The organism is Pediococcus ethanolidurans (assembly GCF_001437405.1).
Taxonomy (GTDB): domain Bacteria; phylum Bacillota; class Bacilli; order Lactobacillales; family Lactobacillaceae; genus Pediococcus; species Pediococcus ethanolidurans.
On the sequence record NZ_JQBY01000003.1, the window covers coordinates 1 to 115343 of the forward strand.

117 protein-coding genes, 1 tRNA gene and 2 pseudogenes (1 of these 120 running past the window's edge) are annotated in these 115343 nt (G+C 37.0%); 72 read left to right on the forward strand and 48 right to left on the reverse strand.

Going from position 1 to position 115343, the window contains the following annotated elements:
• Window positions 1-177 precede the first annotated feature (177 nt).
• Together IV87_RS01590 and lepB (IV87_RS01595) are read right to left on the reverse strand one after the other, a co-directional pair.
• Window positions 178-1494 carry a C1 family peptidase gene (locus tag IV87_RS01590; protein WP_057805161.1) on the reverse strand — a complete coding sequence of 439 codons (1317 nt, stop codon included), beginning with the start codon at window positions 1492-1494 and terminating at the stop codon, window positions 178-180.
• Between the two features lie 131 nt (window positions 1495-1625).
• The gene (lepB, locus tag IV87_RS01595; RefSeq protein ID WP_143053155.1) at window positions 1626-2231 is read right to left on the reverse strand and encodes a signal peptidase I; all 606 of its coding nucleotides are present in this window, start codon (window positions 2229-2231) and stop codon (window positions 1626-1628) included.
• Between the two features lie 129 nt (window positions 2232-2360).
• Between lepB (IV87_RS01595) and IV87_RS01600 the strand changes: the two genes are divergently transcribed.
• Window positions 2361-3116 (forward strand): SGNH/GDSL hydrolase family protein, encoded by a 756-nt coding sequence (locus tag IV87_RS01600; protein WP_057805162.1) that lies wholly within the window; start codon window positions 2361-2363, stop codon window positions 3114-3116.
• A gap of 25 nt (window positions 3117-3141) precedes the next feature.
• Here the strand turns inward: IV87_RS01600 and IV87_RS01605 are convergent, their stop codons facing one another.
• A complete protein-coding gene (locus tag IV87_RS01605; protein ID WP_057805298.1) occupies window positions 3142-4551 on the reverse strand; it encodes an MFS transporter in 1410 nt (469 codons plus the stop codon).
• 481 nt (window positions 4552-5032) lie between these two features.
• Window positions 5033-5638, reverse strand: coding sequence for a signal peptidase I (gene lepB / locus IV87_RS01610; RefSeq protein ID WP_143053154.1), 606 nt, complete (start codon window positions 5636-5638; stop codon window positions 5033-5035).
• A gap of 211 nt (window positions 5639-5849) precedes the next feature.
• Between lepB (IV87_RS01610) and IV87_RS01615 the strand changes: the two genes are divergently transcribed.
• The 3 genes from IV87_RS01615 (at window position 5850) to IV87_RS01625 (ending at window position 8384) form a co-directional block, all read left to right on the forward strand.
• Complete coding sequence (locus IV87_RS01615) at window positions 5850-6296, forward strand: LytTR family DNA-binding domain-containing protein (protein ID WP_057805163.1); 447 nt, start codon at window positions 5850-5852, stop codon at window positions 6294-6296.
• A gap of 5 nt (window positions 6297-6301) precedes the next feature.
• Window positions 6302-7039, forward strand: a complete 738-nt coding sequence (locus IV87_RS01620) for a LiaF transmembrane domain-containing protein (RefSeq protein ID WP_057805164.1) — start codon at window positions 6302-6304, stop codon at window positions 7037-7039.
• A 64-nt stretch (window positions 7040-7103) separates the two neighbouring features.
• Window positions 7104-8384, forward strand: a complete 1281-nt coding sequence (locus IV87_RS01625) for an MFS transporter (RefSeq protein WP_057805165.1) — start codon at window positions 7104-7106, stop codon at window positions 8382-8384.
• A 78-nt stretch (window positions 8385-8462) separates the two neighbouring features.
• Here IV87_RS01625 and IV87_RS01630 read toward each other — a convergent pair whose 3' ends face one another.
• The 5 genes from IV87_RS01630 to IV87_RS01650 all read right to left on the reverse strand — a co-directional run bounded on the left by IV87_RS01630 (window position 8463) and on the right by IV87_RS01650 (window position 12692).
• Window positions 8463-9005 (reverse strand): cysteine hydrolase family protein, encoded by a 543-nt coding sequence (locus IV87_RS01630; RefSeq protein ID WP_057805166.1) that lies wholly within the window; start codon window positions 9003-9005, stop codon window positions 8463-8465.
• A gap of 7 nt (window positions 9006-9012) precedes the next feature.
• On the reverse strand, window positions 9013-9930 hold the full coding sequence (locus tag IV87_RS01635; RefSeq protein ID WP_057805167.1) for a bifunctional helix-turn-helix transcriptional regulator/GNAT family N-acetyltransferase: 918 nt from the start codon (window positions 9928-9930) through the stop codon (window positions 9013-9015).
• 165 nt (window positions 9931-10095) lie between these two features.
• On the reverse strand, window positions 10096-10734 hold the full coding sequence (locus tag IV87_RS01640) for a TetR/AcrR family transcriptional regulator (protein ID WP_057805168.1): 639 nt from the start codon (window positions 10732-10734) through the stop codon (window positions 10096-10098).
• 51 nt (window positions 10735-10785) lie between these two features.
• Entirely contained in the window at window positions 10786-11970 is a 1185-nt protein-coding gene (locus IV87_RS01645) for an ABC transporter permease (protein WP_057805169.1), read from the reverse strand.
• Entirely contained in the window at window positions 11967-12692 is a 726-nt protein-coding gene (locus IV87_RS01650) for an ABC transporter ATP-binding protein (protein WP_057805170.1), read from the reverse strand. The genes IV87_RS01645 and IV87_RS01650 overlap by 4 nt, the downstream gene beginning before the upstream one ends.
• A 354-nt stretch (window positions 12693-13046) precedes the next feature.
• Here IV87_RS01650 and IV87_RS01655 point away from each other — a divergent pair, with 354 nt between their 5' ends.
• Window positions 13047-13697: an HAD family hydrolase gene (locus tag IV87_RS01655; protein ID WP_236698952.1), complete on the forward strand. Its 651-nt coding sequence runs from the start codon at window positions 13047-13049 to the stop codon at window positions 13695-13697.
• A 170-nt stretch (window positions 13698-13867) separates the two neighbouring features.
• Here the strand turns inward: IV87_RS01655 and metF are convergent, their stop codons facing one another.
• From metF to rpmH, 15 genes and pseudogenes are all read right to left on the reverse strand, one after another.
• Window positions 13868-14758 carry a methylenetetrahydrofolate reductase [NAD(P)H] gene (metF, locus tag IV87_RS01660; protein WP_057805172.1) on the reverse strand — a complete coding sequence of 297 codons (891 nt, stop codon included), beginning with the start codon at window positions 14756-14758 and terminating at the stop codon, window positions 13868-13870.
• Window positions 14736-17018: a 5-methyltetrahydropteroyltriglutamate--homocysteine S-methyltransferase gene (gene metE / locus IV87_RS01665; RefSeq protein WP_057805173.1), complete on the reverse strand. Its 2283-nt coding sequence runs from the start codon at window positions 17016-17018 to the stop codon at window positions 14736-14738. The genes metF and metE overlap by 23 nt, the downstream gene beginning before the upstream one ends.
• A 421-nt stretch (window positions 17019-17439) precedes the next feature.
• A complete protein-coding gene (locus IV87_RS01670) occupies window positions 17440-18042 on the reverse strand; it encodes a helix-turn-helix domain-containing protein (RefSeq protein ID WP_057805174.1) in 603 nt (200 codons plus the stop codon).
• 101 nt (window positions 18043-18143) lie between these two features.
• Window positions 18144-19448, reverse strand: a complete 1305-nt coding sequence (locus tag IV87_RS01675; RefSeq protein ID WP_057805175.1) for an MFS transporter — start codon at window positions 19446-19448, stop codon at window positions 18144-18146.
• Between the two features lie 162 nt (window positions 19449-19610).
• Window positions 19611-20411 carry a tryptophan synthase subunit alpha gene (gene trpA, locus IV87_RS01680; protein WP_057805176.1) on the reverse strand — a complete coding sequence of 267 codons (801 nt, stop codon included), beginning with the start codon at window positions 20409-20411 and terminating at the stop codon, window positions 19611-19613.
• Window positions 20404-21612, reverse strand: coding sequence for a tryptophan synthase subunit beta (gene trpB / locus IV87_RS01685; protein ID WP_057805177.1), 1209 nt, complete (start codon window positions 21610-21612; stop codon window positions 20404-20406). The genes trpA and trpB overlap by 8 nt, the downstream gene beginning before the upstream one ends.
• The gene (locus tag IV87_RS01690; protein ID WP_057805178.1) at window positions 21599-22189 is read right to left on the reverse strand and encodes a phosphoribosylanthranilate isomerase; all 591 of its coding nucleotides are present in this window, start codon (window positions 22187-22189) and stop codon (window positions 21599-21601) included. Before IV87_RS01690 ends, trpB begins: the two co-directional genes overlap by 14 nt.
• Window positions 22189-22971: an indole-3-glycerol phosphate synthase TrpC gene (gene trpC / locus IV87_RS01695; protein ID WP_057805179.1), complete on the reverse strand. Its 783-nt coding sequence runs from the start codon at window positions 22969-22971 to the stop codon at window positions 22189-22191. The genes IV87_RS01690 and trpC overlap by 1 nt, the downstream gene beginning before the upstream one ends.
• Window positions 22968-23987, reverse strand: a pseudogene (trpD, locus tag IV87_RS01700) (anthranilate phosphoribosyltransferase). The gene trpC and the pseudogene trpD overlap by 4 nt, the downstream one beginning before the upstream one ends.
• A 411-nt stretch (window positions 23988-24398) precedes the next feature.
• Entirely contained in the window at window positions 24399-26309 is a 1911-nt protein-coding gene (gene mnmG, locus IV87_RS01705) for a tRNA uridine-5-carboxymethylaminomethyl(34) synthesis enzyme MnmG (RefSeq protein WP_057805180.1), read from the reverse strand.
• Window positions 26310-26381: 72 nt separating this feature from the next.
• Entirely contained in the window at window positions 26382-27773 is a 1392-nt protein-coding gene (mnmE, locus tag IV87_RS01710; RefSeq protein WP_057805181.1) for a tRNA uridine-5-carboxymethylaminomethyl(34) synthesis GTPase MnmE, read from the reverse strand.
• Between the two features lie 165 nt (window positions 27774-27938).
• Window positions 27939-28730, reverse strand: a complete 792-nt coding sequence (gene jag / locus IV87_RS01715) for an RNA-binding cell elongation regulator Jag/EloR (RefSeq protein ID WP_057805182.1) — start codon at window positions 28728-28730, stop codon at window positions 27939-27941.
• Window positions 28731-28805: 75 nt separating this feature from the next.
• On the reverse strand, window positions 28806-29642 hold the full coding sequence (gene yidC / locus IV87_RS01720; protein WP_057805183.1) for a membrane protein insertase YidC: 837 nt from the start codon (window positions 29640-29642) through the stop codon (window positions 28806-28808).
• Window positions 29643-30002 (reverse strand): ribonuclease P protein component, encoded by a 360-nt coding sequence (gene rnpA / locus IV87_RS01725; protein WP_057805184.1) that lies wholly within the window; start codon window positions 30000-30002, stop codon window positions 29643-29645.
• Window positions 30003-30111: 109 nt separating this feature from the next.
• Window positions 30112-30246 (reverse strand): 50S ribosomal protein L34, encoded by a 135-nt coding sequence (gene rpmH / locus IV87_RS10855; RefSeq protein WP_074693854.1) that lies wholly within the window; start codon window positions 30244-30246, stop codon window positions 30112-30114.
• A gap of 545 nt (window positions 30247-30791) precedes the next feature.
• On the opposite strand from rpmH, the gene dnaA reads away from it, so the two are divergent.
• The 11 genes from dnaA (at window position 30792) to IV87_RS01780 (ending at window position 43484) form a co-directional block, all read left to right on the forward strand.
• Window positions 30792-32138, forward strand: a complete 1347-nt coding sequence (gene dnaA, locus IV87_RS01730) for a chromosomal replication initiator protein DnaA (RefSeq protein WP_057805185.1) — start codon at window positions 30792-30794, stop codon at window positions 32136-32138.
• Window positions 32139-32315: 177 nt separating this feature from the next.
• Complete coding sequence (dnaN, locus tag IV87_RS01735) at window positions 32316-33455, forward strand: DNA polymerase III subunit beta (RefSeq protein WP_057805186.1); 1140 nt, start codon at window positions 32316-32318, stop codon at window positions 33453-33455.
• A 486-nt stretch (window positions 33456-33941) separates the two neighbouring features.
• Window positions 33942-34169, forward strand: coding sequence for a S4 domain-containing protein YaaA (gene yaaA / locus IV87_RS01740; RefSeq protein ID WP_057805187.1), 228 nt, complete (start codon window positions 33942-33944; stop codon window positions 34167-34169).
• A 2-nt stretch (window positions 34170-34171) separates the two neighbouring features.
• On the forward strand, window positions 34172-35290 hold the full coding sequence (gene recF / locus IV87_RS01745) for a DNA replication/repair protein RecF (RefSeq protein WP_057805188.1): 1119 nt from the start codon (window positions 34172-34174) through the stop codon (window positions 35288-35290).
• Between the two features lie 38 nt (window positions 35291-35328).
• On the forward strand, window positions 35329-37272 hold the full coding sequence (gyrB, locus tag IV87_RS01750; RefSeq protein WP_057805300.1) for a DNA topoisomerase (ATP-hydrolyzing) subunit B: 1944 nt from the start codon (window positions 35329-35331) through the stop codon (window positions 37270-37272).
• A gap of 80 nt (window positions 37273-37352) precedes the next feature.
• The gene (gene gyrA, locus IV87_RS01755; RefSeq protein ID WP_057805301.1) at window positions 37353-39836 is read left to right on the forward strand and encodes a DNA gyrase subunit A; all 2484 of its coding nucleotides are present in this window, start codon (window positions 37353-37355) and stop codon (window positions 39834-39836) included.
• A gap of 191 nt (window positions 39837-40027) precedes the next feature.
• The gene (gene rpsF / locus IV87_RS01760) at window positions 40028-40318 is read left to right on the forward strand and encodes a 30S ribosomal protein S6 (protein WP_057805189.1); all 291 of its coding nucleotides are present in this window, start codon (window positions 40028-40030) and stop codon (window positions 40316-40318) included.
• A 41-nt stretch (window positions 40319-40359) separates the two neighbouring features.
• Window positions 40360-40905, forward strand: coding sequence for a single-stranded DNA-binding protein (gene ssb, locus IV87_RS01765; protein WP_057805190.1), 546 nt, complete (start codon window positions 40360-40362; stop codon window positions 40903-40905).
• A 21-nt stretch (window positions 40906-40926) separates the two neighbouring features.
• On the forward strand, window positions 40927-41166 hold the full coding sequence (rpsR, locus tag IV87_RS01770; RefSeq protein WP_057784110.1) for a 30S ribosomal protein S18: 240 nt from the start codon (window positions 40927-40929) through the stop codon (window positions 41164-41166).
• Window positions 41167-41428: 262 nt separating this feature from the next.
• Window positions 41429-42109, forward strand: a complete 681-nt coding sequence (locus IV87_RS01775) for an EAL domain-containing protein (RefSeq protein ID WP_057805191.1) — start codon at window positions 41429-41431, stop codon at window positions 42107-42109.
• A gap of 25 nt (window positions 42110-42134) precedes the next feature.
• Complete coding sequence (locus IV87_RS01780) at window positions 42135-43484, forward strand: FAD-dependent oxidoreductase (protein WP_057805192.1); 1350 nt, start codon at window positions 42135-42137, stop codon at window positions 43482-43484.
• Between the two features lie 61 nt (window positions 43485-43545).
• Here IV87_RS01780 and IV87_RS01785 read toward each other — a convergent pair whose 3' ends face one another.
• Window positions 43546-44733, reverse strand: coding sequence for an MFS transporter (locus IV87_RS01785; RefSeq protein WP_057805193.1), 1188 nt, complete (start codon window positions 44731-44733; stop codon window positions 43546-43548).
• Window positions 44734-45512: 779 nt separating this feature from the next.
• Here IV87_RS01785 and IV87_RS01790 point away from each other — a divergent pair.
• From IV87_RS01790 to IV87_RS01810, 5 genes are all read left to right on the forward strand, one after another.
• On the forward strand, window positions 45513-47540 hold the full coding sequence (locus IV87_RS01790; RefSeq protein WP_057805194.1) for a DHH family phosphoesterase: 2028 nt from the start codon (window positions 45513-45515) through the stop codon (window positions 47538-47540).
• A gap of 5 nt (window positions 47541-47545) precedes the next feature.
• Window positions 47546-47998: a 50S ribosomal protein L9 gene (gene rplI, locus IV87_RS01795; RefSeq protein ID WP_057805195.1), complete on the forward strand. Its 453-nt coding sequence runs from the start codon at window positions 47546-47548 to the stop codon at window positions 47996-47998.
• Between the two features lie 97 nt (window positions 47999-48095).
• A complete protein-coding gene (gene dnaB, locus IV87_RS01800) occupies window positions 48096-49487 on the forward strand; it encodes a replicative DNA helicase (RefSeq protein ID WP_057805196.1) in 1392 nt (463 codons plus the stop codon).
• Window positions 49488-49596: 109 nt separating this feature from the next.
• Window positions 49597-50793, forward strand: coding sequence for an MDR family MFS transporter (locus IV87_RS01805; RefSeq protein ID WP_057805197.1), 1197 nt, complete (start codon window positions 49597-49599; stop codon window positions 50791-50793).
• Window positions 50794-51111: 318 nt separating this feature from the next.
• Window positions 51112-51654: a C40 family peptidase gene (locus IV87_RS01810; protein WP_057805198.1), complete on the forward strand. Its 543-nt coding sequence runs from the start codon at window positions 51112-51114 to the stop codon at window positions 51652-51654.
• A 72-nt stretch (window positions 51655-51726) separates the two neighbouring features.
• On the opposite strand, the gene IV87_RS01815 is transcribed toward IV87_RS01810, so the two are convergent.
• Window positions 51727-52095 carry a DUF1304 family protein gene (locus IV87_RS01815; protein WP_057805199.1) on the reverse strand — a complete coding sequence of 123 codons (369 nt, stop codon included), beginning with the start codon at window positions 52093-52095 and terminating at the stop codon, window positions 51727-51729.
• Window positions 52096-52596: 501 nt separating this feature from the next.
• On the opposite strand from IV87_RS01815, the gene apf reads away from it, so the two are divergent.
• Window positions 52597-53217, forward strand: coding sequence for an aggregation-promoting factor (apf, locus tag IV87_RS01820; RefSeq protein ID WP_057805200.1), 621 nt, complete (start codon window positions 52597-52599; stop codon window positions 53215-53217).
• 61 nt (window positions 53218-53278) lie between these two features.
• Here apf and IV87_RS01825 read toward each other — a convergent pair whose 3' ends face one another.
• Window positions 53279-54253 carry a Gfo/Idh/MocA family protein gene (locus tag IV87_RS01825; protein ID WP_057805201.1) on the reverse strand — a complete coding sequence of 325 codons (975 nt, stop codon included), beginning with the start codon at window positions 54251-54253 and terminating at the stop codon, window positions 53279-53281.
• A gap of 12 nt (window positions 54254-54265) precedes the next feature.
• Entirely contained in the window at window positions 54266-55282 is a 1017-nt protein-coding gene (locus IV87_RS01830) for a Gfo/Idh/MocA family oxidoreductase (protein WP_057805202.1), read from the reverse strand.
• 198 nt (window positions 55283-55480) lie between these two features.
• Here IV87_RS01830 and IV87_RS01835 point away from each other — a divergent pair, with 198 nt between their 5' ends.
• Window positions 55481-56359: a MurR/RpiR family transcriptional regulator gene (locus tag IV87_RS01835; protein WP_057805203.1), complete on the forward strand. Its 879-nt coding sequence runs from the start codon at window positions 55481-55483 to the stop codon at window positions 56357-56359.
• A gap of 357 nt (window positions 56360-56716) precedes the next feature.
• Here IV87_RS01835 and IV87_RS01840 read toward each other — a convergent pair whose 3' ends face one another.
• Window positions 56717-57139, reverse strand: a complete 423-nt coding sequence (locus tag IV87_RS01840) for a type II toxin-antitoxin system HicB family antitoxin (protein ID WP_236698953.1) — start codon at window positions 57137-57139, stop codon at window positions 56717-56719.
• Between the two features lie 11 nt (window positions 57140-57150).
• A complete protein-coding gene (locus IV87_RS01845; RefSeq protein WP_057805204.1) occupies window positions 57151-57351 on the reverse strand; it encodes a type II toxin-antitoxin system HicA family toxin in 201 nt (66 codons plus the stop codon).
• 359 nt (window positions 57352-57710) lie between these two features.
• Between IV87_RS01845 and IV87_RS01850 the strand changes: the two genes are divergently transcribed.
• Window positions 57711-57935 carry a hypothetical protein gene (locus tag IV87_RS01850; protein WP_057805205.1) on the forward strand — a complete coding sequence of 75 codons (225 nt, stop codon included), beginning with the start codon at window positions 57711-57713 and terminating at the stop codon, window positions 57933-57935.
• Window positions 57936-58264: 329 nt separating this feature from the next.
• Here the strand turns inward: IV87_RS01850 and IV87_RS01855 are convergent.
• Window positions 58265-58337 (reverse strand) — tRNA-Lys (locus IV87_RS01855).
• Between the two features lie 217 nt (window positions 58338-58554).
• On the opposite strand from IV87_RS01855, the gene yycF reads away from it, so the two are divergent.
• From yycF to IV87_RS01895, 8 genes are all read left to right on the forward strand, one after another.
• A complete protein-coding gene (yycF, locus tag IV87_RS01860) occupies window positions 58555-59256 on the forward strand; it encodes a response regulator YycF (protein ID WP_057805206.1) in 702 nt (233 codons plus the stop codon).
• A gap of 18 nt (window positions 59257-59274) precedes the next feature.
• Window positions 59275-61122 (forward strand): cell wall metabolism sensor histidine kinase WalK, encoded by a 1848-nt coding sequence (gene walK / locus IV87_RS01865; RefSeq protein WP_057805207.1) that lies wholly within the window; start codon window positions 59275-59277, stop codon window positions 61120-61122.
• Window positions 61119-62438, forward strand: coding sequence for a YycH family regulatory protein (locus IV87_RS01870; RefSeq protein WP_057805208.1), 1320 nt, complete (start codon window positions 61119-61121; stop codon window positions 62436-62438). Before walK ends, IV87_RS01870 begins: the two co-directional genes overlap by 4 nt.
• A gap of 14 nt (window positions 62439-62452) precedes the next feature.
• Window positions 62453-63514 (forward strand): two-component system regulatory protein YycI, encoded by a 1062-nt coding sequence (locus IV87_RS01875; RefSeq protein ID WP_057805209.1) that lies wholly within the window; start codon window positions 62453-62455, stop codon window positions 63512-63514.
• 48 nt (window positions 63515-63562) lie between these two features.
• The gene (locus IV87_RS01880) at window positions 63563-64366 is read left to right on the forward strand and encodes an MBL fold metallo-hydrolase (RefSeq protein ID WP_057805210.1); all 804 of its coding nucleotides are present in this window, start codon (window positions 63563-63565) and stop codon (window positions 64364-64366) included.
• Between the two features lie 110 nt (window positions 64367-64476).
• Window positions 64477-65733, forward strand: coding sequence for a S1C family serine protease (locus tag IV87_RS01885; protein ID WP_057805211.1), 1257 nt, complete (start codon window positions 64477-64479; stop codon window positions 65731-65733).
• A 987-nt stretch (window positions 65734-66720) separates the two neighbouring features.
• Window positions 66721-67200 (forward strand): 23S rRNA (pseudouridine(1915)-N(3))-methyltransferase RlmH, encoded by a 480-nt coding sequence (gene rlmH / locus IV87_RS01890; protein WP_057805212.1) that lies wholly within the window; start codon window positions 66721-66723, stop codon window positions 67198-67200.
• A gap of 89 nt (window positions 67201-67289) precedes the next feature.
• On the forward strand, window positions 67290-67835 hold the full coding sequence (locus IV87_RS01895; RefSeq protein WP_057805213.1) for a GNAT family N-acetyltransferase: 546 nt from the start codon (window positions 67290-67292) through the stop codon (window positions 67833-67835).
• A 221-nt stretch (window positions 67836-68056) separates the two neighbouring features.
• Here the strand turns inward: IV87_RS01895 and IV87_RS01900 are convergent, their stop codons facing one another.
• On the reverse strand, window positions 68057-68308 hold the full coding sequence (locus IV87_RS01900; RefSeq protein ID WP_057805214.1) for a hypothetical protein: 252 nt from the start codon (window positions 68306-68308) through the stop codon (window positions 68057-68059).
• 188 nt (window positions 68309-68496) lie between these two features.
• On the opposite strand from IV87_RS01900, the gene IV87_RS01905 reads away from it, so the two are divergent.
• On the forward strand, window positions 68497-69042 hold the full coding sequence (locus tag IV87_RS01905; RefSeq protein ID WP_057805215.1) for a TetR/AcrR family transcriptional regulator: 546 nt from the start codon (window positions 68497-68499) through the stop codon (window positions 69040-69042).
• A gap of 22 nt (window positions 69043-69064) precedes the next feature.
• The gene (locus tag IV87_RS01910; protein WP_057805216.1) at window positions 69065-69544 is read left to right on the forward strand and encodes a GNAT family N-acetyltransferase; all 480 of its coding nucleotides are present in this window, start codon (window positions 69065-69067) and stop codon (window positions 69542-69544) included.
• 81 nt (window positions 69545-69625) lie between these two features.
• Here IV87_RS01910 and IV87_RS11360 read toward each other — a convergent pair whose 3' ends face one another.
• The gene (locus IV87_RS11360) at window positions 69626-69844 is read right to left on the reverse strand and encodes a peptide-methionine (S)-S-oxide reductase (RefSeq protein ID WP_082623495.1); all 219 of its coding nucleotides are present in this window, start codon (window positions 69842-69844) and stop codon (window positions 69626-69628) included.
• A 172-nt stretch (window positions 69845-70016) separates the two neighbouring features.
• On the opposite strand from IV87_RS11360, the gene IV87_RS01915 reads away from it, so the two are divergent.
• Window positions 70017-70238, forward strand: a complete 222-nt coding sequence (locus tag IV87_RS01915; protein WP_057805217.1) for a hypothetical protein — start codon at window positions 70017-70019, stop codon at window positions 70236-70238.
• A gap of 1 nt (window position 70239) precedes the next feature.
• On the forward strand, window positions 70240-70647 hold the full coding sequence (locus IV87_RS01920; protein ID WP_082623492.1) for a type II toxin-antitoxin system death-on-curing family toxin: 408 nt from the start codon (window positions 70240-70242) through the stop codon (window positions 70645-70647).
• A gap of 250 nt (window positions 70648-70897) precedes the next feature.
• Here the strand turns inward: IV87_RS01920 and msrA are convergent, their stop codons facing one another.
• Together msrA and nagE are read right to left on the reverse strand one after the other, a co-directional pair.
• Window positions 70898-71731, reverse strand: coding sequence for a peptide-methionine (S)-S-oxide reductase MsrA (gene msrA / locus IV87_RS01925; RefSeq protein ID WP_057805218.1), 834 nt, complete (start codon window positions 71729-71731; stop codon window positions 70898-70900).
• Between the two features lie 223 nt (window positions 71732-71954).
• Entirely contained in the window at window positions 71955-73940 is a 1986-nt protein-coding gene (gene nagE, locus IV87_RS01930; protein ID WP_057805219.1) for an N-acetylglucosamine-specific PTS transporter subunit IIBC, read from the reverse strand.
• A gap of 349 nt (window positions 73941-74289) precedes the next feature.
• Between nagE and IV87_RS01935 the strand changes: the two genes are divergently transcribed.
• Together IV87_RS01935 and IV87_RS01940 are read left to right on the forward strand one after the other, a co-directional pair.
• Window positions 74290-74634, forward strand: a complete 345-nt coding sequence (locus IV87_RS01935; protein ID WP_057805220.1) for a hypothetical protein — start codon at window positions 74290-74292, stop codon at window positions 74632-74634.
• Between the two features lie 228 nt (window positions 74635-74862).
• Window positions 74863-75714 carry an alpha/beta hydrolase gene (locus IV87_RS01940; RefSeq protein WP_236698954.1) on the forward strand — a complete coding sequence of 284 codons (852 nt, stop codon included), beginning with the start codon at window positions 74863-74865 and terminating at the stop codon, window positions 75712-75714.
• Between the two features lie 80 nt (window positions 75715-75794).
• Here IV87_RS01940 and IV87_RS01945 read toward each other — a convergent pair whose 3' ends face one another.
• Entirely contained in the window at window positions 75795-77435 is a 1641-nt protein-coding gene (locus IV87_RS01945) for a peptide ABC transporter substrate-binding protein (RefSeq protein WP_057805221.1), read from the reverse strand.
• A gap of 548 nt (window positions 77436-77983) precedes the next feature.
• On the opposite strand from IV87_RS01945, the gene IV87_RS01950 reads away from it, so the two are divergent.
• Complete coding sequence (locus tag IV87_RS01950) at window positions 77984-78235, forward strand: hypothetical protein (RefSeq protein ID WP_057805222.1); 252 nt, start codon at window positions 77984-77986, stop codon at window positions 78233-78235.
• A 139-nt stretch (window positions 78236-78374) separates the two neighbouring features.
• On the opposite strand, the gene IV87_RS01955 is transcribed toward IV87_RS01950, so the two are convergent.
• Window positions 78375-79286, reverse strand: a complete 912-nt coding sequence (locus tag IV87_RS01955; protein ID WP_057805223.1) for an ROK family protein — start codon at window positions 79284-79286, stop codon at window positions 78375-78377.
• An 8-nt stretch (window positions 79287-79294) separates the two neighbouring features.
• A complete protein-coding gene (locus IV87_RS01960; protein WP_057805224.1) occupies window positions 79295-80608 on the reverse strand; it encodes a PTS sugar transporter subunit IIC in 1314 nt (437 codons plus the stop codon).
• Between the two features lie 203 nt (window positions 80609-80811).
• Between IV87_RS01960 and IV87_RS01965 the strand changes: the two genes are divergently transcribed.
• The 4 genes from IV87_RS01965 (at window position 80812) to IV87_RS11195 (ending at window position 86092) form a co-directional block, all read left to right on the forward strand.
• A complete protein-coding gene (locus IV87_RS01965) occupies window positions 80812-81540 on the forward strand; it encodes a MurR/RpiR family transcriptional regulator (RefSeq protein WP_057805225.1) in 729 nt (242 codons plus the stop codon).
• An 83-nt stretch (window positions 81541-81623) separates the two neighbouring features.
• Window positions 81624-83603: an elongation factor G gene (locus IV87_RS01970; RefSeq protein ID WP_057805226.1), complete on the forward strand. Its 1980-nt coding sequence runs from the start codon at window positions 81624-81626 to the stop codon at window positions 83601-83603.
• Window positions 83604-83762: 159 nt separating this feature from the next.
• Window positions 83763-85331 (forward strand): hypothetical protein, encoded by a 1569-nt coding sequence (locus IV87_RS01975; protein ID WP_057805227.1) that lies wholly within the window; start codon window positions 83763-83765, stop codon window positions 85329-85331.
• Between the two features lie 677 nt (window positions 85332-86008).
• On the forward strand, window positions 86009-86092 hold the full coding sequence (locus IV87_RS11195; RefSeq protein ID WP_236698955.1) for a hypothetical protein: 84 nt from the start codon (window positions 86009-86011) through the stop codon (window positions 86090-86092).
• A gap of 52 nt (window positions 86093-86144) precedes the next feature.
• Here IV87_RS11195 and IV87_RS01980 read toward each other — a convergent pair whose 3' ends face one another.
• Window positions 86145-86645 (reverse strand): DUF2798 domain-containing protein, encoded by a 501-nt coding sequence (locus tag IV87_RS01980; protein ID WP_057805228.1) that lies wholly within the window; start codon window positions 86643-86645, stop codon window positions 86145-86147.
• Between the two features lie 126 nt (window positions 86646-86771).
• On the opposite strand from IV87_RS01980, the gene IV87_RS01985 reads away from it, so the two are divergent.
• The 3 genes from IV87_RS01985 (at window position 86772) to IV87_RS01995 (ending at window position 89507) form a co-directional block, all read left to right on the forward strand.
• Window positions 86772-87227, forward strand: a complete 456-nt coding sequence (locus IV87_RS01985) for a P-loop NTPase family protein (protein WP_057805229.1) — start codon at window positions 86772-86774, stop codon at window positions 87225-87227.
• Between the two features lie 128 nt (window positions 87228-87355).
• Window positions 87356-88234 (forward strand): proline iminopeptidase, encoded by an 879-nt coding sequence (gene pepI / locus IV87_RS01990; RefSeq protein ID WP_057805230.1) that lies wholly within the window; start codon window positions 87356-87358, stop codon window positions 88232-88234.
• A 217-nt stretch (window positions 88235-88451) separates the two neighbouring features.
• On the forward strand, window positions 88452-89507 hold the full coding sequence (locus tag IV87_RS01995; RefSeq protein WP_057805231.1) for a DUF6933 domain-containing protein: 1056 nt from the start codon (window positions 88452-88454) through the stop codon (window positions 89505-89507).
• A 91-nt stretch (window positions 89508-89598) separates the two neighbouring features.
• On the opposite strand, the gene IV87_RS02000 is transcribed toward IV87_RS01995, so the two are convergent.
• A complete protein-coding gene (locus tag IV87_RS02000) occupies window positions 89599-90435 on the reverse strand; it encodes an SDR family NAD(P)-dependent oxidoreductase (RefSeq protein ID WP_057805232.1) in 837 nt (278 codons plus the stop codon).
• 155 nt (window positions 90436-90590) lie between these two features.
• Between IV87_RS02000 and IV87_RS02005 the strand changes: the two genes are divergently transcribed.
• On the forward strand, window positions 90591-91124 hold the full coding sequence (locus IV87_RS02005; protein ID WP_057805233.1) for a TetR/AcrR family transcriptional regulator: 534 nt from the start codon (window positions 90591-90593) through the stop codon (window positions 91122-91124).
• An 84-nt stretch (window positions 91125-91208) separates the two neighbouring features.
• Here IV87_RS02005 and IV87_RS02010 read toward each other — a convergent pair whose 3' ends face one another.
• Window positions 91209-91424 carry a hypothetical protein gene (locus IV87_RS02010; RefSeq protein ID WP_057805234.1) on the reverse strand — a complete coding sequence of 72 codons (216 nt, stop codon included), beginning with the start codon at window positions 91422-91424 and terminating at the stop codon, window positions 91209-91211.
• 123 nt (window positions 91425-91547) lie between these two features.
• Here IV87_RS02010 and IV87_RS02015 point away from each other — a divergent pair, with 123 nt between their 5' ends.
• The 5 genes and pseudogenes from IV87_RS02015 (at window position 91548) to IV87_RS02035 (ending at window position 94487) form a co-directional block, all read left to right on the forward strand.
• Window positions 91548-92264 carry an alpha/beta family hydrolase gene (locus IV87_RS02015; RefSeq protein WP_057805235.1) on the forward strand — a complete coding sequence of 239 codons (717 nt, stop codon included), beginning with the start codon at window positions 91548-91550 and terminating at the stop codon, window positions 92262-92264.
• A 115-nt stretch (window positions 92265-92379) separates the two neighbouring features.
• Window positions 92380-93075: pseudogene (locus tag IV87_RS02020) on the forward strand (GTP pyrophosphokinase).
• A 23-nt stretch (window positions 93076-93098) separates the two neighbouring features.
• Window positions 93099-93743 carry a DNA alkylation repair protein gene (locus IV87_RS02025; RefSeq protein ID WP_057805236.1) on the forward strand — a complete coding sequence of 215 codons (645 nt, stop codon included), beginning with the start codon at window positions 93099-93101 and terminating at the stop codon, window positions 93741-93743.
• A 17-nt stretch (window positions 93744-93760) separates the two neighbouring features.
• Entirely contained in the window at window positions 93761-94198 is a 438-nt protein-coding gene (locus tag IV87_RS02030) for a GNAT family N-acetyltransferase (RefSeq protein ID WP_057805237.1), read from the forward strand.
• Between the two features lie 76 nt (window positions 94199-94274).
• Window positions 94275-94487, forward strand: a complete 213-nt coding sequence (locus tag IV87_RS02035) for a DUF3923 family protein (RefSeq protein WP_057805238.1) — start codon at window positions 94275-94277, stop codon at window positions 94485-94487.
• A gap of 56 nt (window positions 94488-94543) precedes the next feature.
• Here the strand turns inward: IV87_RS02035 and IV87_RS02040 are convergent, their stop codons facing one another.
• Window positions 94544-95293: a sulfite exporter TauE/SafE family protein gene (locus IV87_RS02040; protein WP_057805239.1), complete on the reverse strand. Its 750-nt coding sequence runs from the start codon at window positions 95291-95293 to the stop codon at window positions 94544-94546.
• Between the two features lie 877 nt (window positions 95294-96170).
• Here IV87_RS02040 and IV87_RS02045 point away from each other — a divergent pair.
• The 13 genes from IV87_RS02045 to IV87_RS02105 all read left to right on the forward strand — a co-directional run bounded on the left by IV87_RS02045 (window position 96171) and on the right by IV87_RS02105 (window position 107760).
• Complete coding sequence (locus IV87_RS02045; protein ID WP_057805240.1) at window positions 96171-96950, forward strand: Cof-type HAD-IIB family hydrolase; 780 nt, start codon at window positions 96171-96173, stop codon at window positions 96948-96950.
• Window positions 96951-96967: 17 nt separating this feature from the next.
• Window positions 96968-97552, forward strand: coding sequence for a uracil-DNA glycosylase family protein (locus IV87_RS02050; protein WP_057805241.1), 585 nt, complete (start codon window positions 96968-96970; stop codon window positions 97550-97552).
• 121 nt (window positions 97553-97673) lie between these two features.
• Entirely contained in the window at window positions 97674-99500 is a 1827-nt protein-coding gene (locus IV87_RS02055) for a GGDEF domain-containing protein (RefSeq protein WP_057805242.1), read from the forward strand.
• A gap of 144 nt (window positions 99501-99644) precedes the next feature.
• Entirely contained in the window at window positions 99645-100205 is a 561-nt protein-coding gene (locus IV87_RS02060) for a PadR family transcriptional regulator (RefSeq protein ID WP_057805243.1), read from the forward strand.
• On the forward strand, window positions 100198-101769 hold the full coding sequence (locus IV87_RS02065) for an MFS transporter (protein WP_057805244.1): 1572 nt from the start codon (window positions 100198-100200) through the stop codon (window positions 101767-101769). The genes IV87_RS02060 and IV87_RS02065 overlap by 8 nt, the downstream gene beginning before the upstream one ends.
• Window positions 101770-101917: 148 nt before the next feature.
• Complete coding sequence (locus IV87_RS02070; RefSeq protein ID WP_057805245.1) at window positions 101918-102802, forward strand: LysR family transcriptional regulator; 885 nt, start codon at window positions 101918-101920, stop codon at window positions 102800-102802.
• A 17-nt stretch (window positions 102803-102819) separates the two neighbouring features.
• Window positions 102820-103407, forward strand: a complete 588-nt coding sequence (locus tag IV87_RS02075) for a pentapeptide repeat-containing protein (protein ID WP_057805246.1) — start codon at window positions 102820-102822, stop codon at window positions 103405-103407.
• A 165-nt stretch (window positions 103408-103572) separates the two neighbouring features.
• A complete protein-coding gene (locus IV87_RS02080) occupies window positions 103573-104124 on the forward strand; it encodes a flavodoxin (RefSeq protein ID WP_057805247.1) in 552 nt (183 codons plus the stop codon).
• Entirely contained in the window at window positions 104108-104851 is a 744-nt protein-coding gene (locus IV87_RS02085) for an SDR family oxidoreductase (protein WP_057805248.1), read from the forward strand. The genes IV87_RS02080 and IV87_RS02085 overlap by 17 nt, the downstream gene beginning before the upstream one ends.
• A 71-nt stretch (window positions 104852-104922) precedes the next feature.
• Complete coding sequence (locus IV87_RS02090) at window positions 104923-105336, forward strand: cupin domain-containing protein (protein WP_057805249.1); 414 nt, start codon at window positions 104923-104925, stop codon at window positions 105334-105336.
• 2 nt (window positions 105337-105338) lie between these two features.
• Window positions 105339-105659, forward strand: a complete 321-nt coding sequence (locus tag IV87_RS02095) for a carboxymuconolactone decarboxylase family protein (protein ID WP_057805250.1) — start codon at window positions 105339-105341, stop codon at window positions 105657-105659.
• 61 nt (window positions 105660-105720) lie between these two features.
• The gene (locus IV87_RS02100) at window positions 105721-106587 is read left to right on the forward strand and encodes a DUF3737 family protein (RefSeq protein ID WP_057805251.1); all 867 of its coding nucleotides are present in this window, start codon (window positions 105721-105723) and stop codon (window positions 106585-106587) included.
• Complete coding sequence (locus IV87_RS02105) at window positions 106588-107760, forward strand: MalY/PatB family protein (RefSeq protein WP_057805252.1); 1173 nt, start codon at window positions 106588-106590, stop codon at window positions 107758-107760. It abuts the gene before it with no gap.
• Between the two features lie 43 nt (window positions 107761-107803).
• On the opposite strand, the gene IV87_RS02110 is transcribed toward IV87_RS02105, so the two are convergent.
• The gene (locus tag IV87_RS02110) at window positions 107804-108253 is read right to left on the reverse strand and encodes a DUF2188 domain-containing protein (RefSeq protein WP_057805253.1); all 450 of its coding nucleotides are present in this window, start codon (window positions 108251-108253) and stop codon (window positions 107804-107806) included.
• A gap of 337 nt (window positions 108254-108590) precedes the next feature.
• On the opposite strand from IV87_RS02110, the gene IV87_RS02120 reads away from it, so the two are divergent.
• Both IV87_RS02120 and IV87_RS02125 read left to right on the forward strand, forming a co-directional pair.
• A complete protein-coding gene (locus tag IV87_RS02120; protein ID WP_057749836.1) occupies window positions 108591-108794 on the forward strand; it encodes a hypothetical protein in 204 nt (67 codons plus the stop codon).
• A 131-nt stretch (window positions 108795-108925) separates the two neighbouring features.
• The gene (locus tag IV87_RS02125; protein ID WP_057749834.1) at window positions 108926-109150 is read left to right on the forward strand and encodes a hypothetical protein; all 225 of its coding nucleotides are present in this window, start codon (window positions 108926-108928) and stop codon (window positions 109148-109150) included.
• A 15-nt stretch (window positions 109151-109165) separates the two neighbouring features.
• Here IV87_RS02125 and IV87_RS02130 read toward each other — a convergent pair whose 3' ends face one another.
• On the reverse strand, window positions 109166-109804 hold the full coding sequence (locus IV87_RS02130) for a helix-turn-helix domain-containing protein (RefSeq protein ID WP_057749831.1): 639 nt from the start codon (window positions 109802-109804) through the stop codon (window positions 109166-109168).
• Between the two features lie 647 nt (window positions 109805-110451).
• Between IV87_RS02130 and IV87_RS02135 the strand changes: the two genes are divergently transcribed.
• The 4 genes from IV87_RS02135 (at window position 110452) to IV87_RS02150 (ending at window position 111829) form a co-directional block, all read left to right on the forward strand.
• Window positions 110452-110772: a hypothetical protein gene (locus IV87_RS02135; RefSeq protein WP_057805254.1), complete on the forward strand. Its 321-nt coding sequence runs from the start codon at window positions 110452-110454 to the stop codon at window positions 110770-110772.
• A 50-nt stretch (window positions 110773-110822) separates the two neighbouring features.
• The gene (locus IV87_RS02140) at window positions 110823-111140 is read left to right on the forward strand and encodes a hypothetical protein (RefSeq protein WP_057805255.1); all 318 of its coding nucleotides are present in this window, start codon (window positions 110823-110825) and stop codon (window positions 111138-111140) included.
• A gap of 174 nt (window positions 111141-111314) precedes the next feature.
• On the forward strand, window positions 111315-111515 hold the full coding sequence (locus tag IV87_RS02145; protein WP_057749822.1) for a hypothetical protein: 201 nt from the start codon (window positions 111315-111317) through the stop codon (window positions 111513-111515).
• Window positions 111515-111829 carry a hypothetical protein gene (locus IV87_RS02150; protein ID WP_057749819.1) on the forward strand — a complete coding sequence of 105 codons (315 nt, stop codon included), beginning with the start codon at window positions 111515-111517 and terminating at the stop codon, window positions 111827-111829. Before IV87_RS02145 ends, IV87_RS02150 begins: the two co-directional genes overlap by 1 nt.
• Before the next feature lie 185 nt (window positions 111830-112014).
• On the opposite strand, the gene IV87_RS02155 is transcribed toward IV87_RS02150, so the two are convergent.
• On the reverse strand, window positions 112015-112653 hold the full coding sequence (locus IV87_RS02155; protein WP_057805256.1) for a helix-turn-helix domain-containing protein: 639 nt from the start codon (window positions 112651-112653) through the stop codon (window positions 112015-112017).
• A gap of 400 nt (window positions 112654-113053) precedes the next feature.
• On the opposite strand from IV87_RS02155, the gene IV87_RS02160 reads away from it, so the two are divergent.
• Window positions 113054-113242 carry a hypothetical protein gene (locus tag IV87_RS02160; RefSeq protein WP_057805257.1) on the forward strand — a complete coding sequence of 63 codons (189 nt, stop codon included), beginning with the start codon at window positions 113054-113056 and terminating at the stop codon, window positions 113240-113242.
• A 258-nt stretch (window positions 113243-113500) separates the two neighbouring features.
• Here IV87_RS02160 and IV87_RS02165 read toward each other — a convergent pair whose 3' ends face one another.
• The 3 genes from IV87_RS02165 to IV87_RS02175 form a co-directional block, all read right to left on the reverse strand.
• Window positions 113501-113884: a voltage-gated chloride channel family protein gene (locus tag IV87_RS02165; RefSeq protein WP_338045692.1), complete on the reverse strand. Its 384-nt coding sequence runs from the start codon at window positions 113882-113884 to the stop codon at window positions 113501-113503.
• A gap of 15 nt (window positions 113885-113899) precedes the next feature.
• Window positions 113900-114763, reverse strand: coding sequence for a voltage-gated chloride channel family protein (locus IV87_RS02170; RefSeq protein ID WP_057805259.1), 864 nt, complete (start codon window positions 114761-114763; stop codon window positions 113900-113902).
• A 233-nt stretch (window positions 114764-114996) separates the two neighbouring features.
• A protein-coding gene (locus IV87_RS02175; protein ID WP_057805260.1) for an ABC transporter permease crosses the window boundary here: on the reverse strand, window positions 114997-115343 show its final stretch. 412 nt of this gene lie beyond the right edge of the window; the window shows 347 of its 759 coding nt (coding positions 413-759); its start codon lies off the right edge, out of view; its stop codon occupies window positions 114997-114999.

The window sequence follows — 115343 nt, forward strand, 5'->3', positions numbered from 1 at the left end:
GTAAGTGTTGCACTTGATTTGACAATTCGGGAATATTTTTTAGTTATGCTATGAACTATTTTGTAAAAAAGGCAGAAGTTTGAGGAAATTTGCTTTCCTTAACTTCTGCCTTTCGCTTTAAAAGAACAGCTTTTTTTCATTTTATGACGTAACTAAATCATGTTTTGTTAATTTTAACTACATCAATGGATCCCAAACTGGTAATGGTTCTGGCTTTGAATCTGCAATCTTCAACTGATCAGCCGTCAAATACTTACGATGAACCACAACTTCATAAACATAATTTTCAAACCAATCATCGGTCATGGCAAAATAGCCTTTATCGCCATTTTTGTCACCCCAACTGTTTTCTACTTTCCACTTGGTAGCTTTATCATCAACCACATCGACACCAGTAAACGTCATGGCATGTGAAACTTGTGCTTGACCATATAGGAAGCGTTCTGCTTTGCTTAAGCTCAAATCAACGTCAAAAAGTGCATCCGTTTGATAAAGTTTGCTGTCCAATAAACCGTCCTTACGGTCCATTTGTTCCAAAACATCATTACCAAACCAAACTGTCTCACCGTCTTTAAGTTGGGCAATGGCTGCCTTACGTAACACATCCATTTCAACATTTAACAGTGTAATTTTCTTACCACCCACAATGTTATCTTCGGCTGGCAAACTATATAGTTTATTAAATGGTTGGTACGGCGCATTAGTTACCACCACATAATCATCCAAATCAACACCAATATATTTATCATAAAACGCTTTTGGTGTCAGATCGGCATCGCGATGATACTTTTTCTTGTCATCGCGATATTCAAAATCAAATTTAACTGGTGGTTCACCCACAGCAATCGCAGTCATTCGATAAACTTCACCTAGTAACTGATCACGTTTAGCGTTCAATTGACCTTCAGAAGCACCATTTGCCACTAACTCACGTAATTCAATTGCATCCTTACGTAGTTTAAGGTCCAGTGCACTTGCGAATCCAGTTGTATCATTTGTGTTAAAAGTTTCTGGCATCACAGATGATGGAACGACACCATATTTTTGAACTAAGCCAGCAGCCATTGCCCACTGACCACCGTCATCTCCAGGTCCTGCTAAATAAAATTCAACTTCACGATCATTAGCTGGTTTATCTGCGGTACGAATAATATTTTCATAAAAAATATTTGCTCGTTCAACTTTATCCCAGAAATACGAATAGGCTTGTGAAAGTTCGAAATCTTTCACATCATGTTTATCTGCAAATTGGTGCCGAAGTGTATTTAACAAAGAAAATAACCAGCAGCGGCCACTGTGTAACTGATTAGTTACCTTACCTGTATCGATCTCAATCGAAAAAGTACGATCCAAACGAACCTTGGCTGCAATGTCTTCGCTAGCATTTAAAACACCATTTTTTGTTGCTGCTCTTTGAACAACTGCATTACGATTACCGTCATTAAAAGCTTTTCGAAACTTTGTTACATTCTCTTGTGAAACTTCTTTTCCCATAGGGCACCTCCAAAAAATACGAATCTTAAATAAGAATAAGTTAATCATATTCTAATACTTTTCCAATAAATAGCAAACTACAAATAAAAAGCGTCGCAGAATTTTTATTCCACAACGCTTAGTCTATAATTTTAATAATCACCAGTACGATCATTTACATTCTTTTTAGCTGTAGTGCTACCCCAGAATGGTACCTTAACGACACCCATAACTTCACTTTTCTTAACGAAGCCCCAATAACGACTATCATTGGAAACACTTCGGTGGTCGCCTAATACAAAGTACTCACCAGCCGGAACTGTTTCAGATTTATTTCCCCAGCCACGTGCTTTGGCCACCGATGCTAAGTTCCAATTAGTCGCTTCAGCACCGATTTCTGTTCCCGTTTTCCGTTCATAGGAACTGATAAACTTCTGTGGAATCAATTTATTGTTTACATAAAGATTACCATCTTTGTATGAGATTTTGTCGCCTGGCATGCCAATCACACGTTTGACATATTCAGTACCCGGAGTCGCCTGTGGGTCTGCACCATATGCATCAAAAACAATCACACTTAGATGCTTGATTTTATCCTGTTTAAAAACAAAGACACGTTCATTATTCACTAAGTTAGGCTCCATCGATGTCCCGTCAACACGGACAATTTCAAACAAAAAACTTCTAACTAGTAAAGCAATTGCTAAACCAATTAGAATTGGAACTACCCAACTCAAAATACTTTTTATAGTTTTCATGAAAACTCCTCGATTAACTTATTTATATTCTCATTTTAGTGCAAAGTCCTTGAAAAATCTCGTTTAAAGTTCAAACCTATATAAATTCTTCATAATTTCCTGTGCTACAATAATCGCGAGGTGATTTAGATGAAAAAATTCTTATTAAAAACTGGTATGTTAGCAATTGGTGCCATTGGTATTCATAAAATTCCTCGACCTGTTAAAGCCTTTGTTCTTGGTAATTTACCGACTTATCAACCAGCAACAGAAACGTTAAATCCCAGCTCATTATTATATGGTAAACGAATCGCTTTTTTAGGTTCTTCCATCACGTATGGTGCTGCAGCAAAAGGTAAATCCTTTGTTGAGTATTTGCAAACAAAAGATGGTATTATTCCCACCAAATCAGCAATTAGTGGCACCTCTTTAGCTGGTTTAGAACCCAAAACTTATTCAAGTCGTCTTCGAACAGACTTTAATGTAAAAAGTCACTATGATCTGTTCGTTTGTCAATTATCAACTAATGATGGCCGTGCCCATAAAGCATTAGGTCACATCACACCGTCATCACAAAAGAATGATTTTGATCGTCAAACCACCATTGGTGCCATTGAAGATACTTTATCCTATGTGCAAGCCCATTTTGATTGCCCAGTTGTTTTTTACACTTGTGTTCGAAAACCAGATACAGATTACGAACAACTAATTAAAAAGTTGTATCAATTACAGAAGAAATGGCAGTTTTCCATTCTGGATCTCTGGGCCAATCCAACCTTACATCATTTAAATAAATCTAACCCATACCTTATGATGGATGATGCGCATCCCACTCAAATGGGTTACAAACAAGTTTGGACGCCGCTTTTTGAAGCTCACTTAACTAAAATACTGGCTAATAACTAACCTGAAATACAGACTGTCATCAAAGCTAATCTTGTGACAGTCTTTTTTGATGCCGAACCAAACCAATTAACAAAACAAGTGCCACCACAATCATTCCTAAAGCAAACCAATAGCTAAAATGCATTCCAGATATAAACCACGCTGGGTTGTGATTAGGATAGGTTGTAATGTGTTGTCCTGCCTTTTGACTAATGCCTAGATAAAGTAACGAAGTTGAAAGGGAAAGCCCAATAGCCATCCCTAAATTTCGAGCCAGCGCCGCAATTGATCCGGCAATTCCTTGAAATTGCTTACCCGCATTTCCCATGATCATCGGATTATTCTGAAACGTTCCGTTTGCCAAACCAAATAACATAAGACCAGCAATTAACCAAACTATTCCCCAACTAGGGGTGATAAACATAAAAATTAATTCCGGAATTAAAAAGATAACCAGTGCAATTAGGGAAATCTTTTCAGCACCAATGTGGTCTCCAATCATGCCGCCAATTGGAGCTGAAAAAATATTCAGTAACGGAATAGACATTAAAATTAAACCTGCAATAGCCGATGAATATTGAAGTGTTTCCTGCAAATAATAAGGCATAATCATGTTGTTAAAATAACCAACTGCGTAGACCAGCATTGCAGAAATAATCCCAATTGAAAATCCCGCATTTTTAAAAATATGTAAATTTAAAAGTGGATTTTGCGTATGGTTCTCGCGAAAAATAAACATTGCAATTAAAATAGCTGTCGATAAAAACAAGAGTATAATTTCAGGCTTAACAAAGCCAATCTCCTGACCCCAGTAAATAGCCACAAAGAAACCTACAACAGCTAATGCATACACCAAATAACCGATAAAATCGATTTGAACTTTTTGATGTGTAGGCAAGTCTTTTGGAAAAATCTTGTAACCAAATGCAAACGCAATTAGCCCAATTGGTACGTTAATGAAGAAAATAAAGTGCCAAGAAAGAACGGCTAGAATTAAACCACCTAATCCTGGTCCCATAATATTACCAACTTGCACAAATGAACTATTAACTCCTAGCGCCACACCATGACGACTTCGAGGAAAAATCTGAGTAATAATGCCAAAATTAGTGGCCATTGTCATAGATGCACCTACTGCTTGAACGATTCGTGCAGCCAACATTAGCGGCAACGTTGTACTTAATCCACAGCCTAATGATCCCGCCACAAAGATTAACGTTCCAATTTGAAAAATCTTGATTCTTCCAATTTGATCGGATAATTTACCAAAAAATATTAAGAGGACACAAATAAGCACCAAGTAAACCGAAACCACCCACTCAGCTTCGTTCATTGGTGCATGGAGATCATGTGAAAGCTTAGGAACTGCAATATTAACAATGCTGGCATCGATTGTCGACATAAACGATACCATTGAAGTGGCCAAAAGTAAGGTCCACTGTGAGTTTTGTTTCATCATCATCTATTCACCTGTATCCTTATAAACTAGCAATAGTTTACCACTTAAAATAACCGCAAAACACTATTCCAACTGTGGAAACGTTTTATCATTAATTTTTTCAACTTCTAACTAAAAGTTGAAACTACGAAATCGTATTTAGTTGTCTGATACCAAAGCGTCCATAGTAACAAAATTAGATTAAATTGCCGTCTTCCAGCAAATTCGGGCTGGAACGTAGTGGGCACGACTTGAAGCCGCAAACCACGTCTCCAAGTTCGGCCTTTATCTAAGCGAAAACCGCTAAGATAAATGTCACTACTGAGCCCATTTGCTTCCAGACTATTCTCTATGAATTAAACCGCTTAACAACAGTTACTAAAATCATCTTGGTAGTTTAAACCTTTAATTTCTAAGATAAATTAAAATTAAAAGCCATATAAAAAAGCAGAACTAACGAATATTTTCGTTGATTCTGCCTTTGTTTACCAATTTAATCTTAGTAGTCTACTGTTCGTTTATTTACATTTTTCTTAGCACTTGCACTACCCCAAAACGGAACTTTCACCACACCCATAATTTTATCTTTCTTAACAAATCCCCAGTAACGACTATCATTTGAAACATAGCGATGATCACCCAGAACAAAATATTCCCCAGCAGGGACAGTCTCTGGTTTATTACCCCATCCTCGCGTTTTAGCAACTGATGCTAAATTCCACCGCGTCGCTTTTGCTCCACGCGCCGTTCCAACCGTCCGCTCATAGTTACTAATAAAGCGTTGTGGAACCAGTTTTCCATTTACATACAAATTGCCATCCCTATAGGAAACCTTATCGCCTGGCATGCCAATCACTCGTTTAACATAATACATCTTAGTAGTCACTCTAGGATCCTCACCATGCGCATCAAATACAATCACACTTAGATGCTTAATTCTTTCCTGTCTGAACGCAAAAACACGCTCATTATTAGTAAGGTTAGGTGTCATTGATGACCCATCTACACGCACAACTTGAAATAAGTAACTTCTTACCAGAAAAGCAATTGCCAATCCAATTACAACTGGAATTACCCAACTTAAAATGCTCTTAATTGTTTTCATAAAATACTCCTCCACTAATTTCTCATAAACTCATTGTATCGCAAATCATTCTGTAGAACTTACGCTACTAGTTCTTTGTACTGAAAAACTATTTTATTTCAAAACTCTTAACCGGTTACGCACAGTTTTTCACCACTTATACAAAAAGTATTTCTTTTCACGCTTAAAAGGAGTCTAATAATATCAAAGCCAAACAAAGGAGATGACGGAAATGAAAGTTAGATTAGAAATTGATAACACCCTACAAGAACCAGAAGTTATCATAAAGGCTTCTAATCATGATCCAAATGTTGAACACATTAAAAAGCTATTAGAAAACAGTTCTCACTCTGACACCCTTACCTGCTATCAGGGTGCAACCGAATATTTTTTAAAGCTAGACAACATTCTTTTCATTGAAACCGCCGATCGCCGATTACAAGTACATACCAAAGATGACATATACATTAGTAAAAATCATCTTTATAAATTAGCAGACAGCCTGCCAGGTTCCTTTTTACAAGTATCAAAGTCAGCACTTGTCAATTTATATCAGGTTAATGCGCTGACCAAGTCAATTTCAAATTGTCTTATATCTTTTCGAAACTCACATAAGCAAATATACGCATCACGCCGTTATTACAAACAACTTCAAGAACGATTAAATGAAATGAGGTAACTATTATGAACGAAAGAACAAAATGGGGTCACTGGTTCTGGGGGCTATTTTTTCTAGCTTGCGCAGCGATTCTCATCGCCAGTAAGATGGGTTGGTTTTCTTATCAAGCCAATATGTGGACTGTGATTTTCACCCTAATTCTTGCCGCAGCTACGATTAAAAGCATTGTCTATTTTAGTATTACAGGAACCATTTTCAGTCTTGCTTTTATTAGCATGCTCTATGCAAAACCTCTGGGTATTACCAACTTAGTTCCATGGACTATTCTTGGTGCTGCATTTTTATTAAGCATTGGTCTATCGCTTGTCGTCCATCCCTTTAAAAGAAAATTTCACCACCATCAACATGTTTTTATAAATGAAACGGGACATGATGGTCAACATTTTTCTCAAAGTACAACCACTGATTATGAATCCTATGTTAACGTCAATGTTCGCATGGGAAGCACCATCCGTTATGTACAATCTACTAATTTTCAGCACGCGATCATCAACGTCACAATGGGAGACGCAAAGGTTTATTTTGATCAAGCCATTATTACTAACGATCGCGCAAACATTGAACTGAACGGTAGCATGGGTGACATTGATCTCTATGTTCCAAAAGCATGGAATTTACAAGTTCAGCTCGATTCTTTTATGGTAGAAACGACCGAAACTGGCTTGAAACCCACTAAAGATGGCCCACTAGTATCTATTATCGGTGATTTCAAAATGGGAGACATTACTGTTCATTATGTTTAACGCACAACTACATTTTTCAGCTGTTAACTGAAGTACAATTCTACTTCAGCGTGGGGGTATTATCATGAATAAACTAAACTTATCAGCACAAACCATCAAACTTCTAATTATCAAGTTTACAGGAAACTTCGGCAGTGGCATGCTATCATTTGCCATTGGTTTATATATTCTTCATCGGACAGGATCCGCATTGGGGATGGGTGTTTCTTTGATTACCGGTCCCATTGTTTCATTAATTTTAACACCGTTTGTCGGCTTCATTGTCGATAACTTTAATCATCGTCGTGTGATGATTGCCGCTCAAATTACGACTAGTTTGGGATTGCTTTTATTTGGATTCTCCTTCAGGTTATGGCCCACACAGTACTACCCCGAACTCATTGTGCTAATCATCATTCTGCAGATTACTGATAATTTTTTGAGCACCACATTGACTGCCAGCATTATACAATTGTTTGATACCAATGAATTACAGAAGGTCAACTCACTCAACCAGTCCATTTCTTCACTAGCTTCATTTCTGGCTCCTATCGTTGGCGCTTTCGTTTACACACTTGTTTCAATTGATATTTTTGCTTTCATTGAAATTGGTTTTGAATTAATCGCCCTATTTACCATTACTTTGCTTCATTTTTCAACAGTTGTAGAATCTAAAAACTCGCCTGTCGAAGCCGAAGATTCAAATGAAACAGTCTGGCAAAATTTTCGAACAGGACTTCATTACTTACGCAGCCAACGTTTAATGACGATTCTGCTTGTTTCCGCGGCAGCAATCAACTTCTTCTTTTCTGCGTTGAATGTTGGGCAGCCTTACTTATTAGTCACAACGTTGAAGTTATCAAATACCCAGTACGGCGTGACCGATTCCGCACTTGCAGTTGGGATGTTTGCAGGTGGCATTATCCTTAGTTTTCTGAAGTTAAAACACCATCCCGTGACCATATCTTATATTAGCCTTGCTGTTCTGTCAGGAATTCTAATACTAGCCGGCATTCCCGAAATTTTAGGTTTACCATCACTTTTAAATACCGTTTACTTCATTGGGTTAAATATTTTAAACGGTGTAACCTTAGTTTTTATTAATACACCCATGAATACTTTTATGCAGCAATTAATTCCGCAGAAGATGCAAGGACGCATTTTCTCACTAGAAGGCACCATTAGCATGCTATTAATGCCAGTTGGAACAATCGTTTTTGGATTTCTTTTCGATCATGTAACAGCACTCTCTATCTTTGCCATTACAGGTCTTTTGTTACTGCTGTTTACCACTGCAACCATTACAGTTATTCACATGCAAAAACTATTAGATGCTCCTAAAGATATCGTGAATCCGATTCATTAATAAACGAAAAGCCTCAAGACTGATATTATTCAATCTCGAGGCTTTTTTATAGATCAGAAGTTAAAACAAGTCCTGCTGTTACGATCGTTTCTGTTTATTTTTAAATGTTTTAAGGACTTTCGCCGTTGAGCATGTGTGTTTAAACTTTTTCAACATTTCCTGTTGCTTTTCGGAATTTCGAGCGATCGTAGCATCCGTTACAACTGTTGGCATAAATCCTAATTTTTCGGCATCTTGTACTGTTTTTTTAACACCATTATCTGTTGTGAAACCTGTGACCAGTAGCTGTTTAATATTTTGTTGTTGTAAATACGTTGATAGTTCAGTGTGCTTAAAGGCACTGGGCCCTGGCTTTTGCAATGGATATGCCAAATCAGCTGTCACTAGTGGTTGAGTAAAGCGATTATCAAGTATCTTTGGCAATAACTTAGGGTGCAGCGTAACAATAATGATCGGTAAGTTTTGCGCTGAAAACTGTGTCACTAATTTTCGATTATTCAACAACACTTGCTTAAATTGATCTGATGTCAGTTGTTTAAAAATATGACGTGCTAAAAATATCGAACCGGTCTGTAGATCAATGACCACTAAAGCTGTTCTTGTCATTTTTTCATCATTCATTAGTCATCTAACCTCTCTCTTTAGCCTGCCAGGCCCATTTTTCTTCGTTAATATCACGATCACACCATTGATTATTTTTCACAGATTCAACCAGTTTAAATCCTTGTTGTCCATATAAATGACGAGCCGCAACTAGTTCGTCAACCGTCCACAAGTACATCTCTTTTACTTTTTTTGTTTGAGCATAATCCATTAAGTTTTGAACAAGCTTTTTCCCAATGCCAAGTCCTTGATATCGTGAGTCGACTGCAAACCAACGTACTTGATATTGCATTTTTTCGGCTTTAATCAGTGAAATGGTCCCCACTTGTCGACCATTTACTTCCGCAACCCAAGTGATTCCCTGAGTTAGATCCTGAACATACTCTGTCAATGCTTTGAACACATACTGATGAAAGATCGCATTGTACGGAATTTCTTGTTGATAAATTCGACTATGTAGATCTGCAACATAGCCAATATCTGCTAACTTTCCTTTACGTATTTTCACCTGTTGCTTTTTTTCTAAAATGTTTTGAATTTCATGCATATCTGTACTAATAAGTTGAAGTTGACTAGCAGAATAACTTGATAACTGCGAAGTTAAATAATCACGTGATAACTTTGTTAATTCTGTAAATGCCGCAATTCCTTTTTGGGTTAACTTGATTTGATAGTGGCGACGATCAGTAGAATCAAGCCCCCGTGTCAACAATTTCTGTCCTTCTAATTTAGTGATTATTTTACTTAACTGCCCTTTATCAAATCCTAACACCCTTTGAATTTTAGAGGCTGTTGTTTCTCCTTGAGCTTGAATTTCAGCAATAACACGGGCTTCATTCAATGAATATTCACCCACGTACAATTCACGATCAAATGTATTAAATTTATTTGCATAATAACGATTAAAATTACGAATTGTTTCAATACTCTTTAACAGTTGCATGCTTACCGACTCCTTTTTGAGGCTTAATTTTTAGAATAAAAATATTGTAGTTCATAAAGTTGACTTTTTCAACTGTTGCTTTTATCAACCATTAAATTGCAAACAAAAAAGAATGAAAATTTCACAATAAGGAAACTTTCATTCTTAACTTTTGATCTCACTAGATTATGGACGAACCGCATGAATAATCAAGTCTTCAATCCTTTTTAAATCGGCAGTTTCATCAGTTGGAATAGCTGTTATAAAATTGCGTTGAAGAAAATAGGTAATTAATTGGCCAATAATTGTTCTCGCTAAATCAACCAACGTCAATCCAGGTCGAACCAATTTGTCTTCCACCATTTTATTTAATGCACTATTAAAAATAACCGATTGCGATTGTCTAACTAAATCAAAGAACATCGCGCGAACTGTTTCATTGGTCATTATTTCGGATAACAGAATTTGAAACGCGGCAGCATTTTCCTTTAGAAATTTGTAGCGATCAAAAACAACAAAATGAACAATTTCCTGCAAACCATTATGTTCATTTAATTTCGAAAAAAAATCGTCCCGAAAAACCGGTGCCAGATTATTAATCATTGGCTTAATAATTTCCATTAATAAATCCTGTTTGGTTTTAAAATACTTAAAAATTGTTGCCTGACTCACATCGGCATGTTGGGCAATCTGTGCTGTAGACGTCCCATCGTAGCCCTGACGAGAAAACAGATCCAAGCTGGATAAAATCACTGCTCGACGGCCCTTTGGCATTGTCTGATCATTAAGCCACTGTTTATAATTAGTAAACACATTCGAACTCATAAATAACTCCTCTTTCATTAAGATTATTTTCCTCTTGGTCAAAGTCAACTGTTAAACTTTTCGATACCGTTTTAGACCAACAATGTTCAAGAAAGTCAGCACAATCAAAATACCGCCTAAAACACCAATATCCAATCCTAGTGTAGACAAGTGCGCCCCATGCATCATAATTGCTGTGGAGGCATCCCCCGAATACTTAATCGGAATTATATAAGAAATATCTTTAACCCAGTCTGCCATAGAATCTAATGGGATAATACCTGAGAAAAAGACTTGGGGAATCACAATAAGCGGAATAAACTGTACCATTTGAAACTCTGATCTGGCAAACGTAGATACTAAAATTCCGAATGCCAAAGCAACCAGCGCTAAAATTAAGTTAATTATTACTAAATTAAAGACATTACCAACAATATCGATCCCTAGTAGCCAAATAGTTGCCATGACAATAACGATTGTTTGCACAATAGCTAAAATACCATAACTAATCATATAGCCAAAAACAATTTCTGATCGTTTAACCGGTGTTGCTAACAAACGATCCAGCGTACCACTAGTTCGTTCTTTAAGTAAGGCCATTCCAGAAATTAGAAAGACAAAGAAGAAAACGAAGAAGCCCATTAAAATCGGCAAAATCTTATCAAAAAATCCGGTGCTTGAATCGCCATAAACATAATGATTGGTTACTTTAGTTTTAGCAACCTTAGTTACTTTAGTAGTCGTCTTGGGTGTCGATGCCTGACTGGCTAACTTGGCTCTAGTCTTTGCAGGCAATAATTGTTCTACCTTGGTTAACGCACTGGCCGTCGTCTGTAACTGCGTTTTCATCGTACCCATCTGATTTTTCATCGTCGTCATGGTATCCTCAGTAACGGCATTCTTAAACGCCATTTTTACGGCAGTTGTTTTCGTAGAGTCTGTGTTTGCATAAGTGATACTATACCCACTACTCTTTTTTTGAATAATGGAATCAATCTTTTCATCTTTTAAGGCTTTTTTAGCTTGTTTTTTACTGTCATAGGTTTTGACGGCAACATGTTTTGTATTATCCAAGTTAGAACGAATCGTTTTTGAAACGGCAACAGTACCGATCTTTACATTGGTTGTTGAATTAGCAGAAAATAACACACTAAGTAACAAAATAATAATGATTGGTGCCACAAACATCAGAGTTAAAGTTCGTTTATCACGAATTAACTCCTTAATTACACGAGTTGCAATTGCTAGAATTCTCATGATTGAACCCCCTCTGCTTTCAAAAAGACGTCTTCAATCGTTGGTACTTCATATTGTTTCTTCAAATTTTGAGGCGTATCAAAGGCCATCACGCGTCCACCCAGTAATAAAGCTACGCGGTCTGTCAGTTCCGCTTCATCCATCACATGCGTCGTAATCAAAATGCTGCGTCCTTCATCACGAATACTGCCCAGTTCTTTCCAAATTTGTCGACGCAGTGCTGGATCAATTCCAACAGTGGGTTCATCTAGAATTAGAAGTTCCGGTTCTCCAAGAAGCGCAATCGCTAGTGATAAACGGCGCATCATTCCACCAGAATATCCGGAAACTCGTTTGCTAAGATCTTCGGTTAAATCAACAACCGCGGCTGCATGTTTAATTTCTGTACTTATATTTTTTTTATTAATACCCTTCATTTTGCCAAAAAATTGTAAGTTTTCTCGCCCAGATAGAGCTTCATACAAAGCATCCGTTTGCGCCATATAGCCAATTCGTGACAATAACTGTCGATTGGGCATTGTTTGCTTAAAAACGGTAGCTGAGCCGCCATCAGCAACCTCCATCCCCAAGGCTGTTTTAATTACTGTTGATTTGCCTGCACCGGATGGTCCAATTAAACCAACTATCTCACCTGGCATAAGATCCAGATTGACATCTTGTAAAACAGTTTGTTTACCAAATTTCTTAACAAGATGGGTCAAAGAAATAATTGAATCTGTCATTTTAATTCCTCCAGTAAAAATCACAATATATGTAAGTGATTGGTTACTCACTTAACGTTTGTTAGTGTACTTCGCGCTAACTTAAAAGTCAACACAAAGCTTAAAAAAATTGTCTCAATCATCTACTACTCAGCAATCCTTGGCATTAATATCACGTGTTAAATGAATCTATCTATTTTTAGAAGAGTGTTCAGCTACTCACCTAAATTCTGTTATTTTCAATTTTTTTGAAAAATTATATCAAGTTAGCTTTGAACCGAATATAATCAGGTATGAAATGTAATTCAATTAATTGGCAAAACCAGTTTATTCATGACGGTGTTTGCTAAAATTAAGAAAATGGGGGATATCAACATGTATTTAACGTTTGATTGTTACGGTACCTTGCTTAATGAAGAAGGGCTTTACAGTAAGGTAGCAGAAATTGCGAATAAACTTGGTGTGGACGGACCAACTGCTCGTAAGTGGTTTATTACTTATTTAGATGATCGTAATCATATGGTGCCCTACTTGGACTATGATCGTTTAGTTCGCCAGACTTTAACCGAAATGGATAAGCATTTTGATTTGGCACACAAATTCGAAGAACATTATGTTGAAGTCCTACAGGCAATTCGGGACTTAAAACCATTTCCAGAGGTTGTTTCAACTTTAAATGAACTAATCAAACGTGGTGATCACTTAATTGCCATGTCAAATTCATCGTGGCCAATCATTACCGCCAATGTGGCAGCACTCGAAAATCCGTTTGAAGATATTATTATTGCCGAGACAACTCATGCGTACAAGCCTGATCTTCAATTCTTCCAGTACGTTCAAAAAAAGTATAACTTTACTGCGGAGAATCATATCCACATTGCTCAAGGATTTAGCTCCGACATCGTTGCAGCTAAGCAAATGGGCTGGCCAAGTATCTGGGTAAATCGAGCAAATGAAAAGCCATTTGGTGGTGTGGAACCAACTCATACTGTGAAAAAACTTGATGAAGTATTGAATCTAATTTAACTGAATAATAACTGAGACATTAAAAGTCATCTAATTTTGAAAAATCAGATGTCTTTTTTAGTTTTCTCAGTTATCATTCAGTATGATTATAATATAAATATATTGTTTCACGTGGAACTTTGTTGACTTAATATCAACAACATATAGCATTCAATAAAATGCAATCACGCTCACAAATGAACACTAGGTTTAGCCGCTGAATCTTGGAATAATGAGGCGGTTGCATCCCAAATTCGCTGTGCAACCTTGCTATGATTCATTGTGTATAAATGAATACCATCCACACCATGTGCCACTAAATCAACAATTTGATCAACTGCATAGGCAATTCCAGCATCACGTAAAGCTTCTTTATTATCCGCATAACGATTCAAAATTGACAAAAATTTTTCCGGTAATGGTTTGCCAGAGATCTTTGCCATGCGTTCAATCTGACCTTTATTCGTAACCGGCATAATTCCTGCTTCAATTGGAACAGCAATCCCGGCACCACGCACCTGCTCAATAAAATCATAAAAACACTGATTTTCGTAAAACAACTGCGAAATCAGATGATCTGCGCCGGCATCCACCTTACGTTTCAAATTGGCAATGTCAGCCGTTAAATTGGCTGCTTCCTGATGGCACTGCGGATAACACGCTCCAATAACCTGAAAATCACCCGTTTGTTTAATAAAACTAACTAATTCATTGGCATGATTAAAGTCACCAATCGGTTCTCTACCCGCAATTTTGTCACCACGCAATGCCAAAATATTATTAACATGATGTGCATTGAGCTCTTGCAACAAATTACGGACATCTTCCTTAGATTGATAGAGTCCCGGAATATGTGCAACTGCCGTGATGTTAAGTTGATTTTGAATAAAGTCAACAATTTTAACATTTTGATTTCGGACACTAGTTCCGCCGGCTCCTAGGGTTACTGAAATAAAATCCGGATGAATTTGTGCCAAATTAGTTAATATTGGGCGTAATTTATCAACCGGTGTTTTGCTATGTGGTGGAAACACTTCGAAGGAAAAAACAGTTTTCTGATTAAAGACTTCGGTTAGTTTCATAAAGCGAACTCCTTACTTTTTTCGTTGCTTCAACCATGTTGGATACCGCGTCAAAGGCTTCTTTTTCAGAACGCGTCTTTAAACCACAATCCGGATTAATCCAAACTTTAGCTGCTGGTAGTTTGGCAATGATGTGATTAATAATTTCTTCCAATTCTTCAACACTTGGAATTCGTGGTGAATGAATATCATAAACGCCAGGGCCCACTTCCGTTTGAAAGTTTGCTGCAACTAATTGATCAATCAACGATAAATCGGAACGAGAAGCCTCAAAGGAGATCACATCGGCATCCAAATTATCAATTGCTTGAATAATATCGCCAAATTCGCTATAGCACATATGCGTATGAATCTGCGTCTCTGGTTTTACACCACTATGCACCAATCTAAAGGCAGGTACTGCCCAGTCAAGATAAGCACGGTACCAGTCTGATTTTCGCAACGGTAAATTCTCACGTAATGCTGGTTCATCAATTTGAATGATCTTAATATCATGAGCTTCAAGATCCAAAACTTCATCGCGAATGGCCAAGGCAATTTGGGTAACAGACTGTTCGGGCGTAATATCTTCTCGTGGAAACGACCAATTAAAGATGGTAACTGGGCCTGTTAACATCCCTTTAACTAACCGATCCGTTAACTTATTAGCAAAAACGGTTGTGTCAACGGTAATTGGCTCATTGCGACTAACATCACCCCAAATAATTGGTGGTTTTACGCCCCGCGTTCCGTATGATTGGACCCAACCATTTTGCGTAAAAACAAACCCATCCAGTTTTTCGCCGAAATACTCAACCATGTCGTTACGTTCATATTCACCATGAACCAACACATCAACCCCAATTTTTTCTTGGAATTCAATAATTCGTTTGATTTTTGCTTGATTAAACGCATCATATTCGGCTTGAGTAATTTCACCCTTACGCAGTTTAGACCGATTTTGACGAACGTCTTTGGTTTGGGGGAAGGAACCAATGGTTGTCGTTGGTAACTCTGGTAAGTTAAATACCTGCTTTTGAATTTGTTCCCGTTTTGAACGTTCTGGTAATCTGGTGTAATCTGCTGCTGTCAATTGTGCGATTCGTGACTTAACCTGCGAATTTTCTGGATGTTTAATTGTCGAAAACAGCTCATTATTAATAGCCAAAACTTTTTGATCATGTCCTTGAAAAATAGCATCTAGTTCAACTAATTCGTCTAGTTTTTGATAGGCAAAGGCCAAATGTTGTTGAACTGTTTTAGGTAGTTTAGTTTCCAAAGAAGCATCGTATGGAACATGCTGTAAGGAACATGAACTACTCAAAACGATTTCGCCTTTAACGTTTAATGCTTTAAGTGTCTCAATAGTAGTCACATAATGATTTCGCCAAATATTTTTACCGTTAACAACTCCTGCAAAAAGCACCTTATCAGTAGGAAACCCATTTTCTTTAATCAACTTGCTGTTTTCAGTTGTGGCAACCAAATCCAAACCAATGCCATCAAAAGGCAATTTAATCAACGTTTGATAAGAATCGCGCACATCGCCAAAATAAGTTTGCAACAATACCTTAACAGCCTTTTTAGCTGGCAACAGGCTCTCATAAATTTTAGTGAACAAGGCAAGATCTGTTTCACTCTGATCAAAACTGAGGGCAGGTTCATCTAATTGAAGCCATTTCACATCTTGTTCATTAAGTTTTGCAAGTAAGTCTTGATAAGCATTTACTAGTGATGATGCAAAGTCTTGTGGCTGTTTATCGCCTTTAAAAATACTTAGTTTAAGTAACGTATAAGGTCCAACAATCACTGCCTTAGGATTTTGAATACCGTGTTTTTTAGCTTCATTGATTTCATCAAAGAGTTTAGAACCAGTTAATTTAACATCGGTTTCATCATCAAATTCTGGCACAATATAGTGATAGTTTGTGTTGAACCATTTTTTCATTGGTAAAGCTTTAACAGACTCAGTTTCACTTTGATAACCACGAGCTAAAGCAAAGTATTCATCCAAACTAGACAAGCCGAGCTGCTTATAACGCGCAGGAATAACATTGAACAAATAAGCAGCATCTAACGTTGTATCAAAAAACGAAAAATCTCCCACCGGAATCAGATCAATCCCTGCTTTTTGTTGTTTATCCCAGCGCTGTGCCTTCAATTGCTGCGCTGTTTTCAATAATTCCTCTTTTGTTGCGCGTTTTTTCCAGTAATGTTCAGTTGCAAACTTCAATTCTCGATGTTCACCAATTCTAGGAAAGCCAATAATACTCGTTGTCATAATATTCCTCCAATTAATTTTTTATACAAAAAAAGCACCACCATTACCTACTCGGACCTAAATCCGAGGACGCGTAACCGTGGTGCCACCTCTATTTTCGTTAATTTCACAATCAACGACTCAGCTAGTTTCAAACAAAACTAGTGCCCCTTATCGGTGGCAAAACCGGTGATTTGGCGTGAACCGCCTCACAGCTCTGAGCTCATCTTCATCCCTACTCTAAATCCTCATTTTCACCCAGGTACTGAGGTCTCTAAAATTCATTATAGGCATTACTCTTCTCATCAACGCTTTAAATTAAATTTTAATGAGAGTGTAACGCTGTTCTAATTTATTGTCAAATTCACTTTGCTTCACGTGAAACATTTTTGTGTTTTGTTTGGCATCTTGATTAAATTTTTCCTATTTCAACACTATTTCTCTATGCTTCTTCATTGGACTGAGGATCCACATCAGAATACATCGTGATCTCCATATTTAGAGAAACTTGAGGATCGTTTGGGTATGGATCTTTAAACTTTGTTGTTTCCTCATTTAATTTTCTTAATAATTCAATTCTTCCTTTATTAGATAGTTTTAGATCTGATTGCGCCCAAGAAAATGTACTTTTATCACTATTGCCGCCGCCTTGAATAAAATCGACATTTTTTTGAAATGCTTGTAAAACTCTCTTTTGATTAATCATCAAGAGTTCCATAAGATCTTCACCATGTTCTTTGACATATTCATCGCCTAAATCTATTTCCTGATCACCTTTTTTGCCATCTTTTGAACTTTTATACAAAAAGGCCGAACTATATACCTTTTCGGTTAAATTTTTAATTTGGTTCTCTGATACTATCTTTAAAAGACCAAAATCCGTCATCCTTTGAATTGGATAATAAAGATTAGACGGTTTTTCATTTAAAACCTTAGCCAACTGTTTAACGGTAATTCCGCTCTCTTTATTGGCAGCATCTATTATCTTATTCACTTTATGATCAGCTAATAGTTTTGCTAAACTATCAAGTTTATTAGAACTCATTTAAGGAACTTCCTTTTCATTTTTAACAAGTTTATTCACAATACACATCAACTCACTTATCATACCAATCTCATGATTATTAAACCAGTCATCAAAAAAATCTATTTTAAAACCTTTTCTAAATTTTCTTTTTTTGCTGCCCTTTTAACAACATGCACCGATTTTGTTGCCTTAATTTGCATAAATCCTAAAATACAGATGATCACAATGACCCCTGATGTTAGAAAAATAGCTCCTGCATTAAAATGGTCAAATAAATAACCATACATAATTGTTCCTACTGGCATCATCAACATTGACAATGAAGATTGAATCGTAAAAATACGTCCCTGAAAACTAGAATCAATATGCAATTGCATGTAGCCAGCCATTGGCACATTAGTTTCAAACAACGCAATTCCCAGTAGTAAGGCCAAGCCAACATAAATACCGGTAATTCCCAATTTTAAAAATTGAACATGCAAAAGTACTGGGAATCCCATGCCACTTGTAATTAAAGCAATCACGACAACCCAACGATACATAAGTTGAATCTGATTTTCTGCTGGCTTTTGTTTCATAAATATAAAACCAGACAAAATCATGCCTACCGAGGTACTGGCCTCAACCATACTGTAAGAAACGTTACTTAATTTATATTGATTAACTAATAAAAAAGGCAATCCAACGTTTACTGCACAAAAGAAAAAGTTGATTACACAGGCAGTTAGGATCAGCATGACAATCGCCTTTTTCTGACGTAAATAATGAATACCTTCCTTAAATGAAGTTAAAAAGTTCACTTTTTCCTTAACGTTCGTTTCAGTAACCGACTGTTTGCCATTAAATCTGAAGTTCAGCGATAGCACAACCACCATAACAATTGAAGTTGTCGCTAACATAATCAGTGTAAAACCAAAGAATGGCATCATCCCATATGCGATTCCACCTAAAATGGGGGCCAGAATTGAAGCTGAAGAACGAACCATCTGTTGAATTGAATTAAGTTGCTGCACCTGTGTTTTTGGAACTAAATTAATCGCTGAAGCACTAAAAACATTACCAATAAATAACTGAAAAATATCTAATAAAACTAGTAACACAATAATTTTTACGAGATACGTATCTGAAAGTTGTTGAAACTCCATTGAGAAAAATGCCATTGTCATAATAATACCAATCTGACAGATCACAATAATTTTTTTATGATTAAAATGATCCACAATTGTTCCTGAAATTGGCAATAAAACTAATGATACTAACGGTCCAATTAAAATAGAAATACCTAAATTCATGGCCGAACCAGTTTTACGTAGAAGAAATAAGCCCACCGCGAAACTAAACATGCTACTTCCTAACTCATCAATCAGCGCAATAATGCCAACTTTAATAAGCTGCTCCTTACTCGTATTCAAAAGGTTTTTCATAATAATTCCTTCTATCGTTAAAATTTATTTTTATGGTAATTTAGTTATAGCTTGTTGTTGCTAAAATGTCAATAAAAAATATTTTAACGATAAAATAAATATTATTATTAATAAAAACGCCATCCTAATATCTCTATTAAGATGACTATAAATTTAGCACTCTTAGTTCTGGGCTATGGATACTTTATCAATGGCCGTTCTCACTTGTGTAACATATTCTGTTAAAGCTAGATCGGTATGTTGTCTCGTGCTGCCAGAGGCAATTTGATGCACAATAGCACTACCAACAATAACACCATCCGCAAGCTCAGCCATGGTTGCGGCTTGTTGCGGTGTATGAATTCCAAAACCAATTGCCGTCGGAACATCCGTAACCTGACGGATATTCTCAATCAGTGCTTTTAAATCAGTTTGAATATCATTGCGTACCCCTGTAACCCCCATTGAAGAAACCACGTAAATAAATCCAGTTGCTTTCTTAGCAATCTTTTGAATACGTTCCACTGGTGAAGTTGGTGCAATTAATGGAATTAAGTTAATACCAAATTGATCTGCAAACGGACGTAACTCATCTTGTTCCTCTAGCGGTAAATCTGGAATAACTAATCCCGATACTCCCAGTTCCGCACAACGTTTGGTAAAGGCTTCATAACCATATTTAAAGACAATGTTTATGTAGGTTAAAAAGACCAATGGAACCTGTGTTTGTTCTCGAATTGCAGTAACCATTTCGAAAACACGTTCTGTTGTTGTATGATCTTTAAAAGCTCGTAAATCTGCTGCCTGAATTTCAGGACCATCAGCAACCGGATCCGAAAAAGGGATTCCTAATTCAACAATATCACTACCTGCATTTGCTAAAGCCACCACGTGTGCAACCGTCGCATTAAAATTAGGATCTCCGGCAACAACAAAGCTAATAAATGCCTTTCGTTTTTTAAACACTTGTGTCAAGTTATTCATTGATATTCACCCCTCTATACTTAGCAATGGCTGCAACATCCTTATCACCACGACCAGATAAGTTACAGATAATAATTTGATCTTTGCGCATCTTAGGAGCCAACTTCTTTACATAGGCAACTGCATGAGCACTTTCAATTGCACAAATGATCCCCTCTGTTTTGGCAATATACTCAAAAGCATCAACTGCTTCATCGTCAGTAATTCCCACATATTGTGCTCTACCAGTTTTAGCTAAGTAGGCATGTTCTGGACCAACACCTGGATAATCAAGCCCAGCAGAAATAGAATAGACTGGTGCGATTTGGCCATCTTGATCCTGTAAGAAAATCGATTTCATTCCATGAAAAATTCCTTCACTTCCACGCTCTAGTGTTGCTGCAGTTAAAGGTGTTTCAATTCCTTTTCCCGCAGCTTCACACCCAATTAACTGAACTTCAGGATTATCAATATAATTTGCAAAACTGCCAATAGCATTACTACCACCACCGACACAAGCAACAATTGCATCTGGCAGCCGCTTTTCAGCTTTCAAAATTTGTGCTTTGGATTCTTTACTGATCACACTTTGAAAGTCACGTACCATCATTGGAAACGGGTGTGGACCAGTAGCAGAACCCATAATGTAGGCAGTATCATCGCAGCGCTGTGTCCACTCTTGCAAAGCCGCATTAATGGCATCTTTTAATACCATCGACCCGGTTGTAACTGAATGTACTTTGGCACCTAACAGCTTCATTCGGTATACATTTAATGCCTGGCGATCCGTATCTCTTTTACCCATATAAATCTCACACTGCATCCCAAACAAAGCAGCTACTGTTGCTGTTGCGACACCATGTTGTCCTGCACCAGTCTCCGCAATGACGCGTGTTTTTCCCATTCGTTTTGCCAACAAGGCTTGGCCAAGAACATTATTAATTTTATGGGCACCGGTGTGATTTAAATCCTCCCGTTTTAAATAAATCTTGGCACCACCTAGGTCTTTTGTCATTTGTTCAGCAAAATAAAGCAATGAAGGACGATTAGCATAATTATTTAACAAATTATGAAGTTCAGTTTGAAATTCAGAATCCTTTTTATAATGTTCATAGGCCGCCGTTAGTTTTTGTAATTCCGTCATTAATGTTTCTGGAATATATTGACCACCATATTCACCATAGCGACCATTTTCTGTTTTTTCATGATTAGTTTCTTGCATTGTGAACGCTCCTTACTATTTTGATCATTTTTTGCAAATCTTTAACATGTTGTGTTTCAATCCCACTTGAAACATCAATCACGTTTGGATGAACTGCTTGAATTGCATCAGTTACATTATCCGGTGTCAATCCACCAGCTAAGAAAAAAGGTTGGGTAGGTCGTGTTATTTTTTCCCACGGCCAGATTCCGCCACTACCTGGTTTCATGCCATCAATAAGAACGTAATCTGCTGATGTAACAAAAGAAGATTGTGTATAGGAAAATGCTCGAATAATGGGAATTCTTAATTGCTTAAGTCGATTCACAACCTGTTCTGATTCATGCCCATGCAACTGTACATATTGAATAACACCCAATTGATATAAGTTCACCATTTCACTAAATGGTGCATCTCGAAACACACCTACGGCAGGAATGTTGGCATTTAATCTCTGCCGAAATTGAAGTGCCTTTTTTAAAGTGATATATCGTGGACTATCCTTTACAAAGACAAAGCCAACAAAATCAGGTTGCGCTTCATTTGCATAATCGATATCAATTTTACGAAATAAACCGCACAACTTTATTTTTGTCATTAGCTTTCTCCCTTCAAATTTTGCAATGTTTGTTTTTTATTTTTTGCTCGCATCATTGTTTCACCAATTAAAACTGCATCAACACCAAAATGACGTAATTGATCAACGTCTTCTCTAGTTTGAATACCACTTTCAGAAATATAAAGAATGTCATCCGGAACAAATTCTCGTAGTTTTTGACTGGTTGTTAAATCAACAGTAAAATCTTTCAAATTGCGATTGTTCACACCAATAATACGTGCGCCATTATTTAATCCTCGTTGAATTTCCGTTTCGTCATGTGCCTCTACAATAGCCGATAGCCCAAGTTGATCTGCCAATTTCAAATAGCATCTTAATTGTTCATTCGTTAAAATAGCCACAATCAATAAAATACTACTTGCACCCGCCAACTTTGCTTGATATATCATGTATGGGTCAATCGTAAAGTCTTTTCTTAAAAGCGGTAATGAAACTTCTTTATGCACTGCCGTTAAGTACGTGAGATCACCTTGAAAATATTTGGGCTCTGTTAAAACTGAGATGGCATCAACTCCATCCCTCTCATAATCATGAGCAATTTTTTTATAATCAAACTGCTTCACAATCTGTCCTTTAGATGGTGATGCCTTTTTAATCTCACAAATGAAGGTCAATTGCGGTTGCTTAAGACACGTCTCAAAAGGAAATTCTTGTTCAAGCGTTAGTACATTGACTTGCGATCTCAATTCATCCAAAGGGTGTACTTTCTTTTCCAAGGTAATTCGTTTTCTTGTTGCTTTTACTAAATCATCTAAAATCAATGACTGAACACCTCTTGACTAAGCCTTACTAAATTATTTAATTCTGTTTCGGCCGCACCACTTTCAAGTGTTGTTTTTGCTATATCAAAACCCTCTGCCAATGATAGTTCGGGCTTGGCAACGTGAATAGCAGCCGCAGCATTCATCAAAACTGCATCACGCGGGGCCCCTTGTTAATTTGCAAGAATCGCTCTTGTAATCTGAGCATTTTCCATGGCCGTTCCACCAACTAGTTCTTCTGGTCGACTTCGTTTTAAACCAAATTGTTCAGGTGTAATTTGATAAGTTTTAAAAATACCATTGTGAACTTCCATAACGTCTGTTTCAGCAGCTGATGAAATCTCATCTAGCCCATCACGACCATGAACTACCATTGCAGATTGAATACCCAATCGATCTAAAACGTGTGCCAACGGTTCAATCAGTTTTCCGTCATAAACTCCCAATAACTGCATTGAAGCATTGGCCGGATTTGCTAGTGGACCCAAAATATTAAAAATAGTTGCAATGCCTAACTCTTTTCGAGCCGGGGCCACATATCGCATTGCTTGGTGATATTCCTGAGCAAACATGAATGCCATGCCAATTTGCTCTAAAATTGCTTCACTTTGTTGTGGTGAATCATCTATTTTAACTCCCAAAGCTTCAAGTACATCAGCCGCACCACTTTTTGAAGATGCTGCTCGATTACCATGTTTTGTTACCGGAATTCCTGCTGCCGCGACAACAAATGCAGTGGTTGTTGAAATATTAAACGAATTAGAATGATCGCCACCAGTGCCCACAATTTCTAACGTTGGTTTCTTAGTATCAAAGGCAAGTGCATGCTCTCGCATAGCTTTGGCTGCACCGGCAATTTCATCAACAGTGGCTTCTTTCATAGCCAATGCTGTTAAAAATCCCGCAATTTGTGCATCAGTTGCCTTACCATTCATAATTTCATTGATAATTGCTTCGCTAGTATCAAAATTCAAATTTTGGTGCTGACTCAACTTTATAATTGCCTCTTTAATCATATTAATTCCTCCACCTAAATATTTTTTAACACAAAAAATCCGCCCATGACTTCATTAAAGTCAAGGACGGATTTTCCGCGGTGCCACCTTGTTTGAAAAAGATCCCCCTTCGTTATTTACGAAAGAGATATTTTTCCTCCTTAGCGAAATGCAAACACATTTCCGGGAATTGACGCATCCCTCAGCGTCACGGTGTAATCACGTAAAAATACGTTTTGGCCGTGCCCTCCGTGGTCCATTTAATAATCTGCGTTCGGTCACATTCTCAGCAATAGTGACTCTCTGTGCGTGCATAACTATCTTGATCTCCACTTCATTGGTTTCATGGACGAATATTTATGTTGGTGCAACATTAAAACATTATTAAAACTTTGTCAAGCTTATCTTAGAATTTTATTTTAAAATTCGATTTTAATTTTTTACTTTAGCAATTCTGCCCTGTTCAATATACACACTCAAAATAGCAATATCAGCGGGATTTACACCACTAATCCGACTCGCCTGTGCAATTGTTTGTGGTTGGATTTTTTCTAATTTTTGCCGACCTTCTGTAGCCAGACCATTAATTGCAGCATAATCAATATGATCTGGAATTTTTTTGACTTCCATCTTTTTGAGACGTTCAACCCGTTCCTTGGCCTTTTTAATATAGCCTGCATATTTGATCTCAATTTCAACCTGTTCAACTACTCGTCGATCAAGCTTTTTATCAGGCGCTGGAATAAATTGCAGTAGTTCCTTGTAAGAAACCTCCGGGCGGCGAAGAAATTCAGAAGCCCAGACCCCATCTTTAAGTTCATGACCACCTTTAGAAATTAGAAAATCGCGAACTTGTTTTGGTTTGATTCGAATCGTATCTAAACGGTTTAACTCATTTTCAATATCTGCTTTTTTACCTAAAAATGTTTGGTAACGGTCATCATTAATGAGCCCTAACTCATGACCCATTTCAGTTAAACGCAGATCCGCGTTATCATGACGTAAAATCAACCGGTATTCAGCACGACTCGTAAGTAAACGATAAGGTTCTTTAGTGCCTTTGGTGACCAAGTCGTCAATCATAACACCAATATAAGCATCACTTCGTTTTAAAGTAAATTGACCCTTATCCAAGGCACGTAATCCTGCATTAATTCCAGCCATCAAACCTTGACCAGCAGCCTCTTCGTAACCTGAAGTACCGTTAGTTTGACCGGCAGTATACAAGTTTTTAACCACCTTGGTTTCCAAAGTTGGTTTTAACTGATATGGTGAAACAACATCGTATTCAATCGCATATCCCGGCCGCATCATTTCAGCATCTTCTAACCCCTTAATTGAATGGAGAATTTGTTGCTGAATCTCTTCAGGCATTGAAGTTGACAGACCTTGAACATACCATTCATCAGTATTACGACCTTCTGGTTCAAGAAATAATTGATGATGATCTTTATCTGCAAAACGGACAATTTTATCTTCAATTGAAGGACAATAACGAGGTCCCACACCCTCGATTACGCCAGAAAACATGGGTGCTCGATCTAAGTTTTTACGAATAATTTTATGTGTATACTCATTCGTATAAGTTAACCAACAAGAAAGCTGATTTTTAACATCAATATAAGCACTATCTGGTGTTGTAAAACTAAAATGATTAGGTTCTTTATCTCCAGGCTGCTCTTCAGTTTCATCATAATGAATTGTGCCACCGTCAACTCGTGGTGGTGTTCCTGTCTTAAAGCGTTCCAAATCAAAACCATAATCTTTTAAATTCTTGGTTAACTTCATTGCTGGCTGTGAATTATTAGGACCTGAAGAATACATCAGTTCACCAATAATAATCTTTCCACGGGCAGCGGTTCCTAAGGTCAACACAACACTTTTAGCGTGATAGCGGGCCCCTGTATTAGTGATAATTCCCTTGCAAACACCATCTTCAATAATTAAATCGTCTACGATTCCCTGTCGCAAAGTTAGATTAGGCTCATCTTCAATGGTTTTCTTCATCTGGGCATGATACGCATGCTTATCTGCTTGTGCTCGTAACGCACGAACTGCAGGACCTTTTCCTGTATTAAGCATCCGCATTTGGACATAGGTCTTGTCAATATTTTTACCCATCTCACCACCAAGGGCATCGATTTCACGGACAACAATTCCCTTGGCCGGTCCACCAACTGAAGGATTACATGGCATAAATGCCACCATGTCTAAGTTGATGGTCATTAGTAGGGTTTTATTCCCCATTCTTGCAGCTGCCAAGGCTGCTTCCGAACCCGCATGCCCAGCACCAACTACGATTACATCGTAATCTTTACCTGCATACTGTTTTACTTCTGTCATGACTCTTCCTCCACATTTTGAGCTTCAATCAGCTTCATAATTAGTTTTACATTTAACTTAAATTAACTTCAACTACTTACCTAAACAGAATTGGCTAAACAATTGATCTAATAATTCATCTTGATAACTGTCTCCAGTAATTTCACCAAGAAAGTCCCAACATCTGGTCATATCAATTTGAACCAGATCCACAGGCATTCCATCCTTGAGTCCTTGTAAAACAGAATCTAGTGCATCTTCAGCTTGATTTAATAACCCAATGTGGCGAGCATTGGTCACGATAACGCTATTCTGATTACTTTCAATTCCACCAAAGAATAATTTAGAAATTTTTTCTTTTAAGTCATCTAGTCCAACACCTTCTGTTGCAGATGTTCGAATAACTTGATCCTCAGAAACAAGATTAAACAGTTCATCAGTATCTAATTGCATGGGTAAATCAGCTTTGTTTAAAATAATGATACGTTTTGCTTCATCTGTGACCTTGATCAGCTGACGGTCTTCATCAGATAATGGTTGACTACTATCTAAAACAAGCAAAACTAAATCAGCGGTTTGAATGGCCTTACGACTTCGTTCAACCCCAATTTTTTCGACCTTATCATTGGTTTCATGAATACCTGCCGTATCAACCAACTTCAACGGCACACCACGAACGTTTACATATTCTTCCAAAACGTCACGCGTTGTTCCAGCTACGTCCGTCACAATCGCTTTATCCTCATGCAACATGCGGTTTAACAAACTAGATTTACCAACATTAGGATGACCAACAATCGCCGTAGCTAAACCATCTCGTAAGATTTTACCCTCCTGAGCTGTTTGCAACAATTGTTTAATTTGGGCTTTAACTTCAACCGCTTTTTCACGTAATAATTTACTGGTCATTGTCTCTACATCATCATATTCAGGATAATCGATATTAACTTCCACCTGTGCCAAAACATCAAGAATATCCTGACGTAAGTTCTTAATTAAATGAGACAAATCACCATCTAATTGATTTAAAGCAACTTTCATTGAACGGTCTGTCTTAGCCCGAATCAGATCCATGACTGCTTCCGCTTGAGAAAGGTCAACTCTTCCATTTAAGAAGGCTCTTTCGGTAAATTCGCCTGGTTTTGCCATTCTTGCACCATGACTCAACAAGAGCTGCAAAATATCATTGGTTGGCACAATACCACCATGACAATTAATTTCCACAACATCTTCACAAGTATAAGTTTTGGGAGCAAGCATAACTGAAACCATAACTTCATCAACTATCGCGTTTGTTTTGGGATTAACGATATGACCATAATTAATCGTATGACTTTTAACTTTATGCAGATTCTTACCTTTAAAAATTTCAGAAGCCACATCAAGTGCCGTTTTTCCACTTACTCGCACAATTGAAATGCCACCTTCACCAGGTGGGGTCGAAATTGCAGCAATGGTATCCAATTCAGTAGCTGTTTCTAACATTATCTATTTCCTTTCTAAAACCATTCCAATAAAAAAAGCACCCAGTCCACGCCTTAATAAAAAGGTTACGTGGATAAAGTACTTTCACTACTTTACCTCAAATTTGAATAATTGGTTATATCTTAAAATTTTAGCGCGCATTTGTCAATTTGTTACACTTCATAACTAAATTTGTTCATCTTGAACCAGTGCCACAACTACATATCGATGTGGCTCATGGCCTTCAGAGAAGGTTGAAACAAAATGATTATCGGCCAAAGCGGCATGAATCACTTTTCGTTCAAACGCGGGCATTGGATCCAAAAATACTGGTTCACCAGTTGCCACAACTTCACGAGCCGTATTCTCGGCCAAATGCTGTAAAGTTTCAATTCGTCGTTCCCGATAATTTTCAACATTCAATTCTACATTTACATGTGCAATTCCCTGGTGAAGTAAAAATACTTGCGCTAATGTTTGCAGAGCATTAATTGTTCGCCCGTGTTTTCCAATTAGCATCCCTTCCTGTTCGGTTTTAAATTCAATCGAAACCTCACGGTGGTGGAATTTGTTTGTTGCGGTTGCCTCAATTCCTAATTGCGAAACAATTTCGGATAAATAGTTCTGTAACTCTGTCACAACCGCATCATTCAAACGTGGACGTGCCGTATGTGTCTCACTTGGTGCTAATTCATTGCTGTGCAGCGATTCGTGAACTTCAGCACTAGTTTCATGATTTGCTTCATCAGGTTTATTCTGAACTTCAGAATCATTTTTCAATGCTTTATTTTCGTTAGACTTTGATTTCGGATCTACAGGTACTGATATTTCAATCTTAGCTAATCGCTTACCAATTCCTAAGAATCCTTTTTTCGGTTCAACAAGTGTTGAAATTGTGACAGCTTTTCGATCTAACTTTAAATAAGCAAGACCGATTTCAATTGCTTTTTCGACCGTTGTTCCCGTATAAGTTGCCATTGGCTTACCTCCTTGGTTAAGTTTTATGTACAGTAAAAGGAGATCAGAATGAAACATTCCAATCTCCAGTTATCTTTATCGTTTGTTGCGTCCTTTATAAGCCTTACGTTTTGCCTTGGCCAATGCGCGTTTCTTGTCACGTTCAGCTTGTACCTTTGCTTCACGTTCGCGATTGATTTTAAATGGATTTTGAATAACCATTGTCTGCCCAGCTTGGAAAATGTTTGTAACCACCCAGTATAGTGAAACAGCAGCTGGTACGCTTAACGCTGTAAAGAAGATAATTACTGGCATTCCAATTGTCATCATCGTTGTCATACCATTTTGCATTGGTTGCGACTTCATGCTCAACCATGAACTGACATAGGTAAAGACAGCCGCTAAAATAGGTAAGATAAAGTAAGGATCTTTATCACCCAACTGCAACCACAAGAAGGTCCCAGCTTTTAAGACTTCCGTTCGGTTCACGGCGGCATACAAAGCATACAAAACAGGTAACTGAACAATTAATGGCAAACACCCTGCAACAGGATTTACACCTGCTTCAGAATAAAGTTTTTGTTGTTCTTCACGTAATTTTTGTTGTGTTTCAACATCTTTAGAAGAATACTTCTTTTGTAATGCCTGAACTTTTGGCTGAATTTCAGCGGTTTTCATTGAAGACTTTGTTTGGTAAATCATCAAAGGCAAAATGATAATTCGAATAATAATGGTAAAGATAATAATTCCCCAACCATAATTATTTCCAAACAGCTTAGATAACCAAATAATTGCCCGCGAAAAGTTGTAGACAATCCAGTGATCCCAAATACCGGTACTATTCTTCGTAATGGGAGCTGTACTACATCCAGCTAAAAACAAGGTTAAGCTGGCAATCGCCATCATCGCGATATTTCTTTTGCTATGTTTCACTTACTTTTCCTCACTTTGATCAGTAGTTAAAATATTAGCTAACGTAAATACGTGTTTCAATTGCTGTTTGGTTTCTTTCATTGAAAGACCAGATGCTTGTGGTCGTGCAATGACCAAAAAGTCAATATCTTGACGTAATTGAGGCTTGAATTCTAGAATGCTTTGATTGATGCGACGCTTCATGTAATTTCGCATAACAGCATTGCCAATCTTCTTACCAACAGAAATTCCAACCCGAAAATGGGGTTGTTTGGGCTTTTCCATCACATAAACAACAAATTTTCGATTTGCGAATGAATTATGTGTTTCAAAAACCTTTTGAAATTCTGTTTCTTTTTTTACACGGTATGACTTGCGCATGATCTCTCTCCAAAATAATTCGTATCATCAGGGTTTCTTACATATAAAGGCGGCCTATCTTTTATTTTTGAATTTCTTCAAAAATAAAAGACCACTGGGATCAGTGGCCTTATGCAGATAATACTCTTCTACCTTTTAGACGTCGACGTGCTAAAACTCTACGGCCGTTACTTGTACTCATACGTTTACGAAAACCATGCACACGTGAACGATGACGCTTCTTTGGTTGATATGTTCTTTTCAATTCGTACACCTCCCATAGCAACACTGAAATTTATATAGATTTCATTTACATAATGAAATAACTCAGTATCTAATTACAATTACCATAATATAGTATCACAAATCAATCATCATGCAAAGCTCTTAAACGAAAAAAGATAATTATTTTGTTCACACTTCAAACCTATTACGGTGTGTACCCTGTGGATAAAAACAAATAGTCTTTTTACTTTTGCACCGTTTTTTCCAAACTTATCCGGATATTCACCCCCTGTGATTGAGTTATCCACATTTTCACGATTTTCAGTGGATAACTGCTTGTAACCCCTGTTACTAGGGCTATAGTTATCCACCGTTTTGTGTGAATAACCTAAATTTTCATGAAAATTTGCGTTTTTTTCAACATCCTGTGGATACTTTTTTCCCTAACCTGTGATTTATTTTAAATAGTTTTCCACATCCTGTGGAAAACTATTTTTTTTCATGCTAAAATTAATGCATTGTTTCTTTCGATTTAAGAAGTGAAAACACAAAAAATAAACGGTACGTTACTTTGGAGGGATTTTTGTGCTAAGTAAAGACGAACTCTGGGACCAAATAAAGGCCGATTTCCAAAAAGATGATGATATTTCATCACTCGGTTTTTCGACCTGGATCGATGTGGCTAAACCAATCGATTTAAAAAATCATATCATGACCATCCAACTGCCATCGCCGTTACATCGCGATTATTGGAAACAGCATTTAGCACCAAAATTTGTTGAATATGCCTATCTAATTACGCAGGCGGATATTACGCCCGACTTTGTCTTAGAAGGCGAGCAAGAAGAAACAGTTCAACAAGAAAAAAAGGCCGTTGAAAAACCAAAGACAACGCCCGACTTTATGGAAGTAACTACATTAAATGATAAATATACATTTGATACTTTCGTAACTGGTAAGGGAAATCAAATGGCGCACGCTGCTGCTTTAGTTGTTTCTGAAGACCCCGGCACCATGTATAATCCACTCTTCTTTTATGGAGGCGTTGGCCTTGGCAAAACGCATTTAATGCATGCGATTGGCCATCAAATTCTCAAAAATAATCCTGATACAAACGTTAAATACGTAACTAGTGAAGCATTTACAAATGATTTTATTAATGCGATTCAATCAAAACATCAAGAAGAATTTCGGGAAGTTTATCGAAACGTTGATCTCCTTTTAGTTGATGATGTTCAGTTCTTTGCTGACAAAGAGGCTACGCAAGAAGAATTTTTCCACACATTTGAGGCTTTATATAGTAATCAAAAACAAATTGTTCTAACCTCAGATCGTTTGCCTAACGAAATCCCCAAACTACAAGAACGCCTTGTTTCTCGTTTTAAATGGGGATTATCCGTCGATATCACACCACCTGATTTGGAAACGCGAATCGCTATTTTGCGTGAAAAAGCCATGGCAGATAAAATTGAAATTCCTGATGACACTTTAAACTACATTGCCACGCAGGTTGATTCCAATGTTCGTGAATTAGAAGGTGCGTTAGCTCGTGTCCAAGCTTACGCAAACTTACAAAGTACCAGCATTACCACTGATTTAGCTTCCGAAGCCATGCGTAGTTTGAACTTTGGTACCAAGTTTAGTGAAGTTTCCATTTCTTTGATTCAGGATAAAGTAGCCAAGTATTATCACACATCTATTTCTGACCTAAAGGGTAAAAAGCGAATGAAATCAATTGTGGTTCCTCGTCAAATTGCCATGTATTTATCACGCGAGCTTACCAATGCTTCTTTACCAAAAATTGGAACCGAATTTGGTGGTAAGGATCACACAACCGTTATTCATGCCCATGAAAAAATTGCGGCAGCCTTAAAAAAGGATGACGATTTACAACGTCAAATTGGTGATTTAAAAAGTGAGCTGAAACCATAGACTGTGGACAAGTGTGAATTACTTTTAAAGTTATCCACATGTTATAAACATAGATAATCTTTGACCTACCTAAGCGTTAGGTTACATTTACACAATATCAACAGCCCCTATTACTACTGTTACTTTTAATATATAATTATATATAAATACATTTCGTCCAAAGGAGATTCTTAAAAAATGAAATTCACTGTAAAACGAGCTGCATTCATTAAAAAATTAAATGACGTTCAAAGAGCAATTTCTTCTAAAACAACGATTCCAATTTTGACCGGATTAAAACTAGATGTTGAATCTGATCAGATTATCCTAACTGGTAGTGATGCAGATATTTCAATCGAGACAGTTTTAGATGCAAAAAATGAAGATAACGGATTGTCAATTACTGATCCGGGGAAAATCGTATTACCAGCTCATTTCTTTAGTGATATTGTTAAACGTCTTCCAGAAGAATCAATGACAGTTGAAATTACCGAAGGATTTCAAACAGAAATTTCATCCGGAGCAGCAGAATTTACTATTAATGGTTTAGACGCTAATAATTATCCGCGCTTACCAGAACTTGATGGTAATGATCAAATTCAACTTTCTGGAAATGTGTTTAAACAATTAATTAGTCAAACCGTTTTGGCAGTTTCAACCCAGGAAAGTCGTCCAATTCTAACTGGGGTTCATTTTAGTATTGATGGTGATAAATTTGTGGCTGTTGCAACTGATAGCCATCGCTTAAGTCAACGTCAAATTAAATTACCACAAGGAAATACCGGCAAATATGATGTCATCATTCCCGGAAAAAGTCTCGTTGAGTTGTCGCGAATGATTGGTGAGGAAAATCCCGATGTTATTATGAGAATTTCCGAAAATCAGGTTTTATTTACACTAGGTGACACAGCGTTCTATTCTCGTTTGCTTGAAGGAAATTATCCTGATACTTCTCGTTTGATTCCAAAAGAAGCAACAACTACTTTGGAATTTGATGCACCTGCACTATTAGCTGCAATTGAACGAGCTTCCCTGTTATCACATGAAAGTCGCAATAATGTTGTCAAACTAGCCATTACAACGGCCGATAAAAAAATTGTTATTTCGGGTAACTCACCTGATGTTGGTAATGTGGAAGAACAACTGGATGCAAAGGTTGTTGAAGGTGAAGACTTGGAAATTTCATTTAACCCAGACTATATGAAAGATGCGTTACGGTCATTTGGCCAAACTGAAATTCAAGTTTCATTTACTTCAGCATTACGACCATTTACATTGGTTCCAACTGAAGATCAAGAAAACTTTATTCAATTGATCACACCAGTTCGAACATTTTAGATATAAAGTTCATAAACTAAAGGTTGAAAGCACAAAAGCGTTCGTGGTAACAAGATTGGATCTAAATGCCGTCTTCCAGACCAGGTGAGCCGCAGGACGGCAGTTAAACTATTTTTTGAAGTCTAAGTCGTTTAACAGCAGTTATTGATGTGATTTTGATACTTTCAACCTTTAGTTCATAAATAAAAAAACACGAAGTTGAGAAAATGTTTTCTCAACCTCGTGTTTTATTTTTCATCTAGAAATTAAATTCAGAGGATTTGAGAAAAATACGCAGAAAATGGCAAAAGTGTCTCCCTGTGTTCAAAATCGCTTAAAACGCGAATCATAGCCTCTGAGATTGTTTTTTTAGGTTTTAAAAGGTATAATAGAAAGGTATTGGTAAAGATTCTGCAAAAAATCAAATGAATTATTTTTAGGATGACAAAACACCACTTTAATAATTAATTGATTTAAAAAATAAGCTTTAGAAAGGTGGTTGTAATTTTGGAAAAAGAAGTTTTAATTACAACGCCATTCATTACGCTCGGTCAACTCTTAAAAGAAGAATCAATCATTGGGACTGGTGGACAGGCTAAATGGTATCTTCGTGAACATGCTATAGAGGTAAATGATGAGCCTGAGAATCGGCGGGGAAAAAAGCTATATCCTAAGGACACAGTTGATATTCCAGGTGAAGGACGGTTTCTTGTGCGTTCAAGACGTGAGGATTAGTCATGTATTTGGAAAATATTAGTCTCCATAATTTTCGGAATTATTCAGATTTGGAGACCGAATTTATTCCTGGTGTTAATGTTTTGCTGGGAGCAAATGCTCAAGGAAAAACAAATTTACTGGAATCAATTTATGTGTTGGCACTCACCAGAAGTCATCGAACTTCTAATGATCGTGATTTGATCAGTTGGGGTGCGGATAATGCACGATTGGCAACGCGAGTTCATAAGAGAATGAGTTCAGTTCCCTTAGAGTTGGAATTAAGTTCTAAAGGAAAACGCGCTAAGGTTAATCATTTGGAACAAAGTAAGCTATCACAATATATCGGTCAACTAAACGTTATTTTGTTTGCACCTGAGGATTTATCTTTGGTTAAGGGGTCACCTGCAATTCGACGTCGATTTATCGATATGGAATTTGGACAAATGAGTAGCAAATATCTCTATAATTCCGCCCAGTATCGCACGATTTTAAAGCAACGTAATCAGTATTTAAAGCAACTTAAATTCAAGGCTAATAAAGATAAAGTTTTTCTTGGTGTCTTGTCTGATCAATTGGCTGCTTACGGAGCAGAGATTATTTTTCAACGACGTCTTTTTCTGAAGAAATTAGAGAAGTGGGCTCAACAGCTACACACGCAAATCTCACTTGGAAAAGAACATCTTACTTTTGAGTATGTTTCCCAAGTTTCACAGAAACAAGATGCGACTGTTGAACAACTGTATGACGAATTACAAAAAGCTTTTGCAAGCCATGAGGAACGGGAATTACAACAAGGAACCACATTGGTTGGTCCCCAGCGTGATGACGTTCGTTTTTTAGTCAATGACAAAAATGTGCAAACATTCGGATCACAGGGACAACAGCGAACAACGGCTTTGAGCGTTAAATTAGCTGAAATTGATCTTATGAAAGAGGAAACGGGTGAATACCCGGTGTTGCTATTAGATGATGTGCTATCTGAATTAGATGACGATCGGCAAACGCACCTTTTGAAGACCATTCAAAATAAGGTTCAGACTTTTTTAACCACAACCAGCTTAAGTGGTATTGCCCGACAGTTGATTGACGAGCCACGAATTTTTACAATTAAATCAGGTACTTTGCATAAGGAGGAATAAGATTGGCTGACGAAGATAAAACAAAAACTCCCCAAGAAATTGAAAATGCACGTGAACGTAAGGAAGAAAAAGCGGAAGAATACGACGCAAGTCAAATTCAAGTTCTTGAAGGACTAGAAGCAGTTCGAAAACGTCCCGGTATGTATATTGGCTCAACGAGTTCACAAGGTCTACATCATCTTGTTTGGGAAATTATTGATAATGGAATTGATGAGGCCTTAGCGGGTTTTGCAGATAAAATTAACGTCATTGTTGAAAAAGATAATAGTATTACCGTGACGGATAATGGTCGTGGAATTCCGGTCGGTATTCAAGCTAAGACGGGTAAGCCAGCCTTGGAAACTGTTTTCACAATCCTCCATGCCGGTGGTAAGTTTGGCGGCGGCGGATATAAAGTTTCAGGTGGATTACATGGTGTTGGTGCTTCAGTTGTCAATGCGTTGTCAACTAGCTTGGACGTTAGAACTATGCACAACGGTAAGATTTATTATATGGACTTTACGCGTGGCAAAGTCAAAACGCCAATGACAGTAATTGGTGAATCTAAACCGCATGAACATGGCACAATCGTTCATTTCTTGCCAGATGCTGATATTTTCCAAGAAACAACTGTATTTGATATTAAAACGTTACGAACACGAATTCGTGAACTTGCATTTTTGAATAAAGGATTACGCATTACTTTAAAAGATATGCGTCCAGAAAAACCTACAGAAGATGACTTCCTATACGAAGGCGGAATTCGTCATTATGTTGACTACCTTAACGAAGGTAAAGATGTTTTGTTCCCAGAACCAATCTATGTTGAAGGTGTCGAAAAGGGCATTACCGTTGAAGTTGCGATGCAGTATACAGAAGGTTATCAGAGTAAATTATTAACATTTACTAATAATATTCATACTTATGAAGGGGGAACCCATGAAGAGGGCTTTAAACGAGCATTAACACGGGTTGTCAATGACTATGCGCATAAGAGTGGCATGTTAAAGGATAACGAGGATAATCTTTCTGGTGATGATGTTCGTGAAGGTTTAACGGCCGTAGTCAGCGTTAAGCATCCTGACCCACAGTTTGAAGGACAAACGAAAACCAAACTGGGTAACTCAGATGCAAGAACGGCTGTTAATGACGTTTTCGGCGAACATTTCAATAAGTTCTTGATGGAAAATCCAGATACTGCCCGAAAAGTTATCGATAAAGGCTTATTAGCTTCAAAAGCCCGAATTGCTGCTAAACGTGCGCGAGAAGTTACTCGAAAAAAGAGTGGCCTTGAAATCAATAATTTACCCGGAAAATTGGCTGATAATACGTCTAAGGATCCAGCAATTAGTGAATTATTCATTGTCGAGGGTGATTCAGCCGGTGGTAGTGCTAAACAAGGTCGTTCACGTTTGACACAAGCCATTTTACCAATTCGAGGAAAAATCTTGAATGTTGAAAAAGCTACTCTAGACCGGGTTTTAGCTAATGAAGAAATTCGTTCGCTATTCACGGCGTTAGGTACTGGTTTTGGCGAAGAATTTGATGTTACAAAAGCTAATTATCATAAATTAATTATTATGACCGATGCCGATGTCGATGGCGCGCATATTCGTACATTATTGTTAACGTTATTCTATCGATACATGCGGCCAATGATTGATGCAGGCTATGTTTATATTGCACAACCACCGCTATATCAGGTACGACAAGGTAAAATGATTAAATATATTGATTCTGATGAAGAACTACAGGAAACTTTGGGACAATTGCCACCAAGTCCAAAGCCTGCAATTCAACGATACAAAGGTTTAGGTGAAATGGATGCTTCTCAATTATGGGAAACAACCATGAATCCAGATAACCGTCGTTTATTAAGAGTTTCTGCTGAAGACGCTGACGCAGCTAGTGGTGATTTTGAAATGTTGATGGGCGATCGCGTAGAACCACGACGGAAATTTATTGAAGACAATGCCGTTTATGTAGAAAACTTAGACGTTTAATTTAGGATTGGAGGTTAAAGAATTTGTCTGACGAAGAAAATATTGGAACTCGAGTGACAAATGTCAATTTGAGTCGAGAAATGCGAACATCCTTCCTAGATTATGCAATGAGTGTTATTGTGGCACGAGCTTTGCCAGATGTACGAGATGGCTTAAAACCAGTACATCGCCGAATTTTATATGGGATGAATGAACTAGGAGTTACGCCGGAAAAACCTTATAAGAAGTCAGCCAGAATCGTTGGGGATGTCATGGGTAAATATCATCCCCATGGTGATTCCGCAATCTATGAATCAATGGTACGAATGGCCCAAGATTTCAGTTATCGTTACATGTTAGTTGATGGTCATGGTAACTTTGGTTCTGTTGATGGTGATGGCGCAGCTGCAATGCGTTATACCGAAGCTCGAATGAGCAAAATTGCGGTTGAAATGTTACGCGATATCAATAAAAATACGGTTGATTTTCAAGAAAACTATGATGGAACAGAGCGAGAACCAAAAGTTTTGCCAGCCCGTTTTCCCAATTTATTAGTTAATGGAGCAACTGGAATTGCGGTCGGGATGACGACCAATATTCCGCCACATAACTTATCTGAAGTCATTAGTGCTATTCATATTTTGATGGATAATCCTGAAGCTACTACGGCTGATTTGATGGAAGCCGTTCCTGGACCTGACTTCCCAACTGGTGGAGTGGTTATGGGTAAATCAGGAATTCGAAAAGCCTATGAAACTGGTAAAGGTACGATTATTTTGCGTGCCAAAGTTGATATTGAACAGGAAAAGAGTGGCCGTGAAAAAATTGTGGTCACTGAACTTCCATACATGGTCAATAAGGCAAAGTTAATCGAAAGAATTGCTGAATTAGCTCGTGATAAACGAATTGAAGGCATCACAGATGTAAACGATGAAACCGATCGTGAAGGTATGCGAGTGGTAATTGACGTTCGTCGTGATATGAGTGCTTCTGTTGTTTTAAACAATTTGTACAAAATGACTTTGATGCAAACCACATTTAGCTTTAATATGCTGGCAATTGTGGATGGTGCACCAAAAGTTTTGAGTTTAAAGCAGATTCTACAGTATTACCTTAAACATCAAGAAGAAGTTATTCGTCGTCGAACTGAATTTGATTTGAAAAAGGCGCAAGCACGTGCCCATATCCTTGAAGGCTTACGAATAGCCCTTGATCATATTGATGAAATCATTTCAATTATTCGTAACTCTGAAACGGCTGAGATTGCCAAAGATCAGTTGATGCATAACTATTCATTGTCTGATAAACAATCCCAAGCCATTTTGGATATGCGTTTGGTTCGTTTAACCGGTTTGGAACGTGAAAAAGTTGAGAATGAATACAACAAGTTAACGGCTGAAATCGCTGATTACAAAGATATCTTAGTTCATACGGAACGGATCAATCAGATTATTTATCAAGAATTACTTGATATTCAAGATAAATTTGGTGATAAACGACGAACAGAATTACTTGTAGGTGAAGTTCTTAGCCTTGAAGACGAAGATTTGATTGAAGAAGAAGACGTCATGGTTACGTTGACACATAATGGTTACGTAAAACGGATGCCACAATCTGAATTCAAATCCCAACGTCGCGGTGGTCGTGGTGTACAAGGAATGGGAGTTCATGATGATGATTTCATTGAACATCTTGTTTCAAGCTCCACCCATGATGTGCTGTTATTCTTTACCAATGCCGGTAAAGTTTACCGAATGAAAGGTTATGAGATTCCAGAGTATGGCCGAACTGCCAAGGGAATTCCGGTTATTAATCTTTTGGGAATTAGTGCAGGTGAAAGCATTCAGGCTGTCATTAATGCCGGTCAAGATCATGACCAAGCAGATGAACGCTACCTCTTTTTCACAACGTTAAAAGGAGTTGTCAAACGAACTCCTTTGAATGAATTTTTGAATATCCGAAGCAATGGTTTAAAAGCAATTAACTTAAAAGATGATGATGAGTTAATTAATGTGGTTATCACAGACAATAAACAAAATATCATTATTGGTACTCATAAAGGGTATGCGGTTAGTTTTGCTGAAGGTTCTGTTCGGTCAATGGGTCGTTCAGCGACTGGTGTTCGTGGTATTCGTTTACGAGACGATGACTATGTGGTTGGGGTTGATTTATTGAAACCAGAAAGCAAAGTACTCGTCATTACTGAAAAAGGATACGGAAAACGGACATTGGCTAGTGAATATCCAATTAAAGGACGTGGCGGTAAAGGAATTAAAACTGCTAATGTCACAACCAAGAACGGACCGTTAGCTGGTTTGACGACGGTTGCTGGTGATGAAGATATCATGTTGATTACTGATCGTGGTGTTATGATTCGTTTTGATGTGGATTCTGTACCAGAAACAGGACGTGCAACAATGGGTGTTCATTTAATTAAAATTGATGAAGATTCCAAGGTTGCGACAATGGCCAAAGTAGATCATGAAGACGAAGATGATCCTGATGAAGCACCACAAGATTCATCTGCTGATAGTCAAGCTCAATCTACTGAAGAAACTTCAACTGAAGATTCTTCTGAAGAATAATAAATAAATAAAATAAATCTCAATAAACAACGTAACTTAGTTATGTATCGTTTATTGGGATTTTTGTTTATTGCGTTGCACAAGTATGCATGCTATAATTTAAGTTCGTGAGTAACTATTAATTTAGAAGCTCTCCTTGCTTTCTTAAATCGTTAAGAAAGCCACTTAGTCCATAAGGAGGTGTAAAACACATGGCACAAAAATCATATGAGATTACTTATATCATTGCACCAGATGTTGAAGAAGCAGCTAAGGCAGCCTTAGTAGAACGCTTTGACAAGATCTTGACTGACAATGGTGCAGAAGTGGTTGATTCAAAGGATTGGTCCAAGCGTCGTTTTGCTTATGAAATCGGTGGATACAACGAAGGTATCTATCATGTCGTAAACGTTAAAACAAACGATGACAAGGCCTTGAACGAATTTGACCGAATTTCAAAGATTACTGACGGCATCTTACGTCACATGATCGTTGTACGTTAAACAATAAACAGAATTATTAATTCAGAAAGGAGTCATTGTTTATGATAAACCGAACAGTTCTTGTTGGACGCTTAACCAGAGATCCTGATTTACGATACACCAACAGCGGTGCTGCAGTTGCTACCTTCACAGTAGCAGTTAATCGACAATTTACGAACTCTCAAGGAGAACGTGAAGCTGATTTTATTAACTGTGTGATTTGGCGAAAGGCAGCCGAGAACTTTGCTAACTTTACCCATAAAGGTTCATTGGTGGGTGTGGATGGACGAATTCAAACGCGTTCATACGAAAACCAACAGGGTCAACGGGTATATGTAACAGAAGTAGTTGTTGAAAACTTTTCATTGTTGGAATCTCGAGCTCAGTCCGAGCAACGTCAGCAACAGAGCGGCAACACGGGATTTCAGAGCAATGCTCCTCAATCATCCGGCAATACCAATCCATTTGATGCTGGGCAAGGAAACAACAATAGTAACAGCCAAAGCAACAGCAATGGCAATGCTTCTAGTGCAAGTTCTAACCCGAATGATCCATTTGCAGATAATGGCGAACAAATTGATATTTCCGATGATGATTTACCATTTTAATCATTAGAGGAGGGATTTTCAATGGCTCAACAAAGAAGAGGCGGAAATCGTCGACGTCGTAAAGTTGACTTTATCGCTGCTAACCATATCGAATACATCGATTACAAAGACACAGACTTACTGAAACGCTTTATTTCAGAACGAGGCAAGGTTTTGCCACGTCGTGTTACCGGAACAAGTGCTAAGAACCAACGTCGTTTAACAATTGCAATTAAACGTGCACGGATCATGGGCTTACTTCCATTCGTTTCAGAAGAATAATTAAATTAAGACTTTTTGAATCAATTTATTGATTTAGAAAGTCTTTTTTTATGGTCAAAAACATCTATCTAGAATGCAAAGGTACTATTACTTGTATGAAATAGTTATAAATATCAGTAAATAAGTTCATTTTTGATAGTATCGGTTAAATTCTTATTCATAAAAGTATTAAATGCTGCTATGCTGTTCGAAACTATACCAACTTTATAATGCAAAATGATTTATAATAATACTTAGTTAATACAATAAAAAGGGGAACAAAATGTATCGTTATTTTATTCAACCACAATTAAATAAGGTGAATAATTCGCTAATTGGTTATGAGTTGCTAATTAGGCATTTAACTACTGATGGTTGGCGACCACCTAAGTATTTTTCAGATATTCCCGCAACGACAATTGCTGGAATGTTAACAGCAACTACCGCTAAGTTAGTTTTAAAAATTGGCTCGGTTTCCGTTAATTTAAATCGAACTCAGATGATGAATGCGGAAATTAATGATGCGTTAATCCAATCACAAGATCAATTACGACCCTTAAAGCTTAACGTGGAACTTACAGAAGAACCTGGTGACGAATCGATTACAAATGCGGATCTTGAACCCATGTTAGAACGCTTCAGGCAGCGTGGTATGGAACTTTGTTTAGATGATGTGGGTACTGGTGATAATCAGTATGAAGAGATCAAAGAACTGCTCCCTTACGTTAGTGAGCTTAAATTTGCTTTGCAAAATTTTGATGAAAAATTTCAAGACCCTAAAATTCAAGCAAAAGTCACCTACTGGCGAGATATTGCTAAGAAGGAAAATCTTCGTTTTATCCTTGAGGGAATTGAGGATGAGGCAGATGATCAATTAGCTGATAGACTAAATATTGACTTAAGACAAGGCTATTATTATGGCAAACCACATCTTTTAAAAATTAAAGCAGATGATCCGGACTAAAGGGGTTAGGAAGAAGGTCAATAGTATGAAAGTGGTTATTGTTGGTTGTACGCATGCAGGAATCGCCGCAGCAACAGAAATTTTCAAGGCACATCCTGATACAGAAGTTACCATTTATGAACGTAACGATAACGTTTCATTTTTGTCATGTGGCATTTCACTCTATTTAACTGGGCAGGTAAAACGTCTTGAAGATATGTTTTATGCCACGCCTGAAGATCTGGCTAAAGAAGGCGCAAAAGTACGAATAAAGCACGATGTTTTGAGCGTTGATACCAAGGCACATCAACTTAAAGTAGAAAACCTGGATACTAAAAAGGTATTTACGGATACATATGATAAGTTGATTATGTCAACCGGCTCCTATGTTGTGGTCCCACCGTTAATGGGAATTGATGATTCACGTGTTTTGTTATGCAAAAGCTATGATCAGGCTAAGCAGCTGTATGCTTCAGCCAAGAATCATAAACATATTACCATTGTCGGTGCTGGTTATGTGGGCGTAGAATTGGCAGAAGCATATGCGGATACAGATCATGAAGTTACATTGATTCAATCACATGATCAAATTTTGAATAATTATGTAGACAAAATGTTGTCTGATCAGGTAACGGCACTCTTAAAAAAGAGTGGTGTCCATGTTTATTTGAATGAACGCGTTCAAGCATTTCGACGTGATGAACAAAACGATAAAGTTGTCATTGAAACTAATAAAACAAAGCATGAAGCTGATTTAGCGATTGTTTGTACCGGTTTTATGGCCAATACGGAATTGTTGCGTGGGCAAGTTGATATGGATCGTCATGGGGCCATTTTGATTGATGATTATTTACAAACTTCAAATCCAGACGTCTATGCGGCAGGGGATGCATGTGTTTCACACTTTAACCCAGCGCATAATAATGCTTATATTCCCTTAGCTACGAATGCGGTTCGCCAGGGTGCTTTAGCTGGTAAAAACATTTTTGGAAAAGTTCAAAAATATATGGGTACGCAAGCAACATCAGCGATGGAATTGTTTGGATATACATTGGCTTCAAGTGGATTAACACTTTCAAGTGCAAAACGCGAAGGCTTTGATGCAGCGTCAGTGGTGTATAAAGGAGATTATCGACCAAGCTATATGCCGACGACTGACTTGCTGACAATTGTACTAGTATACGATCGGCAAAATCGCCGGATTTTGGGTGCACAGTTGTTCAGCAAACATGAGGTCGCCCAATCGGCTAATACCATTTCGGTTTGCATTCAAAATAAAAACACGATTGATGATCTAGCTTTTGTTGATATGTTGTTTCAACCACATTATGATGAACCGTTTAATTACTTAAATTTGGTGGCGCAATTGGCGGTTGAACAAGAACGACAAGCTTAATCGTAAAGAAAAAGAGACTGAGAAAATTTTTCTCAATCTCTTTTTTACAACGTAGATTAGTTTAACTAAGTCGCTGTAATTTTTTAGGCTCTTTTAGGAATAGATGGCCAAGTAAAGCACCAATTAAGAATATGGCAGCTACACTGCATACACCGACCCATCCGAAGCGACTCCATGCAAAGGTTGCAAAGAAAGTGCCTAGAGAACCGCCTAAAAAGTAACTGAACATAAAAACAGAATTATTACGACTGCTTGCTTTTAAACTTAATGATTGGACAATTGCCTGATTGGAAACTTGACCAAATTGTGTACCCAAATCTAGTAAAATAATCCCAACAATTAAACCAATAAATAAGTGACCGATACTTGCAAAAATGATAAAGGCAAGAGTTGAGAATAGAATTCCCAAACCAATTGTCATGCGGGGCGAGTAGGTGTCCACCATGCGACCAATGATCGAGGCAAACAAGACACCGGTAATACCCAACAATCCCAATAGACCAGCAACATCACTTCCTAAATGATATTGACTAGCTAAATAAAATGCTAGTGTTGACCAAAGTACATTTGAAACACCAAATAAACAAAAACCATTAATTGCAGCACCCTGTAAATGTTTTTCTTTTGCGAGCAAATTGGGTAATGAAGCCAGGATTTTTCCATAATGCATATTTTGATGTTGGCGAGGATCACGTGGCAAGTAAAGGTGAAGAACACCTAATAAAATAGTGCAAGCAATTGCTGCAATCAAATAAACGTATTGCCAGCTAAGGATACTGCCTAATAATCCACTAACTGAACGTGATAATAGAATTCCTGTTAATAAACCGCTGAGGACGTTACCTAAAACTTTCCCCTGATGCAAGCTGGGAGCTAAGAAAGCTGCATAAGGAATAATGATCTGAGGTGCAACAGAAGTAATGCCGACTAACAAAGAAGCAAGGCCAAAAATGATGATTGAGGGCGACAAAAAAGCGCTCAGCAATGCCAAAATTGAAAGAATAAGCATGATCTGAATAAGATGATAACGATTAAAAATATCTCCCAGTGGGACAATAAATAATAACCCAAACGCGTAGCCTAGTTGAGTTAACATTGCGACAACACCAACGGCTGCTTTAGAAACTTGAAAGGTAGTTGCAATTAATCCCTCAATCGGTTGAATGTAATTTAAATTTGCAACGATGATTCCTGTTGCGATTGCCATTAATAAAACTGTTTTTCCGGATAGTTCTCTTTCTGACTTCAAACATAACCCTTCTTCGTATTAAGATTTTAATTAAACAAATAAGTATTACGAAAAAGGATTTTCAGTTCGCATAATTAGCCAGTGAAACAAGTGGTTATTTAACATACGACGACCTCCATAATCAACTAAGTGTAAACAAAAAAGCTATTTTCGTAAAGGATAGCTAATTATTGGAGAAGGTTATAGGTGTGCATCTAAAGGCTGAAACTACCAAAATGTTCATGGAAACAAAATTGGATTAAAATGTCGTCTTCCAGCAAATTTGGGCTGGAACGTAGTGGGCACGACTTGGAGCCGCAAATCACGTCTCTAAGCTCGGCCTTTATCTAAGCGAATTTCGCTAAGATAAATGTCACTACTGAGCCCATTTGCTTACAGACTAAGTCTAATCTTTGTAATCAACACATCAATATAAAACAACTTTGATATCAGTGTTGCTGAGCATTATTTAACATCAAACATTTTTAGTGCAGAGGCAATTGGTCTCACGTGTCCACCCCGTTCCAGACAAGGTGAGCCATAGGACGGTAATTTGACTACTTTTCATGAACTAAAACTTTTAACGACAGTTACTGGAATTGTTTTGGTAGTTTCAACCTTTAGGTGTGCGTACCAAATAATTCTTTATATTTGTAAAAATGTTTCACGTGAAAAGAATTATTGTTGCGTTTTTTAGATGTCAAAAATGAATTGGTTTTATTTTGTTACCAGTTAGTCACGGTTCTTTGTCTCCCGTCTTTGTGATAAAATAAACCTAGTACACAATTCGAGGAGAAACTATGAAAAAATTACGTTTAGCAGAAAGGATCCCAGTATTTATGCGGAATCCCCGCTTGCGTTTGTTAGCAATTTACATTATCTTGTTATCACTCGTTGGCGCGGGAGTTGCGTTTTATTATAACTGGGTATTGGGAGTCGTATTATTAATACTTCTCATTTTGGGGAGTATTTTTATTAGTGACACTTTTCATCGGGTCAATGAAGAAACCACCAAATATATTTCTGACCTTTCGTTTCGGATTAAACGTAGTGAACAGGATTCACTTTTGCGCATGCCACTAGGAATTTTGATTTATAGTGATGAAGACCAGGTTCAGTGGATTAATCCGTATATGCAAGGCTATTTGAGTGATAAGGATGTCCTTGGCAAAAAATTAGCTGATGTCGACAAAGATTTAGCCAAAATGTTGAACGATCATCGCGATGAAAAAGGTACAGTGACGGTGAACTGGGGTGATCGTCGCTTTACATTACTCATTGAACAAGACAGTCATGTTTTGTACATGATGGATATTACTAAATACGCAAAAATTGAAGAAGCCTATGATAATTCTCAAGTAGTAATTGGTCAGGTTTTCTTGGACAATTATGATGAAGTCACCCAATCTATGGCAGACTCTGATGTTTCAAGTTTGAGTAGCTTTGTGACGAATCAGATTTCAAGCTGGGCACAAGAATTTGGGATGTACTTAAAACGAGTCGATGACGATCACTTTTTTGTTTTAATGTATGCAGAAGTCTTGAAAAAAGTTGAGGCTGATAATTTCAAGTTACTAGATACTATTCGAGAAGCAACATCAAAACAAAACTTTCCAATTACTTTGAGTATCGGGATTGCTTATGGCGATCAAGATTTGAATAACTTGGCTGACTTATCGCAAAGTAATTTGGATTTGGCATTAGGACGTGGCGGTGATCAGGTTGTGGTAAAATCACCAGATGATCAAGCACGTTTTTATGGTGGTAAGACAAATCCAATGGAAAAACGAACACGAGTTAGAGCCCGGATGATTAGCCAGGCGGTTACCGAATTAATGTCACAGGCCGATCAAATTTTTGTGATGGGTCACCAACAATCAGACATGGATTCATTAGGTGCCTGTTTGGGAATTCGGCGGATTGCACAAATGAACAATCGGCAATGTTGGATTGTATTAGATCAGGAGAATTTACATTCTGATGTTCGGCGATTATTAACCTCGTTAGAAGACTATCCAGCCATTAAAGAGTCGATTATTACTCCTGAGGCGGCCTTAGAGAATGCCAACAGTCAAAGCTTGCTTATTATGGTTGACCATTCTAAACCATCGCTAACAACGGCTCCTGAGCTTTATAAGAAGCTTGAAAATCGAGTAATGATTATTGATCATCACCGTCGAGGCACGGAATTTCCAGAAAATCCAGTTTTGGTTTATATTGAACCATATGCTTCTTCCACTTGTGAGCTCATTACCGAAATGTTTGAGTATCAATCTAAGGATAGTGAACCAATTAATGAGATTGAAGCTACCGGGATGTTAGCAGGAATTGAAATCGATACGAAGTCTTTCACCACTAAAACGGGAACTCGAACCTTTGATGCAGCAAGTTATCTACGTTCAGTTGGTGCTGACGAAAATCTAATTCGGCATTTCATGAAAGAAAACGTGGACAGTTACTTACAACGTAACCATTTAATTGAGTCTGTTGAATTTGTTAATAAAAACTTAGCCGTTTGTGTTGGTGAAGATGATCGCGATTATGATCCAGTTACGGCCGCCCAAGCTGCTGATTCGCTGTTATCAATATCAGGAATTGAGGCATCATTTGTTATTACGCGTAGATCAAAGAAGCAAGTTGGAATTTCGGCGCGTAGTGCAGGGGATGTTAACGTTCAGCTCATTATGGAACAAATGGGTGGTGGCGGTCATTTAGGTAGTGCTGCAACTCAGATTGAAGGTCAGAGTGTTTCTGAAGTTAAAGCGACCTTAACCGATATTTTAAAGAAGAAAAATGATACAGAAAATAAAGATGATGAAGAGGAGTGATTCTGATGAAAGTTATTTTTTTGGAAGATGTGAAAGGCAAAGGTAAGCGCGGACAGGTTAAAGAGGTTCCGGATGGTTATGCACAAAACTTTTTAATTAAAAATCATAAAGCTGAAGCAGCAACCAAGGGCGCGTTAAGTAGCTTAAAGGGCCAACAACGAGCTGAAGAAAAGCATGAAGAAGAAATTCTAGAAACCGCTAAGAAATTAAAGGTGACTTTAGAAGATGATAAAACAGTTGTTGAATTAACTGCTAAAGCTGGAACAGATGGCCGTTTGTTTGGATCAATTCCTAGTAAGCAAATTGCACAAGCCTTAGATAAACAATTTGGTCTTAAGTTAGATAAACGAAAGATTGAATTAAATGAACCAATTCGTTCACTGGGATACACAAATGTTCCAGTTAAATTACATCCACATGTGACGGCTAAGATTCGTGTCCATGTGGCAGAAAAATAATTATGAATAATTGTTTTGTGGTGAAATAGCGAGTTGAACATTGAGTAAAGCAGCAAACTTGTTTTAGAGACATTTCTTAGTCATCAGAGGTAAGAACATGGATAATGACATTTTAGAAAATCAAACACCGCCACAAAATAGTGATGCGGAAAAAGCCGTTTTAGGGGCAATTTTCTTAGATTCCGATGTGTTAGTTGACGCAATGGAATACTTAACACCGGAAGATTTTTATCAACGAGCTCATCAAATCATTTTTAAAGCAATGGTTTCACTAAATGATGAAGATGAAGCAATTGATGTTGTCACAATGAATAATAAATTGACTGCCCAAAATCAATTGGATGATGTAGGTGGTGTCAGTTACATTGCTGAATTGGCAGCTTCAGTACCAACGGCAGCTAATGTGGTTTATTATGCCAAGATTGTGCAAGAGAAGGCCATCTTACGGCGTTTAATTAAAGCTGCTACTAAAATTGTGACTAAAAGTTACCAACAAGATGAAGATGTTGGGGCAGTTTTAGATGAAGCTGAACGTGAAATTACAGAGGTTTCGGAAGATCGAAATCAGTCCGGCTTTAAGAAGATTTCAGACGTTTTAACAAATTCGATGACCGAGATCAATAAACTCTACCAAAATGGGGATGAGATCACTGGTTTATCAACGGGTTATAGCGAACTAGATAAAATTACAGCTGGATTACATCCAGATGAATTGTTTATTTTGGCTGCTCGTCCTGCCGTCGGAAAAACGGCATTTGCTTTGAATATTGCACAAAATATTGGAACGAAAACCGATAAAACGGTGGCCATTTTCAGTTTGGAAATGGGTGCTGATCAGTTGGTTAACCGAATGCTTTGTGCAGAAGGTAGTATTGACGCCAATCATTTGAGAACCGGTCAATTAAATGAGGAAGAATGGCAAAATCTGGTCATTGCAATGGGAAGTTTAGCTAAAGCCAATATTTATATTGATGATACGCCAGGAGTAAAAATGGCAGAAATTCGCGCGAAATGTCGCCGATTAGCAAAAGAGCAGGGGAACCTGGGATTAGTTGTAATTGACTACTTGCAGTTGATTGAAGGTTCTGGTCAAGAAAACCGGCAACAAGAAGTGTCGGCGATCTCACGGCAACTTAAAAAATTGGCTAAGGAATTACGAGTACCTGTCTTAGCATTGTCACAGCTTTCTCGTGGTGTTGAACAGCGTCAGGATAAACGACCAGTTCTTTCAGATATTCGTGAATCTGGATCAATTGAACAAGATGCTGACATTGTCGCTTTCTTATATCGTGAAGATTATTATGATCGTGAGGATGGCGAGGATAGTGATAATCAAAATTCGGATCCGCGTGAAAATGGGGACCCTGATGTAGGACCTGTTGAAGTTATTATTGAGAAAAACCGAAGTGGTGCGCGAGGAACGGTTAAACTATTGTTTGTGAAATCGTATAACAAGTTTGCCCCCATTGCTTACGTGCCAGATAACTAGAATGAAAAAAATCAACAGTTTCGCGCGGCTCACGGCTAATGTGAAACTGTTAGTTTATGCACTTTTTTAAGTTAATTTAAGTTAGTTTTTTTGAGGAAAGGAGAGGACGATGAAGGAATTAAAATTACGGTATTTACTTTTAGGTGCCTTGATGGACAGTATTGGAATGAGCTTTGTGTGGCCGTTGACAACCGTCTATATGCATAATATCTTGGGTCATTCGCTGACAATTGTAGGAATTGTGCTCATGCTGAATTCAGTTGCCAGCATCATTGGTTCATTTGTGGCTGGACAATTATTTGATAAGTACGATGGTTATTACTTACTGCTTGGTGGTATCGTATTTACGGCATTAAGTATGTTTGTGTTGGTTTTTTCAAATGATTGGCCAGTTTATCCAATTATGCTTGTGATGATTGGATTGGGAACGGGCTGGATTATGGCATTCGTCAATGCACTGGGAACAACGGTGCATAGTCGAGATGGGCGGTTTGTTTTCAATATGTTGTATTTTGTACAAAATCTGGGTGTTATGGTGGGAACGGCCATTGTCGGTATTATGTTTAAGGATAACGTGGCACCATTGTTTGCTGTCTCTACCGCGTTGTATGTGCTATTTTTTGTAGTGGCCGTTACCAATTACCACGTCAAACGAGAATTACCAAAACGACAAAATCAGATGGATCAAAATGCACAAGCAGCGTCTAAAACCGAAAAATTACCACGGATTAACGCTTTGGTGATGTATACCTTATTCATTAGCTTATTTTTAATTTGGATTTTTTATCAACAGTGGAATAGCAACATATCTGTTTATATGTTGAGTTTGCATATTCCTTTGAAGGACTACAGTTTTCTTTGGACTGTAAATGGATTCTTTATTTTGATCGTGCAGGCCTTTCTGAGTTGGAAGGGTGGTAAGATGTTTAAAGATCCTTTCCATCAAGTGTATTTTGGAATGCTATTTTTAATTGCTTCATATGTCATCTTGGTTTTTGCAACACAGTATATTGCTTTTGTATTTGCCATGATTATTTTGACGATTGGCGAGGCAATTACGTTTCCACAAATTCCGGCGATTGCCAATTTATTGTCACCATATAGTATGAAGGGTCGGTATCAAGGACTAGCGAGTTCCTTCCCATCGGCTGGACGTGCATTGGGGCCATTAGTTGGAAGTTTGATTATTGATACATTTTCATTTGTGTCATTATTTGTGGTAGCAGCGGTCATTATCGCCCTGATTCTGTTTGTTAATATTGCAGTAATTGAACGAAGTAAGCATGAATTGACGGAATATAATTAAGCGTGTTGAAGAGGTGCTTAGCTTCTAAATATACTTTAGCTAGGTAGAAGAAGCCGCCCCTTTTAAGACTTTTCAACAGAATAGAATACAAACGAGCGACCATTAACCAAACGTTAGTGGTCTTTTTGTTTCAGTTGAAGTTAAACATTTGGTGAAATTGTAGGTCAATGAAGTGCTTGTTAATTTATATTTCTGTAATAATTTGAGAAGAGTTTGTAAATAGATTTCAAAGATATCGTATTGTGTGCATGTTAAGATTATTCTTGTTATAATTATAAGAAATAAATTAATAAAAATAGGTTAAACGAAAGGAAGTCTATGATTAAAACAAACTTTAAACATGCACTAATGCTTGCAGTTGGTGTAGCCGGATTAGCATTAGGATCAACTACAGTGGCAAGTGCCAATGCAAATGATGGTGGTAATCAACAATATTCAGCAACACAAACAGCTGAAAATAGCCAAACAGTTAAAACTATGGAAACAACTGATACAACTGGAAATGCGGCAGTTGTTTCTGAGGCACTGACTTTGGCAAAAAAACACATTCCTTATGTTTGGGGTGGTGAATCTCAAAGGGGAATGGATTGCTCAGGTTTGACAGAATGGGTTTACGCTCATGTAACAGGTAAATCACTGGGACACAATACGGTTATTCAAGAAGGTCATGTAGCCAAACAGACCGTGGCACAGGCACAACCAGGAGATTTATTATTCTGGGGAGCACAAGGATCAAGCTATCATGTGGGTATCTACATAGGTAATGGAAAATATGTTGCCGCTCCCGCACCAGGACAATATGTTTCAGTCCAATCCATTAGTAGTAGTTTCATGCCAAGTTTTTCAGGACACGTAGTTTAACAAAAAAAGATGGTTTGTAACGATATTTGAGTTAGACATGCTCAAAGGTATCTTACAAATCATCTTTTTATTTTACATAAAAATTGCGAGAAGCATAGCAATGGCGCCAGGTAGGGCCTCATACCAAAAGAAACGTTTTGAAAAAACAAAGCCTTCATAAACGCCATTTAGAAGTACAAATAAGTTTAAGAAGATTAACATGAATTTCATGGTTCCACTGGGGACAATGATTACAGTCAATATTATGACTAGGCCAATAAAGCCACTAAATAGGCCTAAATTTTGAATAAACTTCTGAATGATTGAGTTTTGAATCACTTTTCCGGGCAGGTTGAAAAATTTACCTACAGTGTCATATGAAGCAAAAAGTTCTATATATAGGAAATAGATGTGTGCCAGAGCAATAAGTAAACTCACTAGAACAGCAATTGTTGATAACATTAAAAGCCTCCTTACTTAAATCAATGATATACATTAAGTATAAAGAAATTCGAAAAAATAACATGAAAATTATATAAGAAGAAATTAGAGATGTGAACCATATTTAAATCAGTTTATAGTTTAAATCCTCCTTGCTGATGTTAAATTGAAACACAAAAATGTACTATAAAGCCGATAAATAAGTTGTTGAAACGTATGAATACTACGTTTTATAGAATAACGCATATAAAATAAAATAGGCTAAAAAAAGAAAAATAAACAGAAATATTTAAATAATTTTGTGATAATAGACATGAAAAACTCAAATAGTGTTATCCCTAGTGTAACTAAGGACTAAGTATGATTAACTTCAATTAAATTAAACGATTTTTTGCCTTATGTTACAAAAATATGACATGAACTTGACTGAAGGTCAATGAATATAAATGTTGTTGAAACATAACTGAAACAATTGGAGTGTATTCTACTAGGTAGATTAAAAACACAAGGAGAGTAACATACATGACATTAAGAAATAACGTAACAAAATTCGCAGTAGCATTTATGGCCGCATTGTTCTTTGGTCTTACATTGTTAGTAACAGTCTCTCACGCCGATCAAATTTACACAGTTAAATCAGGCGATACACTTTCAGGTATTGAATATAGCCTTAACAAAGATACTAACTATACAAAATTAGCAACAGCAAACAAAATTAAGAACGTTAATTTAATTTACGTTGGTCAAAAATTATTAATCAAGAGTGACGGCGAAATTAAAGCAGCTACTAAGAAAGAAGTTGCAACCGTTCCTGCAACTCAAAAGACAACTTCAACAAGTTCACAAAACACTAACTCAAATACACAAAGCAGCCAAGCAACACAAAATACTGCTTCTACACAAACAACGACAACAAGTAGCAGTTCATCATCTGCTAAAGCATGGATTGCTAACAAAGAATCAGGCGGTTCATACTCAGCACGTAATGGTCAATATGTTGGTAAGTATCAATTAAGTGCTTCATACTTAAATGGTGATTATTCAGCAGCTAACCAGGAAAAAGTAGCTAACGCATATGTATCTTCACGTTATGGTTCATGGTCAGCAGCTAAGTCATTCTGGCAAGCAAACGGCTGGTACTAAAATAAAATAGTATAACTAAAAAATCGTCCTTCATTTAGAAGGGCGTTTTTTTATAGCCACATTAACCTAATTTGATTTTACTTTCAGCTAGTGCTTGATCAATAACGTGCATGACGATTTCATCTTGCTTCAAGTGCTTTGCGGCGAATTCGAAATCATGATTTTCAATAACTTTAGTAAATTGTTGAAATTCTTGAAACATTCGATGTGGATGAACCTTGACGTCCACAATTTTTGGCTGTTGATGACGAAGTTTAAGGGTGTAATGATCTAAAACGTTGGTAGGACCACTTACGACGATAGATCCTTCCGTTCCTTCAATTGTGGTTGTGACAGGCGCATCTACATCTTTGGCACCAATACTGACGACTTTAGTCTGAGGATAGTTCATAGTCAGAATTCCTGAAGTATCAATGTGCTTTTCAACATTTGCTAAATAATGAACGTTACTTGGAGCACCTAATAACCCCACAATGAAGTAGATATTATAAATATTAAGATCCATCAAGGCACCGCCACCTAATTTAGGATTAAATGCAGGCAGGACTGTTCCCTTTCGAAAAGCATCATAACGTGATGAATACTGTGAATAGTTACAAGAAATCACCTTGATATGACCAAGTTGCGATAAATCAGCCTTTAGTTGTTGATAGTTGGCAAGATATTGATTGGTAATTGCTTCCAAAAGAATTAAATGTTTTGTTTCAGCTAGTTTAATTAATTCGGTTAACTGTTGTTCATTTAAGGTAAATGGTTTTTCACAAATAACGTTCTTTCCTGCTTCTAAAGCAGCCTTGGCAAATTGAAAATGCAAGGCATTGGGCAAGGCGATGTATGCAGTGTCAATATCGCTCGCTAAACATTCATCTAAGTTTGTATATAGTTCATCAATATGAGCAGTTTTTTGAAGGTCTTCCATTACAGGAAGATCTTTTTTCTGTCCGAAAATGGCTTTAACATCGATTTCAGGCAAATCATCAATAATGGTGACGAAATCATTGACAATTTTACCAGCTCCTAAAATTGCTAAGTTCAAATTAAAAACCTCCTAATTGCATTGTTTAATACCCTGTTCCAACATTTCGATTTGTTGGATGGTTTCTTCGTCTTGCACAAGCTTCTTTTGATTATTAACGAGTGTTTCATAAACGCCAGCATAAACGCGACTATAATCTCCGTTGACAGTGACAACTTTTTGTTCATGATAGTTGTGATTCTCGTCATAATAGGTTAACGTGCCGTAATCCTCTGTACGATCAATGCCAAAGTCTTCGTGATTGGGCATGTAAAATAGCTTTAGATGTTCTTCTTGACGATCCATCCGTTTTTTAATAAACATCCCCTGTTTGCCGTAAATGACAAAACTGGGACGCGGTTTAATTCTAAAGTAGCTGGAAGCAACACGGACCTTCATCTGACCGTAATACATGCTAATATCAAAGTAATCGTTCATGTGACCTTTTCCTAGTAATTGCCGAACGTCGTAATGAACGTTATCTGGTTTTCCGAAGAAACTGAGAACTTGATCTAAGGTGTGGCACCCATGACCATACAGAAAACTGTTAATTTTGCTGAAGCCTTTAGCTTGCTCAGGGACCTCAGGACGATAATAGTCATAATTAGATTCGACTTCTAATAAATCGCCTAGCAGGCCACTATGAATAACTTTTTGAACCGTTAAAAAGTCAGAATCAAAGCGGCGATTTTGATAACATTGAATGAAAAGCTGTTTTTGCTTTGCTAATGTAAACAATTCACGAGCTTGTTGTGGGGTTTCAGCAAATGGTTTTTCAACCAGGACATTTTTTCCATGATTCAAAACATCTTTAGCTGTGGCATAATGAAACTGACTGGGAGTTGTGACCACGACTAATTGAATTTCCGGATCATTATAAATATCATCCAAATCGGTTGTGTAGTGAACACCTGGAATTGTATCCCAACGTATTTTGCCACTTGGTGAATAAATGGTTTTGACATTAAACTGATCTTTGAGTTTTAAAATAAATGGTAAGTGATAACGGTTGGTGCTTTTGCCGTTACCAATATAAGCAACGTTAATCATTAAAATAACCTCCTAAAGTTTATACACTTAGTATATGAACAGCTGGGAGGGTGATACCATTGTTTTGGGAAAAATGGCCGAAACTATCAAGATTTTTAAGTAATGGAACTAAATGTTTGAACATTTAGGCCAAAAATGAGTACAAGAATTAAATAAACAGATTGAAATGATAAACTTATAAAGAAGGGTGGTCTGAAGATGGCACTATTGGAAAGACTAAGTCAACACACTGATTTGACAGATAACGAAATACGGATTAAGGACTATTTAACCAGCCATTTAGCAGATATACCTGGAATAACTGTTGAACAATTGGCTGCGCTCACGTATACTTCGCATTCAGCAATTGTCAGATTGGCTAAAAAATTAGATTATCAAGGTTTTCGTGAATTAAAGCTTGCGGCTAGTGATAGTTTGACACAACAACTAATTTCTTTGGGAGCCGTGGACGCCAATTTTCCGTTTAACCCTACTGATTCAGTTACAACAATTGCCAAGAATATGGCAGATCTGACAAGCACGGCAATTAAACGTGCGCAGGCGCAAGTAAATCCACATCAACTCGAAACAGCTGCGCAGATGTTATTGGATGCAAAACGGCTTTTCTTTTTTGGGCGTGGTGACTCCCAGATTCGGGCTCGTAGTTTTCAAAATAAGTTAGTAAAACTTGATATTTTTCCGATTCTTGCTGAAGAATATGTAGATGAAAAATGGGTAACTACCAATATTCATGAAACGGATTGTGTTTTGTTTATTTCGTATGGGGCCAATATTCCAGAATATGCGCAAATAATGACATTCTTGAAGAAAAATCATGTTCCAACGATCTTGCTTACAGGTAATCGCCAAATTAAACAAATGAACGAGGCACAGTTAACCATAGTGTCTGCACAAGATGAGAATGAGGACGAGAGTAAAATTGGGACGTTTGCTTCTCAAATTGCGTTTGAATATATTTTGGATACTTTGTTCTCTATCATGTATGGTCATGCTTATACGCGAAATTTACTTAGTCAAAGACAAACAGCCACTATGTTAAACACCGGTAGTTTGTTTGAAAAGGATCAAACAAAATAGACCATTACAATCAACAATACTTACCAATTTGCCACGTGTTACATCAAACACAAATCATATGGAATATGGAAGCTGTGCTAGTAAGAAAGATAAATGCACAGCAAGCGTTTAACGAGGTATGGTATGTCATTACTTGACTATAAGATAATGAGAGGTAAGTATCAGTTAGTAAGTATTTAAGTTCTGCAGACCAAGTAACTGTATGATCATGAGTGTCATGGTAATAGGAGAACTAATATTTTACAGGCTACAGCGTTAGGATCTAAATAATTTTGAAGAAATTTACCAAAAATAATGAAAAACTATAAACCCCGCAACTACGAATGGTTGCGGGGTTTATAGTTAAGTTGGTTATATTTAGATACCTAGCTTTTCTTCAAGTGCTTCGGTTAATGTAGCCGAAAAATTGATATCTTGTGTCTGCGCTTTTTCAGCTAATGACATTGGGATAGTTACATTCTTACGTACAGTGGCATCACGTGATTTTCTACGAGCAGCCTTCATATCGACACCAACATAGCTCACGATTAATCCAGGGTTGCTAGCCTGTACCTTGTTAAGTGACGTTGCCATAGGATACTCCTTGTAATCAGGTAGTGCTACTGCCAGTGCGTCAGGTGCATTCTTGATAGCTTCCTCCAGAGTTTTACCATCTGTAACAGTATCGGGAACATCTGGGAAAGTAACAGTATAGTATCCATCATTATTAACATTATCGAAGACAGCAGGATATACAACGTAGTTTGGTTTATTCATATTGTTAGTTAATAAGGTGTACAACAAAGCGGTCCCTATTTGAGACCTGCTTGTTTCAATATTGAATTGTATGTTTTGGGTGGAATAGAAGCTTTCTTAGTTGAGAACTTAACGGTTACCTTATGGCCTTTGCCATCAATAAACCTGTGATGGTCACCAACCTGTCTATCCTTAAGTTCTTTGAAGCCTTGTTTCTTTAATATTTTCAAAACATCAATTGCTTTAATCTGCGACACCTTATTATCCTCCTTTCAATATATTAATAATACACTAATGCGCATAGATAATCAACGATTTAATGCGTTAATACGCATAAATATTTAAGAGGTGAATCATCATACGAAGACCAAGTGAAAAAAAGAATACTATGGCACAGGCCAAGAGAATTTTTTTAAAAAACGTACAAGAAATATTTGATATAAAACAAGTTTATGCCCCTGCTCTTATTTCAAATAGTGTAGAGTGCGCACATTACCATCAGCTCATAAGAATATCAACTTTTGAAAATTTTTGATAGGAAGGTGATGTTGATAATTAGTGAGTTTTTAAATGAAATGATTGCTATAATTTGGATAGCATACAGGGGGATCAACCAATGATTAAACCAATTAGAACAGTACTTTCATCCTATGATATTAAATTTTTAAGCGACCATAACATTTCTATTCCTGACGAAAAGTCTAAGACGTTTAATGCTGACTTTGATGTAATGTATACAGCGATTGAGGACTTAGAAATAGATAATTTAGGCGTAGATTACACAAGTAATGAAACTTCAAATCATGCTAACACCATACTAAACAAGTTAGCTGCTTACTAGAAGTTAGTTATGTTAACAGCATTTCCATTACAGCAAATTATAATAGGTGCAAAGGACGCCTAAAACCTTCCTTAATGGCTAAAATTGACACTTTAAACTTAGCACGGTATTTAGGAAGAAAGACCAACATTTTTTATTTGATGTTGGTCTTTTTATTATGTATACTTGCCCCCAGCGACTTTAATAAAGTAATGGAAAAAGTAATATAAAGTAATGTTTTTAGTTGTATTTGATTAATTCTCTATAACAATGTATAACCGTTAAAAGTATTAAAAAACTAGTAACCACGGTGTTTTAACACTGCATGACTACTAGCTAATTGGTATTTATGGGTGGTCAGGGGATCGAACCCTGGACCCACGGATTAAGAGTCCGTTGCTCTGCCAGCTGAGCTAACCACCCATATCATTAACCGACTTAAATATATTATCATATATTTCTAGCAATGGCAACCCGTTGAGCTAAATTTTTACAAGACAAATGCTTGGCTTTTTTCCATACATGTAACCGCTAAAACTCGTGTGTTATAATAGGAATGCAATGTTTTTAAGCTTTTTGGCGAAAATAAGTTCGAATAGATTTAAATCAAAACGACTCTGTTAAGGAGGAAATAAGCTTTATGCAAAAGATTTTAATTGTTGACGATGAAAAACCAATTTCAGACATCGTAAAATTTAATTTAACTAAAGAAGGCTACGAAGTAATTACAGCCTATGATGGGGAGGAAGCCCTCGAAAAAGTTGAAGATGAGCAACCAGATTTAATCTTGCTCGATTTAATGCTTCCTAAAATTGATGGATTGGAAGTTGCTCGTCGTGTACGTGCTAAACACAGTATTCCAATTATCATGGTGACAGCAAAAGATTCTGAATTAGATAAGGTGGTTGGTCTAGAACTTGGTGCAGACGATTATGTCACCAAACCATTTTCTAATCGTGAACTGGTTGCCCGTGTAAAGGCTAACTTACGTCGTCAAGACCAGTTAGTAAACTCTGAACAAGAAAATAATGACATCAAGGTTGGCGATTTAGATATCAATCCAGATGCCTATGCTGTTTCTCGTCGTGGTGAACAACTGGATTTAACCCATCGTGAATTTGAGTTGCTGTATTATTTAGCACAGCATATGGGACAGGTTATGACCCGTGAGCACTTGTTACAAACGGTTTGGGGTTATGATTACTTTGGTGATGTCCGAACAGTTGATGTCACTGTCCGTCGTTTGCGCGAAAAGATTGAAGAAAATCCAAGTAATCCAATTTACCTTGTTACGCGACGTGGAGTGGGATATTATTTACGGAATCCAGAAAATGAAAAATAATGGGAGCCATGTTTGGTTATGAACAAAAAAACCCGTTTCTACCAATCGATAAACTTTAAAATAGCCTTGGTATTCGCCTTGTTATTGATGATAACATTGGAAATTGTCGGGGTTATTTTTGTACGTCAGTTGGAACAACAAAATTTAAGTCAATTTAAAAACCAAATTCAATTGGGAACCTATGTTGATAATGAAATTTCAGAACAATTAGGCAAAAACAACACCACTTCAGCTAATAAACAGATGCAACAGATTATTTCTGATGTGAATAATACGAATATTACGGAAATTCGTGTCATTGACAATAAAGGGACTGTTCGTGCTTCCAGTGATCTGAATGAGCAATCAATTGTGGGTCAAAAAACGACGGATCAGGCAATCAAAAACGTTATCTACAACTCACGTTCTTATCAGCAGGTTAATTATGATCAAGGGAATAATAATCGTTACTATATCTCAATTATTCCGTTAATTAGTACTAGTGGTAACTCTAATAGTGTGGTCGGAGCGCTATACGTTCGCGCTAACTTAGAGAGCGTTTATTCAAATGTAAACAAAATCACGTTGATTTTCTTCGTGGCCGCCTCATTTGCGATCGTTGTTGGCTTACTGCTAGCAATTATTATTTCGCGAGCGATTACCCGTCCAATTGAAGAAATGAAGAAGCAGACCATGCGAATTGCGCGTGGTGACTATTCTGGCCATGTTCACGTCTATGGAAAAGATGAGTTGGGTCAGTTGGCCTCTGCGGTTAATAACTTGTCTGTACGTGTGGAAGAGGCCCAGGAGTCAACGGAATCTGAACAGCGGCGTTTGGATAGCGTTTTGGCCCATATGACCGATGGTGTTATCGCCACTGATCGACGAGGACGAATTACAATTGTGAATGACATGGCGCTTGATTTCTTAAGTGCTGATGCTGAACATACAGCTGGCAAATCAATCTTGGATGTTTTAGATATTCGCACAACGTATACCCTGCGCGAATTGTTAGAAAATCAAGATGACATTGTGCTTGATTTTTCGACTAAAACTCAAGACTTGATTCTGCATGCTTCATTTGCCTTAATTCAACGAGAGTCTGGGTTTATTAGTGGTTTAGTTTGTGTGTTACATGATGTAACTGAACAACAAAAGATTGATCAAGATCGTAAACAATTCGTTTCTAATGTTTCGCATGAACTGCGAACACCATTAACGAGTTTAAAGAGCTATATTGAAGCCCTAACGGATGGTGCTTGGAAAGATCCTAAAGTGGCCCCCCAGTTCTTGAAAGTAACTCAGGATGAAACAGATCGTATGATCCGAATGATTAATGATTTACTGAGTTTGTCACGAATGGATTCAGGAACCGCTAAGCTTGATTTAGAATTAATTAATTTAAATGAATTATTCAATCATGTTTTGGATCGATTTGACATGATCTTGAAAACGGATGATAATCCTGATAAAAATTACACAATTAAACGTGAATTTACACGGCGTGATCTTTGGGTTGAAGTTGATACAGATAAATTCCAACAAGTATTAGATAATTTGATGAATAATGCGATTAAATACTCACCAGATGGTGGTCAGATCACTTGTCGTTTATTAGAGACACATAACCATGTGATTCTGAGCGTTTCAGACCAAGGTTTGGGAATTCCAAAGAAAGACCTTACCCACGTCTTTGATCGTTTCTACCGTGTGGACAAGGCACATTCTCGTGCACAAGGCGGTACTGGTTTGGGATTGGCAATTTCAAAAGAGATTATTTCAATGCATGGTGGCCGAATCTGGGTTGATAGTAAGGAAGGCAGAGGATCTATATTCTATATTTCTCTTCCTTACGAACCCATAGATGAGGAGGATCAATGGGAATGAGAGGAATGCGAACAAGTCGAATACTAATTCATCTTGGCCTTATTTTAGTGGTCCTATTAAGTGTGGTATTATCATGGTTTATTTGGACAAATCCTGCGCGTTATGAAAAGACCAAGCAGCAATCCAGTCGTAATAGTACGGTTATTCAAAATGAACAGTACAACAAGTCAATTGGTGATATCTACTTACCTACACAGGTCATTTATCATCAAACGGGTACAAATACACATCTGATCAATAATACAAATGTGAGTCTAACTGATTCAATCCGCAGTGCGATTGAAAAGTGGCATTTACGAGGGGTAACAAGAGAGTCAGTTAATAGTCGTAAAGCTTATGAGAAACTGATTGCACGGGATGAAACGGTGATGCTAAAATACCCGGACAGTGTAACCAGTGGTATTTTGAATGATGCATTTGATCAAAAAACAAAATTTAGCGGAAAGTTTTCAAGAATCGTTTTTTCTGTGTCAAAACGAAATGAAGTTTACTTGTTAAATGATACCAATTATGCGATTTATAAAGTTCGTACAACTAATCAGAACTTGGCACAAATTAAAGAGCTATTAAGTGGAAATGTGCAACGATTTGCGGTGAAAGAAACGTTGATTAACCACCGTTTAATGACAAATTATGAAAATGAAGTTAAAGTTCCTGAATACAGCTATTTAGTTAATAAACAAACGGCTGCGTACTTTGTTTCAACGTTGATGGACAGTGATAATGCTTCTTCAGTAACGACAAAGGAACAAAAGGGCAAGACCATTTATAGTGATAGTAATTCAAAACGCATGACCATTAATAACAAGCGAGGCACCGTTTTTTATGAAGATTTAGCGGGACAGCAATCCTATCATGAAGGGACAAGTAAGGCATTATCACAAAGTTTTACAGTTCTCAAACGTATGGAAGTTCCGTTAGATAACATGCGTTATTATCGTTACGATTCTGAAAAAAATTCAGTGATTTACCGAAGCTATGTAGAAGGATTTCCCATCTTCAATCAAACTGATTACGGGACAGTTGAAGTTCAGATAACCGGTGCTCGAACGAAACAGATTGATTTTTCCTTATACAGTTTACAAATTCCAGTTCCAACTGGAAAAGAACGCACAACTTTACCATCAACACAGACGATTTTAAATCAACTAGAGGCCACTGGTTATAAATTAAGCGATATTAATAATATTGAGATTGGTTATCAATGGACGGCCAACCCATCTAGTGATCTTGTGGTAAATTTAACACCAACCTGGTATGTGAACTACAAGAATCAGTGGATTTCATATCAAAAATTGATTGAACAACAGCCATAAGGGGATGAGAACGCGTGGATTTCAAAAGAATTGAATTAATATTTTTAACAGCCTTTGCGGCACTGGATATCTTTTTAGTCATCTCCTTTTTTCAAAACAATTCTGATGTTCATTCAACTTCACAAGGAACGAGTCATAATACAACTATTTTGAAAGAAATGCGTGACGATTCGATTACGTTTGCAAAGCCGTCCAACAAAAAGGGTCAGGGATATTATATTTCTACTCAAACTTCTGGTAATAAAAAGCTGAAGGAAAAAATGGAAGCGTTAAGTGCTCAGTCGGCCAAAATGGTTAGTGGTGAGATTATCAGTACGTTTAATACACCAATAACGATAGATAAACAGAATCCAGACAAAACATTGGATCAGGTTGTAAATGACAGTAATCAAATTGCCAATGGAAAACATTATAAATATGATGAAAAAATCTCGACGGCTAGCCAAATTATTTATACTCAAATTGTATCTGGTCAACGAATTTTCTCGAAATCTGGTCAAATTCGCTTTAAGTTAAATAGTAGTAATCAAGTAGTGGGTTACACCCAGGGGTATTTGACAGATGCTAATCCGCTTCGTGAAAAGCAAGATACAATAAGCCAAGAACGTGCAATTATTTGGCTTTATCAGTATAATGAGGTGCCTAATGAGTCTGTGATTAAATGGGCACGTTTAGGATATACGAGATTATTAAGTATTCAAAAAGGGTCCGTTTATGTACCAACTTGGTATATTGCGGTCCATGGTAAAGGCAGTACAGCCCTTCAGTATTATCGAATTAATGCTTTCACTGGTGTAATTATGAAATACAATACACAGGTTGAATCAACTTCAAGTAGTAAGAATACTAGTTCAATCGAATCAAGCAGCAGTGAAAACGATGATAGTTTGTTGAGTCAGGCGGTTTCAAGTTCTAAACGCGCGGTTGAATCGAGCACACAAACTAGTGTGCGTGAAACAACTAGAAGAGCATACAGTAGCAGTTCAGCCACTAGCTCTAGTACCAGTGCTAATGCAACCAGTTCAAGTGAAACAAGTAGTACAAGCAGTAGCTCAGCTTCATCTGAAGTTCAGTAAATGGTTAATTGAAGTTAAATATAGTTAGAATAAGGGGTAAGGAAATACATGAGTGATGACGACATGAAAATTAGTGTTTTGGCGAGTGGCAGTACTGGCAATGTGACCTATATTGAAACACCCCAACATAAAATGTTGGTGGATGCTGGCTTAAGTGGCAAGAAAATTGAAGGTCTCATGAACAGTATTGGTCGTGATTTAGCTGACGTTGATTCACTTTTTCTTACCCATGAACATACTGACCATATCAAAGGTGCTGGTGTTTTGGCACGCCGGTATAATCTTGATTTATATGCTAATCAGGGAACTTGGCGTGCGATAGAACCTAAGATTGGTCCAATCCCAGAAGAAAAGAAAAATATTTTTGAAGTTGGCAAGACTAAAACCTTTGGAGATATTGATGTTGAAAGCTTTGCTGTGTCACATGATGCGGCTGAACCGCAGTTTTATGAATTTCATCACAATGGCAAGACATTCGTCATTTTAACGGATACGGGTTATGTCTCTGAAAGAGTAGAAGGACAAATCGAAAATGCAGATGCTTATCTGTTTGAAGTAAACCACGATGTTGAGATGTTGCGTATGGGCGGCTACCCATGGCCATTAAAACAACGAATTTTGAGTGACCATGGACATTTATCTAATGAAGATGGTGCCAACGCGTTAATGGACGTGATGGGCTACAATACGAAAAAGATTTTTCTCGGTCATCTAAGTTTGCACAATAATATGAAGGAACTTGCTCATTTAACGGTAGCTTCAATGATGAAAAATAAAGATTTAGCAGTTGGCCATGATTTTCAGTTATTCGACACAGATCATGGAAAGGCAACGAATTTAACTGCAATTTAGAAAAAATTATTAAAATCATTCATATTTTCATCACAATTTACTGATATGATGAAAACAGTTACAATAAATAAGCTAAAGGGGGTTTAGCGATCATTTGATCGCGTATAGCTATGTTTAAAAACAAGAATATATGGGCAATTTTTATTACAGCGTTAGTTGCTGGTTTAATTGGTGGGGGAATTGCGTTCGGTGTTGGTAACTATCTAAGTAATCGGCAAGCCGAAACCGCAACTGCCGTTCCGAGTGGATCAAACAGTTCGGGAACAACAAAGACCAGCAATGTAAAGGTTAATGTCAGCAGTCAGTCTGAAAAGGCGTACAGCAGCATCAAGAATGCGGTTGTGACGGTTATTAACTTAAAGAAGGAAAGTTCAAGTTCAAGTAACAGCTTATACGGTTCAATTTTCGGTGAATCTTCATCAAGTTCTAGTTCCAATTCAAGTTCCAGCAAACTCGAAACCTATGCAGAGGGTTCCGGTGTTATTTATAAGAAGAGTGGCAATGCTGCTTATGTAGTGACAAACAATCATGTTATTTCCGGTTCCAATGCTGTTGAAATTATCATGAGTAATGGTAAGAAAGTTTCTGCTAAAGTTGTGGGTAAAGATTCTGTGACTGATTTAGCTGTTTTGAAGATTAATTCTTCGGTTGTTTCAACCGTTGCAAGTTTTGGTGATTCTAACAGTATTAAAGTTGGTGAAACAGCCTTAGCAATTGGTTCACCACTTGGTTCAGATTACGCAACGTCCTTAACACAGGGAATCATTTCTGCAAAGAAACGAACAGTTTCAACGACTAATGAATCTGGTCAAGAAACTGGCGAAGCGACAGTTATTCAAACAGATGCTGCAATCAACTCTGGTAACTCTGGTGGCCCATTAATTAACTTGGCTGGACAAGTTATCGGAATCAACTCAATGAAACTATCAAGCAGTTCTTCTGGTACAAGTGTTGAAGGAATGGGCTTTGCAATTCCTTCAAATGAAGTTGTGACAATTATCAATCAGTTAATTACTAAGGGTAAGATTGTCCGTCCAGCATTAGGAGCTTCGTTAATTGATTTAACGGATATTACAGCTAGTCAACAAAAATCAGTTCTCAAGTTACCATCAAGTGTCACTGAAGGTGCAGTAATTTATCAGACTTACGTAGGTTCACCAGCACGTAAAGCCGGTTTGAAGAAGTATGATGTTATAACTAAGTTAGATGGTACAAAGATTACAAGTGTTGCTACCTTAAGAGATAAGCTTTATAAACTTAAGATTGGTGACAAGGTAACCATTGGTTGGTATCGTGGAAGCACGTATAAAACAGCCACTATTCATTTAACGGAAACAACAAGTACATTAAGTTCACAAGCAAAATAAGTTAAAATTAAATATTCTATGGAAGACGTCAGGCTTAAACCTGGCGTCTTTTTTAGGCATATTTAAAACTTAAAAGTATCAAACGTTCTTAGTCCGGAGACGATTGATCTCGTGTCCACTATTACACATAAGGGCTAGTTTTCATGTCGAAAACTTCAATGCTTCATACGATGTCGATTCTTGTTGTAAAAATCAGCAGCAAGAAATTCGCACCTCGTTTCAGACCAAATGAGCCACAGGACGGCAGCTAGACTATTTTTTATAAGCTAAGTTGTTTACCATCAGTTATTGAAATAATTTTGATGTTCTCAACCTTCAGGCAATGACTAAACATGTTCCTTAATGCGAAAGTACAAGAGAAACATCTTTGTGTTGTTTTTTATTGTGGGTAGGAGGTGTAGAATTATACACAGAAAATGTATAAGAATTTCTAAAGATGGCAATTTTGCGTGTTTTTAGATTATTTTTAGAAATCCACTTTATTTTTTTGCTGAATTGTGGTTCCGAATGATTTTAAATATTCTAAAGTTTTTCTTAAGGAATAACGGGAATTTTAAAGAGGAAAGACGAACATTGCCCCCATCAGGAATTAATGATTGTTCAGATCAGAAATCAAGGGTGAAAAACATTTGTGGACAACTGTGGATAACTTTGTGAATAACTCAAATGACATTTTAGAGCAGTGACTTGAATCGGGTCGGCATAAGACTTGAAATGGGGTAAAAAGTTATCCACAGGTTGGGGCGAAAGCTGTGGACTAAATTTGTTTCACAAAAATAAGAACGGTGTGAATGCCTAAATGGCGGTGTTTATAGCCTGTGGATACGAACATGTGTTACTGTTGAAAACAGTGGATAACTAAATTTTCTGTTGACAATTTGTGAATAGCTCATGTTGTGGTAAAGGAAATGTAGCATCTATATATAGAAATTTAAGTTATCAACCTGTGGATAACTTTGTGAATAACTTGTGTAAAGGAGTGTTTTTATGAACATCAAGTTTGTAGTGGTGGGAAAACTCAAAGAGAAGTATTTTAAGCAAGGAATTGCCGAATATGCAAAAAGGCTTAGTAAATTCTGTAAGTTTAGTATCGTTGAAGTCCCCGATGAGAAGGCTCCAGAATCTCTAAGTGACGCAGAGATGACTGAGGTCAAAGAAAAAGAGGGCCAACGAATACTAGATAAGATTAAAGAACGTGAGTATGTCTACAGTTTGGAGATCTTAGGTAAGGAACGATCATCAGAAGAGTTTGCTAAGGAGATTGATCAGTTAACAACGTACGGTCACTCTGATCTCACATTTGTGATTGGTGGGTCGTTAGGATTGAGCTCTGAAGTCATGAAACGGGCGAATGCGCACATTTCGTTTGGTCGTTTTACATTACCCCATCAACTTATGCGATTAGTATTGGTTGAACAAGTGTATCGAGCGTTCATGATTAACGCAGGGAGTCCGTATCATAAGTAAAATGGGTTAGTCAGGTTGTGTTAACTGAAATTAGTTAAGACTAGTTCTGTTTCAGAGTGCGCCTAAAAGAAATGCAAGGAGGTCTGTGAATGTCACGGGTAGATTGGTTGAAAACGAAACGAATTGCCTTTTCATATTGGCAAAAGGAAGATTTATCACTGGCTCAGCAATTGTGGGGAGATCCTCAAGTAACCCACTACATCAGTCAGAGTGGCTTTACAAAGCGCGATATCAAGCAGCGTTTGCAGATGGAAATTCAATCACAAGCAGAAGATGCAGTTCAATATTGGCCAATATTTGAATTGAAGAATCATCAGTTAATTGGTTGCTGCGGATTGCATAAAGAGGGTTCCGTGTATGAATTGGGTTATCATCTGGTACCTGAAATGTGGCATCAAGGACTTGCGACGGAGGCCGTTCAAGCTGTACTAAAGTATGCCTTTCAAACGTTAAAGCTCAAAAAAATTACAGCGGGACATCATCCTGATAATTTAGCATCAGGAAATGTTCTGAAAAAATGTGGATTTCAGTATATTGGAACTGAATTTTATGCACCGACAGGATTGCAACATCCAACTTACGAACTGACGGTCCAAAATTTTAAACACTCAGCGAAGCATATCGGTAATCTTTGAAAAATAAAAATGACTTTATTCATGACAATGTGTTTTTTACACAAGGGCGTGCTAAAAGTGATTTGAGTTTTATAAAGTAGATCAAACGATACTATTTATTACTAGGAGACGATTAAAACAAGCAAACAAGCTCAATTCTCAAAAAGAATTGAGCTTATTTGTATGCAAGCACGGGGTTTTGTTCGAGAAAATTGTGAATCAATTAATGCTTCTATTCAAAATTAATCTTTTTTGTAACCAGCATAAAATTGGTAGATGGCAAGAACCACGTTAACCCAGTTCAAAATGATGAACCAAGTATTAAGTGATCCGTGGGCAGTTGTGGCATAGAAAACCCAAAATCCTCCAATAATTGCGATTACATTGATCCAAGCGAAAACTTTTAGTAAGGATTGATTATCCATTTGTGCAAACATCCAAATAACGTTTACAACGAGCCAACAAACTAAGATCCAAAATGTCCAAGTATACATTTTTATTCACCTCATTCTTCCAAATTTGTTGATTGATGTTTCTTACTCAACGGCTAACAGAATAACCCCGTAGCGTTGAAATAAACATAAATAATATAATGCAAAATGTTCAGTTTTGGACATTTAGTCTATAATTGTTAGAAAGTGAATGATTCAAACTGAATTGATCATAGGGGGAAGTAAACGGTATGGTTGAGAAACGTAAATTTAAGACAGAACGAGATATTCAAACTACATTTTTGAATTTACTGCAACAAGAGCCTTTTTATAAAATCACGGTTGCCGAGATTTGTGAAAAGTCATTGACAGGACGGTCAACATTTTATAATCACTATGTTGATAAATATGATCTTCTTGAAAAAATGGTGACGGAGTACACGCAAATGTTTCAAGGCCTGATTCATGAACGCATTTCACAGTTGATGTCTGATCAAGGTAGCAAGGTTTTATTAGATGTTTATCAACAATTGGTGGCACATAAACATGCAATACTGACATTATTTGCTGTTCATGAAAAAGAAGGTGACCTTCAGGCAAGCTTTGAGACTGTTTTGCGAAAAGAATGGACAAACTATTTAGCAACTGTAGATCAACAATTTTCAGTTCCACGAGACTTTATGATTTTTCTTGGTACGGATGTTGTGATGAGTTTTATTCGCTGGTCTTTAACGAATGAGCTAGATGAAAATATTGCCGTTTTTGTGGATCGCTTTAGAAAATCAATGTTTGAATAAATTATAAAAGAAGATGAAGTATTTGATTACATATCGATTATTTAAACCAGAGGATGTCAATGATGTTGCCAAGGTGATTGCGAAAACACTGAGAATTTCAAATCGAAAAGATTATTCACATGAATATATTGAAGCTGATATTAAAAGTATGAATGCGCAATTCTTCATAGATAAAGCAAAACAAACCCATTTTTATGTATTTTGTGATGCGGATCGAAGTATTGGTACTGGTGCTATTGGGTCATATTGGGGAAGTACCACGGAATACAGTTTATTTGATATTTTTATTTTGCCTAATTTTCAACATCAAGGTATTGGTCGTTTAATCATTGAAACTTTAGAAAAAGATAGCTATTTTTTGAAAGCAACTCGAGTTGAAATTCCGGCCTCTATCACTGCATTACCATTTTATCAACACATGGGTTATATGTTTAAAGATGGACAGCACAAGCCAGATAAGGAACAACTTTATCGATTAGAGAAATTCCCAAGGGCTGAATAAACTATAAAAGATAACACGATCTTAAAAATTATGCCGTGTTTTTTTGAATTTCAGATCTTTAATCTTTTTAATTTAATTTATTTAAACTTGCTCGTATTTTCTTTGTTGTGAATGTTGCATCGCTAAACATTGTTGCCGTACACGTTCCATCTTTTTGTATCTAACTGAACTGAATTTTTTATAAAATTCTTGATGAAAATTTTCTGCGGACCAGAATAAGGTTACAAGTAAAATTTTGGTTACAATGGGGCGTTTATATTTATCGAATTTACTTAATGCGTGTTTGGAGGTTTCTGCAATTTTTTGTTATTGCGTATTTTTAACAAAGATAATTGGTCGGTATTAATCCCCGCGATAGTTAATCTACCCCATGCTATCAATCGCTAACGCTACAACTAATTGAAATTTCGCATATATCTTGCATATGCCATAATCATGTGTTAAATTACTGCTAACGAAAGGAATGAGACACATGCCAAAAACTGTTAAAACACGCAAAGTTGCTAAATCTACTGTCATTACGGTTCCAAGTGAATTAAATGTACCAGTCGATGTCCAATTTAAACCATCAGTCAATGAGCATGGTGATTTAATTTTTAAACGAATTGATCACCTAAATCAAAAAGAACGTACAAATATTACTGAATTTGTTGATCAATTTAAACCGGTTCTTGAGTATTTAAAGGACCGATGATATGAAAATTAAATACTTGACGGCGCAACAACTTATTGAACTAAATAAACAAGTTGTCCTTACTGTTGGTGGAACCAACTACGGTGTCCAATCTGTTGAAGCCTTGCATGTTGTTATTGAACAACCAGCCCAGGTCGTATTTGGACATGAACTGTATCCAACCATTTGGTTAAAAGCGGCCTTTATTCTACAAAAAATAACGAAAAAACATGTTTTCGTCGATGGTAATAAGCGAACAGCTTTGATGGCCAGCTTGTATTTCATTAATCAGAATGATTACCAACTAATTAACAATAAAATTGTTAATCAGGCTGGCGACTTCGTACTTTCAGTTACTAATTCTCCTGATAACGAAGAAACAATGCGACAAATAGCTAATTGGTTACAAGAAATTCACAAAAATAAATAATACCGACTGTTTGATCATTGAAACTTTGAAAAAAATAGTTATTTCTGAAAGCAACTCGAATTGAAATCCTGGCCTCTATCACTGCATGACTTTTTTATCAACACATATGGGTTATATGTTTAAAGATGTGCAGCACAAGCCAGATAGGGAACAACTTTATCGATTAGAGAAGATTTCAAAGGCTAAATAAATTATAGAAAACAAATAACGCGACTTTAAGTGAAAAACTTAGTCGTGTTATTTGTTAATTTTAGTTTTTTAATTTATTTAAACTTACTCGCATTTTCCCTCGTAAATGTTGCATCGCTAAATATTGTTGCCGGGCATGTTCCATCTTTTGGTATCTAGCTGGATTCTTTTTATAAAATTCTTGATGAAAATTTTCTGCGGGCCAGAATTGAGTTGCAGGCAAAATTTGAGTTACAATGGGACGTTTATATTTACCGGATTTACTTAATGCTTGTTTGGAGGCTTCTGCAATCTTTTGTTGTTGTGCATTTTCAACAAAGATAATTGGTCGGTATTCATCCCCACGGTCGTTAATCTGACCCATATTATCAGTTGGATCGGTAATTTGCCAGTAAATATCTACTAAATCAGCATATTTTATCAGGCGAGTATCAAAGACAATTTCGACGGCTTCAACGTGTCCAGTTTTCTGACCGGTAACTTGTTCATAGGTTGGTTTATTAACATGACCGCCAGTATAACCAGACAATACGGAGATAATTCCCGGCCTGGTGTCAAAGGGCTCAACCATACACCAAAAGCAACCACCCGCAAATATTGCCCGTTCATAATATGGACTGCTTAAGTTTTGATGTTTTGCCACGTCAAATGCAGTTGCTTGTTTTGAATTGTTAGTTATTTTTGAATAAAAATCTGCCACATCAGGAGTCAGATTGTCACGCCAGGCTAAAGGACGCAAAGTAACTTCGAGTTGATCAAGTTCTGTACTAAACTGTGCACCATTTTCAACCGCATTTTTCATTATCAGTAGTTGTTCGCGTTCCCAGTTTCTGGTTGCTGGGTTTAAAATTAAGTTGTAAACGTCACTAAGAATGTCCTGTTCATTGAAATTCATTTTGCGTCCTCCTTTCACTTTTCAAGAGCATTATGCAGGAATCAAAGCAGAATTGCATCTTTTTTGATTTGAAGTTCAAAACGTAATTAACTTAAAAAAAGTTAATTGTTTGTCGACCAGCTAACGTTTATTTATTCAGTAAATATGTGGATAATAAAAGACCGTTCAAGAAGAACGGTCTTTACTGTGTTGCTTTATTAACTTAATTTCGATAAGAAGCTTTTTACTTCAAGGTAACTTTAACAACTTCTTCATCATTTTCGACTTGGCGAGCAAGGCCATCAAATTTCATATAACCTACAGCAGGCATATTTGTAATGATGACAATCATTGTGGTACCTTTACCAGCCTGATTGATTGCCTGTAAATCGGCAGTTGCAAGTACATCACCATGACGAACTTTTTGACCTTCAGAAACATTTACTGTAAATGGTTTTCCTTTAAGTTCAACAGTGTCTAATCCCATATGAACAAGGACTTCCAAACCATTATCAGTTTTAATACCAATTGCATGTTTTGTAGGGAAGACCGTTGCAATTTCACCATCAACAGGTGAAACAACATTGCCATCTGATGGTTCAACAGCATAGCCATCACCTAACATCTTTTGTGAGAACGTTGGATCGTTAACATCTTCAATTGCCAGTAATTGACCAGCGGTTGGTGTATAGAAGGTATCAACAGCACCAGAATTAATATCTTCACTTGCAGGAGCTGCTTGAGCTGGAGCAGCATTATCGGTAATTTTACCGACAGGAGCGCCTTCTTTATAAAGTTTGGTCAGTGCATCAGCAACAAATTGAACTTCAGTACCAATGACAATTTGTAAGTTAGCTTTATCTAAAACATTGATACCAACCGCACCAGCACCTTTAATGGCGCCCTTATTAATTGTGTCAGTATCTTTCAACTGTAATCGAAGACGAGTTGTACAGTTATCAATGGCCGTAATATTATCCTTGCCACCAATAGCAGTGTAAATCTTTTTAGCTTGAATACTGTATTTATCATCACTATCGTCAGTATCAATAGCCACATCGACACCTTCGTCCGCACCAGCTTCAACTGGTTCACGACCAGGAGTCATTAAATTGAACTTCTTAATGGCGAAGTTAAAACCGAAGTAATAAATAACAGCCATGACAAGTCCTTGAACTAATAACATGTAAGGCACGTTGGCAATTGGCATTCGTGAACTTAAAATGAAATCGACTAAACCAGCACTAAATGTAAATCCGGCTGTCCAGTGCATGAAGGCGGCAAAGCCTAAGGATAAACCGGTGAAAACAGCATGAATTACATATAGAGGCCATGCAACGAACATGAAAGAGAACTCCAAAGGTTCAGTTACACCAGTAAAGAAAGAAGCAAAGGCACCGGCCATCATTAGAGAAGCGGTCTCCTTTTTTCGTTCAGGACGGGCATTACGATAAATGGCAAGTGCACCAGCAGGTAATCCGAACATCATGACAGGGAAGAAACCACCCATGTACATACCGGTAATTCCTTTAACACCCTGGTTAGCCCAGAATTTACCAATATCATTAATTCCGGCAACGTTGAACCAGAATACTGAGTTCAAAGCCTGGTGTAAACCAGTTGGAATTAATAGTCGGTTGAAGAATCCATACAATCCAGCACCAACGGCACCTAAACCAACGAAGAATTTACCAAAAGCAACAAGTGCTTCATATACCGGTGGCCAAACGAATAATAATAGCACGGTAACAAATAACATAACTAAAGCGGACATGATTGGAACTAATCGTTTACCGCTAAAGAATGATAGGGCCATCGGTAATTTGGTTTCGTGGAACCGATTATAGAGCGCAGCAGCAATTAATCCGGCAATAATACCGATAAAAACATTACCACTGAGAGCACTAAAAGATGGATCTACTTGAGTAACCTTGATATTTTTTAACAAGGCAACTGAAGCGGGTGCTAAAACAGAAACGGGAACAAAGTAAGCAACGACGCCGGCTAAAGCAGCAGCACCATCTTTGTCCTTTGACATACCAAGTGCAAGACCAACCGCAAATAAAAGGGCAAGTTGACCAAGAATAGCATTACCACCGGCCTGTAGGAATTGTGCCACGGCCCATTTTGCAGGTAACCAGTGACCAACACCAACCAATAACGCGGCGGCAGGTAAAACAGCAACGGGCAGTTGTAAAGAACGCCCCATGCGTTGAAGATATGATTTCATACCTAAACTCCTCCTCAGAAAAATAGAAAAAATTATAAATCTATAATGCATTTTACATAATAAACCCTCAACAAGCGCTTACACAACCCGTGTAGCAGCTATACCAGTCAATATTGCATATGGTCTATACCGATTGAAAGAAGATATCAGTTACTTTATAGAGATTCAAATTTTATTGGTATAAAATTTGAAAAAATAACTGATGATGCTCTGAAATCATGAAAAGCACGCTAATTTGAAGTTTAAAAAGAAAGATAAGTGTGTTGCAACGAATGCTTATTTCGAAGATTTAAGGTAACTTGCGATATAATGGATTTTAACAACGAGATTTATGAAGTAAGGAGAATATATGATATTTATTGGAATTATGATCGTCATCTTTATTGCACTTGTAGTAGTTTGGTACATGCTTCAGAAACGAAGTAATGCAATTAAAAAGCAATTTACGCTTGAACAAATAAGTGATGTAATGACTAAGGATAAAAGTGTGGTTAAAACGGTCAAACAGGCTCGTTTTTTACAGGGAATTTCGTTTATTGCAGTTTTATTGATTCTATGGACTATCTTTGAAAACTATCCGAATAATTATTACGTAGTTTTGTTGGTTGTGATGCAGTTAACCACGACCGCACGACAATACTTCTTGTACTTGGCTTGGCAACGATGTGCATTTTTAATTAATGGCGGAGAATAAGTGTGTTCTGTTTATGCGGGTGCGTCAACGGATTTTATTTTGAACTTGAGTTAAGAATCTGAAGTTTTAAAAATATTAATTTCAAAAATACAAAAAAGGCGAAACTGAGAAAAATCTCTGGTTCGTCTTTTTTGTCTATGTTGACTATAACGAAACTAAATGTGAAACTGTGGTTGTTTGTAAGATAAATGATGTTGCTGAACTAAAAATATGGGGGAGTAACAAACATTGACTAAAATAACTAAAAAAATAGGTATGGTTTGTTTAGCAGTTATCATTATTATGGCTACTTTACTGGGTATTTATGTACATAATCATCAAACAAAAATAACAAGTAATTACCAACAAACCAATATTCCTACGGTGTTTCTGCATGGCTTTGGCAGCAATTATCATGCTGAACAACACATGGTGAGAGCCATAAAAAAGGCACATGCGACGAACGGTGTTATTCGCGCCGAAGTCTCCAAAACAGGCAAGGTAACACTCGTAGGACATCTGCGTAAAAATGCAGTTAATCCGATTGTGATGATAAATTATCAAAATAATCACGAACGTAGCTACCGCACAGATGGCAAATGGTTACGAAACGTTTTACAAAAGTTGCAACAAACCTACCATTTTAAAAAGTTCAACACAGTTTCACATTCGGTCGGCAATGAGGCAGTCATGTATTATATGGCTGATTTTGCACCACAAAACAAAAAATTACCGCAATTAAATAAAGAAGTTAATATTGCGGGTCACTTTGCGGGAATTCGGGGGTATGACGCGATTAAGGGAAATACTTTGAATGCACAGGGAAAACCAAAACATATGATTTCAACGTATCGTGCTTTGTTAAAATTACACAAAACTTATCCGCAAAGCGTCGCGGTTTTAAACATTTATGGAAATATTGGTGACCATAGTGATGGGACGGTCCAAAATTATTCCTCAAAGTCACTACGTTATCTGGTCCAAGAGCGGGCTAAGTCTTATCAAGAGTTAGAAATGAAAGGTAAGTTGGCCCAACATAGTAAACTTCATTCTAATCATAAAGTAGATCAAGCCATTTTGAAATTTTTGTGGGAAAAATAACACAATAAAAAAATCGGATAATAAGGAAATTAGATTAGTTAGTTTGCTAATCTAAATAGTTTCCTTGTTATCCGGTTTTATTATTTTACATAGGCAGTTCGAAAATCCATGGCTCCGTTAAACTTGTTGTAAACAACGCCATGCAAGTTAGAGTTGACCAACAGACGTGAACGACTTTCGTATAATGGTGTAACACCTTGATCTTTAGTAGCTGTTTTTGCAGCCTTAACAAGATCTTGGTAGCGATTTGAATTGTTCATAGCATCCTTACCATCAGCATTGGTCATGGCTGTATCGTAAGTTTTACTCTGGTAGTGACCCATGTTTGAGTTACTGTTTGAAGTTAAAATGGTCAGTACCTGGCTAGGATCCGCAAAGTCCATCCCCCAGCTTGTTAAGTTAAGTTGAAAATCTCCTTGAGAAACCTTTGTTAACATAGATGGAAATGGCATCGTGCGCACATTTACCTTCAAGTTCTTTAAATGATTCATTAACTGGCCTTGAATATAGGTGGCAGTTTGTTGACTGGTATCATCATTTGCACAGGTGATGGTCACGGTTAGCTGCTTTGTGCCTAATTGCTTTTGAGCGGTCTGATATAATGTCTTGGCTTTTGCAATGTTAGTAGTCATTTCACTTGGTGTTTGGGCGTCATCAACAAAATCTTTGCCCGTTTTCGGATTCTTTAACATATCACGGACACCAAAAGTGTTGGCAGCAATTGAGCCATTTTCAAGAATCTTGGTGACTAGTTGTTGGCGATTAATGGTTAGTGAAATTGCAGTTCGTAAATCTTTGTTGGCAGCTGTTTTGTCTTTTTCATTGTACTGAATAAACCCAACGCGACCAGCCGACAAAGTTTTTAATTCAGGATTATTTTTGTTTTGAACGCTTTGTTCGCCAGCCAATGTAACCATGTCAAGTTTGTGCGATTGATAGAGATTATAAGCTGTAGACGATGTTTTGATCACTTGATAATTGATTTTGTTGAGTTTGACAACCTTGTGATCGCGATAAGTTGAATTTTTAACTAACGTCCATTTATCATTGGTTCCAGTCCATCCTGTTAGCGTGAAAGGACCATTATAAATAGTTGTTTTAGCAGTTGTGCCATATTTACTGCCGTATTTTTCGACTGCTTTTTGGCTAATTGGATAAAAGGTAGTGCCTGCTAATAGTTTCTTGAAGTAAGGAACTGGTTTACTTAATGTGACCTTTAATTGATATTTACCAGTTGCTTTGACACCTAATGTGCTAGGGGCCTTTTTGCCGACCATAATAGCATCTGCATTTTTAATGCTGGTAAACAAATAAGTAAACTCAGATTTTGTTTTAGGGTTCAAAGTTCGTTCCCAAGAATAAACAAAATCTTGTGCAGTTACTTTTTGACCATCGCTCCAGCGACCGTTGTGTTTTAAATTAATTGTGTAAAGCTTACCGTGATTAGAGATGGTTGTTTTGGCCGCTAAAGCATTGATAGGCTGACTATTCTTGTTCAAACGATACAAGCCTTCATCGACTTGACTTAGTTGAGCGCTTGAAACACCATCGGTTATTTTTGAGGCATCCAAACTTGTTAAATTGGTTGCTTCATACAAACTGATTTTTTGTTCTGGTGCTGATTTAGCCTGTTTTGAATTGGCGTGAACGCCAAAACTAACGCCGCCGATAAGAATAATTCCTGCAATGATTAAAGCTTTTTTGTTTGTAAAGATACTCATGATTTAATTCCTCCAAATAAGTTGCATGATTTGTTTTGAAATTGATCAATGAGTTTTGCCATCGTTTTTGTAACATGTGTTTCACCCCGTTTTAGAAATCAAAAAACCGTCCCTAACAGCCAATGTGTTAAGGACGGTTTCCCGCGGTGCCACCTCAATTGAGTCCATTTTAGATTCACAAAAAGTCTAAAGATGCACCCCTACTTTATAGAGAACTAACATTCTCCTGACAACTGACGTATGTCTGACGTCTTTTCGTACTTTCGAAATTTCGGAAAAGCCCTCGGTGGTCCATTTAATTACTTGCGTTCGGCCATAACTTTCAGCAACGATGGCTCTCTTTGCGTGCACGGTAATCTTGATCTCCACTTCATCGGTTTTTAAGGACGATTTTAAGTTGTCATTAGCATACAACTGGTTAGGTAAATTTGTCAATTAAAATTTAACCCAGTTTTTAAAATCCCATTATTTCAATAAAATTTGACAGCATTTGACAATTGAAATACAATTTAAACGATTTTAAAACAAAATATTGGGGGGAGTTATTTATGAATGCTGAAACAGCCGTAAGCATTGGATTACCATTGCTTTTAATTTTTAGTAGTCTTATTCCAAAAAGATATAAAAAATGGGTTTTTTTGAAATTTGGTATGTACCGATATTTTGTACTTGTTCCTTTACTTGGCATCGTTTTATCAATGATTTGGTCAGATGCTCGACCACTATTTCCTCTAATGGTGTTACTTTCGTTATTTGCCATTTTTTGGGATTTTCGAACATTAAAACGAATGAAAAATTAAAAAAAGTTATCCATTTTTAACAGAAACTGGGGCATGGTTATCACCAATTGATAAAGAAGGATGACATTAATAATAAAAATAACCAAAAAGTAGTTAAGCTTGTCAACTTGAACAAGTCTAACTACTTTTTTAATTCATATTAGTTATTCTTCAGATTCAACAATAGGGCGTACAAAGCACCAAACAAATTGGCATCATTACCAAGCTTTGCTGAGACAATTTCTGGTGAAATAACCTGATTTTGCAACATGGGATTAGTTTTTATTAACTCATTAAATTGATGTTTTATTTCTGTAATCAGTCGTGGCTGAACACTGATACCACCACCGATAACAACCTTTTCACCATTAATAATTGCTTGAACATTCAAAATTAAAATAGCGATATTTCGACAAAACTGTGAAAAAATTCTATTTGCTGTTTTGTCACCGTTATTAATCGCGGCAAAAGCAGCTAGACCATCATTAACATCACGGTTATGAAGGGCTTTATTTACTGCTTCAATCATCAATACGGCGGAACAAAGATGGGCAGTGAAGGCATCTAAATCAGATGAAGCTAAGCTGCTATTAATCAGCAGCCAACTAAGTTCGCCAGCCTGAAAATCTTTACCATGTAAAATATGACCATTAATGATAATTCCACCACCAACACCAGTTCCTAAAGTCATGGTAATGCCAGTATTAACGTGGTTTAAATTTCCGAGCCATTGTTCAGCCAATGCAGCCGATTTGCCATCGTTTTCAACGCTAATGGGAACTTGATATCTTTTACCCAAAGTGTCTTCCAAGTTTAGACCGTCTAAAAATGGTAAGGAACCACCGAAATGGATGATTTTGTGTTTAGTATCAATTTTTCCAGGTACACAAATGGCAATTCCAGAGAAAACAGTTTTGTATTTATCGGCTATTTGATAAAGCGAGGTCATAAAGTCATTTAAACTTTTGGTATTAGTTGAGATACGATTTTTTTCTATGATATTTCCAGAATGATCAATAATTGCATATTTTAAATTCGTACCACCAATATCGAATGATAAATATTTTTTCATTTTATCACCTAGTTATTCTCAGATGCGTTTTGTTGTTCTTGTGCACATGCCTTGTTATCCGCAATTTTAAAGAATGGGAACCAAATCAAAGTACTTATCACGACAACAACGACAGTAATAATTCCAAAGCCTAAACCACCTTCAAGAAAACCTTGAATAACACCTGGTGTAGTCCATGGTAATTGAATTAATGGATTAAATGAAGCTGCAACTTTTAAGAGTGGAATCAAAGCCCAACTTACTAGTCCAATTATAATTGGCGTAATTAGCATCGGGATGAAGAAAATTGGATTCAACATAATCGGCATCCCGAACACTAATGGTTCATTGATGTTGAATAATGCTGGAACACTTGCTAATTTCAACATTTGTTTGTAACGATCTGATTTGGCTCTAAACATTGAAATGATTAAACCAATTGTTGTGCCTTGACCACCAAATCCATTACCTAAAACGATGGTAATAATTGCCATGGTTAAGTAAGGCATTGCGTGCCCCGCTTTGAAGGCGTTCTGGTTCAAAATACCATTGGCAGTGACAATAGGCATTACAATTCCATATACCATGTTTGGATGAATCCCAAAGAACCACAACACATTAGCAATTGTGTAAATCGCAATTAAACTAATTGGTGAAGCAGTGAAACTTTGTAGAGGAACCTGAATGAAGGTTGTGACACAATCAAAGACGTTACCAAAACTTGTGTAGGCAAAAAGTCCTCTAATTACAGTCATCATGATCAAAATTACACCGGCAATTAATGAAGGCTGTAAAGAAGCTGCGACATTAGGTGGCACACTGGAAGGTAATTTAATAACGAAGTGCTTTTTATTTAGATATACGTATAATGCACCAACGAGCCAACCAACAAGAATTGAAACTACGATGCCAGTAGCACCAATGTAATTAGTGCTGAAGGCAGTTAATGGAGCTAACTTTGCGTGAGTACCTAAGACACGTGCCGTGTAATCTTGAGGTGCCAAAATGAAAAAACTAGAAATGGCTAATAAACCAGATGGTAATGGGTCAAACTTACACTTTTCGGCATAGACATAGGCAAAATTAAAGACAACAAACATAGCTAAGACATTCATTGTTGCGTTTTGTGCTGCACCAAAATGTGCTGCCCATCCAACTTTTTGTAGAAAGTTTGTCCACATTGGAATTGGAAAGTTACCAATCAATAGGACGAAAGCACCACCCAAAGTTATGGGCGTGATTCGCATAAATGCTTCAGCTAAAGATGAAAAGAATAAATTAGTATTCATCCAAGCTGCAATTGGAGCAATAAATTTGTTTAGAAATTTTTGAAGCTTATCCACAACTAAAACCTACTTTCTGTCATAAATGTTTGAAAGCGTTTGCTTACAACTGACATTTTCAGTTTATGGAGGGATTATGTTTAAATCAAGGTATTCTGGGAATGCTGGAAAGTGTTTTGACACATTGCGTACTGTTCCACGGATGAAACAATGTGTTCCAAATATGATAAAATTGTAATTAACAGATCTTTGGGGGGCATATTATGGCATTTTTTGGCTTAGAAGATTTATCGGCATTATCGAATGTAGATTTAACTATTTATCGTTATGTAACTCAGAATAGCGATAAAGTAGCGTATATGCGCGTCAGAGATATTGCAAAAATTACACATGTTGCTAATTCTTCGGTAATGCGTTTTGTACATAAAATGGGATTTAGCAGTTTCCCAGAATTTAAAGCCTTTATTCAAAATCAAGGAAACAGTACAGCAGAACAACCGTTATTTAATTTTATTAATCAGAGTAATTTTCCTGCTGATATTGTTAATAAAGTACAAATGGTGGCAGATGCTTTATATCAAAGTGACAACATCATTTTGGTGGGGATGGGATCCTCGGCTTTTTTAGCTAATTATGCTACTCGGCAATTAGCCTCACTTGGTTATAATTCAAGTGTGGTTACGGATCCGTTTTACCCATTAGGACAACGCCTAAAAAATACTAGTAATAACACTCTTATTTGTTATTCTGTATCAGGTGAATCGGAAGAACTAATTGCCTTGATAAATGATTTTATTAATAATGATGACATTACAATTGCTAGTATTACTGGTAACGAAGCTAGTACCATTGCCAGAATGAGCAGATATTCCCTGACCTATAAGGAACAAGAATATCGGATACACAGGTATTATGATCTTTCATCCCAAATTCCAGCATTGTACATTACGGAAGCGTTAATTAGTGTGCTTAATAATAGAAACGCAAAATAGGTATAAATTTTAGGAACGGAGTGTTCCGAGTTTGATAAATCTAAAATTATAACTAGAATATTTAATTCGAAGAAGGAATTGTCATGAAACATATTGTTGCTGGAATCATTGCACATGTTGATGCAGGGAAAACGACACTCTCAGAAGCTATGTTGTATCGAACGGGTGCCTTGCGGAAGCTAGGACGTGTCGATAACGGCGATGCTTTCTTGGATACAGATGATCTTGAAAAACAACATGGAATCACAATCTTTTCACACCAGGCTAATCTCAAATGTCACGATCTGAGTTTAACTTTATTAGATACGCCTGGACACGTGGATTTTGCCGCTCAAACGGAACAAGTTTTAAGTGTGCTTGACTATGCTATTTTGGTTATTTCTGCAACGGATGGTGTTCAAAGTTATACCCGAACACTTTGGCAATTACTCAAACGATATCAAGTACCAACTTTTATTTTTGTGAATAAGATGGATGCCAATGGTGTTGATAGAAACCAGGTTCTAAAGCAACTACAAACGAAACTTGCCGAGGGATGCATTGATTTTGATAACGACACGGAAACACAAACTGATATTCCTGAAAATAGCTATGAAGAAATTGCCATGCAAAACGATACGGTTCTTGAACAATTTTTGAATTCTGGAAAACTTAGCGATGATACTGTTCGAGAAATGATTGTCAATCGTGAAATTTTTCCTTGTTATTTTGGTGCGGCCTTAAAATTAACTGGTGTGGAACACTTATTGGCCGGTTTGGAACGATGGATTTGTGAAAGAACTAGTAAATCAAACGAGTTTGGTGCACGAATATTTAAAATTTCTCATGATGAAAAAAATGAACGATTAACTTGGCTACGGGTGACTAGTGGTACTCTGCGTACCAAAGCTGTCTTGTTAAATGAGCAAAAAGTAAATCAGCTTCGTGTCTATGACGGCGTAAAATACGCTGTTGTGCCAGAAGTTGAAGTTGGTGGTATTTGTGCAGTTACGGGATTAACAGAAACGCATCCGGGACAGGGACTGGGAAATGAGCCGGGCGGCAGGTCATCCGCTATTCAACCGGTACTTAATTATGCACTTGATCCAAAAGGTAATGATATTCATGCTTGTTTGACGGCACTTCGTCAGCTTGAAGATGAGGATCCTCAATTACATGTGACGTGGTCAAATCATCTTCAAGAAATTCGTGTGCAAATTATGGGTGAAATTCAGCTAGAAATTCTGCAACAAATTTTGGCAGAGCGTTTTAATTTGAATGTTGAATTTGGGGAAGGCAGTATTTTATACAAGGAGACAATTACGAAAGCTGTTGAGGGAGTGGGGCATTTTGAACCGCTTCGTCACTATGCTGAAGTTCATTTGTTGTTGCAACCAACCCCTAAAGGTAGTGGTTTGACCTTTGATTCAAACTGCGGTATTGACGTACTTGGTAAAAATTGGCAACATCAAGTTTTAACCAATTTACGAGCAAAGGAACATTTAGGTGTTTTGATTGGCGCACCAATTACAGATATAAAGATTACGTTGGTTGGTGGTAAAGCTAGCATTGTGCATTCCGTGGGTGGTGATTTTCGTGAAGCTACTTGGCGTGCAGTTCGCCAGGGGTTAATGATGTTGAAAGCGCGAGGTGCTTGTCAGCTTTTGGAGCCTTGGTATCGATTCAGTTTAACAATTGATCAAACTCAGGTTGGCAGAGCAATGAATGATATTCAACGGATGAGTGGAACTTTCGAAACACCAAAAGATAGTGGAACTGAAATGATAACGTTGACTGGAACTGCGCCTGTTTCAGAAATGCAAGGTTATATGCAAGAAGTGCGGGCATACACACATGGACAAGGGCAACTGGAGTGTGTTGTTGACGGTTATCAGCCGTGTCATAATGCAGAAAAAATCGTCTCGAAACTGAAGTACAATCCAACTTCAGATCTAGAGAATACACCAGATTCTGTTTTCTGTGCACACGGAGCTGGCTATCCAGTTCCTTGGAATAAGGTGCCAAGGATGGCGCATGTTGAATATACGTATTCACAAGAAGATTTACCAAAGCTGACAAATTAAACTAAAGGATTGTTTTTAAAAATTTGGTATGATTGAACTGTAAATAAGTGTTACTCGTGGAGTTTATAGGTTAAATTTGACGAGAGAGTGAGTATCTTTTTTTAATATCCATTTTCACGTATAATGAGTAGTAAATAGACACTCAATGGAGGATAGCTTGTGGCCAAAACTAGTAGAATTATGGCATTTTGGGATAGTTTCCAAAATTCATCAGAATATAAAATTATTAATAATTATCCGCAATGGCTTGTTCAAGAGACAGTTCAATACTTTGATAAAATGATGGCTAAAATTTATCCGGGATCGTTTCGTACTTGGAATGAAGACAAACTATTAGATGTTTTATACGCGATGTTTGATCAGGCTGCTGCTGATGCAGATTCCGATACAGAGCAAATTTTTTGGATAAGTTTTGACATTATTAGCGAACTACTGAGATACTTAGCGGATACCAATAAGATCGGAATTAATAAACGAAATTTAGAAGAAATGTTTGTCGAATTTCAAGAATATACTGATGCGGACGATCCAGATGAAGAAATTAAGGAAATGTACACAGGCGAACTCCGTCATGTCAGTACTGATTCTTGGCTACCAGAATGGAAAGAGTATATTGCGGTTAATATTGAACGCTATACTCGCGAATGGGTAGACGCTTATGCCGAGAGTTCAGATTGGCACAGTAGACCCAATGGAATTGATAAGGCATTTATAAGTATGATTCTAAGTAATCTGGCAAAGTGGGCCTATGACGACTATCGAAAAACACCCAAATCATGGACAAAGACGGCCATTACCGGAGTTATGACGGGCCAATTTGTATCTGATTTAAGTACGGAACCTGAAAGCTATAAGTTAATTGCACCTGCGCTTTCTCATTTTTTGACCTATATTGCCAAGCAAGGGTGGCTGAATGAAAAACGGGCCAGTGATTATAAACGATTCATCGCTGCTGCAGTCCCCGATATGATCCAGCTGTCACGAGATCAAGACAATTTTAGCCCCTTAAAGCTAATTGCTATGAAGATGCATGAAGACGGTGTCGATATTACGGATGAAAAGGCGGTCCAAGCTTACATTACCAAGGTTAATCAAAATGGTGGAATTGATAGCCTGTATGATGACTATGAAGCGGATGACTCTACGTTGGATATGCCAACGGAAGAAGTGCGCGAAATAACTAAGCATCCGGAACAGCTAAGAAGGCTTGCTGAAATTTACGATCCAGACCCGGAGCAAAATTATTTGAATAGTGACCATCTGCCAGAATTTGAAAATCGTCGATGGCGTAAAAAGACTGCAATAGCAGTTCACGCGCAGGGTGTCCAGGCAGGACTACGGTTGTGGTTGAATCGGCAAGATTATAAATTGCCTAAAAATTGGAACGCTGTCAGAGTGGTTCAAAATGTCAGTGCTTTTGTGGATTTGCATTATGCACAAGCATTGCTGAAACCAACTGAATGGCCAGTACCAAGTTTTCGTGATTTTGGCGAGTGGGCACGATCTAAACAATCGGGTGAACATCTTGCTGCGACTAACCAATTGATTCCTAGCTTATTAGCGGAGCTGACAGATGATGGAACGTTAACACGAGAACAGGGTAAACAGCTGACGGCCGCTTTTTTTGGAAAAGCGATTCCAAAATCAAGTAAACTAAAAAAGGTCAAAGGCAAAGTCATTTCACTGAAACAGGCTCGTAAGTTACTTAAGAATAAGAAGCACCATTAAGAAATTAAAAAACGAGGTACTAGTGGTCTAATTCGCTGGTGCCTCGTTTCGATTTCAAAAGCGTTTTAACTATTGAATTTGAATTTACTCGCCAACGGTTGAAAATGGTGATCACGATTTGCGGTTTTTCTTTGTCATTAAGGGTAATTCAGAAAATATCGCTGCCATGGAACGCTATGTGCAGAACCAATTTTTATTTTTGAGACTGAAGACTCCTGAAAGTAAGCCACAAAGTAAATCACTTATTTAGGCAAGTAAATCGCTAGTAATTGCGATTATTCAGCAGTGAATTAGTGAATTTTACGTTCGCGATTACAGGGAACACCAGTATTTAGCAATTGAATTAGCGGATAGAAATCTGAAGAAGTTCAGCTTTGAGGACATTATTTTTCTAAAGCAATTTTTAGTGTAGAAAAAGTTGGTGGGACAGCGAGGATTCACTACGGGCAATTTTAGAAAGATTTATTAAACGACATCCTGATGAAAAGGTGGCAGTTTTTGATCTGTTCTATAAAGGTCATAATATGTAAAAGCGCTGCGTTTCGCTCAATTTACGGTTAATGGAAAAGGAAAATACCGATACTAAGCTGTTAGCTGCGGTAATATTGTTCGATTGAACTACTGATAAGTTCTTTATTCAAAAGGCACTAGGATGGGCTCTTCGCCAGTGTAGTAAAATAAATCCAGAGTCGACGGTAGAATTTCTAAATACCCATCAATCGAGTAACTTGGCTGTGAGTGAAGCATCAAAATATATTTAGATTTAAACAAAAAAAGGTATCTTCCCGTTAAGGAAAATGCCTAAGTAAAAGTCTATTCAATTTCTTCGCTAGTTGATTCTTGTACTGCTTTAGCTTTATCGGTTGCTGATTGCATTTTACCTAATACAGCGCGAGCAATTGGCCCAACGATGAGCAATTGAAGTGGTAAAGCAACGATTATATTAAAACCCCAAGCATGAATGTAACTTGTTAAACTTACATTGTGAGACATGATGATGCCAAAAAGAGACATGCATGTAACCATTCCGAGAACCATCATTACTGAGATGGTAATCCCGATGAGGACAACATTTCTCTTCATATAATCATTGATAATGTATTTAAATGCAAGTTTCTTGGCGATTGGTCCTACAACTAACAAATCCAAAATGATGGCAACGAGTAACCCACCTGGATATTCTGAGAGGGAATTCATCATGAATCCCTTGGTGAATCCTTGAACTAGCATAACATTATAGCAAACCATCACAAAGACCATTAATCCAGCCATGATGGCAGTAAAAACAACTTCTTCTTTTAAATTTCTTGGCATCTTATTTCTCCTTCGTGTTTTGAGCAGCATTAGTTAGTATACCGGGAAATGAAGGAGCTTCGTAAGTTACGTTTGTGTGACGATTTTGTAAGGGGTTGCGGGAAAAATAAAGAAATGAGGTAACACATGAAAATTAGAATTATTGGTCCCGTTGGCAGCGGTAAAACACAGCTGGCAAAGCAACTAAGTTTAAGATATAACATTCCGGTAACTTCAGTAGACGACCTTAACTGGAAAAGAAGTCCACGGGGAGACGTTCATCGTACACCTGAAGAAAGAGCAACTTTACTAAAACTAGTTTTGAAACAAAATGACTGGATTATTGAAGGTGTTCAGTATCGTTACGGGCAGGAGTCATTTACTGATGCAGATGTGATTTATTTTAAGGATATTTCGCATTTACGTAACCTGTATTATTTAGTGAAACGGTATTTAAAAAATCGAATGACAAGAGGACCACAGCAATATAGTCATTTACGATTATTTATAAAATGGGAGCACAACTTTCGTGTGAAAGAACGAGCAGAAATAATGACATTATTAACGCCATATGCCGACAAAACAATCGTGTTAAAGAAATAAAAGAATTTATATCATCACGTTAGGTAATGCTAGTGTGATTTTTTAATTTAATTTTTCTAAAGCGGTAATCCTATTCAGGAGTACAATGAATTTAGCAACACTATCTTACATAAGAGGGACTGATTTTGATGAAAATTAAAGAAGGCTACATGCCGTTTCATGGCTACAAAACGTACTATCGTATTGTTGGTGAACCAAGTAAAGATAAGGCACCGTTATTGCTAATTCATGGTGGACCCGGTTCTTCACACAATTATTTTGAATTATTAGATGATTACGCCAAAACTGGTCGTCAACTCATTATGTACGATCAAGTGGGTTGCGGTAAATCCTCACTTCCAGAAGACGAGGGTGTTTATGTTAAAGAAACTTGGGCAGAAGAATTGGTTGCTTTACGTAAGTACCTCCATCTAGATGAAGTTCATATGTTAGGTCAGTCATGGGGTGGTATGCTGGAAATGTATTATTTAACTAGCTATGATCAAACCGGTGTTAAGAGTGTCATGATTGATGGTTCACCAGCTTCCATTAAACTTTGGACGCAAGAGCAACATCGCTTAATTTCTTACTTAAGCTATGAAGATCGTGCGGCCATTGCGGAAGCAGAACGAACGGGGAATTTCAGTGGTCCTAAGTATTTAGCAGCGAACGATCGTTACATGGAACGTTATTGCTGGGATGATCCCGATGAGAATTCACCTGAACCATTACGTCGTGAAACGAACGGAAAGCGCGCAAGTTTAATTGCTGAAGGACCCAACGAGTTTACCGAAAATGGAACTATTAGTGATTTTGAAGTTACTGATGATCTTAAAAAAATTCACGTACCAGTACTGGTTACAAACGGAACGGACGATTTGTGTACACCATTGATTGCCAAATCTGTTTATGATCATATCCCAGGTGCTAAATGGCACTTGTTTGCCAACAGCCGTCATTTAGCCTTGTTGGATCAGCATGATGAATTTATTAGCGTATTGGACAAGTGGTTGGAAGAAAACGACTAAATTAAATATTTTTGAAGCTGTCATTCAGAACTAGCTCTGATTGCTCTACAGCAAAAAAGCATATTAAAAATTGTCATTTTTTAATATGCTTTTTTATATTTAGAAAATAGCTACCACGTTTCATTTACAATTTAATATTCAATATCAATCATTTCGGTGGTTAAGACATTCAAACTAGGCTAAAATGAAGAGAAAAAAATGACGAGGAGATCATGCAATGATTATTAATCCGACCAAAAAAGCCTTACCAATCTTCAACAAATTAGTTAAAACCAAAGATGCTAGTGCAGCCAAACGATTCGCAATAGCTAATCCATTTTTTTCTTGGCATGCCAATTACTACTCGTTAAACCGTAAAAAAGTTATCATATTGGTGAACGATTTAACCTATGCTACGGTTGTTTTATATGATATAAACGCAAAAAATAAATCAAAATTGGATCAGTTTATTGAAGAGGGTATTCAAGCAGCGTTTGTAATGACAGGGATTAGTCATGAAAATATTGATGCTTATTTTAAGATAGCTGGTAGTATTGAAGTTAATGCCGGCTTTAATCGCCAAGTAACCGGTGCAATGACCAATTTGGTTTTAATGCTTCAACGTTCAAATGCAAGGTATTTAAACAAGTTAATTCAAACTAAACTAATGAACTGGTTAATGCAAATCCCATTTAGACAAAAAAATTATATTTTTGCTAAAGAGGCGATTAAAAAGGCTTTTCAAACTAATTTGAGTATTGCAAAAAGTACTCCTGAATTGCCAAAAGATACCTATGAAGTCAACAAGACTTGGACGGATTACCATCAATGGGACAAGTACGAAAACGACCAAACATTATTTACAAACGATGGCACGAAATATGAACAAGTGAGAGCTGGAATACAAGAAAACAACAAGCTATTGTTGGCAGAATTTCAAAACTATTTAACCAAGGTTCAAGGACTAAGCAAGAAGGTTATCACTAAACATGTCAATAATGCAGAATTTCTTATCGATGAATTTTTAACCTATTACACGATTTTGACACCATTAAAGGCTTCCAACTATGTTATGGAATACTTCTCGGATTGGTTTCCTCGTAAAGCTGCTTATTCGGTGACAGAACTTAAGTCTAATGCTACTTCAATCAAGAAATTCTTTAAGTTCATGGAGATTGCTGGCGAGATTAGTCAGAGTAATGTTGAAATAGCTAGGCAAGGTATAAAAGAGGGAATGGAATTAGGCATTGAGTATTTCCAAATGCTCGATAATATGGAAGATGAATGGGAGTAACTGTTAGTATGCAGTTAAAAATAGAAGTCTTTGGAGTCGCAACTACAAGCTGCTCAAAAGGCTTCTATTTTTAATTGAACCAAGAAACAGGCTATCGTGATGATTTTTTTTCTTGATGTTTTAAAATAGCCATGAAAGCAGCCCGATACATCCGTGGATAGGCTCTAGCAATTCGTACCACCAAACGATCGCTAAATGAATGGAAGTATCGGTGCTTGGGTTTTACATCAGTTGCAGCAGCATAAAAGACCTTTGCCAAGTCGGCAGAAGTTGCTGAAATTGCGCCATTTGCAGAGTCTAAAGCATCGCCAATCATTGTGGCAAACTGTAAATAGGCTGAATCTGGTTTAAGATTTTTACGGATGTTGTCCATAGTAATTTTGCCCCAAGACGACTGAGTACCACCAGGTTGAACAATTACCGAACGAATACCAAATTGCTGAACTTCAATATCTAGCGCATCACTCCATTGCTGAAGTGCACCTTTTGAAGCATGATAATAGGCGTTTAATGGCATGTAGAGGTCACCACCAATTGAAGAGATGTTAACGATTCGTCCAGAAGTTTGTTGCCGCATTGTCGGTAAAACAAGTTTAGTCAATTCGGCCGCACCAAAGAAATTGGTTTCAAACTGTTTACGAACGTTACTGATCGGCACATCTTCGACAGGACCGCCTTCACCATAACCAGCGTTATTAATGAGAACATCAATGCGATGTTGTTCAGTTAAAATCACGTGGATGAAGTTTTGATTGGACTCATCAATAGTTACATCTAATTTGACGGGGTGAATATTTGCTCCGGTTGGAATTTTTTCTACCCGTCGCGCACCTCCATAAACGATCCAGCCACGTTGCGCAAACAATTGAACTGCCGCTTTTCCCATTCCGCTACTAGCACCAGTAATTGCAACTACTTTTGTTGTCATAATTTTCTCCTTTTTTTGACTATATCTGAGATTTTGGATTTTAATGCAATTGATGTTACACTTGTAACAAATTCAAGTCGAGAAAAGCATACCCTCAAATGAACGGGAATACAATCCCTCACAACTAAGAAGTGACAAAAGGAGAAAAATTGTCAATGGCTAATCAATCGCAAACAACAAAAACATACTTAATTGAAGCTCTCGAACGCCTGCTTCAAAAAGAATCATTTGATGAAATCTCAATCACAGAATTAACCAAAGTGGCCGGTATTTCGCGGATGACTTTTTATCGACATTATCAAAATATTAATGATATTTTAGTTGAAGCGATGCAAGATCTGGTCACTGGTTTAACTGCTCAGCTAGATTTTAAAACAATTGTCCAACATGAGGGATTAGTTTTTATGATGCAATATTTAAGGAGTCACGCCGACTTTATTAAAATTTTGGTCAGAGCACAGCAACAAGATATGCTTCGGGAAAATATTGCACGTGTGTTGGCAGACATGACGGCGCATAAAAAACATCTTAAAAATTTAAGCGCACGCGAAATGAGTTATTATGTTCGTTATCATTCCACGGGGCTTACCAGTGTCGTTATTGACTGGGTGACTAAAAAACAACCAGAAACCGCAGAAGAGCTTGCGACCTTTTTAGAGAAGATTGGTGAAGGCGGTAGTTCGAATTAAAGAAAATAGGGTTTAAAAGATAGACAAAAAGGCTTTTGAATAACAATTGTTGTTCAAAAGTCTTTAAGATCAAAAACAGGATAGTTACCTCTTCAAATCTTGGTGAATACTAATAGCATGTTCAATTGAAATACCAAGTTCAACGGCAGATGCCGCCAACAAGAAATTTTTATTTAGTGCTCGTTTCTGGGGATCATTAGTGGTGCGCATTTTTTTGAATGCGGATGCCAGCGTAAGTGTACTAGAAAGCAAGCCCAGACCCGTTATAATAACTTTTTGATGCCAGTAATTATTCTTCATTTTAAATACCTTCTTTAATAATATATATTTCAGAAATCGCTTACAGTATACTACTATTAGGTGAATAATACTTTAAAATAAATAATGATAAGAACTTGTTTATCAAGTGAAGAGGATTTTATTATGAAAAAGAAAACCAAAGTTGAACTTAGTTTAATTATCGGAGTTATTTTGATTTTAGTTGGTTGGTTGTTTTTACGATCCCAAATTTATCAACCGAGTTTAGAAGCAAAAAAAGCGGCTGAACAAACAACGGTAATGAGAAATAACCTTGTTTTTCAAGCCAAGCTTTCCAAAGCACCAATGGTTATTTTTTATCCAGGGGCGTTGGTAGAGCCCAAAAGCTACAGTATATGGGCTAAAAAACTTAGTGCAGCTGGTTATCCGGTTTACATTGTGCGTTTTCCAATGGATTTGGCAGTGTTAGCACCTAATAAAGCTAATGAGGTGCGAAATAAAAATGATCGAGATTATGTGATTGGTGGGCATTCCTTGGGTGGCGTAATGGCTAGTCGATATGCCCAGAAACATCAAAAAAATCTAAAAGGCGTTTTCTTTTTGGCAAGTTATCCGGATAAAAAGGGAAGCCTAAAAAAGATTTCAATACCAGTGTTGTCAATTACGGCTAGTCGTGATGGCGTTTTAAACAAAAAAGCATACAAAAAGGCTAAACAATGGTTACCTACAAGGACAACATTTGAGGTGATTAAGGGTGGCAATCATGCTGGTTTTGGCAGTTATGGAAAGCAGAAGGGTGATCGAAAAGCGACAATAAGTACGGCTGAGCAACAACAAGAAATAGCCCGTTATTTAATTAACTGGTTGAAAAATATTAAATGAAACTGTTTCTTGTGAAACATTTTGAGTTAATAAAAGAAAGTTTTAAAATTTTGATACCGTTTTCTTATATAAAACTTCTAGTGCTAAAATAGGGTCAAATAGGAGCGTGATTTAAATGATTCTTGAACGAAGAAATTTTATGAATCTTGATAAATTCGGTCAAAATATAAAACGACCAGAAGACGTACCGGATATTAAAAACTTAAAGAGATTGGGAAATCTATATCAACTGGGTGAAGCTGGTGCAAATGAAATTGGAACAAAACTAGAAAATTTGGACTCTGAATTTCAGGTGAACTACGATCATAATCCAATCCATCATATGGAAGAGCGGATGAAGGATGTACAAAGTCTGGTAGAAAAGGTGCATCGCAAAGGGTACGAGCTGACGATTGAAAATATAGAAAAACATATTTTTGATATTGCGGGCATTCGAGTTATTACAAATTACATTGATGATGTTTATCTGATTGAAAAACTACTCGTCAATCAGTCTGATGTGACATTGATCAAACGAAAAGATTACATTAAAAATCCAAAACCCAGTGGTTATCGTAGTTTACATGTAGTGGTCTCTGTTCCTGTATTTTAGTCTACTGGTAGTAAAAATGTGAATGTTGAAATTCAAATTCGCACTGTTGGGATGGATATGTGGGCCAGTCTGGAACATAAATTGCGATATAAAACAGATATCGATGATAAGTTGGTTGCCCAGTATGGTGAAAATTTACGCGGCTATGCTGATGAGTTATCCGGTATTGAACATAAGATGCAGGGCATTTACAAAAAACTGAATAATTATGATGCTTAAGTTTTTAATTAACAGGAGATGTTATGGAGAAATTAAATTTTGAGTTAGTTGGTAACGCTGAAATTGCGCCAGCGATGGCTCATTATATGAAAGATAAATTCACGTTTATCGGAATAAAATCAACTGAAAGAAAAGAACAAAGCAAGTTACTTTTAAGGAAAAGCACCAAATTGCCGTCAAATACAGTAAAGGCTTGGGTGAGCGAATTGTATGGTCGTACTTTTCGTGAGTATCAATATGTTGCCATAGATTTGGCAATCCGAAACCTTAGAAAATGGAATTTTGCTGATATCGTCACTTTCAAACAATTTGTGGCACAAAAAAGCTGGTGGGACTCGGTTGATGCTTGGCGAACATTATTTGGTAAGTATGTGAAATTGCATCCTGATGAAAAAGCAAAAGTGTTTGAACTGTTCTATCAAAGTGACAACTTTTGGGAACGCCGCGTTGCGATCAATTTACAACTAATGGAGAAAGATACTTTGGATACTGAAATGCTAACTAAAGCAATTCTTTATGATCAAAATACAGATGAATTTTTTATTCAAAAAGCAATCGGATGGTCGTTAAGACAGTATAGTAAATATAACCCAAATTGGGTCAGTCAATTTTTAAAGACGCATGAATTAAGTAAATTAGCTGTTAAAGAAGGAAGCAAATATCTTTAGATAAGCAAGGAGAACAAATGAAAATTCAAAAAGTTTCACAATTAACTCCGGAACAACTAGATCAAGTGATGCAAATTTGGTTGGAAGGGAATCTAAGTGCACATGATTTTGTGTCACCTGAGTATTGGCACAAAAACTATGATTTAGTAGCAACACTCATTCAAAAGGCAACCTTAATTTTGGCCATTGATGATAAAATAATTGTTGGTTTTCTTGGATTAATGGATCACTACATTGCTGGTTTGTTTGTGCGCGAAGATGTTCAGAGTCAAGGAATTGGCGCGCAATTAGTTAATGCAGCAAAAGCAACAATAGATCCGTTAACTCTTGATGTGTATGAAAAAAACGACCGGGCGGTTAAGTTTTATAAGAAACATGGTTTTGACATAGTTGAAAAACGTAAAGATAAAGATACCAACGAGAATGAACTGGTTATGAAAACATTAGCAAAGTAAGGTAAACTGTGGGAAGGCGGATTCAAAAATTGTTTTGAATTTCACTGAATCTAAATCTATTGGGGAGTAGATTATCATGCGAATTAGAAGTTGGTGGATTATTAATGTTATTTGGCTAGCCGTATTTTTGATAACAACGATTTTTATTCTTATCCGCAAAGTCGATGGTGCAGGGGTTGTGCAAACAATGCCAGCAAAAGGGATTGCTTTAGCGGTTTTAGGAATCTTCTTTATTTTAGTTCTAATTTGTCAGTTAATTATGTATCTTGTGATTCGTAAACGACAATAATACGTAAAAAAATCGACAATCTTAAGTGACTGTCGATTTTTTTATCTGTTTAAAATTTAATTCAATAAGGTTTTAATACCCATAAATACTAATAAAACGCCCATAATGATGTTTAAAATCACGGCACCACGGCCGACCGCAAATTTTGTCATTAGTTTTGGTGCAATAGCAGCGCCAACAATGGCACCACACATCAAGCTGATTCCGACTGCCCAATCTACTTGCCCACCAGATAAATGCGTTAAAGCACCCACAACAGACATGCAAACTAGTACGTATGATGAGGTTGCCGAAGCCTGAATCATGGAAGCACCCATTAAAAGGAGTCCTGCCATAATTGGACCACCGCCGCTTAAACCAGCAACCCCAACCATTAACCCACTGATGATACCAAAAATAGTGGGCAAAGTTTTTGAAGTGTTTGCAGTAGTTGGCTTGCTACCGTTTCTCAGTTTATAGAGAACTTGAATTCCTAGAATCAAAAGAATCAGACCAATAATTACGTTGTAAACTTTAGTCGGAATAAAGGGAGCAATGAGGGCTCCGACAATTACAGAAGGAATTGCAGCAAGGAGCATAATGTTGCCTAAATGAAAATTAATTTGTCGTTGTCGATAGTATAGCCATGAACCGATTGCTAAAGATGGTAAGGCAGTAATAATCGAAGTGGCTGCGGCCGAAGCGGGAGCCAAATTAAAGACGGCTGTTAGGACACCCAAATAGATGGCACCACCGCCACCACCCATTGAGATGACAAAAATACCAACAAGTAGACCAATAAGAACTAGTGAAATAAACTGAAGCATATCTGATTCCTCTTTTCACTGCACATAAATATAGTTTAGCTCACTTTTAAAGTGGGCAGTACAAAAAATACATGAGAAAATAGATTTAATGGAGATTAATTTAAAGCAACAACGAGTCTTTAAGAAGAATCAATTCTCAATCTATGTTGAGTTAACCCAGAGAAACATGTATATTTTAAGTGTAATGAAAATTAAAAACGGTTACAATTCAAAAGTTAAATCAGTAAGCAACTAAAGGTTGGAAGTATCAAAATTACCTCAGTAACTGCTGTTAAACAACTTAGTTCACAAACAGAGTTTAACTGCCGTCCTACGGTTCACATGGTCTGGAACGGGGTGCGAGTTCTTGCGGCTGATTTTTGCCACAAGAATCGACATCGTATGAAACATTAAAGGTTTCGGAACGAAAACTAACCCTTATGTGTAATAGTGGGCACGATTTGAAGCCAAGAAGAGCACTTGTCTTCAAACTCGGCCTTATTCTAAGTAATAAATTACTAAGAATAATTTCACCCCTGAGACCAATCGCCTCCGAACTAATAACGTTTGATGCTTCGATAATGCTCACTAACACTGATATCATAACTTCTATTTTGATGTGTTGGTTGCAAAGATTAGACTTAGTCTGGAAGCAAATGGGCTCAGTAGTGCCATTTATCTTAGCGAGTTTCGCTTAGATAAAGGCCGAGCTTAGAGACGTGCATTTCGGCTCTAAGTCGTGCCCACTACGTTCCAGCCCAAATTTGCTGGAAGACGGCATTTAAATCTAATTTTGTTACCATGAACGTTTTTGTATCAGACAACGAGATGTGTTTTTGTAGTTTCAATCTTTAGTAAGTAAAACAAATAATTGAAATTGAGTAAGAGGAATAAAACTATGCAAAAGTACCAGGCAATTGTCTTTTTTGATTTAGATAATACATTATTGAATGAACAACACGGCGTAGATCCAGAAGTACTCACAGCTATTCGAACACTTAAGCATAACCAAGTTTTACCTGTGATTGCTACTGGTCGTTCGGCAGGTGTGGTGAGTGACATCATGGAATTGACAGAGATTAATTCCATTGTGGCGTTAAATGGTCAGTACGTGGCTTTGAACGGAAAACAAGTTTATTCACAGAGTGTGCCGATGCCATTATTAAAACGGTTCATCACATTTTCGGACGAGCATGGCATTGCACTTTCACTTTATGATGCTTACCATGAATGGGCAACAGGAGTTAACGCCGCCATGAAAAATGGCTATGAATTTCTGAATATGCCGTTACCACCTGTTGATAAACAACGTTTTGAAAGTAATCCAGTTTATATGATTTTGGCATTAACTGAAAATTCGAATGATGATGCATTAATTAAGGCTAAATTTCCAGAATTTGATTTTTATCGAAATGCTAAGTTTGCCATTGATATTGTGCTAAAGGGTGTCAGTAAACAGACCGGTATTCAACAAGCTCTAAAGACAATTGGACAAACAGATGTCCCAACGTTTGGCTTTGGAGATGGTCCAAATGATATTTCTTTGATGAATGCTGTCGATCACGGCGTTTCAATGGGTAATGGTGTTCCTGCAACTAAAGCCGCAGCTGAATTTGTTTCAACTGACTTTCGTAAACATGGCATCATCAATGGTCTAAAGCATTTTGATTTAATTTAAGGTTGGGAGGTAGACATGTGCAAACAGCAGATGAAATATTTAAGGCAATTGAGGCAGATCCGCAAAACAAACAGTTTACAATGCAGAATGTTCACCCCTTGTACCACATTGAAAAAAATGCGGAAATTTTGATTATTAGTCAGGCACCCAGTAATAAAGCGCAATCAACAATGGTGTTTTGGAATGATCCAAGTGGAGATCGGCTGCGTTCATGGATGGGATTAAGCAAGGATGAGTTTTATCATTCCGGTAAAATTGCTGTAATGCCCTTGGATTTCTATTATCCTGGAAAAGGAGCTCATGGTGATTTGCCGCCACGCAAAGGTTTCGCAGAAAAATGGCACGAACCATTGTTACAATTGATGCCAAATTTACGTTTGAAACTTTTAATTGGTCAATATGCACAGAAATACTATTTACAAAAACAGCGAAAACGTACACTAACTGATACGGTTCGTCATTATCAAGATTACCTGCCCGAATATTTTCCGCTGGTGCATCCGTCGCCATTAAATTATGGCTGGATGCATAAAAATTCTTGGTTTGAAACTGAAGTTGTTCCTGCACTTCAGAATAAAATCCATACCATTATGCATGACTAGGGGATTTCTGAACTTAAATTAAGTTAAAAGCTGTCTTGAAATTTACCTGATTGATTTTATAATGTAAGTAATCGCTTTAATTTAAAATGTTCAACGTTGTAAACTGAGGGATAGTGAATTTATGTATACATATATGAATTTAGAGACTGTGGGTCCCTGGATTGCCCAGCTAATAGTGGCGGTCTTTTTTATTGTCGGCTTTATTGATATCTATATGGCAATTTGGCACACAGCATTTAGAAATATACATAGTAGTCAGGCTAAACGAGTCACTTATCGCGTTTTATTAATTGTGCTCAGTGTGGGGGTCAGTTCTGTTCTTCATTTTGCAGGCTACAATAGTGGTAATAATGCCATGATGTACCACAATATTGGTCTGTTTATTTTGGTGTTCTCTTTGCTGGATGAGGACATTAATTTTGGCGAATATTTCATTCGTAGTGCGGCCATCGTGATCGTTTGGACCATGCATCATGTTAGCGGACTAACCTCATGGAAATTTCTTATTTCGATGGCAATTCTGTTAGTGATGCTTGTGATTATTCGTCGTTACCGCAATGAAATAAGTCTAAATTTGGAAGCTAACATTGTAACGTTTGCCATTTTGGATTTGGACTTTTGGCTAACGTTACCTTTGCATTCGGCTGGGATAGCAGTGAGCGGGGTTGTTGATGGTGAGGCAATTTTAATGTTTTTGCTGATGACTATCTTTACTTGGCGGCAATATCACATTACGGTGCGCAATAACCATATTTCACACATTGCGAACTATGATACGATGACGGACACCAAAAATTATACGGCTTATCAGAGCGACATTTTTAATCTTGTCGGCATTGCGCGCACAAACCAACAACCACTGACTTTAGCTGTTTTTGATATTGATCGTTTCAAACAAGTGAATGATCAATATGGTCATTTGGCTGGGAACATCATTTTGACTGGAATTTCAACAATTATTCAACGAATACTGGAACAATATAGTCACGAGTATCAACTCTATCGTACGGGTGGAGAAGAATTCGCAATTATTTTTCCTAATAGTACAAAAAATGAGATTATTCCCGTTTTAATTCATTGTTGGCGGGCTGTAAGAGAACAGAAATTTGATTATAATACTGAGATGCTTAATGTCACGATTTCAATGGGAATGTCCAGTTTACGGTTTACGGATGAATCCGTGGATGAATTATATAAACGGGCAGATGATTCTTTATATGATAGCAAAGGCCATGGGCGTGACACGATTACGGTGGATGGCAAAGAGCAGAATTTAACAGATGATGCTGATAACTTAACGTATGCTTATTTTGTTCAGAGCATTTATGATACTAAAAGTGGAACAAGTCACGTTGCCAATGAGCTGACCCTACATTGTTATGATCATCGAGAACATGCATGGATTGATCCGCCCCGTGGAGATTTAAACATTGATAAAAAAATAAAACTTATTCAAGATGCGTTGATCAATAGTGCTTGTAAAAATATTGTTATTTCATTATCAACAGCTGAATTTTTGAATCTTAAGGTGACCAGAAAAGTAATTGATTTTCGTAAGAGTGTGGATGGGCCTGACAAATTATTTGTGGAACTGGATCGTCTGCCCACGGTGGAGTCGCTTAAACAAATGATGGTTCTTTATCATCAGGGGGATATAAAAGTTATGCTGAGCCATGTTGGAAATAACCGCCATTTTGAACAAGTTAGTCCAGGACTAGAACTAATTGATGGCATTAAACTAACAATGCAATCCTTACGTGATCGAAGTTCAGAATCCTTGAAAGATAACATCCAGTTTTGGGGACGAATTGCTAATAAGTGGCATATTGATTTTGTTTTGGATGGTGTTTTGAATGAACAGGAGGCTAAGTGGGTACCGACACAAAACTACATTACTTATGTAGAAGGCGACTTCTTTGATCATTCACGGTTGCCAATTAGTGCCTAAAGAAGTTAGTTTGCTGAATGTCATTTTTAAAATTTAGAATCACTTACAAAGCAATTTGCTTTTGTAGGTGATTTTTTTAATACTTGCATTATATGTCGAAACGACTTATGATAGATGAGTCGTTTCGACATATGGAGGCAAATTATGTATGAATTATTAATTTTAGGAATTTTAAGAACTAGAAATATGACTGGTTATAAATTAGGCCAGGTCTTGGAAAGCAGTTTAGTTCCACGGCGAGAAATCTCTAATGGAGTTATGTATCCTTTATTAAGCCGGTTAGAAAACCATGGTTATATTGAATTTATTGAAAAACAAGATGATTTGCGAAAGAAAAAAATGGCTCAAATCACACAAGCTGGTATTGAACGGTTTCAAGAATTGATGATGATGCCGATTCCAATGGATGCAAAACGCGAATCCGTGTTTCGATTCAAGTTTCGGGGAATGGATGGAGTAGATTCAGAAGCACAATGGCAAATTCTGTTAGATTATGAAAATGCTAATCAAACTGATTTGAATATCTATCAAAGTGTTCAGCAACATCTTAAAACTAAGTTACAGGAACCAGATAGCGATCATAATTCATTAACATGGGGCATTCGTTCTCTTGAATTAAGCCTTAAAATTTGTCAGACAAAACAAGCGTGGATTGACAAATGTCGGGCACAAATGAAACAGAAAAAGGAAGTAAATGATGACTAAAAAAACAAACACAAAACAATGGATCGCGTTGGCAGCAATGAGTTTAGGGGTCTTCATGGGATTGCTAGATGTAACAGTTGTCAATGTGGCGTTACCCACAATGGTTAAGGATTTTCACACCACCTTTACTAATTTGCAATGGGTATTAAATGCTTATACCTTGGTTTATGCGGTAACTTTATTAATTATGTCTAAGCTGGGTGACATGTATGGACGGAAAAAAATCTTTTTGGGGTCATTGGTACTCTTCGTCCTAGCTTCGGCGGTCAACGGAATGGCATCAAGTTTACTCATCTTGGATATTGGTCGCGGTGTTCAAGCAATTGGTGGTGCCGGAATGATGTCTTTATCCATGGCATTAGTGGCTTCTAACTTTGACGGCCGTGATCGTGGTTTAGCATTAGGAATTTTGGGTTCCGTTATTGGTGTGTCATCAGCCTCAGGACCATTAATCGGTGGTTATTTGGTGGAGCATTTTAGTTGGCCCGCAATTTTTTATGTGAATGTACCTGTGGGAATTATTGCCGTTATTTTGACCGTCATTTATGTTAACGAAACGCCGAGTTATGGTAAAAATCAGAAAATTGATTTGTGGGGGATGCTTTTATCAGCTGCAGGGTTATTTGCAATTATTTACGGTTTGATTGTTAAGGAAAGCAATCCACATCTATCCTGGATAAATATTGACGTAAGTGGTTATTTAATTGGTGGCGTACTTATCTTAGTTGGTTTTGTGATTGCAGAAATGCATGTCACAGATCCGATGGTAAATATCAAAATGTTTAAAAAACCACACTTTATTGGAACGATCATTGTCGCTTTTGCACTTGGTGCCGGAATTTATTCGTATAATACGTTTTTGACAGCTTTGATGCAAAATTATATTGGTTATTCGGCCATTCAAACAGGTATTCGACAATTAACGATTAGCTCGTGGTCCTTAATTTTAGGACCAATCGTCGGTATCTTGAGTGCAAGATATTCAAAAAAATGGATGATCAGTATTAGTCTATTTCTTGGTGGAATTGGATTCCTAATGATGGCACATGTCATTAGTCCAACGGTAAGTTTTGCCGAACTCTGGCCAGGAATGGTTTTGATGGGAATTACCAACGGAATGGTCAATCCATTGTTGAATACAACTGGTATGGAAGGTGTGATTCCAAGTGAAATGGGCATGGCTTCTGGTCTGTTAAATGTTTTTCGTCAACTTGGTACGACGGTTGGTGTGGTTGGATTAGGTTTAATTCAAGATACGCAATATGAAACCTACTTAAACGGACATCTAGGCTCAATCAATATGCCGGCAGCCGCATTAACTGGTTTGAAAAAAGCCTTAATTGAAGCTGGACCATTTTCAGGACATGGAATAGCTTTTTCAACCCGTGTGCAACAAAGTGATTTTGCGCAAGAATTTCAACGAGTGGTTGTTAATGCCTATGATAAGGGAATGAGTGCCGTTGCCCTAACTGCAGCACTTGTTGTAATTATAGGGGGTATTGGTGCCACACTACTATTGAAGAATCACGTTGAATCAACTGAAATTCCGATCAAAGAAGATTAACCAATTTGAAACAAAATAAGAGTGGCATAATGGGTCTGAAATTTGAACGGCCTGTTTAGCCATTTTTTTTAGATAAGTATTATAAGTGGCTGATGTATAATTAAATCAATTAATTAAATGTCTAGTGGATAAGAAAAGAGGGTTATCAATGGAGCTACGCTTATTACGTTACTTTTGGACCGTAGCTGATCTCGGTAATATTTCTCAAGCAGCTGAACAACTACATATTACCCAACCTACATTAAGCAGACAGATTCGTGAATTGGAAACGGAATTAGGGTCACCATTGTTTACCCGCGAAAAAAATCATTTGGAATTAACTGAAGCTGGTTTATTTTTAAAAAGTCGGGCGAGTGAAATTTTAGATTTAACCCAAGCTACGCAACAAGCATTTGTGGATCGACGCCGACAATTATTTAGCGGTCATATCCGGATTGGATGTGTTGAAGCTGACAATTCAGACACCATGGCGATGATGCTTGAAGAATTTATTCGTGATTACCCAGAAGTCACTTTTACTGTTTTAACGGGAACCAGTGATGATATTATTGATCGTCTGGATAAAGGCTTAGTTGATCTGGCTATTTTGTTGGAACCGATTAATACAGATAAATATCATACCTTAACGTTGCCGCGAACAGAACGTTGGGGACTATTAGTTGCACAGGACTCGTTTTTGGCAACTAAGCAGGCCATTACTCCTGATGATTTGAGTGGAATTCCGCTCATGATGGGGGCTCGTTCCGAAATTCATCAATTGCTTTCAAATTGGACGGGTGAACCGAATGACAATTTAAATGTGATTGGCTATTTTAATTTACATTATAATATTTTACCGCTAGTAGAACGTCAAATTGCCGCCGCGTTGGTCATCGAAGGCGCAACGATTGATAGCAATATTCGCAAGATTAAATTTGTTCCTCTACAACCAGAAATGAAAACGAATTGCGTATTGGCATGGCGGAAAAATCGTGTTTTATCGCCAGTAGTTTCCGAATTAGTGAAACGATTTAAGCAAGCATTTGCAAAATAAGTTGCTAGGAGAAAATGATGATAAAAGATAAAGAACTACATTTTACAGACATTGTTTCCGGTGAAACATTCGAAAATTGTGTGTTTCTGAAAGCTAATGACTTAATTCGAATTTCGGAAGTTAGCTTCATAGATTGTACTTTTGAACAAAGTGACTTTACTAGTAGTGAGTGGCTGGATTGCACGTTTAAACGGGTAAATTTCGTTAATTGTCATTTTGAAAAAAGCATCGTGTATCGAACTAAGTTTTTGACCTGTAATCTATTAGGAGTTGATTTCTCCACTAATAGTTGGAAAAACAATCAAATCACTGATTGTCGGGTTGATTATGCTAATTTTAGCGATTCTAAATTGATTAAATGTGTGGTAAAAGATTCCAGTTTTAAAGAGACTTATTTTCGCTATGTGGAATTCAAAACGGGATTTACGGCAACTCATTGTAACTTTGATGGTGTAAGTTTTTTAGGATCAAAATTGGCAAAAGTAGATTTATCTACAAGTGAGTTTGAAACTTTAGAAGTATTTTCAGAAGATTTAGAAGGCATAATTATCAATCAATTTCAGGCCAGTACGTTGATTGGCGTGCTGGGTGTGATTGTTAAATAGCACGAAAAAGTTAAGGTTGGAATATTTCCCAACCTTTTTTTGCTGTCTATCCATGCCTTCAAAGCATGAATGCCGTTCATTTAAGCATTAGACGCAACGTAAGAGGGGATGTAACATAATCTCTGTAATCAAGAGGACATAACTGATGAATGGAGATGGATTGAGATGTCGACTATTGTTTATTTTTCTCATCAAGGAGAAACTTTGTTAGAAGGTCGGTATCAACAAGTCTCGTTTGGCAATACGGAAGTTGTGGCAAAAACGATTGCGAAGAAGCTCGATTATGATTTGATAAAGTTAATTCCAGAAGAGCCATATGCGATAGATTATCAAACGACTCTCGCACGGGCAAAATTAGAATTGCAGGATGATAGTTTACCCGAGATTTCATCAGTCAAACACAATTTTCAAGCTGATGATGAAATCTTTCTAGGTTACCCTATTTGGTGGGGAACTTTACCGATGGTGATTAAAACTTTTTTGAAGCAGGTAGATCTTAGTGGGAAAAAACTATATCCGTTTTGTACACATGAAGGGAGCGGCTTTGGTCGTAGTTTACAAGATCTAGGTAAGTTATTACCAGAAACTGAAATTCAAAAAGGCTTGGCAATTCGTGGATCACGCGTGACCTGTGCACAATGCGCGGTTGATAATTGGTTATGTCAGAAGATTCAAACAAATAAATTGGGAGGTCATGAAAATGGCAATAAAAGATAAGGTAATTGTAATTACAGGAGCTTCAAGTGGTATCGGTGAGGCAACCGCCAAACTAGTAGCCAAAAATGGCGCAAAGGTAGTGTTAGGTGCGCGTCGTGAAGCACGTTTACAAGAAATTGTGAAAGACATTGAAGCTGATGGTGGTCAAGCCGCATACAGTGTGACGGATGTGCGCAATCCGGATGAAGTTCAGGCCTTAGTTGATTTAGCAAAATCAAAGTTTAGTGGTTTAGACGTTATCTTCAATAATGCTGGTATTATGCCTAATTCTCCGATTAGTGAACTACGTACTAAGGATTGGAATGACATGGTTGATATCAACCTTAAGGGTGTTTTGAATGGCGTTGCCGCAGTTATGCCAACCTTCACTAGTCAAAAACATGGACAGATTATCACCACCTCATCTGTAGCTGGAATTAAGAGTTTCACAGGTGCTGGAGTTTATGGTGCAACAAAGTTTGCCGTTCGTAATCTAATGGAAGTTCTTCGAATGGAAAGTGCTCAAGAAGGAACCAATATCCGAACGGTTTCACTTTATCCAGCGGCAATCAACACCGAATTATTAGGTTCAATTACTGATCAAAAGGTTGCTAACGATATGGGTGAGTTCTACAAACAAGTGGGTATTACACCAGATTCAGTGGCTCGCGTTGTGAACTTTGCGATTGATCAACCTGAATCAGTGAATGTAAATGAATTTACAATTTACCCGACAAAGCAAGCCTAAATGCTTGCCTTGGAGTAAACTCTAAGGTTTAAGATGTTCGATGGGTACTATAATTAAGGAGGAAATTTATAATGGCAAAGAATGAAGAAGCAGTTAAAAATGGTCTTTTCAAAATGGGCGACAAAAATGTGGCTTTTCAACAATTTTTCCAAGGTCAAAGTTATTTGAATAATTTGGTTGGTGAAAAAGATATTAATGTGGGTGTTGGTAATGTCACCTTTGAACCAGGTTGTCGAAATAACTGGCATATTCATCACAATGGTTACCAAATTTTGTTGGTAACTGGCGGTGAAGGCTGGTATCAAGAAGAAGGCAAACCAGCACGCAAATTGCACCCTGGCGATGTGGTTGTCACACATGATGGCGTTAAACATTGGCATGGGGCTACCAAAGATAGCTGGTTCTCGCATGTAGCCATTACTGCTGGTACACCAGAATGGTTAGAACCAGTTTCTGACGAAGAATATAACGCATTGGAGGACTAGAGATGGCTAAAAAACAAACTGCAGGACGTGATAATTTAGGTGATTTTGCACCTAAGTTTGCGGAATTAAATGACGATGTTTTATTTGGTGAAGTTTGGTCTCGAGAAGATAAATTATCTGCACGAGATCGTAGTATGATTACGTGTGCAGCATTGATGGGACAAGGATTGTTTCCACAATTAGAATCACATATGAAACTTGCTAAACAAAATGGCGTCACCAAAGATGAAATGGTGGAACTTATTACGCATCTTGCCTTTTATGCAGGTTGGCCAAAGGCATGGTCAGCATTTGGATTGGCAAAGAAAATTTATGCCGACTAAATTAATGAAGGCCTAGGGAATCCTAAGCCTTTTTTGTATTGTTTTCAGAGAAGGAGAAAATATGACAGAATATACGGATCAGTATTTTGAAGGTGAACGCTCATTGTTTGCTGAAAAAGATGCAACTATTGTGCGGACTACTTTTGGTGAGGGTGAATCGCCACTAAAAGAAAGTCATAATATTGAAATGAAAGATTCTATTTTTAAGTGGAAATATCCTTTATGGTACAGCAAACATGTTAAGGTTGATCATACGATTTTTGAAACAATGTCACGTTCGGGAATTTGGTATACGGATGATATTGCCATTACTAATAGCACCCTACAAGCACCGAAGTTGTTTCGTCGTAGTCACCACATTTCATTGAAGAATGATCATTTCTCTGATGCGGAAGAGACATTGTGGAACTGTTCTGATATTCGGATTGAAAATGTTCAGGCTAATGGAAATTATTTTGCCATGAACAGCGATAATATTTATGTAGATCATTTAGATTTAATCGGTAACTATGCCTTTGATGGTGCCAAAAATGTTGAGGTACATAATTCTACATTGGTCAGCAAAGATGCCTTTTGGAATTGTGAAAACGTCACAGTTTATGATTCGGTAATTAACGGTGAGTATTTAGCGTGGAATACCAAAAATATTACCTTAGTAAACTGTACGATAGAAAGCGATCAAGGATTGTGTTACATCGATCATTTGGTGATGAAGAATTGTCGATTACTGGAAACTGATCTGGCCTTTGAGTACTGTCGTGATATTGATGCTGACATTCATTCTAATATCGCCAGTGTAAAAAATCCGATCAGTGGTACAATTCATGCAGAGTCAATTGGTGAGGTGATTTTAGATCCCACTAAGATTGATCCAGATCAAACAACGATCGTGACAAATAAAGGTATTTCCAAAAAGGGGTCAGCATAAATGGGTGAATTTGATCAATTAATTTCACGCCGAGGCACAGATTCTATCAAGTGGCACGTTAAAGATGGCGAATTACCAATGTGGATTGCGGATATGGATTTTAAAACAGCACCAGCGATCTTGAAAGCCATGCGTAAAAAAGTAGATTTTGGTGTTTTTGGTTATGAGGAACCACAAGCGGATTACTTTAATGCCGTAGCTAGTTGGTATGAAACGGAACATCATGCACGGCCGAAAACGGATTGGATGCTGTACTGTACAGGTGTGGTACCGGCCATTTCTTCTGTTGTGCAACGAGTGAGTCATGTTGGTGATAACGTGGTTGTTCAGGCACCGGTGTATGATATTTTCTATCATTCGATTGAAAATAATGGACGCCATGTCTTATCTAGCGATTTGGTTTATGATCAGCAAACTCACAGTTACGCGATTGATTTTGTGGATTTAGAAAAGAAGTTAGCTGAACCATTAACCACGCTAATGATTTTGTGCAATCCGCATAATCCAATTGGCAAAGCATGGTCGCGGGATGACTTGATTCAAATTAGTGCTCTATGCAAAAAACATCATGTGATTTTATTGAGTGATGAAATTCATGGGGATTTGGTCTTTGGGGAACCCACGTATACACCGCTGTTCTCATTACCGAATGATTTGATTCAACATACTATTACGACCGTTTCACCAAGTAAAAGTTTTAACGTGGCCGCTTTACATGCGGCAACAGTCATTGTCCCCAATGAAAACTTGCGTGAATCGGTGAGTCGTGGTATTAACAACGACGAACTGGGTGAACCTAATCTATTGGCGATTCCAGCGACCATTGCAGCGTATACGCAAAGTGCGGATTGGCTGCATGCCTTAAAAGCTAAACTGGTTGAAAATCGGAAAGTTGTGGATCAGTTTGTTTCAGATGAATTATCTGAAGTTCAATTGGTGTCAGAAAACGCGACTTATTTACTCTGGTTTGATGTCAGTCAGATCACTGATGATGCTGAAAATTTAACCAAATTTATTCGCGAACAAACCGGGCTATTTCTATCAGACGGAACGGTTTATCGTGGTAATGGGCGTTATTTCTTACGAATGAACATTGCTTGTCCAACTGAGATGGTTGAAGATGGACTGCAAAGATTGAAACAAGGCATTACAAAATTTGAAGCACAAAAATAAAAAATGAATCAATTCTGAATTTCAGGATTGGTTCATTTTTTGTCTAGCGGGGATGAATTTCATCCTGCAAGTTGCCATTCTTTTTATAAACTTTGACAGCAGCATCTTTATTTCGCACAATTTCACGAGCGCGTTTAAGGGCTGCTTCTTTAGTAGAAAAACTTTCACTAGCATGCTTGGCTCCGTCAGCTTCAACTTGCCACTTATCATTTTCGTAATAAACTAATTCGTTGGCATTTAGTAAACGGGAATGTCTCTGGTCTGTTTTATGTGGATCATGTTTTGTGGGATTGGACTCAGCTTTGAACTTGGCCATTTCTTTAGAACTTGCGTTAGCATACCAGCGTTCGGCTTGTTTCATGGCAATTGGAATAGCACGATCATCTGGATAACCATCAGCAAGTAAGGCGTTGGCAATGTCCACGGCCTTTTTGCGTTCGAGTTCTTTCATATTTCTCATTGAATCGGGGTAATCTTGCATATCCCAAGGCATCGGAAGACCTCCTCAAACTTTTAAACAGTGACTAGCTATAGTTACTATTATATAGGTGACAAACTGAAGTTTAAAAATGTTTGCTCAGAAAAAACAGACATTTTATTTTTCAAAACTGAACTTCAATTCTGTTACTAAATCTAGAATTAAAAGGCTCAATAATGGAGACATACAGTATTTTGCAAGTCTCGCAAACACAGACAGAAAAGATGAGTTATCTGAAATGTTTGGTGCTAATATAACAGTTGAAAAGAAGGCCTTCTTTTTATGTTGATAAAAGATGAAAGTAACTAGTTAGATATATTGGATGATTTTTTGATTTAGGGGGATGACTATAATGAATATTGAAAAATTAATGGGGGTTGTATTTTTATTGGTCGCGGTTTGGCAATTTTATGCATTTGCTCGTGGTTTTAAGACTTTACGTACTAAATCAAACAAGAGTACAACAGCTTTTTCAATTGCTGGTACTTGGTATGGGTTGCTCTTTGGTATACTTTTTCTTGGGTTTGGTATGACTTTAGTATTAAATGGATTTTAAACAAAAATATTAATTCAAAAATAGCTGAGAGTTGTAATCTGATTCTCAGCTGTTTTAACTATTGTAGCGTAAAACTTTGAAGATTAAATTCAGAGTATGATTGACCTAACAAATTATTGGAGACGGCAGAGATGAATTCAGAAAATGTAATGGGTCTTATATTTATTTTACTAGCCATTTGGCAATTCAATGCTTTTGGTAAAGCATTTAAGGAATTTCGAAAACACGCAAATAGAAGCACTACTGTTTTTTCCATTTACGGATTTTGGTCAGGACTACTTTATGCATTAATATTTTTAGGGTTTGGAATTGCCCTTATGTTTAACGAGTTAACGGCATTGCTCAGTGGATTATAGTTATTTGTGATTCATTTAATTTTGATTTATAGTTTTCTTTAGTGAATCGCGACCGAAAACTACAATCATGAGACCAAGAGTCATTAATAAAATAAGAGTAAACTTTCCCAGCATAAAGCCTGCAACATAACCCACTTCACCGTTTGATATTTTAGATATGAAATTGTAATTAGCAAAATTTAGGATAACGTGTACGAAAAAAATAAGAATGAAACTCAAGCTGATTTTAATTGCGTATCGAGGATGTTGCAGTTTTTTCCAATTATCATAATAAGACATAAAAATTATGATGTTTATAGCAAGTAGTACGGGAATCAATAGAAAATGAATCCCCGCAATTCTGAAGAATTCCACGTAGCTTAAAAGCCACATAATGAAGTTCAAAATATACGCGCGTTTGGCAACTGTGCGAATCTGAAGACTCTTTTTTTCTTGTTCTTTATAGTAACTTAATACACGATCATCTCGCAGCAACAAATCTAGTGAAACACCGTACAGATCACTTAGTTTCACAAAACTATTGACGTCAGGATAACTACGACCGTTCTCCCAACCAGAGATGGTTTTTCGTGAAACATGTAACGTTTCTGCTACTTGGGCTTGTGTTAAGGATTTATTTATACGGCACTGTTTCAACTTATCTGATATTTCCATTCTATAATCTCCCTAACATTAGTTTACTACATAATAGAAAAAGTCAATAAAAGATACAGTGCATGTGTTGTCTTAATTTATAAGCCACCTATGTCTTGATTACTCAGCTTGAAAGATTCGTTTTTCTGTTTAAAGTTAAAAGTATTTAAAGTAATTTGAAAAATTAAACAATTGAGGGTGAGTTATAAATTGATTTTTTTCGAAGTACCGATGAAGTACCGATAACAAGATTTTTGGTAGTGGGGGAGTAATCTGATAAAGTTGGTAATTCGGACAAAGAAATAGAGACAAGTTAATTAATGATTGAAATTATTGAAATATTAGTAAGTTTATTTGAATTTTAGGCATTCTACAAAGGTGTAAAAGAAGTTAAACTTTCTAGCAACAAAATAAGTACAACCTATACAATGTTTGCGTTATGGCTGGGTTTATTATTTGGCGTTGCGGTATTGTTACTTTCAATTGCGGCTTTATTAGGAGATTGAAGTTCAATTATAGCTTGATTTTAGCTTGAAAATGCGAATTCTTCTAAACGTTATCTGTGGGCTAAACAGTGAGCTAGAAATTACAAAACTAATCAGAGTCCGTAGTAAAGATTAGTTTTGTAAAACATTTACATTTATTAAGTAAATTTTTGGGGAGAATTTATGAAACGATTAAAGTTGAAGATCATACTGGCTATTCTCTTATATGCGTTAGTAGTCCTAGGAACCTTTACAGATATAGCTTATCCGATTCCGACAATTGTGATGTATATATTGGTGTTTGTGTTTGGAACAGTAGTTGTGTTGAGGGAATCTAATCGAATTTACAAATATTCACTTTATCCTGCCCTAACATACGCAATTACACAGGTGCTTTTAATTATGTACGAGCCTCAACAGATGAGTATGGTATTTGATAATCTTTATTTTTTATTGCTTATGTTTCTATACAGTTTATTTTTAGGATTCCATAAAAGAAAATAGTGAGTTTTCAATTTGAGATAGTCATAAGAAGTTGCATTGAGGTAGTTAATATGAATAAACAACAAAAAATACAGGGTGATCTAAATATATTTAGAACGCGATTGGGAATGTTAGAAAATACCAATGAAAAACAAAGAGCAATAGAAGCTACCAATGATTTCTTAGGCGCAATTTCTAAACACGAGGTGAGTGATCTTGTCCTCAATGCTAAGGGGAAGATGTTTATTAAAGAAATCACTATTTTAAGAGGTATTTCTACGCATAAAATTGATTTGGATACTCAATCTGTTGCTTTATTTGAAGAGATTCGTGATTTGATTCCAGCAGCTTATAACGAAGTGAATACTATATTTATGCCCTGGGGATGAGTTAAAGATAGAGGGTAACCAAGTTACAATATATTAACACAACTATGCAATGTAAAATCTAGGTTAAAAATGTAGAGATTTTTTTAAAAAAATAAAAAACAAATTTTAATTTACAGTTTAATTAGGTTGAAGGAATAAGTGTTTTGCTTAATGTTGAAATAATGGGGATATATTATGAAAAATTATAAGGAGCTTGACGTTACAAAATTACAGAAAATTTTTGGCAGCATTAAATGGCATTCTGAACTTGTTGATGGGTTAAAATGTACAAAAGGCGGACTGAGCAAGAAAAAATGTCATGTTAAAGTAGGCCGAGCCGGCAACCAAACTAATAGCCAGGAGACTAAAGCATTGATTAGTGATGGTCAAAGATAATGGGAGCCCCAGTTAATCAAGAAATTATTTCAAAATTAATTACTTTTAAAAAAGCGCTAGCTGTACAAAAATCATCTGAAAGTGTTCAGAAAGCTGTTAATTTAACAACTATTGAAATTAATGAGTTGAATAATTCAAAATTAAATAATAGAAATATCTCTATTTCGGCAGAAAAATATATGCAACAAATAAATCTTTTGATTGGTTTTCATGGACTTAATTTGAATAAAAATGCTGAGGATGCTTGGAATGATTTTAAACTATTAGTACCACGTAGAAGATCGTTCATTAATGAAATGTCCTTTCATTTTTAAATTGTGGTGTTGTACATTTAAAAGTTTAGTTCTGAGCATTTTGAATTAGATCAGTTTTATGTTAGGTACTGCAACTCAGATAGTTGAAGGATTCAGCCTGAAATTTGTTTGACTTACGAATAAATATGCTTATTTAGCTTGTGATTATAAATTCATGTTTTGAAAGCTGTAACGTTTGAACAGTTTTATTTGATGTTTTCATAATTATGTAACGCATCTCTGAAGAAAATAATTATTGTTAGACTAAAACTTATGAGAGAATTTAAAATAAGTCTACCTAACATCATGCCTGTTATAAAATTAATATCGTTATTATTCATTTGGTATACAAAGCCTGAGCTTAGTAGATTCAGTAAAACATTTATTCCAAAAATAATTATGAAACTAAAAGTAACCGTAAGACGATAAGCGTTGTTGCTAAATTTGTACCAGTTTTCATAATGAGAAATAAAAATTGCTATGTTAATAAGGAGAAATAAAGGTATAAGTAAAGAATGAAGACCGGCAATTCTGAAAAGCTCTATATAACTAAGTCCAAGCATTACGATATTAAAAACGTAAGAATATTTAGCTATCTTGTGAATTTGAATATTTCTCTTATTCTGCTTTTTATAATATTTTAATACCTTGTCATCACGTAACAAAGAATCGAGTGAAACTTTGTATAGATCACTTAATTGCACAAAACTATTTACATCTGGATAACTGCGATCATTTTCCCATCCGGAAACTGTTTTTCGTGATACATGTAGAATTTTTGCCACTTGTGACTGTGTTAAAGAATTGCTCAATCGACATTTTTTTAGTTTTTTAGATATTTTCAATCAAAAATCCCTCCCAAAAATTGGTAACGTTGTTACGGTTTAGAATCACTAAATTAGTATACTATAAACTTTTTAAACAATACGTTTTTGTTTAGTATACAACAACCAAACTCAGTAGGCTCAGCAAACAGAGATCTTGTAAGATCATCAACATATAAGCATGGTATTTGCTAAACTATATTTTTAATTGATTACATTTCTGTCTAGTTGATTTTTAAGATTTCATAGAAAAAAACAGCAAGTTTTCAATTTGAAATAGTCATAAGAAATTGAACTGGGGTAATTAATATGAATGGATAACTGAAAATACAAGGTGACCTAAATATATTTAGAACGCGATTGGGAATGTTAGAAAATACCAATGAAAAACAAAGAGTACTAGAAGCTACCAATAATTTTTTTGGATGCAATTTCTAAACATGATGTGATTGATTTTATTCTAACTACTAAAGACGATGAGTTTATTAAAGAAATCACTATTTTAAGAAGTATTTCTACGCATAAAATTGATTTGGATACTCAATCAACTGCATTGTTTGAAGAAATTTGTGAGTTGATTCTTCAAAATCGAACAAATATACTTGTTTAGTTGGTGATTGTAAATTGAATTTTAAAATTTCGGTTATAGTTGATAATTCAATATTATGAATTTTGAGTAAGGGTGAGCTAAATAAAAGACAAAAACATTTCATGTCAGGTTGGGGCGTAACTCAGATAAAATACCAACATACAGATCGATATTAACAAATATTTGATACGCAGCGTAATACACACGACCAGTACGTATTCTATGTCCAAAGTAAAACAAAGACGTTCTCCGCAAGGAACGTCTTTGTTAAGTATATTATTAAAATATATTTAAGCCATGCAACCAATCACCAATCTGGTCAAAAACGGTTGGCGCGTATTTGGTATAGCGTCGTTGTAGTGATTTTATGAGCATCAATAAAATAGTCGCTAAAATAACAAATGGTAACAAGTTTATCGGGGCGAACATGATAGCCATCAAGCTTCCCACCAATAACGGTGATTCCAAGATAGCAGAACTTACACCTATTGCCACCATGACCATCACGAAAGTTCGATCTAAGTTTGGTAGTAGTTGACTTATAGCTAATCCTTGAATGGTTGCTGAGAAGAGCACAGGAAAAATATCGCCACCAACCCAACCTGTATTAAGTGCAATGGTTAACAATAATAATTTAGCAAATGAAATAGCGGTTAAATACAGTACCGAGTGACCAACTCAATTGGTTGTAAACAGATGAAAATTATGCTGGCCAGAAAACAAAATTTCGGGTGCTAAGAGGCTGGATACGTAAATAGCAAGTCCGCCAAGCGTAATCAATGCCACTTCATGAAAAATCCGAGACTGAATGACCTTTCGAATTTCAATCATCACTTTTAGGTATACATGACCAACTGCGTAACTCACCAGTAAAATCAGTAACATCCAACCGAGTTTTTCATAATGCCAGTTGGAATCGCCAATTCGAATAATCAGCGAGGGCTCTCCAAAGAGGTTATAAACAATGGAAAATCCTAAAACACCGTTTAAAAAGTAAACGACCTTGGTCATCTTCTTATTTAAAAAAATCCCACGATGTTCAGGAGAATCCTCACGGTGAATTCGGTACTGATGTGGTATCAGTAGGACTCGTAATACCATGAGCCAACTTGATTTTTTTAGTTTCGCATAATTAGCTTCAACGTATCTCAATTTGTCACCAATCCAAATACCATATAGCACGGTAGAGCTCACTAATGTTGCCTCTGGTCCTAAACTAGTTCCGCTGACCAAGATGATTGCCGGAATCACCATTTGCGCCAGTAAAGTGTGATAGTTGGCTGTTCCTTTTTGTCGAATTTCAGCCATGACATTACTAAAGTTACGTGGTAGTTGACCAAAATGCTTGCGTGTTAAGAAGATCACAATACCGATTACTAGTAAAATGATGGCATTAGTTACAGGGCGGGAAAAAGCGTCGACATTTTTATGCCAAAAGAATTCAATTAGAAAGCTCTGTAACACGTAGAATAAGCCCACAATAAACCCTGCTATGACACTTAGACCCAATCCATACATAAAAATTAGAAATTTTTTTCGCATAAGTTGTACCTCTCTAAAAATAAAAAGTCCATTGTCCATTTAAACATAGATTGGCTGAAAAAAATAGGTCATCAGCGATTAGCAATAGTATGTGGTCAATCATTGATTAATATGAATCTAGAACATTTTTTAGATTTATAGGTTTGTGAATCAAAAACACCCTATAAATTTCAAGACTTTTGCGTCTACAATTTACAGAGTGTAGTCATCGTTAGCGGGCGCACATCAAACGGTTAAACGTGTCGATAAATACGTGTGCCAAGCAAGTAAGAAATGAGGGTAATTGCAACGATCCAAGCTAACGCGATCCAACCATGATTGCCGATTGGCTGAGCAGTTAATAATTGGCGAATAGCTTGAATAATGTGGGTAACTGGCTGATTTTCGGCAAAAACTTGAATGACTTTGGGCATGCCGGTTACCGGAACAAACGCAGAACTGATGAACAGCAAAATTAGGACCAGATAGGAAAAGGCACTAGCGCCATCGACACTTTTCGCCGCTAAAGCAAAAGGCACTGATAGCCAAGTGATGGCAAGCGCAAAACCCATCAAGATTAGAATGGCTAGTCCCCATTCTG

Bases quoted from the DNA above. Each gene is read 5' to 3' on its own strand.
- metE (WP_057805173.1), bottom strand. From the start codon at position 17,018: ATGACAACGAGTATTATTGGCTTTCCTAGAATTGGTGAACATCGAGAA.
- yycF (WP_057805206.1), top strand. From the start codon at position 58,555: ATGCAAAAGATTTTAATTGTTGACGATGAAAAACCAATTTCAGACATC.
- IV87_RS01900 (WP_057805214.1), bottom strand. From the start codon at position 68,308: ATGTATACTTGGACATTTTGGATCTTAGTTTGTTGGCTCGTTGTAAAC.
- IV87_RS01775 (WP_057805191.1), top strand. From the start codon at position 41,429: ATGTATCGTTATTTTATTCAACCACAATTAAATAAGGTGAATAATTCG.
- IV87_RS02005 (WP_057805233.1), top strand. From the start codon at position 90,591: ATGGCTAATCAATCGCAAACAACAAAAACATACTTAATTGAAGCTCTC.
- lepB (WP_143053154.1), bottom strand. From the start codon at position 5,638: ATGAAAACAATTAAGAGCATTTTAAGTTGGGTAATTCCAGTTGTAATT.
- IV87_RS01675 (WP_057805175.1), bottom strand. From the start codon at position 19,448: ATGAAAAACCTTTTGAATACGAGTAAGGAGCAGCTTATTAAAGTTGGC.
- apf (WP_057805200.1), top strand. From the start codon at position 52,597: ATGACATTAAGAAATAACGTAACAAAATTCGCAGTAGCATTTATGGCC.
- IV87_RS01970 (WP_057805226.1), top strand. From the start codon at position 81,624: ATGAAACATATTGTTGCTGGAATCATTGCACATGTTGATGCAGGGAAA.
- IV87_RS01850 (WP_057805205.1), top strand. From the start codon at position 57,711: ATGATTAAACCAATTAGAACAGTACTTTCATCCTATGATATTAAATTT.
- IV87_RS02025 (WP_057805236.1), top strand. From the start codon at position 93,099: ATGGAGAAATTAAATTTTGAGTTAGTTGGTAACGCTGAAATTGCGCCA.
- IV87_RS01835 (WP_057805203.1), top strand. From the start codon at position 55,481: ATGGCACTATTGGAAAGACTAAGTCAACACACTGATTTGACAGATAAC.
- IV87_RS02120 (WP_057749836.1), top strand. From the start codon at position 108,591: ATGAATATTGAAAAATTAATGGGGGTTGTATTTTTATTGGTCGCGGTT.
- rnpA (WP_057805184.1), bottom strand. From the start codon at position 30,002: ATGCGCAAGTCATACCGTGTAAAAAAAGAAACAGAATTTCAAAAGGTT.
- IV87_RS01645 (WP_057805169.1), bottom strand. From the start codon at position 11,970: ATGAGAATTCTAGCAATTGCAACTCGTGTAATTAAGGAGTTAATTCGT.
- IV87_RS01985 (WP_057805229.1), top strand. From the start codon at position 86,772: ATGAAAATTAGAATTATTGGTCCCGTTGGCAGCGGTAAAACACAGCTG.
- IV87_RS02130 (WP_057749831.1), bottom strand. From the start codon at position 109,804: ATGGAAATATCAGATAAGTTGAAACAGTGCCGTATAAATAAATCCTTA.
- jag (WP_057805182.1), bottom strand. From the start codon at position 28,730: ATGGCAACTTATACGGGAACAACGGTCGAAAAAGCAATTGAAATCGGT.
- IV87_RS02040 (WP_057805239.1), bottom strand. From the start codon at position 95,293: ATGCTTCAGTTTATTTCACTAGTTCTTATTGGTCTACTTGTTGGTATT.
- IV87_RS02095 (WP_057805250.1), top strand. From the start codon at position 105,339: ATGGCTAAAAAACAAACTGCAGGACGTGATAATTTAGGTGATTTTGCA.
- mnmG (WP_057805180.1), bottom strand. From the start codon at position 26,309: ATGACAGAAGTAAAACAGTATGCAGGTAAAGATTACGATGTAATCGTA.
- IV87_RS01600 (WP_057805162.1), top strand. From the start codon at position 2,361: ATGAAAAAATTCTTATTAAAAACTGGTATGTTAGCAATTGGTGCCATT.
- IV87_RS02110 (WP_057805253.1), bottom strand. From the start codon at position 108,253: ATGCCTTGGGATATGCAAGATTACCCCGATTCAATGAGAAATATGAAA.
- rlmH (WP_057805212.1), top strand. From the start codon at position 66,721: ATGAACATCAAGTTTGTAGTGGTGGGAAAACTCAAAGAGAAGTATTTT.
- trpB (WP_057805177.1), bottom strand. From the start codon at position 21,612: ATGCAAGAAACTAATCATGAAAAAACAGAAAATGGTCGCTATGGTGAA.
- IV87_RS02105 (WP_057805252.1), top strand. From the start codon at position 106,588: ATGGGTGAATTTGATCAATTAATTTCACGCCGAGGCACAGATTCTATC.
- IV87_RS01950 (WP_057805222.1), top strand. From the start codon at position 77,984: ATGAATGCTGAAACAGCCGTAAGCATTGGATTACCATTGCTTTTAATT.
- IV87_RS01790 (WP_057805194.1), top strand. From the start codon at position 45,513: ATGAAAAAATTACGTTTAGCAGAAAGGATCCCAGTATTTATGCGGAAT.
- IV87_RS01995 (WP_057805231.1), top strand. From the start codon at position 88,452: ATGATTATTAATCCGACCAAAAAAGCCTTACCAATCTTCAACAAATTA.
- IV87_RS01935 (WP_057805220.1), top strand. From the start codon at position 74,290: ATGATATTTATTGGAATTATGATCGTCATCTTTATTGCACTTGTAGTA.
- IV87_RS01590 (WP_057805161.1), bottom strand. From the start codon at position 1,494: ATGGGAAAAGAAGTTTCACAAGAGAATGTAACAAAGTTTCGAAAAGCT.
- dnaB (WP_057805196.1), top strand. From the start codon at position 48,096: ATGGATAATGACATTTTAGAAAATCAAACACCGCCACAAAATAGTGAT.
- IV87_RS02060 (WP_057805243.1), top strand. From the start codon at position 99,645: ATGTATGAATTATTAATTTTAGGAATTTTAAGAACTAGAAATATGACT.
- IV87_RS02055 (WP_057805242.1), top strand. From the start codon at position 97,674: ATGTATACATATATGAATTTAGAGACTGTGGGTCCCTGGATTGCCCAG.
- dnaN (WP_057805186.1), top strand. From the start codon at position 32,316: ATGAAATTCACTGTAAAACGAGCTGCATTCATTAAAAAATTAAATGAC.
- IV87_RS02075 (WP_057805246.1), top strand. From the start codon at position 102,820: ATGATAAAAGATAAAGAACTACATTTTACAGACATTGTTTCCGGTGAA.
- IV87_RS02035 (WP_057805238.1), top strand. From the start codon at position 94,275: ATGCGAATTAGAAGTTGGTGGATTATTAATGTTATTTGGCTAGCCGTA.
- IV87_RS01805 (WP_057805197.1), top strand. From the start codon at position 49,597: ATGAAGGAATTAAAATTACGGTATTTACTTTTAGGTGCCTTGATGGAC.
- IV87_RS01630 (WP_057805166.1), bottom strand. From the start codon at position 9,005: ATGAATGATGAAAAAATGACAAGAACAGCTTTAGTGGTCATTGATCTA.
- recF (WP_057805188.1), top strand. From the start codon at position 34,172: ATGTATTTGGAAAATATTAGTCTCCATAATTTTCGGAATTATTCAGAT.
- IV87_RS01620 (WP_057805164.1), top strand. From the start codon at position 6,302: ATGAACGAAAGAACAAAATGGGGTCACTGGTTCTGGGGGCTATTTTTT.
- IV87_RS02150 (WP_057749819.1), top strand. From the start codon at position 111,515: ATGGGAGCCCCAGTTAATCAAGAAATTATTTCAAAATTAATTACTTTT.
- metF (WP_057805172.1), bottom strand. From the start codon at position 14,758: ATGAAACTAACCGAAGTCTTTAATCAGAAAACTGTTTTTTCCTTCGAA.
- IV87_RS02140 (WP_057805255.1), top strand. From the start codon at position 110,823: ATGAATAAACAACAAAAAATACAGGGTGATCTAAATATATTTAGAACG.
- IV87_RS02170 (WP_057805259.1), bottom strand. From the start codon at position 114,763: ATGCGAAAAAAATTTCTAATTTTTATGTATGGATTGGGTCTAAGTGTC.
- nagE (WP_057805219.1), bottom strand. From the start codon at position 73,940: ATGAAATCATATCTTCAACGCATGGGGCGTTCTTTACAACTGCCCGTT.
- IV87_RS02070 (WP_057805245.1), top strand. From the start codon at position 101,918: ATGGAGCTACGCTTATTACGTTACTTTTGGACCGTAGCTGATCTCGGT.
- IV87_RS01915 (WP_057805217.1), top strand. From the start codon at position 70,017: ATGCCAAAAACTGTTAAAACACGCAAAGTTGCTAAATCTACTGTCATT.
- rpsF (WP_057805189.1), top strand. From the start codon at position 40,028: ATGGCACAAAAATCATATGAGATTACTTATATCATTGCACCAGATGTT.
- rpsR (WP_057784110.1), top strand. From the start codon at position 40,927: ATGGCTCAACAAAGAAGAGGCGGAAATCGTCGACGTCGTAAAGTTGAC.
- IV87_RS01965 (WP_057805225.1), top strand. From the start codon at position 80,812: ATGGCATTTTTTGGCTTAGAAGATTTATCGGCATTATCGAATGTAGAT.
- IV87_RS02030 (WP_057805237.1), top strand. From the start codon at position 93,761: ATGAAAATTCAAAAAGTTTCACAATTAACTCCGGAACAACTAGATCAA.
- IV87_RS01870 (WP_057805208.1), top strand. From the start codon at position 61,119: ATGAGAGGAATGCGAACAAGTCGAATACTAATTCATCTTGGCCTTATT.
- IV87_RS01880 (WP_057805210.1), top strand. From the start codon at position 63,563: ATGAGTGATGACGACATGAAAATTAGTGTTTTGGCGAGTGGCAGTACT.
- IV87_RS01810 (WP_057805198.1), top strand. From the start codon at position 51,112: ATGATTAAAACAAACTTTAAACATGCACTAATGCTTGCAGTTGGTGTA.
- rplI (WP_057805195.1), top strand. From the start codon at position 47,546: ATGAAAGTTATTTTTTTGGAAGATGTGAAAGGCAAAGGTAAGCGCGGA.
- IV87_RS01885 (WP_057805211.1), top strand. From the start codon at position 64,477: ATGTTTAAAAACAAGAATATATGGGCAATTTTTATTACAGCGTTAGTT.
- mnmE (WP_057805181.1), bottom strand. From the start codon at position 27,773: ATGTTAGAAACAGCTACTGAATTGGATACCATTGCTGCAATTTCGACC.
- IV87_RS01905 (WP_057805215.1), top strand. From the start codon at position 68,497: ATGGTTGAGAAACGTAAATTTAAGACAGAACGAGATATTCAAACTACA.
- IV87_RS01815 (WP_057805199.1), bottom strand. From the start codon at position 52,095: ATGTTATCAACAATTGCTGTTCTAGTGAGTTTACTTATTGCTCTGGCA.
- IV87_RS02100 (WP_057805251.1), top strand. From the start codon at position 105,721: ATGACAGAATATACGGATCAGTATTTTGAAGGTGAACGCTCATTGTTT.
- trpA (WP_057805176.1), bottom strand. From the start codon at position 20,411: ATGAATAACTTGACACAAGTGTTTAAAAAACGAAAGGCATTTATTAGC.
- IV87_RS01650 (WP_057805170.1), bottom strand. From the start codon at position 12,692: ATGACAGATTCAATTATTTCTTTGACCCATCTTGTTAAGAAATTTGGT.
- walK (WP_057805207.1), top strand. From the start codon at position 59,275: ATGAACAAAAAAACCCGTTTCTACCAATCGATAAACTTTAAAATAGCC.
- IV87_RS01690 (WP_057805178.1), bottom strand. From the start codon at position 22,189: ATGACAAAAATAAAGTTGTGCGGTTTATTTCGTAAAATTGATATCGAT.
- IV87_RS02065 (WP_057805244.1), top strand. From the start codon at position 100,198: ATGACTAAAAAAACAAACACAAAACAATGGATCGCGTTGGCAGCAATG.
- pepI (WP_057805230.1), top strand. From the start codon at position 87,356: ATGAAAATTAAAGAAGGCTACATGCCGTTTCATGGCTACAAAACGTAC.
- IV87_RS02085 (WP_057805248.1), top strand. From the start codon at position 104,108: ATGGCAATAAAAGATAAGGTAATTGTAATTACAGGAGCTTCAAGTGGT.
- IV87_RS02090 (WP_057805249.1), top strand. From the start codon at position 104,923: ATGGCAAAGAATGAAGAAGCAGTTAAAAATGGTCTTTTCAAAATGGGC.
- msrA (WP_057805218.1), bottom strand. From the start codon at position 71,731: ATGAATTTCAATGAACAGGACATTCTTAGTGACGTTTACAACTTAATT.
- IV87_RS02125 (WP_057749834.1), top strand. From the start codon at position 108,926: ATGAATTCAGAAAATGTAATGGGTCTTATATTTATTTTACTAGCCATT.
- IV87_RS01655 (WP_236698952.1), top strand. From the start codon at position 13,047: ATGTATTTAACGTTTGATTGTTACGGTACCTTGCTTAATGAAGAAGGG.
- IV87_RS01780 (WP_057805192.1), top strand. From the start codon at position 42,135: ATGAAAGTGGTTATTGTTGGTTGTACGCATGCAGGAATCGCCGCAGCA.
- IV87_RS02145 (WP_057749822.1), top strand. From the start codon at position 111,315: ATGAAAAATTATAAGGAGCTTGACGTTACAAAATTACAGAAAATTTTT.
- ssb (WP_057805190.1), top strand. From the start codon at position 40,360: ATGATAAACCGAACAGTTCTTGTTGGACGCTTAACCAGAGATCCTGAT.
- IV87_RS01830 (WP_057805202.1), bottom strand. From the start codon at position 55,282: ATGATTAACGTTGCTTATATTGGTAACGGCAAAAGCACCAACCGTTAT.
- IV87_RS01605 (WP_057805298.1), bottom strand. From the start codon at position 4,551: ATGAAACAAAACTCACAGTGGACCTTACTTTTGGCCACTTCAATGGTA.
- IV87_RS01625 (WP_057805165.1), top strand. From the start codon at position 7,104: ATGAATAAACTAAACTTATCAGCACAAACCATCAAACTTCTAATTATC.
- IV87_RS01920 (WP_082623492.1), top strand. From the start codon at position 70,240: ATGAAAATTAAATACTTGACGGCGCAACAACTTATTGAACTAAATAAA.
- IV87_RS01945 (WP_057805221.1), bottom strand. From the start codon at position 77,435: ATGAGTATCTTTACAAACAAAAAAGCTTTAATCATTGCAGGAATTATT.
- IV87_RS02135 (WP_057805254.1), top strand. From the start codon at position 110,452: ATGAAACGATTAAAGTTGAAGATCATACTGGCTATTCTCTTATATGCG.
- IV87_RS02010 (WP_057805234.1), bottom strand. From the start codon at position 91,424: ATGAAGAATAATTACTGGCATCAAAAAGTTATTATAACGGGTCTGGGC.
- IV87_RS01615 (WP_057805163.1), top strand. From the start codon at position 5,850: ATGAAAGTTAGATTAGAAATTGATAACACCCTACAAGAACCAGAAGTT.
- IV87_RS01895 (WP_057805213.1), top strand. From the start codon at position 67,290: ATGTCACGGGTAGATTGGTTGAAAACGAAACGAATTGCCTTTTCATAT.
- IV87_RS01635 (WP_057805167.1), bottom strand. From the start codon at position 9,930: ATGCAACTGTTAAAGAGTATTGAAACAATTCGTAATTTTAATCGTTAT.
- IV87_RS02000 (WP_057805232.1), bottom strand. From the start codon at position 90,435: ATGACAACAAAAGTAGTTGCAATTACTGGTGCTAGTAGCGGAATGGGA.
- IV87_RS02015 (WP_057805235.1), top strand. From the start codon at position 91,548: ATGAAAAAGAAAACCAAAGTTGAACTTAGTTTAATTATCGGAGTTATT.
- IV87_RS01955 (WP_057805223.1), bottom strand. From the start codon at position 79,286: ATGAAAAAATATTTATCATTCGATATTGGTGGTACGAATTTAAAATAT.
- IV87_RS01670 (WP_057805174.1), bottom strand. From the start codon at position 18,042: ATGAGTTCTAATAAACTTGATAGTTTAGCAAAACTATTAGCTGATCAT.
- IV87_RS02045 (WP_057805240.1), top strand. From the start codon at position 96,171: ATGCAAAAGTACCAGGCAATTGTCTTTTTTGATTTAGATAATACATTA.
- IV87_RS01980 (WP_057805228.1), bottom strand. From the start codon at position 86,645: ATGCCAAGAAATTTAAAAGAAGAAGTTGTTTTTACTGCCATCATGGCT.
- IV87_RS01640 (WP_057805168.1), bottom strand. From the start codon at position 10,734: ATGAGTTCGAATGTGTTTACTAATTATAAACAGTGGCTTAATGATCAG.
- lepB (WP_143053155.1), bottom strand. From the start codon at position 2,231: ATGAAAACTATAAAAAGTATTTTGAGTTGGGTAGTTCCAATTCTAATT.
- gyrA (WP_057805301.1), top strand. From the start codon at position 37,353: ATGCGAACATCCTTCCTAGATTATGCAATGAGTGTTATTGTGGCACGA.
- IV87_RS02080 (WP_057805247.1), top strand. From the start codon at position 103,573: ATGTCGACTATTGTTTATTTTTCTCATCAAGGAGAAACTTTGTTAGAA.